Consider the following 114,127-nt stretch of genomic DNA (forward strand, 5'->3'; position numbering starts at 1 on the left):
ACTCTTCCACATATTTGCCTGTAAAACCGCCCAAAAAGCCCGTCGCCTTGCTCTCCACTCCAAGAGAGCGGAGAACTCTTGAAACATTGATTCCTTTCCCGCCTGGTAGTTTGGTTTCATAGGAAGTTCTATTCAAAGCTCCAAGTACAATCTCACCTGCTTCAATGATATAATCGACAGATGGATTTAGTGTTAATGTATAGATCATGGTGTCACGACCTTTATAGTAGTTTTGCTGGTATATTGCCCTTTCGTATCTTCATCTAGACTATTTGTAATAATTGCCGCTTCCTGCAAATCCGCTATTTTAGCAAATGTGATTTCCGAGAATTTACTTTCGTCTGCCAGGACATACGTTTCTCGTGACAAGAAAATTGCTTTGGATTTAATCATTGCTTCCTCCTGGTCTGGCGTTGTAAATCCAGAATGAGGATGAATGCCATTGACGCCTAGAAAACATTTATCAAACCGATATTGTTCGAGACTAGCCACCGCTCCTCTGCCAATTACTGCATTTGTCTTCGGCTTCGCATAACCGCCGATCACGTAGGTTTCAATATTCCTATCCATCAGTTCCGGCAAATGCATCAATCCGTTGGTAACCACTACAATATCCTTGGCAGGCAGGAAAGGAATCATTTCCTTAATTGTCGACCCTGCATCAAGATAAACGCTGTCACCTTCTTCAATCAGACTTGCCGCTAATTTGGCGATTTGCCTTTTTTCATGAAGGTTTTTGGAAGATTTCTCGTTCATGCTCGGTTCCTGAAGTTTTCCTTTAAGCCTTGCTGCACCTCCATGTATCCTCTTCAAGAATTTTTCCTCTTCAAGTACTGTCAGGTCACGCCGTATAGTGGACTCCGAAGCTCCTGTGATATCAAGGAGTTCTTGAATTTTCACGATTGATTTTTCCTTGATTAATTGTAAAATGAGCTGGTGGCGCTCAGGTGTTAACATGAGCCATTCCTCCTATTTTGCTTCGTAAATCCATCATAATGTAATCGATTTCAAAAATCAATCATTTTCTTTCAAAATAAAGCAATATACTTCATTATTTTTAAATATGGTGATTGGTTTTGAACGTTTTTTTTTAAATTAGAGCTTTAATGCCTTGATATCCGAAATACAAACCAAAGCCTATTAACGACATCCCTGAAAATACAGAAATCGTTTTTAAACTGTTATAGGTTAAGAAACGCCTAAAACCAGTCGTGATTGCTGCGATAATTACATCCCAAACTGCTAGTCCCAGGAAAATCATGCTACTGTAGATCAATAAGTCCGCATAGCCATAATTGCTTGCCGTCTTCGCCAGGACTGATCCATAAATCCCTATCCAGAAAAGGATTGATAAAGGACTACTGATGGACAGGATAAATCCTGTTAGGAAGCATTTAAACAGTGATTCTCTTCCCCTACTTGAAGCAAGTTGAATGCTATTGGCCTTTATGATTCCTTCCATCCCAGAGTAAATGAGTACGAAACCGCCAAATAGCCATAAAAAAATTTGAATGATTGGCATGTCCAAAAAATTTACAAGTCCAAGATAGATAAGAAACATGAAAATGGCATCTGCGATCATTGAGCCTGTACCAACAATCCAGGCATGCCAGAATCCATTTTTAATTCCCTTATCCAGCCTTGCTGAATTGACCGGTCCAATTGGGGCAGCAAGAGTTAATCCTAAAAAAATATAACTTGCTAGCAAACTGATACTCAAGTTGTCGTCCTCCAAACACACAGCAAATTTGTAAATTTTATGTCCTGGAAAGGAAGAATAATACTACTTGTACTAGGTTCATAAAAATTTTAATTGAATTCAAATATTTTTATGATATAATTCTTTTATAACTTATTCGCGGGTGTGGCGGAATCGGCAGACGCGCTAGATTCAGGTTCTAGTGGTGGCAACACCGTGGAGGTTCAAGTCCTCTCATCCGCATACAGAAAAGGTGCCTTTTAACATAAGGCACTTTTTTTGTGTTTTTCAGTTAAATATTGCGTTTGATGGTCGCACTTAGAAACCTAGACAAACAGGTTCTTGACAACTTCGCCTCTTTTCCCTTCAAACCTGTCAAACTCGGTATCTAAACACGATCCGATTCGGATAAGCCTAAAAAATTCATATAATTAAAAAAACAGCCCGGATTTTCATCCGGGCTTCTTGTATCAGTTGCTAACCAATTAAATTTTGACTGTGGTTGTTGACCACTTCAATTATCTTGGTCGTTTCCTTCATATCACTTTTGCAAATCGGGCAAGCGGGGATATTGCTGCTTTTAAAGTTATCTCGAACCCAGCAATTGCAATCATCAGCAGTACATTCCCATATTTTCGTTTCTGCAGTGACGATTTCTTCAGGCGGTTTTCTTCCAAATGCCATTTTCCTCACGCTCCTATCATTTTAATCGCGGGCTCTCTCTTTAAGTTAATCCAAAATAAATTCTTGAGAAAACCTTATCATCGTTCGTTTGATAAAAAAATTCATTTATTATAAAAAGCCGGCAATGATACTTTTTATAATAAATGAATGATCCGAAAGTTGATTTCTATTCTATTTTATCATACTTTCTTATTTTTTCCAAAACTGACCTGCGTTTTGATGCTAAACACCACAATAACTAGTATATTCACTTCCTAATTTTTTATTTAAACAAAATTTTATTGGTTTTTTTTATAAAAAAGGTTGTACATCAAGAATCACCTGAATAAAAATAGTACAAGCAAATTACGCTTTCAGGTTTGGAGGTTTGATATATTGGCTGTTTTCCTTGGTTACGTATTCCTTGGCCTGTCACTTGCCGCGCCCATTGGCCCTGTGAATGCTGCACAAATGGACAAAGGGATCAAGTACGGCTTTCTACAGGCATGGCTTTTTGGTCTTGGTGCCTTGACAGCTGATATGTTCTATATGTTTACTGTCTATCTTGGGATTTTTAAGTATCTTGATACGCCATTCATGCAGTCATTCCTCTGGCTTTTCGGATTCTTCGTCTTGCTATATACAGGCATTGAAACAATCACCAATTCAGGAAAAATCATGATGGAGCATCGACAAGGAAACTCAAGTATCAAGTCTTTTTTTTCCGGTTTCTTTATGTCTATTTCTAACCCGCTGACCATATTATTCTGGTTAGGGATTTACGGCTCTGTTCTCGCAAAAACCGCTTCTAGCTATGGAGACGGACAACTTGTTTTTTATAGCTTCGGTATCATCCTCGGTCTCGTTTTATGGGATATTGTAATGGCAGCTATTTCGAGTAGCTTTCGAAAGCTGCTCAAAACAAGGTTATTAACTTTCATTTCCCTTATTTCCGGTGTGTCTCTGATCGGATTTGCCTTCTATTTCGGATATCAGGCGCTTAAATTGTTTCTCTAATTTTTTGAAGACGATACTTGATTGTTTAAGAGCATTTCGATATATAATAGTAAGGACAAAATCAAAAGGATGAGAAAGATATGAAGATTACCGGACATACGGTCGAACTCCTCGAAGATCCATTTGGGCTTCTGACAGGGGACAGATATGAGTATTTCTTAAGTATTGAAGTTGATGAAGACGATGAGCTTTACACGGATAATGGGCTGTTTTTAAAGGTGCTGTTCCTCGTGGACGAGAGCAACAGTCGAATTCTCCAAAGCTACTTTATTGAAAAAGAAACAGAAAAAGTTCTCGATTTTGAGCTCGAGGAAGATGAAGCAGAATTGGTGAGAGCTTATTGCGAACAACATTTGCAGGCACTTCAAGAAACCGAACAGGAATAAACGAACGAAGAGCAGGAAAAAATCCTGCTCTTCTTTTTACACTTCTACTGAGCTTCCTTCCTCGACTATATGATAAATCAGATGGGCGAGGTGTTGAACAGGGCCAAGCTCTCCCTCTTCTTCGTTCAGCTCTTCCGTGAATTCAAGGTCATTCAGATACAGTGCTGAAAATTCATAGAAATCCTTTAGCGTGAACCCGTAGCAATTAGTTGGCATTTCATTGTCGTCTTCGTATTGGAGCATTAAATAGGATACCTTTCCCTCCTTGTCTTCTGCATCAAAGAAAACAAAAAAGCCGATATTTGTGTCCAAGTCAAAAAGATGACGCGTGCCCCCTTCAGTCGCTTGATCGTAATCCTCACTGCCTAATTTTTCGACCTTCATTGTTTCTACCTGATCTTCTGCGTGAAATTTTACATCAAATAGTGTCAAAAAGAATTACACTCCATTCTGCACAGTGGTTTTAATTGCTATCTTCAAAAAAAATATGCTTAGCTATAATTTTTTCCCCGATTGTCAGGATACCATAGGAAAATTCTTTTTGTCTTCTTTTATCTATCGGAGATCCGGGATTAAAGAGGATCACTCCGTTATTTTCCTTTAGAATGGGTATATGTGAATGACCATAAATAATGCAATCAACAGCATCGTCCGCAAAAGCCTCTATTGCCCTTTTTTCAGTCGTCTTCCCTGTGCCATGTCCATGGACAATCCCTATACGGAATTCCCCTATAATGAATAGTTCTTTTGTTTTAAGAAGGCTTTTAAGTTCCCGACCATCCACATTTCCGGTTACCCCGATGGTTGGTGCAAATTGTTGCAGTTGATAATAAAGGTCAACCGTCTGCCAGTCCCCGGCATGGATGATGAAATCACATTCTTCCAAGTCGCGCTTCAGGATCCTCGGTAGCTGAATCGCCTTCCTCGGCATATGAGTATCGGAAATGACAACAACTTTCATGACCGAACGTCCACCTCCTGACGGTTTTCCCTGTTATACTACCCTGGAAAAATCCAGTTTAACCTTATCAATCACTGCCACTTTTAGGATTCAAACTTTATAGCAAAACCAAGACCCCATTTACTTTTCACTTCCCTGCTTCCTCCCAGTTGCGATAAAGTCCTATAACCCTGCATTTGACTTTACCAGAGGGGATGGAAAGAAGCGGTTCCTCTCCCACTTTTAAACCGATAAGTTTTTGGGCAACCGGGGTATCATAATAAATTTTATTTTCATCAATATTTGATTCCCCATATCCGACGATTTCGTATGTTTCTTCCTCTGGATCATCCGGATACTCAAACAAACACTTAACAATGGAACCAATCGAAACTTCCTCTGTATTTCTCTCGTTTACCTCAATTAATTCAGCAGTCTTGTACGTTTGTTGAATGTCGTTAAGTCGGTCCATTACTATCCGCTCATCTTGCTCTAATTTATGAAAATTAGGATTCGCCAATTTATCATCTCCGCAAGCATTGAAAGCACTGTTTTTATCGATGCGTACTTGCTTTAGTTCTTGTTCCAGCCTGGCTATTTGCTGCAGAATCAATTGCTCTCCCGTTTGGGTGATTTTAACTGCCATGTTACACTCCTTCACCTGATAAATTTTATTTGCTAATCTTACCATATGCCAGGATATTTTGCTTAATTAACGTATCCAGAAGATAGATTGGTACATCTGTAACCTATCCAAAGGAATCATTGAGGAAGAAGAACAATTGGCAGTCGATACTACACATGTCGAAGAGAGTCACCTACATTGCTCATAAAGGTTAGATTGTGGCTCGTATTGTTAAAGTGATCAAACCACTCCAACCGTCGATAAAAATGCGACAACCGTTGATATTTTCTCTCTAACCGTCGATAAAACCGCCATAACCGTTGATATTTTCTCTCTAACCGTCGATAACGCCTATAGTCGCTCTTACATCTCTCTTTTCAGTCCATTCACACCCCTCAAAACCAATAGAATCATTAAAACCCCGGTTTATAAATTCTGATTTTATGATAAAAACCGGCCATCATAAAAGCCAGGCCGGCATAAGTTCATCAGGCTTGTTTCTTTTCCTTTGCCTTTGGTTTTATGGCTGTTTTCTTTTTCTTTGCAGCGGCAGGTTCCTTCTTTGCTTCTGGCTTTGTTCGGTCAATAGAAGCCTGCAAAGCTGCCATTAGATCTGTCACATTGGATACAGGCTCTTTTTCTGTTGGTATCACCAGTTCTTTGCCGGTGCGTTTTGCTTCAATCAAGTCTAATAATGCTGTCCGATATTCGTCTTTATATTTATCTGGTTCAAATTCGGTGGTCAATTGATCAATGAGCATGATGGCTGTTTCCAGCTCTTTTTCGGTCACCTTATCATCCGAAGGGACGTTTGGAACATCCACGGTTTTCCTGACTTCATCTGGGAAATGAATTGTTTCCATGACCAAGGTGTTATCATATACCCGGATTACAGCTAATTGTTCCTTGGCACGAATCATGATTTTCGCAATACCTACCTTCTGTGATTCCTCCAGTGCCTTTCTTAACAGAGAATAGGCTTTTCCGCCGCTCTCATTTGGTGAGATAAAATAGCTTCGTTCAAAATAAATTGGGTCAATTTGGGCTATTTTCACAAAATCAATAATTTCAACGGCCTTGTCTTCATTTTCTTTCCTCAATGCTTCTAAATCTTCCTCTTCAAGGATGACAAACTTCCCTTTCGTGTACTCATACGCTTTGACAATGTCTTCATTCTTCACTTCTTTGTCACAAACCGGACATGTTTTTTCATATTTAATCGGCGAGTGGCAGTCTTTATGAAGTGTTCGAAGCTTAATGTCTTTATCCTCCGTTGCAGCATGAAGCTTGATTGGGATATTAACAAGCCCAAAGCTGATGCTCCCCTTCCAAATTGTATGCATGGCATTCTCCACCTTATCTTTTTAATACTAACTTGCTTCATAATTCATAAATCATTCATGAAAACATTACTAGTTTGCACGCAAACTGGGACAATATAAATAAGACCGACGAAAGGATGGGTAGAATGCTGAAACCGATGCTCCCAACACTTGCATTTGAAGCACCCCGGGGAGAAAAATGGCGTTATGAAGTTAAATATGATGGCTTTCGAGCGCAATTGTCCTGGGATCATGAAATCGAAATGACAAGCAGGAATGGGAAGGAGTTGCTGCCATTGTTCCCGGAAATCTCTGACTTCCTTCACGCTAATAAGGAGAGGTTTGCGCCCTATTTGCCACTGACTTTTGATGCCGAACTTGTTTCCCTTGAAAACCCGTATAAAGCAAACTTTGGAGCCATCCAAATTAGGGGAAGGATGAGGTCTCAGGAAAGAATCAGGGCGGAATCAACGAGAAATCCTTGCCGGCTGATGGTTTTTGACCTTCTAAAAATAAAAGGAAAAAGTTTGACGAGTGAGAGTTACCAAAACAGACGCAATCAGCTCAACAATTTATTCACACAACTTGAGTTGCCTCCATCTCCGAGCCCTCAACATCCGGAGCTTTTACAGCTTGTTGGCAGTGAAACAAATCTGGATAGCTTATGGGAAATAGTTGTTATGTATGACGGTGAGGGAATCATTGCAAAACAAGTCAATAGCAAATGGGAGGAAGGAAAACGTACACAGACATGGGTAAAAACAAAAAACTGGAAATATGTCTCCTGTTTTGTGACTGCTTATGAAAAAGCAAATGGATATTTTTATCTCTCTGTTTATAAAGGGCAGGAATTACACCAAATAGGGCTAGTAGTCTTCGGCTTTAAGCCTGAGGAAAAAAATTCTCTTCAGCAGATCATCAAGCAGAACAAAAGCCGTGAAGATCATCAATTCATCTATGTGGAGCCAGCAATCTGTCTGGAAGTAAAATACCTTGAAATCTATGAGAACCAGCTCCGTGAGCCCCATTTCCATCAATTCAGGTTTGATTTAACTCCAGCAGCCTGTACGTATGAAAAATTTATTCTTCAGCAAAAGAATCTGCCCAAGAATTCGGAAATCACGCATCCTGACAAACAGCTTTGGGAAGATCCGCCAATCCAAAAGATTGATTATATCCATTATTTAAGGGAAATCTCGCCGTATATGCTTCCTTTCCTTAAAGATAGGCATTTAACAGTAATCCGTTTTCCGCATGGCATGTTCGGAGAAGCCTTTTACCAAAAAAACGTCCCTGATTATGCACCGAAGTTTGTCCAAACTTCCCATTGGGAAGGCATTGAGTACATTGTCTGCAACAATATGCAGACACTTTTATGGCTGGGGAACCAAATTGCCGTCGAATTTCATATTCCTTTTCAAACGATCCATAGCAAAGGGCCGGAAGAAATCGTTTTCGATCTTGATCCTCCGTCAAGGGAATATTTCCATCTGGCAATTAAAGCTGCGATGGATATTAAGGAAGTCCTTGATGAACTAAAGCTGATCAGTTTTCTAAAAACATCAGGAAACAAAGGACTACAAATTTACATTCCACTTCCTTCCAATAAATACAGCTATGATGACACCAGATTGTTTACCACTTTTATCGCCAACTATCTCGTCTCAAAGGACCCTGATTCTTTCACGATCGAAAGGCTGAAAAAAAACAGAGGCAACAGGCTGTATGTCGATTATATCCAGCATGCGGAAGGCAAAACGATTGTCAGCCCCTATTCCGCCCGAGGACAATCTCATGCCGGTGTGGCAACACCACTCTTTTGGGAAGAAGTGACCGAGGACTTGAAAATCGAGGATTTCCATCTCGGAGCGATTATCGAACGTGTAAAAAAGTTAGGCTGCCCGTTCCGAACTTACTTTGCTGCAAAAGCCGAGCAGGATTTCGAGCCAGTTTTAGACATATTAAAAAAGAAAAAATCCTGAAGCGGACCGTCAGGATTTTTTCTAGCCTTGAATATGTCTATGCTTTTTAAAATCTGCTGAGATACTTTTTGGCATGCTCCTGCAGCTTTTCATATTGTGCATCTTCATGGAAGTTTTCCTGTTCAAAAATTTCCGTAAGGATTCCATCGACAGTAAAATCAACGTCCATCTTGGCGGAATAGACAAAGGTTGCGTTGCCAATCAAGTCAATGGTGAAGGTATCACCCTTCTTATGGACTGCACACCGTACCATTCCACCATTGTTGTACACATCAATTGGCTGTTCCCATTCATTTTCATTCATCAAGCATGTAACAAGAGTGGAGGCCGACATTGCTGTGCCACAGGCGTTTGTATAGCCGACGCCTCGCTCATACGTCCTGACAAAAATACTTCCCTTTTCCAGTAGCCTGATAAAGCTGACATTCACTCCATCAGGAAATAAATCATTAGGCTGGTTCACTTTTACACTAAGTTCAGTCTGCAAATTAGAATCTAACTGTTCTTTGCTAACAATGGTTGTTAAGTGCGGATTAGGAACCGCCAGCGCTGTGAATGTTAATTCGTCTGACAATCCTGGAATCTTCTCCTGGAGTAGGGTATCCTGTTCCAGATTTAATGGCAAATCCTTCAAATGAAAAGTGACCGGAGAAATTTCTACTTGATAGGTTGGAATACCACTGAAAATTTCTTCATGCTTCCTGACCTTCAGGTTAGCTTTCAGCGTTTCAATGACTGCTTCCTCCACTCCCAGCTTCTCGCATACATACCTGCCAGCACAACGAAGACCATTTCCGCACATCGATGCTTCCGTACCGTCCGAATTAAAAATGCGGTATTGCGCCTCCGCGACCTTGCTAGGACGGATGAACAGGATACCATCTGCCCCCAGCGAGTTTTCCCGGTCACATAGCGCCAACGCTAAATCCCGCCTTTTAAAGTCATCCAATTGATAATTGCGATCACTTTCATCAATCAGCAAGAAATCATTATTCGATCCATGGCATTTTATTAAATCAATCAACATTTTTACGCCCCCAAAATCCTTCGTTATATTACAAGATGCCATAAATATCGGAATTGTTCAATAGAATCGCTGTCTTGCAGCAAATTATCCATCTTTTTTCAGAAAATTCACAGCGTGGGAAACTTTTCAAACTAATGATCGTAATACATATAGCGAATGGCAAGAGCAGCAAATACTGTTAGCCGCTCATCCTTACTTAAATGATAGTCGAAGGCAAGTACGGGTGTATTTGCCTCTTTAAAGTACTGAGTCCACTCAAGGGGCATCCAGCCCGTTTGAAGTCTGGCCGCGACCCCCCCTTCTGTCCGTATCAGCTTCATATCATGGTGCAGGCCGAAGCATTCTTCGACTTTCAATTTTTTTCCGTTGTTTACAAACGCCATGCCAGTAGTACCCGACTGCTTTCTACGTGGATAAAATAACCCGATGACTTCCCCTTGTGAATTCCGTAATTTCAACCTTCTCCCCTCTTCGGAGAGGCTGCCTTCCATCTTCCCACGAAAGTCATAAATTCCAATCTGCTTCCTGATTTTTTTATCAACAAAGCCAGGGAGGAACCAGCGGTATTTCCTAACTTTGACTTCTCTCAGTTCCCCTGCAGGCATCCCATCAGGAGTAAACAATAGCATTCTTAAAGCAGGTGCAGGAGCAAAAGCTAGAAGAAGGCTGTTTTGCTCGAATAGTTGTTTATCGTGATAGCAGGAAACTGGGATAGGTGTCCCTTCTGTCTTATTTTTATACGCTATAAAACCAATATAATGGATCAGGCTGACAGCCAGAAAAGGAGTCGAAACAAGGAAAAAAGGCAACTCCCAGGCAAGGATTAGACTGAACGTTACAGTCACCAAAAGAATTACAGCTGATAAGATAGAACTATTTAAATGATGATAGGCCTTTTGTTGGTAAAACTCCCGGATACTCATATCTATTATCTCCTTGAAGAAAATCTATTTCATCATTCTATGTCTATTATTTAAGGCGACAAGTCATGCTAGATTTTTCTGAAAGAAACAAAGCTGATGGTTATCCTATACGGAGGTAAAAAAAACGATTCGGCAGGAATACTGCCGAATCAAGGAAACATCTTTTTTACCTACAAAATCCTAAAGATGAAGGGAATTCGATATTCCTTCCCTTCATAAGCTTTTATTGCACCCATAATCGTGAATATCACCGCCAATATCCCGATGATCCACAACATAAAAATTCCAATCAGCAAAATGACAAGAATACCGCTGACAATTCCATATACAGTATAAGAAATAAAAAAGTTCATATATTCTCTTCCGTGGTAATCAATATAGCTAGAATCATCTTTTTTTATAAGCCAGATAATGAGTGGTCCTAAAAACGCGGTGAAAAAGCTGATTAAATAAATTCCGGCTGCAAAAAGCCGTTCATCATTTCTTGGCATAGTCGTTCCCCCTTAAATTCCTATAGTTAACTATACGAAATGGCTGTAAAAAAGTTTCATGTTTGCCGAACTTTTTCATTATAATCGCACCGTAGTTGGCTTTCCAGTTTGGAAAATCTGTAAAGGAAATGGAAGCAAATTATTTATCAAAAATAGTCGAAAAGCAGTGTAGATTTTTGGCAAAAAAACGCAGAAAAAAAAGATAAAAAACCTATTTGCTTTTTTGTGATTATCATGTAATATACTTCTTGGAAATACAATTTAATAAAGCAATATGATTAGGGAAGGCAAATGGTGCGCCACCAGTATCCTGGTTCTAGTGGGTTCGATTCCCACCCCGGAATTTTTTAGCAACTTACAAAAAATTTCGAGGGTGGCCGTACAGTACATTCGTACGCGTACGGGACAGGACTGCCCTGTGTGGAGGGATACTAATGCTCAAGAAACGTGATCTTCATGATTGTCACGAGTTATTTGAGCTGATGGCGCATCCGGACGTCTTTCCTTTTGTGCGTCAAAAGGCCAATTCTTATGAAGAATTCGTATTTATTACGAAACAAACGATGGAAGCGGAAGAACAGGGTAAACTGATTTCTCGAACGATCCTTGATGAATGGGGCGCACCGATTGGCACAATAAATCTTTATGACATTCAGGAAGGCGCTGGATTTTTAGGTACATGGCTAGGCAAGCCTTATCACGGCAAGGGCTATAATAATTTGGCAAAGGATGCCTTTTTTCAGGAATTATTTTATGAGCTGGGGATTGAGACGATTTTCATGAGGATCAGGAAAGTGAATGTCCGCTCTCTCAAGGCTGCAGAGAAGCTGCCTTATGCTGTGAAAGCAAACGATACACGAAAAAATATTTACGAACAACTAAATGCTGCCGGAGATGTTTATGACCTTTTTGAAATTCCAAAAGATCAATATACGCTTTATCTTAAGAGATTTGTTCCCCAGGAAGAAGAAACTTCACAATTACTGGAAGCATAAAGAAAACGCCCTTTTCGGGCGTTTTTTCTATTTTGAATGATCACATTTATTTTTCCCGAAAGATTTTACCTAAAACATCCTTTCCGCCAGTGATCGGAATGATACTGCCAGTTATAAAACTGGATTGTTCGTTCGCCAGGAAGCTGATGACTCTTGACACATCTTGTCCGGTACCCGGCCTACCTACCGGAACAGTTGGATCCGCAGTATAAAGGGAAGCTTCGATTGTTTTCTCCTTCCAATCACCAATGATGTCTCCAGGACAGACCATATTTGCAGTAATGCCATTCTCTGCCTCTTCTAGCGCAATCGTTTTTGTCAATGAAGCCAAGCCGGATTTAGCGGCTGCAAATGCAGACCTGTAAATCCAGCCAGGAGCTGACTCGACCCTGTCAAAACCAACCGTAATAATTCTCCCCCACTTCCGCTCTCTCATTGAGGGAATGATAAGAGTTGATAAATAAAAAACAGCGTTCAAATTTCCATTAATAATATAATTCCACTCATCAATGCCATACTCCCCCATTTTTTTTCTTTCAGAGACATATGGTCCTGCATTATGAACGACAATATCAATGGCAGAGAAATCCTTTAATGCGTCAGCAACAATTTTTCTGCATGCCTCATATTCCGTAATATCCCCTTGAATGCAAATATTCCTTGTACTATACCTCTCTGTTAAATAGGCAGCGAGCTCTAACGCTTCATTTTTGCTGTTTCGGTAATTGATGATTACGTTGATTCCTTCGGCGGCAAGCTGCTGGGCTGTCCGTCTTCCGATTCCGACCGCACCCCCGGTAATTAAAGCTGTTTTATTTTTCACAATATATACTCCTCATCTTCGTTAGACTCCTTATCCCTATACTAAAAAGAAGCTGCCTGTTTTGCAACTTTTAGCATGACTCTCATTTTAACCTCTGGGCAGCTGCCTGCATATACTATCCATATCGATGATGGGCTGATTGAAAGGCGGGATATAATGTTTCCATGGAATATGTTTCCGTTCGATAAAAATTCACAGAGGAAGTTTCTGGAGATGAAACCGGAAGAAATAGAGAACTATGTTCAACAAATGATGGGAAAAATGCTCCAGCCGGATATAAAAGGGATGTTTAAGCCTGAAGATTGGTTAAAAGGAATGCAGCAGCAAAGCACTCCGCCATCAGATACACCGACAGATCAACTGAATGTCGACATTTTCGAAACCCATGACTTTGTATATGTCAGAATTCCGTTAAAAAGTGACTGGCTTAATAAAATGAAGCTGTTCTACACAACAAATCAAGTAATTATAGAACATATACCCGAATTGGATGATAAACACACCGTTGTATTGCCTGCAACTGTGAAGCGCAAGGGGGCATCCGCAACCCATCGCGATGGAGTAGTAGAGCTTCGTTTGCCAAAAAGCGTTGATCTCCAATTTTCCGAAATCGACATTTCCACTTAAGAAAAGCGCAAGCGCCTTGGTCAGCCCCGACAAGCGCTGGAGGGCCGACCGGTGAAGTCGTTCTTTGACTTCATTGGGCGGACCGAAGCGACTCGAGGGGCTAGGCGCTGGAGCTGGATTAAGAAAACCACAAGTAGTTATCCACAACTAAATAATTTTATCATTTCCTAAACAGTAAAAAAGAACAGCCAGTTGTAGGCTGTTCTCCTTTTGGATTGAATTACTTACCAATGAACATTTGAGTCCAGTAATTGCCGTTGGCTACATGGCCTACACCGATGTGAGTGTAGCTTGAGTTAAGAATATTAGCACGGTGACCTGAACTGTTCATCCATGCTTTCACTACCTCTTCAGGTGTTGGCTGGCCCATGGCAATATTTTCACCAGCTGATCGATAGTTGATGCCAAACTGTTTCATCATATCAAATGGAGAACCGTAAGTCGGGCTTGTATGGCTGAAATAGCCCTTGCTTTGCATATCACGTGACTTTTCCCTGGCCACTTTGCTCAATTCTGTATCAAGTGCAAGTGGTTTTAAGCCGTTCTTAGCTCTCTCCTGATTCGTTAGCTCCACTACTTTTTGTTCATAGGCACTTACAGCTGATGAAGCAGGTGCTTTCACTGCTGATTCCTGTGAAGGAGACTTAGCTGGTGCCTGTACCGGTGCAGGTGCTTGCGCTTTTGCTGGTTTTTGAACTGGTGCAGGTGCTTGCGCTTTTGCTTCCTTTTGGACCGGTGCAGGTGCTTTTGCTGGTTCCTGCACCTTTACAGGCTTCTCTGCTTTATTCGGTTGAGGAGCTGCTTGCTTCTGAATATTCTTTTGAACTGGTGCTGCTTGCTTCCAAGAGATTTGATAATTCTTGAAATACTTTTGCAGAATAGATTCTACATTCATATTATTGAGGTTCCCGCTTTGATAATAGTAAACCTTTGTCTGTATAGTTGATGCATCTGCTTTATTCATTGCTGGATTGGCAGCGAATAATGCCGCAGCTGCTGCTACCGAAAGAATCAATTTCGTTTTCATTCTTCAATTCCTCCCAAAATATGATTTTTTTCTTTCTGTCTTGCAAACTCATCATATCATGGTTTTTTTGTAATAAACCTGGTTATAAATAGCAATAATACTATTCTATCAAAATATTATTTGAAATATATTCCTGTGCCGCGATAGGAAAGGGATTTCTAATTATTTGCTGGTAGTAAAGTTTTTCTGTTTTTACATTAATTATCCAAGTAAACCTCGAAAAGGAAAAACAAAGGTATTGACACATTTTTTATTCAGTAGCTATTTTGACTTTTTTTTCATTCTTATTACAAACATTAAAAATTTGGCTACGGAAGAAGATTTCGTCGATCCCATAGACTCTTTTTCCTTTATTAAGTTTCAAACCGTACCCATACCTATATTAAATTTAGTAAAGACCGTCCATAAAGGGTGGTCTTTTAATGTTTTCATGGAATCTAAGAAATGATAGTGAATCAATGTTCATTGCCTTTGATCTATTTCGTTTCCCATAAATTACTAAATACAAGTTTACATAAACACCATCCAAAAAGAAACAATACAATTGGTAAGTATTCAATAAAAGAAAGAAGGAACTTAAAATGACAACAATAAATGACGTTAAGACTGCTCTAGCGGGATTGAAAAGTGCGCAGGCTAGTTTCGAAACATTTGCGCTAGGTACTGATAATGAACAAGCAAAACAGCTTTATAAACAAGCTGCTCAACAAACACAAACGATTGTTGATAGTATTTCTCCACGTGTTCAAGAAATTGAACAAGAAGAACCTCAATACAAAGAATAGAACGATATCCAAAAGGTTAGTTGATTCAATCAATCAACCAACCTTTTGGATACTTCAATTTGATCGGTTTCAACTAAAGATCATTGAAAGAAACGGAAACCATACTTAGAAAAGAAGAAAAAGCATGATGAAAGAGAGGCAGATATGTCAAATAAGCAAAAGAAACAATTAACACCTGTTCAACAGGAGTATCAAACCCCTGAAAATCAAATCAAAACGATACTTATACAGTGGGGTGGTTTGTGATGTTAACGGGGCATCGCACATGGGTCTTTGATCAAAAGCCCGTTATTATCTCAACTGGAACGGTTGGCGGACCATTTGAAGCAGATGGATTACTTGCTGATGATTTTGATATCCTCCATTCAGACTTATGGCTTGCACAAGATTCCTACGAGAAAGCCCATAGGGTTCTTATTGAAGAAGCCTGTCAAAGAGCTATGGAGAAGGCCAAGCTTCAAAAGGAACAAATTCAATTTTTCCTTGGGGGAGACCTTATTAATCAGATTACTCCTACAAGCTTTGCTTGCCGAACACTAGGTACACCTTACCTAGGATTGTTTGGTGCCTGTTCTACCTCAATGGAGGGACTGGCGCTAGGAGCCTATCTTGTAAACACAAAAGGAGCCAATTATTTGTTAACGGGGGCTTCAAGTCATAACACTTCGGTTGAAAAACAGTTCCGTTATCCGACTGAGTATGGGGGGCAAAAACCTCCTACTGCACAATGGACGGTGACAGGTGCAGGGGTCGCATTATTAAGTGATACCGGAGATGGGCCACGTGTTACGTCTGCTACAATAGGACGTGTCATTGATATGGGATTGACTGATCCATTTAATATGGGGGGAGCGATGGCTCCAGCAGCCGTCGATACGATTGAGGCCCATTTAACCGAACGAAAGCTTGATCCCTCCTATTATGATTTAATTGTAACGGGAGATCTCGGTCGAATTGGACACGAAGTTTCACTTGAATTATTTAAAACGCATGGAACCCCTATACAGGAAGAACAGTATCAGGATTGTGGGCTAATGATATACCGTGAGGGACAGCCGGTTCTAGCAGGAGCTAGTGGCGCCGGGTGTTCAGCAACGGTTGTATATGGTCATTTATTAAACCGTATGAAAAAGGGTGAATTTAAACGAATATTAGTTGTAGCCACTGGGGCTTTATTGTCACCGTTAAGCTTTCAGCAAAATGAAACGATCCCTTGTATCGCTCATGCGGTGTCGATTGAATATGGAGATGAATAACGCTCATGAACCCAAAGGATAAGGAGGATGTAGGATGACTGTAGCATCGAAAGTAAAGCAATCTCTTGCAAGTCTAAAAGGTATTGAAGCTGATTTATCCAGTTTAGCGTTACGGACACAGGACTATGAATCAAAGCGTACATTGCATGAAACCATGATGGTCGTACATGAGGTGATAACTGATTTGAAAAAACGAGTTGGGGAATTGGAGCGAGAAGAGTTTCAATACAAAGGCTTTTAAGATAAAACATTCTTTTGTAGGAGGGGTAAGTAGTGCCTGAATGGTTAGATGTGGTAATACGGTCATTATTATTTGTCGTAGTCCTGTTTTTAATCACAAAATGGTTAGGGAAAAAGCAACTTTCTGAACTTTCTTTTTTTGAATATGTTGTAGGTATTACAATTGGAAGTATTGGCGCAGAAGTTATCACAGGACTTGAACGTAACATATTTAATGGGATTATCGGAATCGTGGTCTTCTCAGCAATACCCTTTTTAGCTGATATGCTTTCCTTAAAAAGCAAAACCTTTCGAGATTTCATAGAAGGGAGAGCAACTGTTTTTATTAAAGATGGGAAAATCATGGAGGAGAATTTAAAAAAGGAAAAATACACAACCGATGAGTTGCTAGAATTGCTTCGAAAAAGGGATATATTTAGGGTAGCTGATGTGGAATTTGCATTATTAGAGCCAACTGGAGATCTGAGCGTTATGCTAAAGAAAGAAAATCAACCATTGACCCCGAAAGATGTAAATTTAACTGTTGCATCTGTTAAGGAACCGCAGACCGTCATTATGGATGGAAAAATCTTGGATGAGCCTTTATCCACGATTGGTCGAAACCGGAGTTGGTTAAAAACTGAGCTTGAAAAACAAGGGGTTACCATTGAGAATGTTTTTCTTGGACAGATAGATTCCTATGGACAATTAACTATTGACCTTTTTAATGATAAAATTCAAGTCTCTTCCCCACAAGAAAAAACTTTAATCCTTTCGACTATGAAAAAGTGCCAGGCGGACCTAGAATTGTTCGCTCTTGGAACAGAAGTAAAGGAAGCTAAGCAAATGTATAGCAAAAATAGTAAAAAATTACAAGAAGCCATTAATAAAGTGACCCCTATTTTAAGAGGGTAATGGTTGTTCATTTCATTATGATGCCCGATTAAAAATGTTATTACTTTTATAGTATGCCTAGTCAACATCCACAAAAAATATGCAACGGAAGAACATGTTCTTTTAAATAATTACAAAGAGGTGTTCACAAAGTGAACAACTTATGTTGGTTAACTTCGTTATTCTCAGGTTTCCAATGATGAAAGGTGAACCCTAAGAAGTCAAAATTATCTTTCTTGAAAGTTGACCTCTCGGGTTTTTTCCTTTGAAATTTCTAAGCCCAGCTCGTTTAGTTATTCCTTGGTAACGTCTATTGCCCTCCCAATTGGAACATTAGATTTAGGAAATAATCACAAATCATCTGTGTATATTCAGTTAATCTTTGTCTTCCATTTTCATGTCGGTAGAGCTACCATCTTCTGGCGCACTAGGATTGCCAACAACAAACTCAATTTTCGGCATATTATGCATGCGTCTTGCAGTCACATGCGAAATAATATAGTAAGTCCCTTCTTCTTCAAACGATTTCTTCAATCGATAGATCCCTTTTTCTGCATGTTCTACAACAATTTTTTCATGTTCCTCCGCTTGAGAACGCCAAATCTCAAATTTAACCTCGTCTGCATCTTTTACTTGTTCCGAACCGTAGGAAACTTTCGCCTCGAAGGTAATCTCTTCTCCCTTCTCTGCTCTCTCAGGATTGGCTGTCAGATTGACTTCTAAAAATTGCGGCTCTTCTTCAGGTGGAGCTTGAGTACAAGCTGTTGTTAACAGCCCAAGCACCACCGCTATGATTGTTATCCATATTCGTTTCATTCTTTTTCCCTCTCTTATAGCTTTCTAAAGTACGAACTAATAATTCTTTTGATCACTCTATTACCGGAAAATAGAGATGAATGGTAGTACCTTTTCCGAGCTCGCTCGTAATCTCCATCCTACCATCATGAAGCTTTACTAATTTATCCACGATAGCCAGCCCCAATCCTGTTCCACCATCTGATCGAGATCTTGCCTTATTTACTCTGTAAAAGCGATTTGTCAGCTTGGCAATATCTTCAGCCGGTATTCCAGTCCCTGTATCCTGGATTTCAACTGCGCAGCCATACAGATGTTTGTAAAGCCTGATGGAGATCATTCCATCTTTTTCAGTATAGCGAATAGAGTTATCGATGATATTCTGCAAGATTTGTTCGAGCCTGCCTTCGTCTCCGTTAATAATGATATCTGGATCGAGATTCAGTGACAGGCTGATATTTTTTTCCCTCATAGCAGGTCCATATTTGAGAAGAAAATCTTCAATAAGCTGAGCCAGTGAAAACGGGCTTTTTACAAGCTTGTATTCTTCGGCATCCAGCCGTGAAAGATCAAGTAAGTCCTCGACGATTTTCACGATTCGGCCAGACTCCCTGTTGATGAGTTTTAAGTATTTATTTCTTTCTTCAGGATCTTTGATTATTCCTGCTTCCAATGCTTCACTATAACCTTTTATATAGCTGATAGGGGTCCTCAGTTCATGGGATACATCCGCAAGGAACTCGCGCTTTTTTTCATCTTCCTTTTGAACGGATTCAGACATATGGTTAAAGGCCTTGGCAAGCTCGCCAATCTCATCATTCGATTGAATGTCCACACGGGCCGAATAATCTCCATCAGATACTTTTTCGGCTGCCTGTTTCATTGCGGCAAGCGGCCTTGTAAGCCGGTGAAGCATTTTAAACCCAAGAAAAGCGCCTATAACAATAAACAGTACTCCGCCAATCAGCCAGAGGATCGAAAAATCAACGGTTAATTCGGAAATCTTTGCTAACGGAACATATAAGTAAATAATCCCTTCCAGCCTGCTGTGATCAAGCAGAGGAATAGCCACCGCAAGAATTTTGCGCCCGAATCTCTCTTCGAAACCAGATTTTATTACTGGCTCACCTTTTAATAACTGCTGCCGTTCATCTTGGCCAATTAGTGTCTGATAATCAATCGCATAGGGCAGACAGGCACTTAACTCTTTAGGATTGCTGACTAGAAAAACCTCTGATTCTGATTTTTCATTGTACCACTCCACTTGTTGCTTCATATCCTCCGACAGCGGTCCACCTTGATAGTCGCTTGCAAGGCGGTACCCTTCTTCCAATAACGATTGTTCCACAATATCGACATACAGTTTCTCATAAAATAGGTAAGATAAGAAAAACGAATAGAAAACCGTGATCAAGATTGTCACAGTTACCGTCAGCCATAACTTTTTAAATAGGCTGTCTGAAAAAGTGGTCATCCTGCCGGCACCTCAAACATATATCCGACTCCCCATATTGTTTGTATGTAATCACCTGTACCAAGTTTCATACGCAGTGTCTTAATATGAGTATCCACGGTTCTTAAACTGCCATGGTAATCCATTCCCCATACATAATCTAGCAGTTGTTCTCTACTAAGGGCCTGGCCCTGGTGCTTAACGAGAAAGACAAGCAGCTCAAATTCTTTAAGCGTCAGCGGAATAATTTCACTGCCAACACTAACCCTTCTTCCCTTTTGATCGATCGTGATTTTTCCAACATTCATTTTCTCATCTTCATTCTTAACAAATGAAGTCCTTCTTAACAGTGCATTGATTCTTGCTACTAGCTCTCCTGGACTAAATGGCTTAACTATGTAGTCATCCCCTCCTAGCTGGAGACCCTTCACTTTATCCCATTCCTCTCCTTTAGCTGATAAAAAGATGATTGGAAGCTGGGAAAAAGCTCGTATTTTTCCACAGACAGCAAAGCCATCCTCATATGGCATCATAATATCAAGAATCACCAGGTCGAAAGGTTGTTCTTGCAGCTTCCTTAAGCCTTCTACGCCATCCGCTGCATGAACACATGAAAAACCTGAATTTTCCAAATACATTTGAACGAGATTACGCATATCCTCTTCGTCATCGATGATCAGAACTTTTACGGAATTCATCTGGTTATCTCTCCCTCGTAACTATTTGAAATGGGCCATCGCCAACTTTCAGCGTCTTTTCTATTTTTAAGCTTTCGGGATTAATGATATACACCTCGTTGCTATCATAACCAGCAACAATCAGCTTATCCTCAAAGGCTTCCATTTCAAACGGATTTGCACCTACTTTGATTGAATCTTCCTTTTTTCCGTCACCCGATAATTTATACAGCGTATTGGATCCATGGCTCAAAACAAAAATATCGTCTGCGATTTTTGTAAAATCCACTGGCATGACAGGAGCGGGGATCTCTTTTTTTAACGTTCCGGTTGCCAAATCATAAATATGAATCCGCTCTTCAATTTCGGTTCCTTTACCATGTCCGCCAATCCATAACTCGTTTTTTTCTGTATTCATGACAGCTCCTGCTGCTGCAGGGTGAACTTTAAATCCTGGAAGCTTCTCATTTTTCTGTAAATCAATAACAGTAACCTTCTCCTGGTTGTAGCTGACAACATAAAGTTTGTCCTCTGCTTCAAGCATGGTCAAAGGGTCTTTTATCGCTCCCACCTCATTTACTTCTTTCCCATTAATATCAAAAAAGCGGATGCTCTCACGATTTTGATCAGCAAAAGCTATTTTCCCATCCCCTACTAACAAAGAGTTAACGATCCCTTCCCCTGTTTCCCAAGAATCAATTTTTTCCCCTTTGCTTAATGAATAAAGATCAGCCGTATCCAAGGTTTTTCCGTATAATAGAAGCGTATCCTTATCTGGAAGGATCATTCCGCCAATATAGGGGCGGTCAACCTCCCAATCAGGCAATTTTTCTTCTTGATCCATATCATAAAAAGAAACGGTCATTTCCTTAATATTCACTGTCGATATAATAGAAGAATCCTTTGAAATTGGTGTATATGATTCGAAAGAACAGGCAGATAACAAAGCAGTGAAAACCACTGCCGCTAACAAATTAGTCCGCTTCATAATGAACTCCTTTTCTTCCACAAGTATCTTCAATCATTATATCGCTAATTTGTGATAAAACTATGAAATCGACCGTAGCTGAACGAGCAAAAGATCATGCAAAAAGAGACAGCCTTGGCCGTCTCTTTTGTATTATTATTCAGTTGGACCTTGCCAGGACATCATGCCGCCTTGCATATTAATCACATTATATCCGTAATACTCAAGAAATTGTGTTGCTCTTGAACTGCGGGCCCCAGAGTGGCAAACCAATACATACGTTTTGTTTTTGTCCAGTTCGTTCATCCTGAACTCAATAAGTCCGAGCGGAATATGAATCGCACCAGGAATTTTCCCTTGGGCAACTTCACTTACCTCGCGAACGTCGACAACTTCAAATTCATTAGAATTTAATTTTTTTTGCACTTCTAGTGGTGTCATTTGACGCATTCTTCTTTTCCTCCTCAACCATTACCAGGCACTCATGCCGCCCTTTACATTCGTTACATTTTTAAATCCAGCTTTTTTCAATAACTTGCTTGCCTGGCTGCTTCGCATGCCACTCTGACAAATAACTACTACATCTTTTTCCTGAGAAAGTTCTCCTGTGCGATTTGCCAGCTGCTGAAGTGGGATATTTTTAAACCCTTTAATATGGTTCCCTTTGTATTCTCCAGGAGTTCTCACATCGACAAATTGAGTTCCAGCAGCCTTTGTCTTCACCATTTCGCGAAGCTGCGCTGTCGTGATCTGATTCACACCTTTCGTGGGAGCAAAGCGCCACCATAAAAACGCCACAGCTAAAACAACGATTAATACATTTAATACTACATCCATCCAGTTACACCTCATTAGCTTTATAGTAGTTCATATGGAGAAAAAAGGATTATCTTACTCTATCTTTATACCTATACGGGTATTTTAAGTGACAAAAATCACATTGTCAAGACAGAAATTGATTTATTTTCTGCTTTTGACAAGCAGGTCTACTGCATCGTTAACGGCTTGGGACGTCTCCCGTCCCTCCTGCAAATCAGTGATCAAGCATTGTTCAAGATTCTTGCTGACGATCAAGGCAATTGTGCGATCAACTGCAGAGCGGATTGCTGACAGCTGAGTTACGACTGACTTGCATTCTTCCTGTTCTTCTAATAAGCGGATGCTGCCCCTTACCTGTCCTTCAATCCTTTTCAGCCGATTGACTATTTCTTTATTGTACTCCACTTAAGCCACCTCCTATTGTGATGGTCCAGTAATGGTATAACCCTTGACATCATAGCCGTATTTTTTCAGCAATCTTGCTCCAAAATTTTTTTCGATTTCATTGGAAGCTATGAGGATAATTTGTTCGTTCGGAATTTCCTTAATATATCTTTTTAAATACCCACATGGAATATTAATTGCTCCATTGACGGGATTCTTAGCTGAATCCTGATAATCTCTCAGGTCGACAAATATTGCTCCATGCTCATCGCCATTTACCACTTGAAGATTCCTAACGGGTACATAGCGGTTGAAGATCAAGGTTAACAATAGGAGAACGATGATTAAACCTGTTAGCAACTACTCTTCACCTCTTATAAATTCTTGTTCATCACTGAACTTATAAGATAGATTTTATACCATTAGGGGTATAAAAGCAAGGGGCATGATGATATTTTTCTCAATAAAAAAGGGCGTAAACTATCTTTTTTGTTCAGAAACATTCTATTCTGCTGACTGCAAGAAAAAAACGATTGCCAATTTGGACTCTTACTTTGCGTCATCCCGTTGAATAGCATCGGCGATTTCCAAATGCAATCGAATTAACATGACTTTGCTATCAGTTGACAAAGATGATTCGATAATCCTCTTTGTTGCAAGATAGTATTTATCTTTCAGTGATTTTCTTGCGCGCGGATGAGTGTTCTCATCTTTTAAATCCCTTACTATCGCTCCTTTAAGAGTCTCTGCTGGCGTCTGAGCTGACCCGAGCCGACGATTGTTCCAAATCCTTCTGTACTCATCTAGCAATTGTTCATATTCTTCTGCCTTCATTTTTGTTGCCTCCTGGACGGTTTTCCGTGTCTGTACTTTGTATCGTTACATAATTGCGCAGGACAATGCAAAAAATAACGATAAATGACTGAAAAGGAGCTAAATTATGAGCAAACCATATCGTTGTCCTAATTGCAAGACCAATCGGACCAGATTCAATATGATTTCCCAGATTCCTCAGCCTGTTAAATTGAATCCGCAATCTGGCGAGATTGTTGAACAGTATTCGAATGACCAATTGGATCCCTTTCATCTTCCTTATAAAGGCCCAGAACTGAAAATCCAATGTGCTGCCTGCGGTCTAGTAGAGGATGAAAAAACCTTCGCCAAATTCGGCGAGCGGTAAGGCAAGATTCGCTTCGTCTAATTTACGAACTAACAAAATAGCGAAAATCTCCAGCAAAAGCTGGAGATTTTTAAGTTGCATTATGGCAGATAGGCACTCCCTCACGTTACTCGACGGTTATTTCGCCATCTCTTGCTTTAATACTTCAAGCGCCTTCTGGATTTGCGGATCATTTTTGCTAAGCTGTTCTCGCAACGCATTCATTAGTTCGATTGTTGTGCTTCCTTTCAGAATCCCTGTTGGTTCGATCTTTTTTGATGTTTGAAATTTGCTGACTGCTTGCTTCGTTTTTTCATCAAAGAAACCATCTTCCCTACCTGGGTCATAACCAAGCGCCTTCAGCATTTTTTGAGCTGATTTTACTTGATCTGATGCGGTTGACACGGTCAATTCTGTTTCTGGGTCGATAAACGGCAGGGAAGCGTACTCTGGCATAGCCACTTCATAGTCTGGTTTAATACCCTTTTTATGGATCCAATTCCCTTTAGGTGTCAACCATTTATCTGTTGTAAATTTCATATTTGAACCGTCTAAAAAATCTTCTGCTCGCTGGACAGTGCCTTTGCCGAATGATTTTTCACCCACCAAAGGAACGTCGGCAGATTCACTAACAGCTCCCGCAAGAATTTCCGATGCGCTGGCGCTTCCTTTATCGATGACCACTACGAGAGGAAGTTCGTTGCTATTTTTATTTTCAGATGGATACTTCTTGACATTGCCATTGCGGTCTTCCACCTGAAATAGGATCTCTCCTTCAGGAACAAATAGACTTGATATTTTGATTGCCTGATCAAGAAGTCCGCCTGGATTTTGGCGAAGGTCCAAGACAAGCCCTTTCATCCCCTGCTTTTTTAAATCATTTAAAATAGTTACTAATTCATTCGAAGTGTTTTGTGAGAAATTCGTTATCTGCACTTTAGCAATTCCATCCTCAACCATCTCTCCATATACGGTTTCAATCGGAATCGTGTCTCGGGTGACCGTTATATCCACCAGTTTTTCTGCCCCTTGGCGAAGAATGGACAACTTTACATCAGTCCCTTTTTCACCCCTAATGAGCGCCACGGCTTCAGTCGTACTCATGCCTTGAAGACTTTTGCCGTCAACCGAGATTATTTTATCCTCTGGTTTGAGTCCTGCTTTTTCCGCTGGAGATCCTTTTAGGGGAGTGACGATGGAAATGGAGCCATCTTTCTCCTGAATTTCCGCGCCAATCCCCTCAAATGAGGACGACAGACTTTGATGGAAATTCTTCGCATCTTCTTGGCTCATATAATCCGAATACGGATCATCCAATGAAGAAAGCATGCCGTCAATCGCCCCATTGATCAGTTGGTCCTGATCAACATCCTGGTAATATTCCTTTTTCAATGTATCATATGCGTCGTAAAGCTTTTCAAATTCTTCCCTATCCTTGATAACCTGCACTGCTGGCTTGTCGTCGCCGAAAGCAAGCGCAAAAGTAGTAATTCCTGCAGTTAAAAAGACAAGAACAAACAACAGCATTGCAAAGTGGAACTTTTTAATCTGAAGAAAACTATTTTTGGTTTCTGTTTCTTCTGCCTTGTTCTGGCCATCAAGCTCTTGTTTGTTTTCTTCATTTTTATTTTGCTGATCCAACCTTTTCACCACTTTCCAATCAAGCTTAAAATCCTTAATGATTAGAATAACATTTTTAACGTGAATTTAACAGAAAAAAGGGCTTTAAATATGAAATATCCTAATGTGAATCAATTTCATAATTGCTTTATTCCTAAAACACAAAAAAGGCTGGCAATGTCCATTTCTTGAACTAGTTGCCAGCCTCTTTTAAAGTCTATTCTACATCGTAGCCTTGCTCTTCAACCGCTGCCTTCATTTTGCTAATTTCTGCTTTCGAAGCATCGTATTCTACTTCAGCAGTTCCCTCTGATAATGAAACCATTACGCTAGCAACACCATCGACACCCATTATTGCGTTTTTGACTGCATTTTCACAGTGTCCGCAAGTCATACCTGATACTTGTAAAGTTGTTTTTTCCATTTTCATTCTTCCTCTCTTATTTAAAAATTTTATAACTTAATCCGCTTCAAACGAAGGGAGTTAGTCACTACAGAAACAGAACTAAATGCCATTGCCGCTCCAGCTAACCATGGCGCCAGTAGTCCCAAAGCAGCTATCGGGATACCAGCTGAGTTGTATGCCAGTGCCCAGAATAAATTTTGCCGGATGTTTCGCATGGTCTGTTTACTTAATGATATTGCTTTAGGAATCAAGGTCAATTCTCCACCAAGAATGGTAACATCAGCAGCTTCAATGGCGACATCGGTCCCTGTTCCAATCGCTATCCCGATATCGGCAAGGGCAAGGGCGGGTGCGTCATTGATTCCATCACCAACCATTGCGACTTTCATCCCTTTTAGCTGAAGCTCTTTCACATGGTTTGCCTTTTCTTCTGGCAGTACTTCTGCGATGACATGATCGACGCCGACCTGTGAGGCGATTGCATGAGCAGTACGCTTATTGTCACCGGTTAGCATATATACTTCAATGCCCATGGATTTTAGCTCTTCAATCGCCGTTTTGGCTGTATCTTTGACAGTATCTGCCACGGCAACTATCCCGTTCACTTCATGATCGATGGCAATCAGCATGGCTGTTTTTCCATCCGTCTCAAGCTTCTCCAGCTGATCTTCGTATTTGTCAAATACGACTCCTGTTTGTTTCATTAACTTTCTGGTTCCGACTAGAACTTTTTCGCCCATGATAACTGCTTGAATTCCGTGTCCTGGTATCGCGGAAAATTCATCGACCTGAACGACGTCAATTTGATTTACGGAGCCATACTCTACAATCGCCTCAGCAAGAGGATGTTCTGATGACTTCTCGGCTGATACCAAATACTGAAGGACCTTTTCTTTTTCGCCGAAAATTTCTATATCGGTTACACTTGGTTTCCCTTTAGTAATTGTTCCCGTTTTATCAAGAACAATCGCATTAATTTTGTGGGTAGTTTCTAAGTGCTCACCGCCCTTAAATAAGATCCCATTTTCCGCACCTTTCCCTGTTCCCACCATAATGGAGGTTGGGGTTGCCAGTCCAAGTGCACAAGGACAGGCGATAACGAGTACAGCAATTGCTGTTTCAAGGGAAGATGCAAAATCTCCCGGGGTGATCAAGAAATACCAGACAAGGAATGTGACGAGCGCTATCGCAACGACGATTGGTACAAAGATACCGGAAATTTGGTCTGCTACACGCTGGATTGGCGCCTTACTTCCTTGTGCATCTTCAACTACCTTGATGATGCCTGCTAGGGCAGTGTCTTTCCCCACCTTAGTTGCCGTCATTGTCAAGGTACCATTTTTATTGATTGTTGCACCGATTAAAGTATCGCCTGCAGATTTTTCAACTGGGATAGACTCCCCTGTAATCATAGCTTCATCAACTGCTGACTGTCCAGTTACCACCTTGCCATCTACCGGAATCTTCTCTCCAGGCTTCACAAGGACTGTATCATTGACTTTTACATCCTCGATCGGGATTTTTATCTCCTCGCCATCTCTGATAACGGTCGCTTCCTTCGCCTGCAGGTTTAAAAGCTTCGAAATTGCTTCGGTTGTGCGACCTTTTGCAAGCGCCTCGAACAGTTTTCCAACAAGAATCAGAGTGATCAGTACTGCGCTCGTTTCAAAATACAAATGAGGCATATAATTCGGATTGCCGATTGTTTTGATAGCTTCTACAAGACTATAAAAATAGGCAGCGGAAGTACCAAGAGCAACAAGGACATCCATATTGGCGCTTTTGTTTTTTAACGACTTATAGGCACCTACATAAAATTGGCCGCCAATCCAGAATTGGACTGGTGTCGCCAGTAGCAATTGAAACCATGGATTCATCAGCAGCTGCGGCATCGGCAAGCCAGTATCCCAAGGAGAATGACCAATCATTGTGTACAACAGCGGAAGCGACAAAAGAATGGAGAGCAATAATTTCCTTTTCTTCGCGTGAATTTCCTCTTCTTTTTGCAATGCCTTTGCTTCCCGCTGAACCTTTTCCTTGGCATCATAGCCAAGATTCTGTATCTTTGCGATAATTTGATCCACCGATAGGACCGCACTGTTGAACTCTACTGTTGCAGATTCAGTAGCCAGATTGACAGTGGCTGACTTCATTCCACCCATTTTGTTCAGAACCTTTTCAATCCTGGTGGAACAGGCCGCACAGGTCATGCCGAATACATCTAAATCCATTTTATCGACTCTGACGCCATACCCTAGATCATTTATCTTGGCGAAAATTTCATCTGCTTTGATTTTTTCGTTATCGTATTGTACGGAGGCACTTTCCATCGCCAGGTTTACAGTTGCTTCGACCCCATCTATTTTATTGAGGATTTTTTCAATCCTTGTGGAGCAGGAAGCGCACGTCATGCCTGTAATATCAACAGTCATTTGTTCTTTCATCGATTACACCCCGTTTCCCACTGATTTTCGTTTTGTTATTGTTTCTTCACCATTTACTATACCCCTGTATAGTATATTAATCAATGAAAATATTTGTTTTTTCTTTGCAAAGTTGAGTAATTTTTCGGATGTAAATCGCGGTATGTTGCGAAATTGAGCTTGTTTAAATCAAAAAGCCCGACTTGCAGTCAGGCCCTCCTATATTTTCTTGACGTTATCAAAATATTCTTCAAGCGTCCAGTTATTCTTATAAATTTCTGTTGCCACTTTGATGCCAACATACCGAAAATGCCATGGTTCATACATATAGCCGGTCAAATCTTCCTTTCCTTTTGGATATCTTAAGATAAAGCCATAATTATGAGCATTGTTGGCCAGCCAAATTCCTTCTTTTGTTGATCCAAATTGTTCATTCAGATTAAATTGATTGCTTCTGCTTGAGATATCCATTGTCAAGCCTGTTTGATGTTCACTGGTTCCGGGCTTTGCGACTGCCTCGAGCGCCTTTTCTTCCCCTACATGATTAACCTCAGCTTTGAACAGTGTTTCCTGTCTGGCATATGATCGGTACCCGGAAACGGCAGCTAGTTCCATTCCTTCTTTCCTAGCTGCTGCGAACATGGTTTCCATTGCTTCCGCTGCCTCTTTCCTCATTAAGCTCTTTTCAAGCTTTTCATCTCCAAAAGAGAATTGTACTTTCGGCCTGACCAAGTCTTCGGGAATATAATTTCCTGGCAATCCAAAGATCTTATTGACAAGCGCCAATGTGTTCTGGGGGTTTTGAATTATATTTTTCCCATCCGCATTCTGAATCACATTAAAATAGGCAGCTTCAAGTGTCAATCCTTCTTGTTCTGGCTTCTGTTGCTGTGGAGTTTCGGGTTCCGTGTTGGTCTTTTCTGGCTGCGAGACTTCTGTTGGTAGCTCTTTCTGTTTATCTTTTACAACTAATTTTTCACCCAAATAAGGTATTTTCTCTAAATAAGGCTCCACAGGTGCACAGCCAATTAACAATATCGGTATCGCGATTGCAAGAACAATTTTTTTCATTATTTCCACCCATCTTTAAACTTTTAAACAATACCATCATTCTAACATTTTTCAGCAAACTTACGAATGGCCTTTTTTCCCATTAACGAATAAAACCCTATCCTGAGGAGGAAAGGGTATTCAAAAATGATTATTCTTTGATGGCTGCTTCAAGTGCTACTTCGATCATGTCATTAAAGGTTGTTTGGCGTTCTTCTGAGGTCGTTTCTTCCCCCGTCAAGATATGATCACTGACTGTCAGGATCGAAAGAGCTTTGCGATTGAATTTTGCCGCCAGAGTATAGAGGGCTGTGGTTTCCATTTCAACCGCTAAAATTTGATACTGGGCCCATTTTTCTAATTCTGCATGATCATTGTAGAACTGGTCAGCTGTGAAAACATTGCCCACTTTAAGGTTCAAGCCTTTTTCCAGGCCGGTGTTGTAAGCTTTATATAACAAATCAAAGTTTGCCGTAGCTGCATAGTCCACTCCGCCAAAAGTAAGACGGTTCATTTGCGAATCAGTGGATGCGCTCATTGCCAAAATAACGTCGCGGACTTTGACATCCTTTTGGATAGCTCCACAAGTGCCCACGCGTATTAGGTTTTGTACATTATAACCAGTCATCAACTCATTGATATAGATGGAAATGGATGGCACTCCCATGCCAGTTCCTTGCACAGAAACCCGCTTTCCTTTGTAAGTCCCTGTGTATCCAAACATATTTCTGACTTCATTATATAACCTTGCATCATCAAGGAATGTTTCGGCAATGTATTTTGCCCTCAACGGATCCCCGGGAAGCAATACGGTTTCTGCAATTTCATTTTCTTTCGCACCAATATGTACACTCATTCAAATAATCCTCCATCCTATAGGTTGCTACCTCAAAACTATACCATAATATAGTTAAGCAGGAAAATCTTCGTTTCATGACAATTTTGTTAAAAGAGCAAGCTAGGAATAGCTTTACCGAAGCTGAAATAAAACATTCTCTAATACAGAGTACTTAAAAAAAGACATGAAGGAGATTGAGCTAATGGGTAAAAAACATCGCAATCGCATCAATTCACCTAAGAAAAACAACCATATCCCACCTGAAGCAATCGCTGCCGAGCAAGAAGCACACGGCAAGGAATTTTCAGCTAAAGGACGAAAGAAACAAGGATAGAAAAATGACGATGAAGCTTTGGCTTCATCGTCACATGAAAATTTTCAGCAGTATCGTACAATTGTATCCTGAAGCTTTTGCTGCAAGGTTTACATTTTCTTTGATCAATAAAAAGGCTGATTCATCGAAATCAGCCCTTTCCATCTGTGTTCTTCTCAATCCATTTCATCCTTCTCATCGATGATGCATTTTTCAATCAGATATTCAAAGGTGATATCCGCGATTTCTTCTAGTTCTTCCTCCGTGGGAACGTATCCCCTTTTTACCAGTTCATGAAAGAAAAATTCAGCAATCTCCTCTGTATCGATTATAACCTCAATCTCTTTCACAGATTCGCCCCCCTTTATTCCAAATGTATGATAGATTCCCCTGTTTCATGCCGAGTATGATCGTTTCTCAGAAAATTGTTCTGACCTTTTTTGGACAAGCATAGAATGGAATAAATCAATGACGAGGTGATGTTTCATGAAGGCAATAGTTACGTTTACAGAGATGTTCGTTAAGGATGTCAATAAAGAAAACAGTGTGATTGTAGAGTTATTTGGCAGAATCGTAAATGTCCTATTTAAGATTTTTCTATCGGCTGGAATTCCCTATTTTATTTATTTACTGCTCGAGTTTTCAAATCGTTTTTAAACATGGCTTTTTCCATCATTGTTAACAAGCATGGACAGCTTGCGGATGATCACTCGCATTACATGGGCATACTCCTCATCTTTGAACCATTTATATAATATCCGGTAGTCATTGTAAATATCAAGCAAATGATCAATTGTCATCCTTCTACTAATGATTTTTCGCAATTCTTCCTTTTCCCCTGCACGGGGCTGACGGGATATTATATCGAGGTTTCCCGATGGCTTCACGTCTTTCTTAGCAGAAAACAAAAATCCCAGTTTTTGAATAAAGGTGTCTGCACTTTCCGAATCTGCCACGAGTTTCAGTTCTTCTTCTCCAGCTTCAAGCCATTCCCCATCATGAATCCTCGAGAGTTCATATATTACATCCTCCCAAGCATCTTCCTTATAACGCCATATTTCCGTCCTGAAACCAACCACTCTAAACAAGTCCGAATCATATCCTTTTACATGGACGATATCGCCGAAGAAGTATTTATACTCGATATCGATCTTTTCCTGCTCGATCAGCTTCCCTTCATATTCAGAGATCCGCTGCAAACTGGTTTCTAAATACAAACCTTCGCTCTTATTTATCTCATATACATGAAGGCCATCAAGCCACTTTATATCGGTCACTTTCCCAACGGTACCGTAAATAGTGATCACGACTGTATCACCAATGTGAAACTTAGGTTGCTTCCGTTTTTCCATTTCCTCCATCTCCTAAAACGATGAGTCGTGAATTGTGTTACCACAGTATATGCACCATTCTAAAAAATCGCCACGCCCAGCTGGAGGATGAATGATACTTGAATATATTTTCGCCTGTTCAGCTTTCTGTTAAAATATATTCCTCCCATGCCTCATCAAAGACAGACATGCTTTCAGGATATTGTCCGTTCATTTCCAAATAGGAACTTATTTCATCATAGTTTTCGGAGTTTTTTGGAAAGGCTAGATCATCGTAAGCAGCGTTTGCGAACCTGCTGATCGCTTCCATTGGTTTTGTGGACCGATATTTCATCAGAAAGTGATAAAAACTTTTATACATATATGAACGCCTGCCTAATGATATAATTTGTCTGTCCATACTATATCGAATTGTTCACTGTCCGTCCACATATAAGAAAGCTTTGAGCACCTTCCCAATCTGAAAAGGTGCCGCTTTTATTGCCATCTTGCTGATTTTTCCATCTCCAGCAATGCCCATATACTATTCATCATTAAAATTGCCACAGTTCATGATGTAAAATCAAAGTAATTTCGCTTCAGTAATCTTGGCTGTTCCATCAATTCTTCGAAGGTGATGATTTTGGCCAGTTTTTTCGTGTCGATTAAGAACAACTGGTCTTCGATTTCCTTTGTGATCCATTCAGTCTGGTATGTCATTTGACAGTCAAGACAATGGACTGCTGGTGTACCCTCAATTTCGATTGCTTTCGTTCCATCCGGAAGTTCCCAATAGACTTTGTCTGTGACTGGTTTGATCTTTTCACTGCTGCACCATTCGCACTTTGTCATGATTCACTTCCCTCTCCTGTTGAGAACGTCTCCTGGGATTCTTGTTCTTGAGTTGTTTTTATTTGTTGTGCTCTGAATTTCTTTTCTTTCAGTTCATCCCGCTTTTCCCGTCTATCCTTAAGGGATGCATGAGCTGGGTCTTCCTCGTACTTTTCACGGCGATCAATCCTGCTAAGTCCTTCTGGAAGTAAGTTGAATTCACTGTCATTCATAATGGCTGCAATTCCAGTATTGGATTTTTTCTGCTCGTAATCAGGATATACCTGTTTAAAGTATCCTTCCGCTTTGCCTGGAACATAATTTTCAGGTTCAGGATAAGAGGTAATGACACCTTCGAAATTTCTCAGCACAACTTTTTCCGGACTTTGGGAAATCAAATAGTTTGGCTGCAAGGAGATTTTTCCTCCTCCACCAGGTGCATCCACTACAAATGTAGGTACGGCATAACCGGATGTATGGCCTCTTAAGCCTTCGATAATTTCAAGACCCTTTGTCACAGGAGCACGGAAATGGCCAATCCCTTCGGATAGATCGCACTGGTAAATATAGTAAGGGCGTATGCGCATTTTCACAAGGTCATGCATCAGCTGTTTCATGATGGCGACACTGTCATTAATGCCTGCAAGGATGACCGATTGATTTCCAACGGGAACGCCTGCATTTGCAAGCATTTCACAGGCCCGTTTTGAGTCCTCGGTAATTTCGATTGATGTATTGAAATGGGTATTCAGCCAAATCGGATGATATTTTTTGAGGATGGAACAGAGATTCTCGGTAATGCGCTGCGGAAATACGACAGGTGCCCGGGTACCTATGCGGATGATTTCCACATGATCAATTTCGCGCAAATTTTTCAAAATATACTCAAGGATGTTGTCGTTGATCAGTAGGCCATCGCCACCTGAAATTAGCACATCGCGTACTTTTGGAGTGTTCCTAATATAGTGGATTGCCGCATCCAGCTGTTTTTTTGCAACCCCCATGCCGATTTGTCCAGAAAATCTGCGGCGGGTACAATATCGGCAGTACATAGAACATTGATTGGTAACAAGGAACAATACCCTGTCAGGATATCGATGAGTCAAGCCTGGTACAGGCGAATCCTCATCTTCGTCCAGCGGATCTTCTAAATCGTATTTTGTTTTGTGGATTTCCTTGGATATAGGGACGGACTGCATCCTTACCGGGCAGCGAGGATCATCTGGATTCATTAGTGAAGCATAATAGGGTGTGATATTGAGCGGGATCGTTTTTGTTGAGATCCGGACTCCTTCTTCTTCTTCAGGAGTCAAATGGATGACTTTTTTCAAATCATCTAGCGTCCTGATTGTATTGGTAAGCTGCCATAGCCAGTCATTCCATTGCTCTTCGGTTACATCTTTCCAGAGCTCGATCTCTTTCCAATGCCTTGCTGGCTTATATAATGTTTGTTTCATTCCGTTTCCCCCTAACTTTTGATACGTTTTTATAAAGCAAGTTTCATGCCATAATAGTCCAATATATCGAAATCCATCATTCCCGTTGTGATAGAAAGCACTTATTCTGGTAAGAAAAGCACTGGAGCTGAACAATTCTCAGAGGAATTTTATATTTTCTTATTCTTTTAAAAAAATAACCTGCCGAAAGTTCGGCAGATTATGACTCAATGGATATTTAATTTCTTTATTTTGTATTGCAGAGTTTGTCTTGGAATATCGAGCAGAATTGCTGCCTGGTGGATTTTTCCTCCGGATATTTCAAGCGCATTCCTGATCAATTGCACTTCAAATTCCTTCAGATTTTCTCGCAATGCCAATCCAGAAATGCTGTTCCCTGGCTTTTGGGCAAAATTTTTCAACATTAGTGGAAGATCAGCAACAGTCAGTTGGTCCCCTTCACAGACATTCATCATGTACTCAATTGTATGCTTCAGTTCGCGTACATTTCCAGGCCAAAGATGGGTAAGGAAAGTAGACTTCACATTTTCATCCAACCCGGTAACCTGCTTCCTCAACTCAAAATTGTAATGGCTTATAAAAAGTTCGCTCAAAAAAAGGATGTCTTCCTTTCTCTGCCTTAAAGGAATCAATTCGAACGTTAAAACATTTAGCCGATAAAAGAGGTCGGTCCGCAGCTTGTTTTCTTCCATCGCCTTCTTCGGGTAGACATTCATCGCAGAGATGACCCTGACATTCACCGACGTCACTTTCGTGCTTCCGATTCTTCTGACTGCCCCATCTTCCAAAACGCGCAGCAATTTAGCCTGGAGGCCGAACGGCATCGAATTCAGCTCATCGAGAAATAGCGTCCCTCCGTTTGCCAGCTCGAAAAGTCCTGGCCTGTCCACTGCTCCGGTATAACTTCCTTTAGAGGTTCCAAATAGAATACTTTCCAGCAGGTTTTCGGGTATGGCGGCACAATTTTGGGTTATGAACGGGCCTGATACCCGCTTTGAAGCATGATGGATGGACTGGACGAAGAGTTCTTTCCCAGTACCGCTTTCCCCATAAACCAGAATGGGAGAATCAGATTTCGCCAGTTTTTCAGCCTTTTTTTTGACGTTTATAAACGACTGATTTATCGTCAGCACGTCACGGAACGTATAGCCGACCTGCTGCTTTACAGCCATGCCATTCCGGGGTGTTAAATCCTTTTGAATTTCGACCAGACGTTCAGAAAGCTGTTTTATCCTCGAATAATCTTTGGCAATCTCAACAGCCCCTATCAGTTCTCCCTCGACAAAAATTGGCAGAGTTGTATTGACTGTTTCAATTTTCCTTCCGTGCAAATTAACAAAGGCTTGTGTTTCATGATAGATCGGCTTTTTTGTTTCGATCACCTTCAATAAGGTGCTGGATTGATTATTCAGTGAAGGAAAAACACTCAAGAGCGGCTTCCCAATAACTTCGCTAATTTTCAATCCATCATGGGTTGCTGCCACTTGATTATAAAATATCGTGATACCTTCTGTATTGACGACATGGATAGCCTCATCGATGCATTTCAATATTGCGCTCAAGATTTCTTCAGTAACATTGAATACGGAATTCAAGCCATCACACTCCCATATTAAGTATAGGACAGAATGCCGAAAAACTGTATTCTACTGCCTAAAATTTGGCGCTTTTGCCAAATCCTTCGACCAAACGTTCATATTTTCCATTTTATTGTAAATATAAACATTGTTCACCAGCCTGCCACGATAGGCATAGCCCAATTGATGCAATGCCGCATTCATACCGAATGATAATGACCTCGCAATGGAATAAGCGCAAAAGATCCCTTTCTCGATCAGTTCTGCCTCTATGCGAGCGAGGAGGACTTTCATCAAGCCATGCTTCCTATGCTCTTTTGCTGTCGCGCAATCAGTTATTTCCGCATTTTTGTAAAAAAGGTCCACATCAGCGGAAGCCGCGCTTACAATCTGGCCATCATCGACAAATCCATAGTAAATACTGCCTTCTGTCATTGTTTTGACAATATAATCCGGGTCGTTTAGCGGGGTTGGATAGATTTGAAAGACTTCTTTGTATAACTTGGATAAGCCGTGGACATCTGCTTGATGCAGTTTCTTCATCACATATGCACCAGGAAGAGGGAGCTTCTCGTCGGTCTCAGCCAACCGAAAGACCGTTTTTATGATTCCCTCCTCTTCGGTCCAATGCGGTGTTGCTTTTCTTTCATCACTAAAAAACTTTGAAAAGAATAGGCAATCAGAACCAAGGAAAAAGCCATCAATGCTTGCCTCAAAACGATACCCATACTCAAGTAGCTGCGTAAAATGTTCTCTTCTTCCTTTAATAATCAATTTATCAACCTTTTCGTTCGCCGCCAGCTCTTCTGCTCGTTTCAAAACTTCCGATAAGTTGCCCAAATAATCTTCTACTCTCACTCGTTTGTTTTGTTTGTCGAGATAAACAGTCATCTTGCTATTCGTATTTGATACAACGATCGTTTCCGCTAAACGCATTGCCATTCCCCCATGTGTCTGTAGATGAAAAGCCTGGCTTTCAGACCAGGCTTTCGGTTCAATCTAGTTTGAATGATACAAGCTTCAGTTCAGTCATTTCTTCAACAGCGTACTTGACTCCTTCCCTTCCGGTCCCGCTTTGTTTGACACCACCATAAGGCATATGGTCAACCCGGAAAGTTGGAATATCATTGATCATCACACCGCCAACGTGCAGATTCTTGGCCGCACGGAAAGCTTTTTGAAGATCATTCGTATAAACACCTGCCTGAAGGCCAAACTGCGATTCATTGACCTGGGTGATGGCATCATCAAAGTCTTTGTATGTGTTGATATGGACAACTGGCGCAAAAACTTCCTCACAGGAAATTTTATCAGTCGGTTTTGCATTCAGAAGCACAGTAGGCTTTAAGACCTGCTGTTCGCTCTCCCCACCGAGGACAAGCTCGGCTCCTTGCCCCACTGCATCGTGGATCCAGGATAGGGCCCTTTGCACATCCCCCGCACTGATCATGGCAGCGACATCTGTTTCTTCTTCCATTGGGTCGCCCACTTTAAGGCGCCCTGCTTCTTTGACGAACTGCGAAACAAATTCCTCGGCAATATTTTCATGGACGTAAATTCGCTGGATCGATATGCAAACCTGCCCCTGATTTGAGAAGGCACCCGTCACGATTCTTGGCATTGCCTTACTAAGGTCTGTTCCTTCGTCGACAATCAATGCAGAGTTCGCACCTAGTTCAAGCGTTACTCGTTTCAATCCAGCCTTTTCACGAATATACGTACCGACTTCGGGACTACCGGTAAATGTCACTTTTTTCACACGATCGTCGGTAATCAAGACGTCGCCGACACTTTTCCCGCTGCCCGCCACTACATTAAGGGCACCTGCCGGCAATCCTGCCTTATGGAAGTATGAGGCGATTTTAAAGGCAGATAATGGCGTCTGGCTCGCTGGCTTCAGAACGACTGTATTTCCCGCTGCAATCGCTGGTCCGACCTTATGGGCAACGAGGTTCATCGGAAAATTAAATGGGGTAATCGCGGCGATGACCCCAAGCGGCTCTTTAACCGTATAGGCGATCCGACCCTCGCCGCCAGGAGCTGCATCCATTGGGATTGTTTCTCCTTGAATTCTTCTCGCTTCTTCTGCGGCAAATGTATAGGTCATGATAGTCCGGTCGACCTCTGCCCGTGCTGCTTTCAATGGTTTGGAGGATTCCTCAACGATCAGTTTGGCACATTCTTCCCGGTCTTCGGCGATATAATCGGCCACTCTTCGAAGAATATCGGCGCGGTTATAGGCATTCATTTCCGCCATTTGCCCCGCCGCTTCAGCTGCAGAGTCGATTGCTCTGTTTACCTCTGCGCTAGTAGCATCTGCTACTTCGGCTATTTGACCTCCTGTATAAGGATTAAACAATGGACGGTAATTTTCCGCTTCCACATTTTCTCCATTGATCCATAAATTCTGTTTCATCTTATCCCTCCTGCTGCTTGCAGCATTCAAAAATCACTGACTCAAGGACATCAAATCCTTCCTCCCTTTGTTCGTCCGTAATAACAAGCGGAGCAAGAAGCCTGATGACGTTGCCATAAAGGCCTGCGCTCATTAAAATCAATCCGCGCTGATGAGCCTTCGCAAGTATTTCCTTAACAATCTGTCCATTCGGCTGACCGGTTTGATCGAAAAATTCGAGTGCGCACATTGCTCCTAAAGACCGGATTTCGCCAATTTCAGAGAATTGCTTTAACAGCGTTCCAAATCTTTCCTGGAATTTTTCCCCAAACAAAATTGCTTTTTCGAGAAGGTTTTGCTCCTGTATCATTTTAACGACTTCTATTGCTGCAACACATCCGAGAGGACTTCCGCCATACGTTCCGCCAATTTCCCCAACCCCGGCGGAATCCATGATTTCAGCCCGCCCTGTCACCGCGCTGATTGGAAGTCCGGCTGCTATTGATTTTGACATGGTGATCAGATCTGGTACCACTCCGAAATGTTCCATTGCAAACAGCTTTCCTGTCCTGCCAAAACCAGTTTGAATTTCATCCGCAATAAAGAGAATTCCATACTGTTCACATATTTTTTTTACAGCCTGCACAAAAGTCTTTGAAGGGATGTTAAATCCTCCTTCCCCCTGGACAGGTTCCATGATCACCGCGGCTATTTCTGTTCCTGGCACCTCACTCTGGAAGAATAGCTCAAACTTCTTCAAAATAGATGCATCTAGCTTCTCCGGAGACATGCTTTTCTCCTGCGAATAGACAGGATATGGCCATTTATAGGTTTCTGGTGCAAATGGACCGAACTGGTACTTGTATGGTTTCACCTTACTAGTCAGTGACATTGCCATATAGGTCCTTCCATGGAATGCACGCTCAAACGAAATAATTCCTTTTCTGCCGGAAAATTTCCTGGCAATTTTCACCGCATTCTCGACTGCTTCGGCACCGCTGCTCAGGAAAAAAGTTTTTTTGTCATGATCGCCAGGGGTAATTTCGTTTAGCAATTCCGCCAGTTCAATATAAGGTTCATACATCATCACATGAAAACAAGGATGGAGATAACGGTCAATTTGTTTATGAAGTGCAGTCACAACTTCAAGCGGACAATGCCCGACATTCAGCGTCCCGATTGCCCCTGCAAAGTCAATGAATCTGTTCCCGTCAACATCCGTTAATAATGCACCCTCTCCGCTTTCAGCAAACGATTTGATCGTATTAAATGGACCTCCGGGAATATTTTTCTCTTTTCTTTCCAGCAGTGCCTTCGCCTTCGGACCCGGAATAGCAGTTTTGATCCTGATAGCTCCCACTTTTTGACTCCTCCTAATCGATATGGTAGCAGGTTACTGAATAATTTTTCTGCTTCGTTTCTTCCTTCCTTCCCCAATGTTAGTAATGCCTGCTATTCACTGATTTCACACCATTTAAGCAAAGTGAGAGCAATGATTTCCGCCGAATCAAAGACATCCTCTAGCTTGATATATTCGTTTGCCTGATGTGCCATTTCCGTGACCCCTGGCCCAAAAACCACAACCGGGATTCCACCAATTTTTGAAAGGATGCCGCCATCTGTCGCCCAAGGAGAGGCTTCAATGAAAGGTTTCTGTATTTTGACAGCTGTGTAACTTTCAGATAGGACTCGAACCAGTTCATGCTCTGGATCCAGATCGCCCGGTACCCAGCTTGCACCAAACCAGTCTAGTTTAGGCTTGTGTATTCTCAGCCAAGCGTCCATGACGCTGACATCGGAGAGCGCTTCAGCCATTTCCCGTTTGGCTTCCTCCTGTGTTTCATTTGGGGCAACCCCCATCCTGCCTTCAATAATCGCCAGGTCAGGAACGGAGGAAGGCCAGTCACCGGCATGTAGTTTGCCGATATTGATCGGAATTGGTATTGGAATGTGATCAAAAAACGGATCCGTTATTCTCTCGTTTCTCTCCTTCTCCAATGTTCTCAGTCTATCAATTACCAGCATCGCTTTTTCAATCGCATTGATTCCTTCATAGCTTGTGCCGCCATGGGCACCTTTGCCTTTAACTGCAATCCTAAACCACATAGAGCCCTGCTGCTTAGGAAATAGTTTCATGTTCGTTGGCTCCGGAATGATTGCTGCCTCTGCCTTATAACCTCTTAATACGGCAGCAAGCGACCCTGCCCCGCCGCTTTCTTCTTCGATTACGCTCTGGAAAATGACATCTCCTTTTAACTTGATCCCTGTATTTTTTATCGCTTCTATCGCCATCAGCAAGGAGGCAGTACCGCCCTTCATATCCGTCGAGCCTCGGCCGTAAAGCTTGCCACTTTCAATATATCCGCTGTAAGGATCCCGATGCCAATCGTTGCTATCACCGGCGGGAACCACATCGATATGACCATTCAGGATCATTGATTTCCCTCCGCCCGTTCCCCTCATGATTCCAACCGCATTTGGGGTACCTTTGAAATTGCTGCGATCAGAGCAAAACGCTGGGTGGCTAGCAAGTCCGTCCCCTCCGATTTCCCAGATATCCATTTCGAGGCCTAACTCACGGCATTTTTCAATTACAACAGCCTGAGCTTTGCTTTCTTCTCCCCTTGTACTTGGTTCCTGTACCATTTTTTGTAATAGACGTGTTCCCTTGATTCTAATTTCCTTAATATATTTCCGCACCTTTTCCTCAGCAACTTGCACGGTATCAATTCCTTTCATAATCAATAAACCGGAGATTCTCAGCAATGGAAAATTCACAGGCTGTTTTAGCTGTAACCTCAGCAATGGTATATGGCGCAAAAAGTTCAGAAAGAATCATGGAGCCTTCCTTTATTTTAAAAACTGCCAGGTCGGTGATCACGATATCGACACAGTTGGAGGCAGTCAGTGGCAAAGAACATGACTTTACCAATTTGGACACCCCGTTCTTGTCGGTGTGGTACATCAGCACAGCAACTTTCCTTGCCTTTTGAGCCAGCTCCATCGCCCCACCCATTCCCGGAACTTTTTTGCCGGGGACGATCCAGTTCGCAATGTCTCCTTTTTCGCTGACTTGCAAAGAACCGAGTATGGTGAGGTCAACGAGTCCTCGCCGAATCATTCCAAATGCCATCGCACTGTCACAATAGGAAGAACCTGGAATGGTCGTAACCGGAAACCCTCCAGCATTGCATAAATTTTCATCTTCCCATCCTTTTTCAGGCGATGCACCCATTCCAACTATTCCATTTTCGGCATGGAACATCACCTGTATGTTCCGGGGCAGATGGTTAGGCACTAGAGAAGGGATTCCAATGCCCAGATTGACTACCATCCCAGAAGTGATCTCCTCGGCAGCCCTCATAGCCATTCTATTTCTGACATCTATTCCCATGCCCATTTCCAATTCACCCCACAAGATGGAATCACCCTATCCACGAAAACACCAGGTATCACAATTTCCTCTGGGTCCAGACTGCCAAGCGGCACAATTTCCTCTGCCTCAGCTATAGTAATTTTTCCCGCCATCGCCACGAGCGGATTCGTATTCCTCGCGCTTTTATCGAAAACCAGATTTCCGAATGGGTCGGCTTTCTTTGCATAAACGATCGCGACTTCTGCTGTCAGCGCTGTTTCAATCAAATATTCCTTGCCGTTCAAAGTTAGCTTTTGTTTGTCCTTTGCAACAAACTCATGATCGACCCCAACATCCGTTAAAATAGCGCCAAGCCCCATCCCACCCGCTCTTATCCGTTCCATTAATGTTCCCTGCGGCGAGAACTCCACCTCCATTTCCCCCCTAGTCATTAGCTCTCCTGCAACAGGATTCGAGCCAATATGGGAGGCAATCACTTTCCTAGCCCTCTTTCGGCTGACAATTTTACCGATACCGATTTCTGGAAAACCTGTATCATTTCCAATCAACACAAGATTTTGAATGTTCTTATCTAGAATGCCCCCTATCAGAGCGGGAGGGGAACCGACTCCCCCAAACCCGCCAAACATCAAGGTCATTCCGTCATAGAAATATTCCATAGCCTGCTCAAGCGTCGTAATTTTTCCGAATGGATTTTCCATCTATTCATCCACTCCATTTTCCAAAGGAACCCCCAGTGTCTTATATACTTCGATGAATGTTGTTTGCAAAAGGGCAATCAGTTCGTCTATTTCACGCTTGGTTACGGTTAGTGGTGGTGCGATGATGACTGCGTCCCCTGACAGTCCATCAAGGCCGGCTCCCGCAGGATACAGCAATATTCCATGGTCTCTGCCTGTTCTAACAACCAGCTCCGTCAGTTTTACGCTCGGGTCAAACGGGATTTTCGCTGCAGGAAATTGGACAAACTCCAACCCAAAAAGCAAGCCTTTCCCCCGAACCTCTCCAATAAAGGGGAATTGGGTTTTTAAGCGATCGAGCTTATTTTTCAGATAAACAGACTTCGATTCTACCTCTTTTAAAATTTGATGGTTGTCAAGGTATTCGAGAACCGCTAAAGCAGCAGCACATGATTGAGGATTAGCGCTTAGAGTATGGCCGCTTATGATTACTTTGGAACCCTTGAGGATTGGCTCCATCACATGATCACTCACGACGGTTGCTGCTATTGGCGCATAACCTGCACCCATCCCCTTGCCAAGGGCAACAATATCGGGAATCGTATTCCAATGCTCTATGGCAAGCATGGGCCCAGTTCTGCCAAATCCTGTCATAACTTCATCAGCAATAAATAAGATGTGGTTTTCCTCGCAAATCCTTTTTATTGTTTTGTAGTAGTCTTCCGGTGGCGAGATCGCTCCCCCGGCAGCGCCAATCACTGGTTCTGCAATAAATGCGGCGATATGGTCAGCTCCGATCCTTTTTATCGCAGTTTCTAGCTCGATAGCGCATAAAAAACCGCATTCCGGCGCTGATTTTTGATAGGGACAGCGGTAACAATACGGAGGCGAAATCGTCGGAAACTCCTCAAGCAATGGCACAAACCTCGCTCTTCTTCCGGGATGCCCTGACATCGATAGTGCTCCAAGCGTGATACCATGGTAACTAACCCACCTTGAGAGAATTTTTGTTTTTGACTTGATCCCTTTTTCCTGCCAGTACTGGATTGCAATTTTCAGAGCGGTTTCTGTCGCTTCTGACCCACTGTTTACAAAAAAGCTCCAGTTCAGGTCACCAGGCAATAAATCAGCTAGTTTTTCAGCCAGCTTTTCTGCCGGTTCACTAGTGAATTGAGAACGATAAACAAATGAAACTCGCTTGGACTGTTCATGCATCGCCAGAATGATTTCCGGAACTCCGTGTCCAATGTTTGCCGTAACAGCCCCAGATGAAGCATCAAGATACCTCTTTCCAGCTTGATCAAAAAGATAAATTCCTTTCCCGTAGTCAATCTCCGGATAACTCTCATCCAGGGCAGGTTTGATTAAATAGGACGGCCGCATAACTTCACTCCATTCACCGCAATTAAAATCAAACGGATATTCTGTAAATTATATGAATCCAAAACGGGAATCTTTCTTATATAGGAAAAAAATCATCACACCATTTACAGCAAAACAACAAAGGGTCAACATATAAATTCTGATACTACAAAAAAAGACACCTATTTTAGGTGCCCCATCAATGTCTATTCAGTTTGTTCAATAAAGATTTCCGTTTCCTCTTTATCTGCTTTTATGGTCGCAATAGATCCAATCGGCACGGTCGCGAATGGCTGAACATGTCCAATATTCACATTTGCGATGATCGGAATATTCCTTAATTCTTCTTTGTTCAAGATGATTTTTCTTAAGGCCTCTTCGGTAATATTAGAATTTTTTTGAAAACGACCAATCAAAAGAGCTTTTATCGAAGCGGCATCTGGAAGGTGAAGAAGTGACTGAAGGTCTCGATCAAAACTTCTGGAATGACTTTCTTCATCATCTTCCATAAACAGGATGCTATCTTTCAAGTTTGGCATAAATTCTGTACCTTGAAGCAGGTTCATGGTGCAAAGGTTGCCGCCAATCAACCTTCCCCGAGCTTCCCCTTCCCGAATGACCATATAGCCATCGTTTTCGTGGAATACCCGGTTTTCCTGTTCTAAATACCAGGCGTCATCTGACCATGTTTCAGAAGGAAAAATTTCATATGGTGCATCATTGGTAACTGCATCCAAAAATGAATCCAATGTATATTCCAGCCCATACTTCACGCCAAAAGTCGAAAAGTGCGGGCCTGAGTATGTTACCAGCCCGGTTTTCTGATAGATTGCCAGCTGCAACGCCGTTATATCGCTGTAACCGCATAAAATCTTCGGATTGCGAGCGATCAAATGAAAGTCTATGTATTTCAAAAGCTGATTGGAATTGTATCCGCCTATCGCCGTTAAAATTCCTTTTACATTCGGGTCGATAAATGCATCATGCAAGTCCTCGATTCGTTCCTCAATTGAGGAACTGTAAAACTCATCATGAGCATCAGCATTCTTGCCAAATGTCACCTTGAATCCAAGCTTCGTCAATCTTTCAACAGCCAGGTCCAGTTGGGCTTCCTTCAAAATGATCATGCTTGTCGCTGGTGCGATGATCCGAATTTCATCCCCAGGCATTAACTTTGGTGCAAACATATTCTCCCCGCCTCTTCTATGATATCTACTATTCTATCAGAAAAGCGCAAGCGCCTTGGTCAGCCCCGACAAGCGCTGGAGATCCGACCAGTGAAGTTGTTCTTTAACTTCATTGGGCGGACCGAAACCGAAAAGTATAGCCGACTGCCCAGAAACGCAGAAACTGGAGACTCCAACGGAAGAAGCGCTTTTTGCTTCTGCCGTTGGAGTTGAAGTTTCGGAGTTTCTAGGAGGCGACACTAGACAAGCGTCTCGAGGGGCTAGGCGCTGGAGCTGGACAATTCTCAAAGTAATTTTATACTTTCTTATTCTGGAAAGAAAAGGCAGTGTGTAAGCAGTTTACTAGCTAAGTACAGGTTCAGCTATTCGACCTGATTTTGCCTTCTCGATAATATCAGTGGCTATCCACACTCCACAGGCGCTTGCCTGTGCGAGTCCGCGCGTAATGCCTGCGCCGTCTCCGCCAACATATAGGCCACGGATTTCCGTTTCAAATTTGTCATTTAACTTTGGACGTGCGGAATAAAATTTCGCTTCCACTCCATAGAATAATGTATGTTCTGAAGCAAGTCCAGGGGTAACCATGTTCAGAGCTTCCGTCATTTCTATCAGACTTTTGAGGGTGTTATACGGGAGAACTAACCCTAAGTCTCCTGGTACCGCTTCTTTTAATGTTGGTTCAAGAAAACCCTCTTTGATTCTTTTTTCCGTTGATCTGCGTCCTTTTAAAAGGTCTCCGTATTTTTGCACAATCAGCCCACCGTTTGAAAGGCTATTCGCCAAACGGGAGATTTCATGGGCGTATTCATTTGGTTGATCGAATGGCTCAGAAAAGGTATGAGACACAAGCAGGGCGAAATTCGTGTTATTGCTTCCACGTTTAGGATCTTTATATGCATGGCCATTTGCCAGCATGATTCCAGAATGATTTTCGACAACAACATGTCCAGATGGGTTGCTGCAGAAGGTCCGGACGGTGGTCCCTACTGACGTATGGAAGATAAACTTTCCTTCATATAAATGTTCATTTATTTCTTCCATGACGACATTGGAAGTTTCCACTCGAACACCAATATCGACCTGATTATTGATCATCTTAAGTTTTCTCTTTTTTAAAAGCTTTGTCAGCCATTTGGAACCGTCACGACCAGGTGCAACCACGACTTTATCAGCAAGAATTTTCTCTCCATTTTTTAGTTCTATACCTGTTACTTTATGACCGACAGGCGTTTTCTCTGTAATCAAATCCTCGATTTCCGTTTTGAACGCCATGTCTACCTTCTCTTTTAAGTATTCAAATATATCCTTTAAAATCTCAAGATTTTGTTCTGTACCGAGGTGGCGCACTTGAGCTCTTAGCAGCTTTAATCCTGCTGCATAACCCCTTCGTTCGATTTCGCGAACCTTGTCAGTCAATGGGTCTGTTATGCTTTCTGTTGCGCCATGCTTAAGATTGATTTGATCTACATAGTTAATTAGTTCGACCACTTTAGAAGCGGGAAGATAATCCGTCATCCAGCCGCCAAATTCACTTGTTATATTGAATTTTCCATCGGAATAGGCACCTGCCCCGCCGAAACCATTGGTGATCGAACACGCTGGCAGGCATCCTGCAAAATCTTTTTTTCCTGATGGCGGTGGGCATTTTTCGATTTTCTTTTGTAAAATCGGGCAGTTTCTTCGATAAATATCGTGACCTTTATCTACAAGCAGAACATTCGCTTCTGGCATCTTTAACGATAACTCGTAGCAAGTGAAAATCCCTGCCGGACCTGCTCCAACGACAATCACATCATAGTTTGGTTTCATTCTGATCCCCCACCACTTCAGTTTTTTGCTTAACCAATGGCAAATATACCAAATAAACACGAATTAGTCAATCAAAACACGAACGAAATTAAATTCAGATGAAAAATTGTTCGCAAAAACAATAAGGCTGCCTTGTTAGCTGACAGCCTCGTGAACTATTTACGACTCGTGTTTTTATCAGTTTAGTTGTAGCAAGCACCAATGATAATCAACAAAATGAACAGTACCACGATCAGCGCAAAACCGCCATAACCGTATCCACCACTGGCAGCTCCTGCATAAGCATAAGGGTAACCTCCGCCGCAGAAGGTCCCATAGGACGGTGCCATTGCCATTGGGGCATTGACAGGCATTGGGGCATTATCATATCCGTACATTTATAAATCACTCCTCGTTTTTTTATATTGCTTTCCCTTTACGGTATGATATGGGTACTTGACCTGTTTGTGCATTAGCCTATTTTTTCCTATATCATTTTTCGCGTCCTTGCCACTTTTTCCATTCATTTACGGACGACAAAACGGTAAAATGGAATAACAAAACCAAATCCGAAAGGTTCGTCGATTATGAAATCCAGCGCTAAAAAAGTTATGACCCTCCTTTTGCTTACAGCCACAGTGATTTCCTTTTTAGCGATTCAATCAGAACAATACTTGTCCGAAGATGTAAATGTTTATGAAAAAATCTCCGCCGGTTCCTCGATCAATTACTTGATTATCGGAGACAGCATTGGTCGAGGAGCTGGAGCAGAAACAAAAGACCTAACATGGCATAGCCAGTTTGAGATGCTTCTTAGAGATTTCAGCGGTTCCGAGGCACGCCGGAATAGCATTGTCCAAAGCGGGGCGACTGCATTTGAAGGGTTATTTAAACTGCAAAAAGCTCCAAAATCCCGTGATATCGACCTCATTTTCGTCCTTTTTGGTGAAAATGATCGGAAATATATGGACGCCGAGCAATTCACTTTTTTCTATGAGCGGCTGATCAGAACAGCAAAAGAACGCTACCCTAACTCGGAAGTGATCACAATCATTGAAAATCCTTTAAGACAGGAAAAATTTGCAGATGCTATTTACAGAATTTCTTTCCATTATGGCGCTAAGTCATTGGACATGCGAACCCCTTTCAAGGAATCAGGTATGCTGACAGAACAGCTGACGACCGATATGGTACACCCAAATGGAAAAGGGTATCGACTATATGCTTATTCCATAATGGAACTGATCAAAAATCATATTCAGAAGAAATCGGATATTGCCGGTTATCCGAAACCGTTGACCAGGAATCAAGCAATCTATTTGGCTGAAAAAAAACACCCCGATGCCAGCAATGGCTTTCAAAGTCAAAATGGCGTAAATATTAGCAAACATCCCGGTGATTCTCTCGAATATGAGTTTGAGGGATCCATTCTTGGAGTGAAGGCAACAAGAAGTCAAAATGGCGGATTGGTAAACGTTTATATAGATGGAAACTATGTGCGGACCATTTCCACCTGGTGGCCGTTCTTGCGCGAGCGCTTCCTATTTATTGCAAGCGAACTTGAAAGTGGCCCGCACACGGTCCGTTTTGAAACACTAGAAGGAGCATCTCCACATAATAAAAGCGACAAAACAATGGTTCAAATTTCTTCCATCATCGTTGCTGTTGAGGAGAAAAAATAATATAGAAATTTCTGATAAGAGAGTGTATGATCTATTTATATGCCCGTATTTTTTGAAAGGGCAGCAATCATTACCGAAGGAGAAACTATGAGAAGTATATTCAAAAATTTCATGAACGGCATTCTTGCCATTGTCCCGATTATCCTCGTAATTTATGTGATTTATAAAACTTTCATGTTTCTGGATAGTATCCTAGGAAATGTGTTGAAGCCTTTTTTAAAAGAAAGTTATATACCAGGTATCGGCCTGCTGACAACATTGGTCTTGATTACATTTCTTGGCTGGCTATCGACCCGATTCATCACTGGCAGCATCATCAGGCTTGTTGACAGACTACTGGAAAAAATCCCTTTCGTCAAAACGATTTACTCCGTCATCAAAGATACCGTCCATTCTTTTCTTGGCGATAAAAAGTCGTTTTCAAAAGTAGCATTGGTTACGGTACCGGGAACCAATATGAAAAGTCTTGGGTTCATTACTTCTGACAACCTTCAGGTATTTCATGAAACATTATCAGAACACGTTGCCGTTTATATACCGCAAACTTTTCAAGTAGCCGGTTTTACCTTTCTGATTCCAGTAGCAGACATTGAAATTCTCGATGTAAAACCTGAGGATGCAATGAAGTTCATCCTATCTGGAGGAATGACTTCTGTAAATGGAGAAAAAAACGGGAAACAAAACAGCCGCTGACAAACATCAGCGGCTGTTCCCTATTCAAAGGTTACTTCAAGAATTGGTGTGGATCCTCTTTCGACATTGCTTTCTGTCCATTTTTTTACGGAGGCAGCCTGGTCGGTGTTCGTGATAATAATCGGGGTTATCGTACTCTTCGCTTTTTCTCTGATAATTTCCATATCAAAGGTTACTAGTTTTTGACCAGCTTTTACTTGATCTCCTTGCTTCACATGGGTTTCGAAACCTTCCCCTTTTAAGGAAACCGTCTCCAGTCCAATATGAATGAGAATCTCTGCCCCATTCCTTGCTCTGATTCCTATTGCATGTTTGGTAGGGAAAACCTGAATAATTTCCCCGTCTACCGGCGCAACTACTATTCCCTCTGCTGGCTCAATCGCCAAACCGTCCCCCATCATTTTTTCAGAAAAAACAGGATCCGGAACCTCATTCAGATGGACTGCTTTCCCTGTAATCGGTGCTAGAATTTGGATCGTTTTAATCGGTTCCTCCTTTTTTCCAAACAATTTCTTAAACATACATACCATCCCTTTCTGCGTTCGTTATGATCAATCGTGGAACAGTTTTAGAAACTCTCCATATCCTTCTTCTTCCAACTTTTCTTTCGGAACAAACCTTAGTGCAGCCGAATTGATGCAATACCTCAGTCCGTTTTCTCCTGGTCCATCATCAAACACGTGGCCCAAATGGGCATCCGCACTTTTGCTTCGCACCTCGGTCCTGACCATGAAATGGCTCCGATCCTGTTTTTCGATAACTTCTTCTTCTTGAATTGGTTTCGTAAAGCTTGGCCAGCCGCAACCAGCATCGTATTTATCACGGGAGCAGAATAATGGTTTTCCTGAGACGATATCTACATATATCCCTTCCCTTTCATCATTCCAATATTCATTATGGAACGGCGGTTCTGTCCCATTGTTTTGTGTTACTTCATATTGCATCGGCGTCAGCCTTTTCTGTAAATCTTCTTGATTCTTCTTCATTTATTTTCCCCCCAATGTTGCCTGATAAAAGCTTCACGTCCAGAACCTTTATGATAAGCTTGATACCGTTCGGGATTCTTTTTATAATACCCCTGATGATAGATTTCAGCAGGGTAGAAGGTTTTTGCCGGCAGAATTTTAGTAGCGATTGGCTTTGAGAACAGACCGCTCTCCTCAAGCTTTCGTTTCGACTCTTCTGCAAGCTGCCTCTGTTGTTCATCATGATAGAAGATCGCCGTCTGGTATGATGGACCCCTGTCATAAAACTGCCCGCCCGGGTCGGTAGGATCAATTTGCTGCCAATATAGTTTTACTATTTCCTCATAAGGAAAGACCTCGGGATCAAATATGATTTGCACGGCTTCATAATGGCCAGTCACCTCACCGCAGACTTCTTCATATGTAGGATTTTCCTTCGTGCCTCCTGTATAACCGGAAACAACATGGTAGATGCCTGGCTGCTCATCAAACGGCTTTACCATACACCAGAAACACCCTCCGGCAAAAGTCGCAAGCGCCTGATTTCCTTTATTCATAAAAACACCTCTTCCTATCTCTAAATAACCTCTACTCAAATACTTATTCCCTATTGTATAACTTTTAAAGCAAAAAACACATTTAAAACACTCAACAGTAAAGCCCCTTCCGAAGAAGAGGCTATTTGCTCATGATCATTTATATTTTGTTTTTTGGCGAATTTCTTTATTGATATTTTTCCAATGCTTTTTTTCCTCAGCTTGTGCTTTCTTATCCACCTTCCGGTCAATATATGCCAGCTCTTTTTGGAGCTTTTTATAGCTGGCAAGTCTGCTTTCATCCAGGAGTCCTTCGTCAATCGCAGACCGAACTGCACATCCAGGCTCGTTACCGTGGGTGCAATCTCGAAATTTACATTCTTCGGTGAACTGATCGACATCTGCAAAGCTTTCGCCAAAACCCTCTTCGCCTGTCCATAGCTGAATCTCTCTCATACCCGGTGTGTCAATGAGGACAGCACCATCATGCAGCAATACCATCTCCCGGTGTGTTGTTGTATGCTTGCCTTTATCATCGCTTTCACGAATTTCCTGTACTAGCTGTTTTTCGTATCCTGAGAAATAATTGACCAGACTTGATTTTCCGACTCCTGACGATCCGATTAAAGCGACCGTTCGTCCTGGGGCTAGATATCTTTGTAATTCCTCCATCCCGGTTTCCACAAGTACACTCACTGGTATTACAGGAACCCCAATAGCCACACCTGCCACCAGTTCCAGCTTTGTTTCAAGGTCCGGCTCCAAATCTGCTTTGCTCAATATGATGACGGGATTCGAACCGCTTTCCCAGGCGAGCAAAAGATACCTTTCAATCCGCCTTAAATTCAGGTCATCATTAAGTGAATTTACGATGAACACCGTATCAATATTAGCAGCGACAATCTGCTCCTCGGTGACTTGACCTGCAGCCTTTCTGGAAAACTTACTTTTTCGTGGCAGGATACCCCGGATTGTTCCACGCATTTCACCTGGTGAGGTCTTGACGGCAACCCAGTCACCAACTGCTGGCAAGTCATCCCGGCTATTGGCTTCATATGTCAATTTGCCTGAAAGGGTACAGAGATATTCTCCCTCTTCAAGCCACACCCTGAAACTATGCTTATGCTCCAAGGCAATCCTGCCCAGCTTATAACCTTGAAATCGATCTTCCTCAAAATATTTTTTTATTTCAGCAGTCATTCCGATACTTTCAAGTTTATTCATTCAATTTATTCCTCCAGCATGCTTATTTAATATAAAAAAACCACAGGAATGCACAGTCCCGTGGTTTCATAAGCATGTAGAAAAAAGACGAATAGTCAATTGTGCCGCTTAGGTTGGGACGTGCAATAAGTAACAGTCATCATAATAACATTTAACATTCTGCTCATTGCACTCCACCTACCTCTCGTATAGTTATCTTCAGTATATGGAAAAATCCCCTTCATGTAAACCCTTTTTTATCATTTTCCCTGTTCATTATACCCGGTTCCGCACCGATCATGCCCAATTTGCATATTTTACAGTTGAGTATTCTAGTTAAGGAGTGAGCGGTATGTCCACCAGAAATCAGAATGAATACCTTCATAAAGCTGCTATTTATGATTTATTGGCGAAATACTATAAATACATTGACCCGAATATGCACGTCATGTACTACCATAAACATTTACGAAACCTGAACAAAGCTGTACAGTTAATGCGTTCCTATCCAGCACCAATGAGTACACCAAACTCTTTTCCTTCGATGATACGTTTCTTGCACGCTTCCCCGGAGCTTAAGGCAGTTGATATTTATTTAAATGGCAGCCGGGTACTACGTGACTTTGATTATAAAAACAATAGCAGCCATATGCAGCTGCAACCTGGAAAATACCAGGTTGACATCTATCCTGCGGGAGATAGCGTTTCAACTGTCATCAGCAAAAAGATTGCTCTCGAACCAGGAAGAATCTACACTGCGGCAATTGCTGGCACTGCCAATAAACTTCAGTTACTGATATTCGAGGATCACCCGCAAACACCAGTCGGAGAAACAAAAGCTAGGTTCATCCATCTATCACCAGATGCCCCGGCAGTAGATATTGCTGGAATGAATGGGGATATCCTTTTCCCAAATATACGGTATAAACAAGCTAGCACGTACTTGGCACTAACCCCAATGACCATCTCACTGGAAGCAAAAATAGCTAACACCAAAAACACGGTATTGACGATCCCGGATGTCAAATTGCAGCCTAATAACGCCTACACGATTATTTCAGTTGGATCAGCAAAGGGTGAGCCACCGCTTGAAGTACTTTTATTACAGGGATGATCCTGGCCGGGAGACCGGCCATTGTTATTTGCTTAAGAATTCTGCAGTTCGCCAAAAATCATGCAAAAAGGCACTCGTTAAGAGCACCTTTCTAATCTGCAGGAACCAGTAATGTAAATTTAAGATTGTCCTTCTTTAGATCAAATTCATTCACACGAACCTTTAAATCACTTTTCAGCTTAAGTTTCTGCATGGAGACGTAAACTCTTTCTTCATTTGGCTGAATATCCACTGCTGTGGGCAAATGGTAGCTGTCCCGAACGAACTTAAGCACGGTTGATACGGGAAGGTTCAATCGTCCAACTGATATTGATCTTTGTTTCAGGATTAAATCTCCATTTTCCAAAGCCTGCGGTTCAAACGTCAGCTTCAATTCCAACTCCTGACTGAAAATGGGGATCGTTCCATATAATTCAACCTCATCTGTCAGCAATACTTGATATTCAAACTGGCTGTTTTTTGCTTCTTCTTCTACGTAATGATTGATCACCCTATTCAGGTCCCGTTTGTTCGTCGATACATGAAAGGAAACATCATCCCTTGCCGCATTGCTTTTGTCAGGCTCTATCTTCGATTCCTCAGCAGGCAAGGAAATCAACATCCAAAAAAGCAAAATGGAGGCTGAAATAACTCCCAACAGAATAAAAAAGCCTATCTTCCATTTGTTTTTCACCATTAGTCGTTGTAACTCCTCTTCTCCATTCTAATCATTCAGCGAATCAAGGACCTGTTCATCAAGCAGTTCATAAATCCGATCGGCAATTAACTGATATCCCCGGTCATTAGGGTGAAAATAATCAGTGTACAGAAGGGTCTCTCCGTTACTCAAAAATAAATCATGGATGTCGACAAAATAAGCATTGCCGTCCTGTTCTACTATTGATTTGCTTTCCCCATTCCAAGCATCGACTATTTGATTCATTTCCGCAACATCAGCAAACCAAGTGAAAAATGGATTATAAAGTCCCACTAACACAATAGGAGCGTTAGGATTTGAATGACGAAGTGTCGAAAATATGTCTTGCAGCTGTTCAGCAAATACCTTCTGTCCGATTTGGAAATGATCAAGTCTAAGATTAGAAAAATTGGCTTTTATAACCTCCATCAAATCATTCCCGCCGATTGTTAAAATGATCAAATCAGCTTCTTTTATAGAGGATTGCAAAGTTTTATTTTCCAATCTTTTCAACAGCTGGTCCGATCTGTTACCCCTTACGCCAAAATTCTCAAAACTAGCTTTTCTGATGAATGTTTCCTTTTCAAGACTTTCTTCAAGATACCGTATATATCCGCCCGACTTCCTACTGCCACCAACTCCCTGTGTCAGAGAGTCCCCAGCTGCAACAATAGCCAATTCCCTCGGGAAAAATGAAACCGGCAATGCTTCTTTGATTTCCAACCCCGTTTTCCTTACATTATGGAAATTCCCTTTTTGCAGATTATCAAACGGATTGCATGCTCCTAAAAGCAGAATGATCAGGAAATATAGTAAGGTGAATTTATGATGCAATATTTGTCACCTACCTGTGAAAAAGATGATCCTCATACCATTTCTACTTGCTTGAAGGGATTTGTTCAAAACAGATCGCTTGCGCAAAATACCAAAACAGGCCTGATATTTGGCCTATTGTAGAGTTTTTATGTCTTTGATAATCTGTTCAAACGGTACTTCATTCAAACCGGTATAATATTTCCTAACTACTCCCTCTTGATCGATCAAATAGAAGTCTGTGCCATGAATGACCTGATCTCCTTCTTCAGGTTTTTTGACGAGGGCTTTGAAGTTTTCAAGCGCGAATTTTTCGATTTCTTCCTGGCTGTAACCGGTCAAGAATGACCAATTACTGAAATCCACTTTAAACTTCTGGCCAAATTCTTTAAGAATCTCAGGTTTGTCGACAGTTGGATCTACACTAAAGGACACAATTTCTACATTTTCAAGTTTTTCTTCCTTGATCATATCCTGAAGTTTGGCCATATTGGCTGTCATTGGCGGACAAACATCTGTACAGTTCGTGAAAACAAAATCGGCAACCCACACTTTCCCTTTTAAATCGTCTTTGCTAAGCTGTTCACCAGCTTGAGTCGTAAAGGCGAAATCCTCAATCGGATAATTGACTCCATCCTTTAATCCGCTGTTTCCACAGGCCGTTGCAAAAACCGCAACAGCAGCCATGATGATCAGCAAAATTCCCTTTTTCACGTTCATCACCTGCAATTTCTTATATAGTCCATTACCAATTTTAGCAGACGAGATGGAGAGAGGAAAGAAAAAGATACGAGGAGGATGAAATGGACTATATTCAATTTGTCTCGCTAATCTTTAGGAATTTTTCATCGTGATGAAGAAATCTTTGATGAAGTCGGGATAATGAAAACTGACAGCTACTTGGTGGACTGGGAATTTAGCCTTACTGTTCGTGTTTCTAAAATCTCCGATACTCTGGCCGAATGCCTCGCCGCGATTCACGACAATTTTAACGGGTACTTTACGGTAAACAATCTTCTCCTCATTCAGTAAGGCCCAAAGTGTAAGAACATCATGGAGTGGCGCCCCTGTCAATTCAGGATTTCGCTGCTTATAAAATTTATAGTAATAATCAAACATAGGTTTTACAATACTTCCTACTTTGCTGCCGATTGATTGATAATAAACATCCAGCTCGTTAATAAGCGCAGGTGTTACAATTGCTCCGCTTGTGACATTAAGAGGGATGATCTTGATTGGTGCTCTTGCTTGTGTAATGACAATATTCGCTGCGTATGGATCACCAAAGAAATTTGCTTCTGCAACTGGTGTAACATTTCCCGGTTCATGGAAAACGCCCCCCATAATATAAAAATCCTTTACTTTTTTCATGGTTCCAGGATAAAGGATGAACGCAGCTGCCAAAGAGGAAAGCCTGCCAACGTTTACAATAATAATCTCATCCAAATTTTTTTCAATGATTTCCTGGATACCATGAAAGTTTTCTAGTGTATCATCGACTATAATATCAGGGATGATAGGACCTAGCCCTGCAACTCCATGCACTTCTGGTACATATTCTGGCGGGTCCCCTGTTAACGGAAGTTCAGCACCTGCAAAGACCGGAACATCATGTCTACCTGTAAGTCTCTGTAAGTATGCAGCGTTTCGAAGCGCATCCTGCTTTGAAACATTCCCGTAATCAGCCACTATGCTAACTATCTCGATTTCCTTGTTAAAAAACGCATATAAAATAGCAATATTATCATCAATTCCAAAATCACTTAAGAAAAGCACCTTTTTTGCCATTGCCAGCACCCCCATGTAAAATTATATGGACTGGGTTGAAAATAATGGCAAAAAACCGAATATAACTTAGTGTTTTTATCCTAAAAAACAAAAGCGCCCACTAGGGGCGCTTCCAAAAAATCATGCGTTGTTTTTCAATTTTGCGGATTGGAACAGCTGCTCATAATCCGGCCATTTCATTACTCTCTTTAAATACTCTTTAAACGAATAAAACTTTTTTGCGTTTCTTTCCTGATAGATTGCTGTAATAAAAGATTGCAAACGGACCTGGATCATAAAATAAAACAAACTTTCTTCTTCTAATACAGGAATTTCCACGACTTTAACCTTCTGTCCAACAACGTTTTTGAACTCTAGGCTTTTGAATAACAAAATATCAATCCTCTTTTATCCCCGTTTGTTTATATTATACATCAAACACTGGTCGAAATATGTCTGTTTACGCTGATTATAAAAAAAAATACACTTATACAGTAAGCTGATTTTTTACAATGTACCGACAAAAAACGCATGGGAATCTCCATGCGTTTTTAGACGATTTTTTCGCTCATAGGGGAAAGTTAAGATTCCTCGTCCTCCATATCCCCATATTTCTCCTGCCACTCTTTTTCCTTCTTAAGCTTCCGTCTGTATACCACTTTGGACAAATTGATGCTAATCTCATACAAAAACAGCAGTGGAATCGTCACCAGTATATCTGACATGAAATCCGGAGGGGAAATCACTACTGAGATGACTACTAGGATAAAGTATGCATACTTTCTGACTTTCACTAAAACATATGGATTTATCACTCCAAGTGACGTCAAAAACATTACGACAACCGGCAGTTCAAATAAAACTCCAAACGGGATTGTCATATTCATGATGAACTTGAAATACTTTTCCGCTGTAAAGTTTGTGACCATCATGTCCCCGCTCAATTCAACCAGAAAACTTAGGACTGTCGGAAATATCACGAAATAGCCAAATGCAAGCCCAACAATAAATAGGATAAACAGTGCTGGAATGTACGAAAGGGATAGTTTTCGTTCAATTGGCCGGAGAGCAGGCTTTACGAACAGCCATATTTGTATAGCGAGTACCGGTATTGTGCCAGCAATTGCAATGATCGTAGCGATCATGAAGTAAATCCAGATTATATCGCTCGGCCCAAGGACTATTAACTTTACTTCCAAGTCGCGGACAAAGAAATGATAAATCTCTTTGACAAAATAAAAGCCTAAGCCAAAGAAAAGAAGAAAGGCAACTGCAGAGACAATTAGCCTGTTCCTTAGCTCATCAAGATGATCCACCAGATTTAATTCTTTATCTTCCATAACAATCCCCTGCCAATTCCATTTGTTGCATTTCAATTTTCTTATTAGGGCTGCAAGATCTGCCCCCGAAAGAAAAAGGGGTAAGACAAAAGCATCTTACACCTTATTTAGTAACTTTGGTAATTTCCTTTTTCTCATCTTCCAGTTCATCCATAACATCACTTGTCAATTCACGAGTTGATTTCTTGAATTCACGAAGCGTCTGACCAAATGCACGACCAACCTCAGGAAGTTTCTTTGGTCCAAAGATAATGAGCGCTAAGACAAGGATTAAGACTAATCCAGGAACTCCGATGTTTGATAACATATCAACATCTCCTTTTTCATATTGTAAATCTACTATGATTATAGTTCTTTTCATCCACTAAATGGGGGAATACTGTGAAAGTTCATAAGAAATTCACAAAGCTCCCAATGTTCCACCTGTGTGTCACATTCCTATTTTATACCATTTGTGCTCGATTATCTATTTTAAATATTATACCAGTAAATTAAACAATTGATGATCCTTATTCAATTCCATGAAGGCAAATCCCTTTTTTTCCATGCTTGCAATGAGCCTATTGTATTCACGTTTATTTTTTAATTCAATACCAACAAGCGCAGGCCCGCTTTCTTTATTATTTTTCCTTGTATATTCAAACCTGGTAATATCATCTCCTGGGCCAAGAACATCATCGAGGAATTCCCTCAAGGCCCCAGCTCGTTGAGGAAAATTGACAATGAAATAATGTAGCAGGCCTTCATGAAGCAAAGATCTTTCTTTGATCTCCTGCATTCTGCCGATGTCATTATTGCCGCCACTGACTACACAAACGACCGATTTCCCTTTAATCTCTTCCTTCAAAAAGTCTAGAGCGGCAATTGGCAGAGCTCCAGCCGGCTCCGTAACAATGGCATGCTCATTATATAATTCGAGAATAGAAGTACAGACCTTCCCTTCTGGAACTGCCACGAGTCCATCAATATTTTCCTTGCAAATTTCATAGGTTTTGCTGCCTACACATTTAACAGCAGCACCATCCACAAATGTATCAATTGATTCTAGGGGAATTGGTCCGTTTCTGTCAAAAGCTGCACTCATGGACGCAGCACCGCTTGGTTCGACACCAATCAGCTTTGTAGCAGGGGAAACACTTTTTATGTATGTGCTCAATCCAGCCATCAAGCCTCCGCCGCCAATACTTGCGAGGACATAATCCACAGTATCCTGACTATCATTAAGAATTTCCACGGCAACTGTCCCTTGTCCGGCAATGACATTTTCGTCATCGAATGGGTGGATAAACTCCCTATTATCTTTCTTAGCACATTCGAGCGCTTCGCGGTATGAATCATCAAAAGTATCCCCAACGAGAATGATTTCAATGAATTCACGGCCGAACATTTCCACCTGACTGATTTTTTGACCTGGTGTCGTTGCAGGCATATAAATTTTTCCGTTTACACCGAGCTGTCTGCAGGCGTACGCTACTCCCTGAGCGTGATTTCCTGCACTCGCACAGACAACTCCGCTTTCTAATCCATTTTCCCATAGTAACCTAACTGCGTAATACGCTCCTCTCAGTTTAAAAGAACGGACATGCTGCAGGTCTTCTCGTTTCAGATAGATATCAGCTTCATATTTTTCTGATAATCGTTCGTTTAATTGCAACGGAGTATGGGCAACAATCTCTTTAAGATGCCGATAGGCAATAAGAATATCCTCTACACTTACCCATTTTCCTTTTACTGTTTTCTGTTCCATCTCCTGTCACCCTCACTTTGCAAATAATTAATTTGTTCATTATATCACAAAAAATCGGTTTGTCGATTGAATTTTTAAAATATTTGTAATCTTAGGCTTTACATTGAATAAAATAAGCGTAGAATAACAGATAATAACCAAAAAGCTCTGGAGGGAGTTATCATATGGAATTTAATTTAAACAGTTATGATGGGGCGTTGCCGGTAGAAGTAACCCTCGACGAAGACAACGGACGCTATATGATCCGCAAAAGTGATACGAGTGGAGAGTTTTTTAACAACCCCATGGAAATGGTGAAATGGATACGGAATAATTTGAAACCTGAGGATTTTTGCATTCCAGCAGAGTTCACGAAGATGATGAGTAGCCTTTCCCAATTCGAATAACACATCCACTGCTCCGTCCTCCACAAATTAAAAGATGAATCAGCCGCTGCGTAAAGCAGTGGCTTTGTTGCTTTATCTGCCTTGGTCAAGCAAATCGTATGCATCAGACTTCCTAGTGAGTTTCTATCAGGCGACAAAAACAACGCAGGACTCTATGCCCATTCGTTTTGACAAAAAGCAATCCAGCCGAGGATAATTTGCGATTGAATGCTATTTTCGTTCGAAAATAAGGAACTCATACTCGTAAGGATTCCTTTCATCCTTTGGACCAACTTCCCTCGTTTGAAGGTGCCACTTTTCAATGTCAAAAACAGGGAAAAAGGTATCCCCTTCAAACTGATGATGAATCATCGTCAAATAGAGCCGATCTGCTTCCGGCAATATTTCTTTAAAAATCTCCGCACCGCCAATGACAAATAGTTCTTCTTCTTGATGCTTTGCGTACTCTCTAAACTCTTCCATCGAGTTCATGACAGTACAGCCTTCACATCTATAGCCTTGTTCCCGTGTTAACACTATATTTTCCCTATTAGGGAGCGGTTTGCCTATCGACTCAAATGTTTTTCTTCCCATCACGATCGGATGTCCAATCGTTACACGCTTGAAAAACTTCAAATCCTCAGGAAGCCTCCAAGGAAGCTGATTTTGGTATCCAATAACTCTATTTTCATCCATTGCCCAAATCAATGAGATCATATACTGACAACCCCTTTAATATGAGGATGTGCTTCATAATGAACCAATTCGAAGTCTTCATACTTAAAATCAAAGATCGATTTGACATCAGGATTCAGCTTCATTTGCGGCAATGGTTTCGGTTCCCTTGTCAGCTGGAGTTTTACTTGTTCCACATGGTTGGAATATATGTGGGTATCACCTAAGGTATGCACAAACTCTCCGGGCTTTAGGCCGCATACATGGGCAACCATTAGTGTCAGAAGCGCATAGGATGCTATATTAAACGGCACACCAAGAAAAACATCTGCTGATCTCTGGTATAGCTGGCACGAAAGCTTGCCATCCGCAACGTAAAACTGGAACATGCAGTGACAAGGTGGCAATGCCATATTCTTTATTTCCGCCACATTCCATGCATTCACAATCATCCGTCTTGAATCTGGATTTGTTTTGATGGTTTGGATCAACTCCGAAATCTGGTCTACAGTTTCTCCATCTGCTCCTTGCCATGAACGCCATTGATGACCGTACACAGGTCCAAGTTCTCCCTGCTCATCTGCCCACTCATTCCATATCCTAACACCGTTGTCCTGTAAGTACTTGACATTCGTATCCCCATTCAAAAACCAAAGCAATTCATGAATGATTGATTTCAGGTGTAGCTTTTTCGTCGTCAACAGCGGAAACCCATCTTGGAGATTAAAACGCATCTGGTAGCCGAACGTACTGATTGTTCCTGTACCGGTACGATCTTCTTTTTTCACACCTGTGTCCAAGACATGTTTACATAATTCTAGATATTGTTTCATGATCTCCCTACCTTCAAAAACCTTCAATTTGTTTCTATCTATTTTAGCAGGTAAAGCGGAAGGAAGAAAGTGTTCCTCGCTTGAATTCTTGCTTAAATTCTTGAAAAATACTAATTTAGACCTTCAATATAATGATAGGTTTGCGGTGCTTCCTCCTTCAATAATTGGGCTGACATCCCGCCAATATAGAACATCGCAAAACTTTCAGCAAAATATTCTTCTGGATAATCGTTGAAATATGGGTTGCCCGGAAAAAGCCAACTGCTTTCTTGTTTCCATATTGACAGGAACCGTTCTTCCTCTCTGATTCCGTCATAGACATAGCGGTCGAGTGAGTGCGCTAATTCATGCAATTCAAGGTTGACGGATCCATGCCCCTTGCCCTTTTCACTGCTGCCAATTTTCACAAGCACAACTCTGGATCCTCCGATTCCCGGAACCTGATCCCAAGTCCGTTTAGATGTGTAGCCCCGTGGAATCACTCCTTTTAAATGACTGGCCGTTGGATTATCCGTGAGGTTGCCTTCAAATAATCGAACGGTAATATTTTGCTCGATTGCTTTCTTAATCATCGAGTCAGGCAGAAGGGTGAGTCGCTCGATTATCTTGGCTGCTTCCACCTGATCAAAGTCATCTTCTGGAATCACGACAAAGCTCCCTGCTAGACGGACGGCCCCAGGAGCTAAAGATTCATATAATATAGATTGTTTTGGGTATTCAGAAAGAAAAATGCCATCCATATTGGCATTTGAGCTTCCTAGAAGGGAAAAAGAAAGAATGATAACCACGAATAATTGAAAAACCTTTCGCATGCATATATCCCCTTTCTTTAGGGAATTTCCTGAATAAATCACTACAAATGAGCATACATTAGGAATCTATTAAGATTATACCATATGTTTGCTTACTTTCTGGCTGATAAATTCAGGAAAAAGGCGAGTCAGCTTTTCCATTTTGGAGGAGTGTCCTTGGCCCAGTAGATTCTTCCCAGCTCATAATGGCTCTGAAACCCGTCGTGATAGGTATGGTAATGAAAGTTAAACCAATGGCCATCCTTTGGCGGCTGGTCCCTTCTGACATGGAAGCGAATAATGTCTTTGTTATCGTCACCAATAATATGAAAGATCTTTTCTGACTCGCCGCCTCCAGGCATTTCTGTAATGCGCAGGGTACTGAGTTTTTCTCCCGGATATTGTTCGGCTACCATTTCAATTGCCTTTTCAATGTTCGGCAAGATTGTCTGCCTAAATTCATTTTCAATCGCAGGTCCAATTTTTCCGCCGAATTTCTCGAAAGACTGAAGTTCCGCTTCCCTCACTGTCCTGTCAATAAACTGATTCTTTTCCGTCTCTTCATCTAATTTGTCGTCAAATGAATCTATGAATACTGTTTCAGCAGCAGTTGATTTATCCGTTCTTTCCGCAGTAGGTGTCAAAAACCCATTCACCTGCGCTGGAGAAACCAACCCAAAAGTAACAAGAGATATGATGACAACGAACGATTTACGGAGCCATGCAGGCATTTTAATCACATCCTTATATAAATAGAAAGATAGTGAACTGTTTTCATGGAGTAAATTTTACAGCCTGTCCTATTTTTTAAAAAAGCAGGACAATACTTATTATCATTATAACTTGTTATGCGAATATGTGTAAGATAGGTTTCAATCTTTTTTAAAATGGGAAAAAGGAAAGATTAGAGACTTGATGAAAGGGGGTTAAAACTTTGGAGTGGATAGCGTTATCTGTCAGTCTATTTCTTTTAGCTTATTTTGTTTATTTATCGATTGCCGACTGAGCGGTCAAGTTTATGGGAACGGACAGTAAATACTTCTTATTTATTGTCCGTCAAAACTGAATATACCGTTTCTGTCTTTGTCTATCACCCCATAGTGAAATTTCGCTGATTTCCGAATGATTACTCTAAAACCGAATTCTTGAAACCTTGAACTTCTGAAATGATCTTTGAGAATCACCCTCTTGCTGGCAACACGCGTAGCGTGAGACAGCAATTCATCCGAAAGCCCCTCATAAACGGCAAACTTTGTTAAACTCCTGATCCCATCCGACTCAAGGATCGATACATCAAACATTGGGTCAAAATAAACACAATCAATGCTATTATCCTCCATTTTTTTCAAACTACCTAATGAGTACCCTTCCCTTACATGAATCCTTCGCATCGCCCGATTGATCGGTTCGATTCCAGATTCCCATGTGTCCAAGCCTCTCTTCACTAAATAGGAAAGTTCTTTGCTTGCCTCGATTCCAGTAACAGAACCTTTTTCACCGACAATAAAACTGGCTACGATGCTATCAGAACCAAGACCGAGCGAACAATCCAGGAAACTCATCCCCTCATGCAATTGTGCTGCTTCAATTAGCGGATCTCGTTCCCCACTCATAAGTCTTTTGATTCGAAACATCGCCGAATTCGGATGAAAAAAGAACGGCTCGATTTCCCCTAAAGGAAAAAGCTCTAGCCTTTCCTTCCCTACTACGAGGCAGTCGTCCTTTATCTGTTCCTGAAGCTTGGAAACGGATGTTTTTTTCCTTGGAATAAATTCCGTTCCAAGCTCGGTCGCAATCATTTTTGCCTGAGCTGTCATTTGTTCATCAGTTCTGCCAGCAGTAGTCACAAACACAACAAACACCTCCTGGATGAAAAAAAGAAAGGGACGTCATTGACATCCCTTCCCGATTGGCAAATCTGATTCACTTTAATAAGGTTGATTAAAGATAGAAAGCTGCGTGCACCTTACAGTTAAGTTTAGCAATTCGCCTCAAAAGCCGAAAGTAAATTCTCCATGATGGCTTCAATTGGCTGGCCTTCGATATCATGACGAGGAACAAAGTGCACTACTTCTCTTCCTTTCAACAACGCCATTGACGGGGAAGATGGCTCAAGATCTGTAAAATAGTCACGCATTTTTGCTGTCGCTTCCTTATCCTGGCCGGCAAAAACCGTAATCAAATGATCTGGTTTCTTTTCACTTCTTAAAATGGCCCGTGTAGCTGATGGACGGGCAAGACCAGCTGCGCAGCCGCATACGGAGTTAACAACGACCAAAGTGGTACCCTGCACATTTTCCATGAACTCTTCTACTTCAGCTCCAGTAAGCAATTCTTTGAAACCTGTGCGAGTCAATTCTTCACGCATCGGCTTAACCATTTGCTTCATATATTCTTCATATGCCATTGACATAAATAATAATCCCTCCCAAACATTGGTTGCAGTGTTAGCATACTATATTCGTTAGCGCAAACGCAATAATCTATTTGTAGATTATCGATTCCTTGATTCTGTCATTTGTTTCCATACTGACCCTTTAGCTTCTTCGCCATGCTCAATCCGGGCAATCGCCAATTTCACCTGCATGCTTACTTCAAATTCGGGATCATCTTCAGCTTGCTTTAATGCAGGCAATGCCCGCTCATCCCCAACCTCGAACAGGAACATGGCAGCTCGCCAGCGGACCAGCTTGCTTGGATCTGTCAGAGCTTCCATCATTGCGTCCGTGGCTTCCGGTAACCCTAGATCCGATAAGCAATCACCTGCTGTCCTCCGAACCGTAACGGTTTTATCTTTCAGTGCCTTATACAATAAAGGCAATGATTCTTTATCCTCTATCATTCCTACATACACTGTTGCCAGGCGGCGTATCGATGCTTTCTCATCGTGTAACGCTTTTTCAAGTACAGGCAGGTCTTCGATTGTCGGGGCGTCCATTTGTTCAAGGAGCTGATATCTGATCCGCCAATCAGGATTGTCCAGATCCGCTTCCATTATCCGAACCTTCTTTTTTGCCGCTTTCAACTGAGCTTCCTGTCCTGGATTATTCGCTAACCTGACCAGATCCTCTAGTCTTTCTGATGGGAAAGCGGCGATTAGTTCTTCGACAACCTCCTTGCCAATCACCTCAAATTCACCATAGCGGACACCTAGGTCTTTCCATCTTCGGACCATTACGACATTATCTTCGGGAGTCTGGACCTGACCGATTTTTTCTGCAAATATTTTTGGGAGTCCAAACCGATGCTCCTCCGTTCCATCAGTAAGCTTAACCTGCATTGGAAGTCCTTTATACATCTGGACCTGAACTTTGATTTCGCCAAAGTGGTCATTGCTTTTTAGTGCATCATTTTCGGATTGCTGTTCTTCTTCACCAAACGCTTTCCTTACTTCAGGAAGAATGACCTTCCAGTCAAATTTAGCGTTTCGTTCGACTGCCAAAAAGTCTGCCACGTGGTAAACTCCTTTTACCCCTTCAATTTCCAATATGTTTTTCACGACCTCCGGTGCCCCGGCGGCTTCGTTTTTTTTATAATTATTGCTTTTGCCCATAGGGAGGGCTTCATCTAAATTGATTTTCATGGTATTTGGGCTTGGCGTTGGTTCAATTGATAAAATCTTCATATTCTCACCCCTTTATTTTTTCAGGATTGAAGCCATTTTATCATACTATAAGAACAATCGCATTTAGGGCGAGAGAATGGAGCATAAAATCTCGATCTTATTCGTCAACGAGCTCAGATAAATAGCTCCACCTTTCAATTAAGTATTCTAGGTGTTCATTCAATTTTTCTGCCTCCTTCATCAAGGCCTGGCCTTTTTCAAAGTCACTTCCTATATTAACCATTTCTGTCTGCACTTCTTCAAGGCGGGCTTCCGTATTGGAAAGCTCCTCGTCGATTTCCGCCCATTCTTTTTGCTCTTTGAAGCTTAATTTCTTTTTCTTTGGTTTTTCAGGCTGCTCCACCTTTTCTTTCTTCGTCGGGGAAGAAACAGAATCAGCTTTCGGACGTTTCTCCAGGTAATCAGTATAATTGCCGTAATAAAGGCCTGTCCGGCCATTTCCTTCCAATACTAACAGCAGGTCAACAACTTTATCAAGGAAATAACGGTCATGGGATACGGTGATCACGACACCAGGAAATTCCTCCAAATAATCCTCCAACACCGTTAAAGTCTGTGTGTCCAGATCGTTAGTAGGTTCATCGAGCAGGAGCACATTCGGTTCTTCCATCAACAGCTTTAACAGATAGAGCCGACGTTTCTCCCCACCTGAAAGCTTTCTGATCAAGGTACCATGTGCGTATGGCGGAAATAGGAATCGCTCAAGCATTTGTGCCGCCGAAATTATTTTTCCATCGGTTGTATGGACCATTTCGGCCGTTTCCTTCAGATATTCGATGACCCTTTTATTCTCATCCAAGTCTTCATTTTCTTGTGTATAATAGACAATTTTAACTGTCTGGCCCGTGATGATTTCGCCAGAATCAAGATCAACTCTTCCCGACAGGATATTCAGTAGAGTCGATTTTCCTGTTCCATTTCGGCCGATAATTCCCAGCCTGTCACCCGGCTTCACGAGCAAATGGAAATCGTTAAGAATAAGTTTGTCCTCGTATTTTTTGGTAGCATCTTTCAATTCAAGTACTTGTTTTCCAAGCCTGCTCCCACTTAAAGAGATATCCAGTTTTTCAGTTGACTTTCCATTTGATACTTCTTCATCCAATTGATCAAAACGTTGGATTCTCGCCTTCTGTTTTGTTGTCCTAGCCTTTGCTCCTCTCCGGATCCACTCCAGTTCCTGTCTGAACAGGTTCTTCTTCTTCTCAACTGTGGCTGCTTCATTTTCCTCGCGAATCGCTTTTGCTTCCAGGAAACTGGCATAGTTGCCTTTATAGCTGTAAAGGTTTCCTCCGTCCAGTTCAAAAATTCTGTTCGTCACTCTATCCAGAAAGTACCGGTCATGGGTAACGAGTAAAAGGGATCCAGAGTAGCGGGATAAATAATCTTCCAGCCACTTGACTGTTTCATAGTCTAGATGGTTGGTTGGCTCATCGAGGATCAGCAGATCTGGAGCTTCAATCAATACCTGTGCGAGTGCGACACGTTTTTTCTGACCACCGGATAACTCCGCAATTGTTCGGGTAAAATCCGAAATCCCAAGTTGCATTAAAATCGATTTTGCTGCAGTATTGGCATCCCAGCCATCAGAACTGTCCATTCTCCGTTGCAACTCATAAAATCGTTGCTGAATTGCTAAGTCATCTGGCTTTCGACCTAACTCTGCAAGAATCATTTCATATTGGCGCAGCAGCTCCAAGATTGGAGCTTCTCCGCTGAACACCTGATCAAGGACTGTTTTTTCCGGATCCATTTCAGGCTGCTGCGATAAAAAGGATATTTTATAGTCTTTTGCCAGAAACAACTCTCCAGTGTCCGGCTGGTCCATCCCTGCTACAATCCGCAGCAGAGAGGATTTTCCGGTACCGTTGACTCCGATCAATCCAATGCGTTCCCGCTCGCCGATTGTAAAGCTGATGCTGTTGAACAGTTCTTTTTCTCCGTAAGTCTTTGTCACGTTTTCAATCGTGATCATTTTCATGCCGTACCATTCCATTCACTATAAAATTGTTCCAGAAAAACCTCCATAAACCGATGCCTTTCCTCAGCTAATTGTTTTGCATGCGCTGTATTCATCCTGTCTTTTAACCTCAAAAGCTTTTCATAGAAGTGATGGACCGAAGAACTGTTGCCATTTCTGTATTCTTCAAGTGTCATCTCTCCTCTGATACTAAAATTCGGTTCATAAATTAGATGGCCTTTCTTGCCTCCAAAAGCAAAAGTCCTCGCAATCCCGATAGCACCAAGGGCATCAAGACGATCTGCATCCTGAACGATTTCTGCTTCGATGCTGTTGAGTTCAAGCTGCCTTCCGCCTTTAAAAGACACCGTTGAAATACAGCTCTTAATTTTTGAAGCTGTGTCACGATCTAATTCTATGCTTTGCAAAAACGAATCCAGCTTTTCCCATCCGGCTGCTTCCGATTCATTCAATTTATCATCCGGTATATCATGAAGCAAGGCAGCCATTTCGATGATAAACCAATCCCCTTGCTGTTCCTTGCGCCAAATCAGCTGGGCATTCTTCCTAACCCGGTCAATATGATGCCAATCATGTCCAGAAGAATCTCCCTTCAGCTGATTTTTCACAAATTCCTCTGTGATTTTGATCAACTCATTCATATCGTGCACCCACTTTCCTGTCGAACTTATTTTACCATACTCCTCCGCTGGCAATAGAGTAAAAGGAATGGCGGAGCTAGGCAAAAAAAATAAGTGCCAAATAGCACTTATTTTTTGAAGGTGTTCCAGCTGATTCCGATCGTGTGTTCACCGGCATGGACGCCAATTACTGCTCCAATCGGGCAGCTAAAGAATCGAATATCCGGGAATATTCCTTCTAGCTGAGTTTGCCATTCATCTGCAGTTTCTTTGTGAAGTCCATAGAGGATAAATACTTCGCTTACTCCGAATTTCTTATGGGAGGCCTTTAAATATTCAAATATTTTTTCGCGAGCCTTCTTGTCACTACGTACCTTTTCCTTCGTTTTCAGCGCACCGTCTTCAATGCTGATGATTGGTTTTATGTTGAGCATGCTGCCAAGATAAAACTGCAGCCCGGACATTCTTCCACTGCGATGCAGCTGTTCCAGACTGCCAATCATCACATAGGTTTCATTTGAATCACGAATGATTTCAAGCTGTTCCTTAATCTCCTCAGCCTCTGCACCTTGCTCAGCCAAAATAATCCCCCTTTTTAAGAGCGATGTCAACGGATAGGTAAGCGTTTTTGAGTCAATAGTGATGACAGGTATGTTTACAGCTTGTGCTGCTTGTACACTGGATGCAACTGTTCCGCTTAATTTCGAGGAAATCAAAACGGAGAAAACCAGATCATATTTCCCCTCAAGTTTTTCATATAATTCCATAAAAACACCAACTGGCGGCTGGGACGTTTTTGGTGGAGTTTTCACTGACTTTAATTTCTCGTATAATTCTTTGGCAGTTAAGTCCTTGCCATCCAGGTATTCAACATCATCTAAAACAATCGTCATTGGTACCTGGTAGACGTCAGGATTGTTCAGCAAGTCCTCATCGAGATAGGCAGTACTGTCTGTAACCCAAGCTATTTTTCCCATACAATCCCCCCAAAATTCTATTTTTTCCTTACATCCGAGAATATTTTACGAAGTAGGTTATACTAGGTTATTCTGAAAACAAAACAAAAATTCCTGCCTGGGAAAGCAAGAATTATTATACAACTAATAATTTTTTTAGTTTTTTCAAAGAGTCAATCATATAGTCAATCATTTCAGTTAAATCATCCATCTGCTCCTCATAAACAAGGCGGTTAAATGATACTGTAGAAAAATTTCTAACCAATTGACTTTTTGCGAGAGGGGTAGTCTTGATAAATTGGACGATCTCCCTGTCCTTTCCCCAGATCTCTTCCAGATCTTCCTGTATAGATTGAAAAACAAGCTTTTCATTTCGATGCAGCAATGAAAAGGATATATCGACTATGCATCCAGCAAGATGATTCGCCTTTCCGCTTGATAATAATTCAGCGGAAAGGTTCTCCAAACCTGCCTCCAAAGTCAGAATTGCTGCGATTTCTTCTTCTTTGTAGCCGTTCACTGTAAAAGTAATTTCATACTTTCGCGACAGCTTAGCCGTATTGATCCAGTCATTCCGATCAACAACCTTGATTTTTCCGCTCAAATCCCTATCATATATTTCTCCTTCGATTACAACTTTAATGTTTTCAAAGGCTGTTGGGTCAAACAAAATGCTCCCTCCAATCCAAGTTCCGAAAGTTAGAAACCAGCCTCCCAAACGGAAGGCTGGCATATTTGATTAGGATGACTAAAATAGGCCAACCGCATTCCCATCTTCATCCACGTCCATATTCAGTGCAGCAGGCAATTTAGGAAGTCCAGGCATCGTCATCACTTCCCCTGTCATGGCAACAATGAATCCTGCTCCAACGGATGGTTTCAATTCTCTTACTGCGATGGTGAATCCGGATGGACGCCCAAGTTTTTGCGGATCATCTGACAAAGAGTATTGCGTTTTTGCCATACAGATTGGCAGCACACCCCAGCCAAATTCCTCAAAATCCGAGAGTTGTTTCTTAGCCTTTGGTGAAAATTCGACTCCAGCTGCACCATAAACCCGAGTTGCAATCTTCTTGATTTTATCCTCAAGCGAATCGGAAAGATCGTAAAGATGAGCAAAGTTATTTTCCTGTTTGTCTATCACATCGAGCAAAGTCTTAGCAAGCTCTAATCCACCTGCACCGCCTTTTTCCCAAACCTCTGTCAACGCAACTGGTATGCCTGCTTTCTCACACATTTCCTGAAGTGTATTTGTTTCGAGTTCTGTATCGGTAATAAAACGATTAATTGCAACTACATACGGCAATCCAAAGCTCGCAATCGTTTCCACGTGCTTTTGCAAATTTGTAAAACCAGCCTGTATGGCCTGTATATTCTCGTTTTTCAAGTCTGATTTCTTCATACCCCCGTGCATTTTCAGCGCCCGGATGGTAGCAACGATGACAACCGCTGATGGATCGATTCCGGGAGTTCTTGCTTTGATATTTAAGAATTTTTCAGCTCCGAGGTCTGCACCAAATCCCGCTTCGGTTACCACAAAATCTGCTAGCTTTGATGCTGCTTCTGTTGCGATGACACTGTTGCAGCCATGTGCAATATTAGCAAATGGGCCGCCATGTATCAATGCGGGAGTGTGTTCAATCGTCTGGACAAGATTGGGTTTAACGGCTTCCTTCAGCAAAAGCGTCAGTGCGCCTTCCACTCCTAGATCACCGACAGTAACTGGCTGCTTGTCAAAATTATAGGCTATAACCATTTTGGATAGACGTCTTTTTAAGTCCTTCAGGTCGCTTGCAAGACATAACACTGCCATAATTTCAGAAGCTACCGTGATATCGAATCCATCTTCCCGCGGTACTCCTTGAAGCGGCCCACCAAGTCCAATGATCACCTTCCGCAGGGCACGGTCATTCAAATCAAGCGCCCGCTTCCAGACGATTCTGCGTTGGTCAATATTCAGTTTATTTCCCTGTTGAAGATGATTATCAATCAAAGCAGCCAGTGCATTGTTGGCTGTAGTTATGGCGTGCAGGTCGCCAGTAAAGTGTAGATTGATATCTTCCATTGGAAGCACTTGTGCATAACCGCCTCCTGTTGCGCCGCCCTTGATCCCCATCGTCGGTCCGAGTGATGGTTCTCGCATCGCAATCATTGTTTTCTGTCCAAGCTTATTTAAAGCGTCGGCGAGTCCGACCGTCACTGTCGATTTTCCTTCCCCAGCGGGAGTTGGATTAATCGCAGTAACAAGAATAATCTTGCCGCTTTCCTTTGTTTTCAATTTCGTCAAAGCTTCTGTAGACAGCTTTGCTTTATACTTGCCGAACATCTCGATATCATCGCCAGAAAGTCCTATGTTCGCTGCAATCTCAACTATCGGGTCCATTTGGCTTTCACGGGCAATTTCAATATCTGACTTAACTTGAACCTTCGTTTCCATTCCCAATCCCTCCAGCTATTATCTATGTCCTTACCATCTTATATTTTACCACCAGGTAATTCCGATCAGCTAAAAAATATCATTTTGTCATAAAATTTTCTCTTTAACCAATTGCTCCATAAAAGAATTCAGACTATAATAAAAATTACTGACTTTAGTTTGCTGAAAGAGAGGGTATATTATGCCAATTAAAATCCCGCTGCATTTGCCAGCGAAAGAAATATTGGAAAAAGAAAACATCTTCATCATGGATGAGAACCGGGCCTCTAGGCAGGATATTCGCCCATTAAATATTTTGATTCTGAATCTTATGCCTGAGAAGGAAAAGACAGAAAGACAGCTGCTTCGACTGCTTGGAAACACGCCGATTCAAGTAAACATCCATTTTTTGAAAACAGCTACATACGATTCAAAGAACACTTCCGCATACCATCTGGAGGAGTTTTACCAAACCTTCAACGAGGTAAAAACAAAAAAATATGACGGCATGATCATTACTGGTGCTCCAATTGAACTGATGGAATTCGAAGAAGTGGACTATTGGGATGAACTAATAGAAATCCTTGACTGGACAAAGGAGAATGTGACGTCGACTTTGCATATTTGCTGGGGTGCCCAGGCTGCTTTGTATCATCACTATGGCATTGACAAATATCTTCTGCCGCAAAAGTGTTCAGGTATTTTCACTCACCGTGTCCTTGATGAGACGGATAAGCTGTTAAGAGGATTTGATGATGAGTTTCCAGCTCCTCATTCACGTAACACTGAGCTGTCAATAGCAGCACTCAACGATCATCCTGATTTAAAAGTACTTGCAGTTTCCGATGAAGCTGGCCCTTTGATTATTTCCAGCAAGGATGGTACCAGAATCATGATTACAGGACATCTAGAATACGAAGCTACCACTTTAGCTGAGGAATATTCAAGGGACAAAGCTAGAGGTATTGATATCCATGTCCCTGAAAATTACTTTCCAGACAATAATCCTGAAAAGACACCGCCTAACCGTTGGAGATCACACGCTCATTTGTTCTTTTCTAACTGGCTCAATTATTATGTGTACCAGGAAACGCCGTTTGAATGGAAATAAGAAAAACCGGGCGAAACAGCCCGGTTTTTCTTATTTCTGAAAGTCTCGAATTTATCGCATTTGGAACTTGGAAGTCCTGTATTTGTACGACAGAATTCCCGTTACGTTTATTTTTTGGAGAAAGTGTAAGACTAGGAGGGTGAAAGGAGAGATTAAATTGCAGCAAGAACAGCTAATCGCGGTACATAAAAACCATGTTGGGGAGATTATCAGCTTCCAGACTTCAAGCGGCAGGATCATCTCTTATCGCAAAGCGTTAATGGAAGTATCCACCGGCAATATTTCTGGAGTAAATATAATGGAGGAAACCAATGGGAACTCCTCCCTACTGACAGCAGATGGTTCTGACTTTCAAACTAATCCGGAAATATACTAACCGCAAAAACACCTACCAATACTGGAAGGTGTTTTGTATTTAAAAAAATTCTGCAGATAAACATCGGTGACAAGGCACTACTCTCTTTGATTGACAGCCTGGTGAGCGAGCTCGAATTTCAGTTTCTTTTCCTGCGCATCCCAATATAGCTTTGCATTAAAAGTTCGATCCTTGCTTTGGAAGCCTTCAATCACATCCGTACTTCCTTCAGCGAGCAGCTTCTTTATATTTTTTTGCGTCACTGTCTTGCCAAGAACCTGTTTGGATAGGGTGAAATTGCATTTCGTTTTTTGATAGTTGGAACAGCCATAAAACGTACCTTTGTCTAAGACTGTACCCTCGCATTTTTTACATTTTCCCAAATTCGTTACACGCCTTGATTTCCCACCTATTTTACCAGGCACAAAGGCATTGGTAAGTTCCTCTGAAAATGTCCAGCCTGCTGATCCTTCCGTCGTTTCCGAAACCAAGTGCTTAATCATTTTTGAGGTTTGTTCGATAAATTGTTTCGGCGATGCTTCCCCCTCGCCGATCTCGTGCAGCCGCTTTTCCCATTTCGCTGTCATTTCCGGTGAAGCAAGCACTTGTCCGCCAACTGCCGTGACGAGTATTTTTGCTTTGGCCGTGGCATAAACAAGATTTTTGCGGACCTCGATATAGGCACGGTCTTTTAGCATGGTAATGATTCCTGCTCGCGTAGCTTCGGTTCCAAGTCCTTCTGCCTTCATTAGCACCTTTTCCAATTGCTTGTCTTCAATATGCTTGCCTGCCGTTTTCATCAAAGTGATCAACTGTCCTTCCGTCAATCTTTTTGGCGGCTGCGTTTTGCTTTCTTTTGCCTCTGTGTGGATGACCATTCCCGTTTCCCCCTGCTGAACTGCAGGCAGCTCCGGTTCTTTGTCTGCGTCTTTTTGCGGCAGCACCTTCCTCCAGCCTTCATCAAGCTGGACTTTCCCCTTCGAAATAAATTCAGCCCTGCTATCCACGACCGTCTTGATCGTCGTATACTCCGCTATATAAGGACTATAGTGAGCAGCAATCAGCGTCCGTACAAGCAAATCATACAGTTTAAGTTCCTCTCCCGACAGCCTGTTTAAGTTGGGAACTTGCTCTGTAGGAATAATGGCATAGTGGTCCGTCACCTTTTTTTCATTTACATATCGTTTGTTGTTTTTAATGGATTCTACTGGCAGTGGAAATAATGTTTGATAATCAGGAATCACCTGGAGTTTTTTCAGGATAGCTGGAAAGCCTTCCGCTTCACCTGGAGTTACATGCCTGGAATCGGAACGGGGATAAGAGACGATCCCTCTTTGATAGAGTCCTTGTAAAATGTCGAGCGTCTTTTTCGGCGACATCTTAAACCGCCTGTTTGCTTCAGCTTGAATCGCTGAAAGATTGTATAATAATGGCGGCAGGAATTCTTTTTTCTCAGAATGAACTTCTGCTGCTTCAGCATGTTTACCGTTGCAAAATGCAGCGATTTTTTCAGCCATTTCCTTTGTTTTGATTCTGGAGTCACCATCTTTTTCCCATTTGCCAGTGTATTGCTTTCCGTTGATTCGGAAATTACCGATTACTTCCCAGAAAGGTTCTGAGACAAAATTTTCGATTTCGAGCTCTCGTTTTACAATCAGAGTAAGCGTGGGTGTTTGGACCCTTCCGACAGAAAATACATCTGAATACCCTTTCTGCTGCAATAAAAGAGTGTACAGTCTTGAGGCGTTCATGCCTACAACCCAGTCAGCACAAGCGCGCGTATAGGCTTCATAATACAAATTTTTTGTATCTGATTCACTTAATAGTTTCTGAAAGCCATCTTTTATTGCTTTTGGGGTAAGGGAGGAGATCCACAGCCGTTTCATCGGTTTCGTGCAATTTGCGAGACGAAGGATATTTCTGATAATCAACTCTCCTTCCCGTCCTGCGTCACCGGCATGGATAATTTCGGTTACCCTAGGGTCCGAAACTAATTTTTTAATAATATTAAATTGCTTCGCTTTCAATTTTACAACTTCATACTTGAATTGGTCGGGAATGATCGGCAATGTATTCAGTGACCACTTCTTCCATGACGGGTTGTACTGTTCGGGCGCGGACAACTCCGTTAAATGACCGATTGCCCACGATACATACGCGCCATCCGGAAAGATTTCATTTGGAAGAATCTCAATGTATCCTTCCTTCTTCTTCATTGTAAAAACGGAGGCTAGGGTTCTGCCCTGATCAGGCTTTTCCGCAACGATTACCTTCATAATTTCCTCCTGAAAAGCTTTTATAAGAACGTAACTATACTAATCTCTATTTTATCTTTTTTTCAATAAGAGCGTAAAGGACTTTTATCTCAGCACTTATACGCTTAAACAGGCAGATGCTGCTCAGCTGCCTGTAAAAACTTATTTTATTGGTTTGAATAAGAGAGAACTTAATCATGTAAGACACGTGAAATTCTCAAACCACGGTCGAGGCGCAAATCAATTAGCGAATCCTTCGTCTTGATGAGAGCCTTCAATGGTTCATAGTTATCGACCATAAGGATTGTTCCTTCTTCTCCATTGCTTAAAAGGACGCGTTTGCCAACAAGACTGTCCATAATTCTGTATAAAAAGACGAGCATGATTTTTGGATCAAATTTACCAAAAACATCGTTTTGCATTTGAGAAATGACTATATGGAATGGTTCTGCCTGATGGTACACCCTTGAAGACGACATGGCATGATAGACATCAGCTATTGCGACAATTTTGGCAAAGTTATCAATCTTATTGCTCGGGAGACTGAATGGATAACCACCTCCATCCTCCCGTTCGTGGTGCTGAAGTGCGATGAGAGCAACCCTGTCATTCAATTCTGGAATATCCTTCAGCAGCCTGTATCCATATGCGGTATGCCGTTTCATTTCAGAGTACTCTTCCTGTGTCAGCCTGCCTGGCTTATTGAGAATTTCAGCAGGTATTCTCGCCTTGCCAATATCATGGAGGGTGGCTCCGAGCGAAAGATCATTCAAATCGGACTGATTCAAATTAAGCCATTTCCCTAATAATGTTGAAATAATACCGACACAGACAGTATGTCTATAAGTATATTCATCTTTTGATTTAAGTTCATAAAAAAGGTGATAAATATGGGGTATTTCTGCTGCCTGTCTGATTGCAGGCATGATTTCATTTTTGATTTCCGAGATTGGAATAACACCAGTCTTTGCGACGACATCGAATATTTCTTCCATTTGAACGGAAGCAGCGTCAAGCATCTTGTTCATATCCTTGATTTTCGTTTTTATTCCCGTCTGTGATGTAGGGTCCTGAACGGTATTCCCGTTTCTGATTGTATCCAGTAATTTCTCAATTTGATAATCAGATAAGGACGTTAACGCTGATGGAGTGGTCTTCTTCATAATACCCCCCTCTTGACTAAATAGGATAGCCTGCTTTTATTGTTTGCTGTTCGTATAAGAAAATAATAACAAATTTTTCCGAAAAGAGGAAGCGTGACAATTATTTATAATTCATAAAATTTTAAGAAAATTTATAGGGTAATAGCGTTTGCATCCTTGACTACGATTATTCTAATATTGTATATTTAAGACATCATGTAAGAGGATATATTTGCCGCGCAATAGATGCAAGTGTAGCCAATTAGATGAGACTATTCAGCTTGACGCAGAGTTTGTGTCACGAAAGGCATAGGAGGACAGTTTAACATGCAAAATGGTAAAGTAAAATGGTTCAACAATGAAAAAGGTTTTGGGTTTATTGAAGTAGAAGGCGGAGACGATGTATTCGTACACTTCTCAGCCATCCAGGGTGAAGGCTATAAATCATTAGAAGAAGGCCAAGAAGTATCTTTCGAAATCGTCGAAGGAAACCGTGGACCACAAGCAGCTAACGTAGTGAAACTATAATTCCAACAGTTTAAGGCTGACGCTTGACGCCAGCCTTTTTGATTTTTAGTGAGAGACCCATGATCACAATTTCTGTCCACACTTTTTTATTTTCTCACCGACGGTGCATTCTGTTATGCAAAACCGGTGGGCAAATGTTTTTCCTTGTTCTTGCCGATGATATTTTTTAAGGAAGCATCCATTGCAATAGGTAGTTAACAATGTTTCTACCTCAACAAGTATTTCATTTCGAGTCAATCATTTCTCCCTCCCGGTTAGATTATTTGCATTTTGCTGTTGATCATTTTCCCTTGCAATGCTTGGGTTGCCAGCTTATCAGCCTCTTTATTTTCTTTCCTTCCTATTGGATAATATTTAGGATGCAAGCCAAGCTCGATAATCTTCTTCTCGATTCGGTCCAGCCAACGGTTGAGCGTTTCTTCATAGCAAGGCCATTCCCCTTCGAGTTGCTTCAACACTACTTGGGAATCCCCTTTTATTTCACATGATGTGTTCCTGACACCCATTTCTTCAAGAATGCTTAACGCAAAGTAAAGTGCTGCATACTCTGCTTCATTGTTTGTATCGATCTCATCAAATACTTCATTTGCACGCAGTCTGTATTTCTTTTTTCCTTGTTTATAATAAATGATGGTGCCAAGGCCGGCCTTATTATGGGTGTTATCGAAGCCTCCGTCAAAATAAACAGTCAGGTTATGAGGCTCTTCTTCCACCACTGTAAGAAGCTTACGCATTTCTTTGATAGACCAGGCGGAGCCAACCTCATCAGTAAACAAAATCCCCAATGCTTTTCCAGATCTTTCAAGCTCCTCACCAGCCTGGAGCGCATGCTCTCCTTCCAGATAATCAGAACTGAACAGGATCGGAGCCACGCCTTTAGTTTTATATTCCCACTCCAATTTATATCTCAAGATTTTCCCAACTTTCTCCGCCTTTTTTAGTTATCTTACCCATTTTTCTTATCCGTTACAATGGTTACATAATCCAAACTATTATGATACACTATTTGTTATCTGTACAAATAATTCGGGAGTGGTCGATTTTGTATGAGGTATATATCGATGGGGCAAGTGCTGGTAACCCAGGGCGTAGCGGTGCTGGCATATTTATTAAAGGAGAAGGGAAAGTTTTTCAATATTCCCTCTCGCTTGGCATAATGTCAAACCATGAAGCGGAATATCATGCTTTTATAAAAGCTTTGGAAATCTGTTTGGAGAAGGGTTTTAAGGTTGTATCATTCAGAACTGATTCCCAGCTCGTAAATGCTGCAGTGGAGAAAGAATTCGTTAAAAATAAGCTTTATTCCCCGCTTTTAGAAAAAGCTCTGGTGCTTACACGGCAATTTGATTTGTTTTTTATGAAATGGATTCCATCGAGCGAAAACAAAACAGCTGATGAATTAGCCAGAAAAGCAATCAGGGGCAGCGATACGAAAGGACCGAAAATGAAATGAAAACATCCACTTTTGCCGATCTAAGTTTACTGTTTGTAGCTCTTATATGGGGAACGACATTTGTGCTTGTCCAAAATGCGATCGCATTTCTGGAGCCACTTTCTTTTAATGCCGTTCGCTTCTCCGTTGCTGCAATCATCCTAGGACTTTGGCTGCTCATTTTTGAAAAGCATCTCCTTCAAAAACTTGATAGGAAATTGATTTTATCAGGGATAATGCTCGGGGTATGGTTATTTATTGGCTACGCTTTTCAGACACTTGGTCTTCTGTATACCACTTCTTCAAAAGCTGGTTTTATTACCGGACTGAGCGTCGTACTCGTTCCTTTATTGATGCTTGGGATTTTAAAGCAGCGCCCAAGTGTGAATTCCATCGCGGGCGTTTTTGCAGCAACGATTGGCCTTTATCTTTTAACTATGTCAGATGTGTCGGGTCTTAATATTGGGGATGCCTTTGTCTTGATTTGCGCAGCTGGTTTTGCATTGCACATCGTGTTTACCGGAAAATTTTCAAGCAGTTATCCTACTCTTCTTTTGACGATTGTACAAATATTGACTGTTGCCGTTCTTTCTGCAGGATCTGCCATCCTGTTTGAAGACTGGAAAAGAGCTTTTCAACCAGAGGTCATTTTTTCTACGAATGTAATTACCGCATTATTGATTACATCTATTCTTGCAACTGCATTAGCATTTTTCATCCAGACAAATTTCCAGAAGCATACAACAGCGACACGGGTTGCTTTGATTTTTGCGATGGAACCTGTCTTTGCTGCCATTACAGCTTATTTCTGGGCAGACGAACGCCTGGCAAATAGCGCCCTTGTTGGGTGCGTGTTGATTGTTGCTGGCATGATTTTTGCTGAATTGCCTGCTGGAAAATTAGAGAGTATTATCAGAAGGCTATTCGTGAAAAAAGAGGCGGATTTCAAAGCGTGACGCTTTGAAATTGCCTCTTTTTTCATCGGCTATTCTTGGGCACGAGTAGGTTAACTAAAGCATGGCGTTATGTTATACTGCCAAAAGTTCCATTTTTTCGACTAATTTCCAGGCTGCTTTGCGAGAAGCGATTTTATTAGAAGCGAATGTTTCAAGCAATGAAATATAAAAACTACCGTCAAAACCCTTTTGAGCCATTAGGGTGATTTCGATGGCTGTATTGGCGATTTCATCCGTTGAATTTGTATATTGCTGTCCGAAATAAATGAAGCCGACCGCATCCTCCCGAAAAAGAAACCCCTTGCTCTTCAAATGAAGCAAATAATCTTCCACTGTTCGCACTGACTGAATCAATCCTCTCTCTTCAAGCCGTAACTAGTAAAATTTTACCGCATTATTCGAACTTTTTCTAGCGTTTTTTCGTTAAATAATAACCAGAAAAGCCCATAATCATCCCTAGCAGGGCTCCTCCAAGTACCTCTTTTGGCTGATGTCCTAGCATTTCCTTCAAAGGATCCGGGGACTTTTCCTCGAACTCCACTGGGTCATCCTCATTGATTTTATCAATTAATTCATCAAGATCATTGACTTTTAAAGTGAGTTCTCCTGTCTGCCTCCTGATTCCCTGGGCATCATACATAACAATCAAGCCATAAACAAGAGACAATGCAAAGTCAATCGAGCGTACTCCTTTTGTAAGGGAAACAAACGTGGTTAAAGAAGAAACACCTGCAGAGTGGGAACTCGGCATGCCGCCTGTTGCAAAAAATAGAGCTGGTCTCCATTCCTTTGTTTTCGCATAATGAATTGGTATTTTTAAAGCCTGAGCCAGGCCGATACTTGTGATCGCGATCACGGCGCCTCTATTCATATTCGTCACCTCTCCTGTTATTTTGAAGATAAATGATGGCTTTTATTCTTGTCCATACATAATAAGAAAATAAGCCTATAAAGGGTTATTTCACTTTTCTATGTAGTTTTAAACAAAACTTTTTGGAGAGTAAATTTTAATAGTAAAATAAATGCAAAAGAGGTGCTTATTGCACCTCTTTTGCATTTTGTTCTTCCAGATCCAGCCTTTTTCTTATGCGTATATTGCATTGTTTTCAAAAAGTCGATGTAGCCCTGTCAGTTCTATTTCATTGAACTTAGAAAGAAGTTTTTCTTTGTCAATTCTGAATAGGGCATCGTCTAAGCTGCATTCAATCGGCAAATCGCATTTAATTTCAGCAAGTTGCCTGCTTAAATGAAGCATTTCTAAATCCGCCTCGATTTTTGCACGTTGTGATTTCGTCAAAAGATGCAGATTTGTGATCACACCTTCTACATTTTCGTGTTCCTGAAGGAGTTTAATCGCCGTTTTCTCCCCAATTCCGCGGACGCCGGGGTAGTTATCGCTTGGGTCTCCCATGAATGCCTTCAAGTCAATCATCTGCTCAGGCCAAACCCCTTTTTCAGCGAATAAAGTATTTCGATTGTGGACTAGATAATTTCCATACCCTTTTTGCAGAAGAATGACAGAAACCCGGTCATCGATTAACTGCAAAATATCCTTATCCCCAGTCAAAATGGTAATGGAATCGACTTCCTTGACCGTTTTGGCAATTGTACCGATGCAGTCATCTGCTTCAAACCCTGGAAGGCCGATATTCGGAACGCCCAAAGCTTCCACCACCTCTTTAATTAAATCAAATTGAGGCAAAAGCTCTACCGGTGCTTCAGGTCTGTTTGCCTTATAATTCGCAAACATTTCCGTGCGGAACGTTTTGCTGCCCATATCCCAGCAAACCGCCGTATGGGTAGGCTTAAATTTCCCAACTGCAGTCGCAAAATGTTTGACAAAACCATGGATTGCGTTGGTCGGCACCCCTTTGGAATTGATCATGTACTGTCCGGATACAGCGGTCGCGAAAAAGGCTCTGAACAACAAAGCCATTCCGTCAACAAGCATTAGTGACGATTTATTCGAATCCAAAGCTGGACCTCCTTATTTTGTTTTTGACAAACCTTTTATCGTCAACAGATGGTGATGTGTCCCATAAACAACTTTTATATTATATCATATTTTGATACAGGATTTTCTTTATAAGAGACCCAGTCGCTATAGCTGCCAGCATACAGTTTGACATGTTTAAACCCTGCTTCTTTCAAGGCGATATAGTTAGGAGTTGCAGTTACTCCTGACCCGCAATACACGATGACAGGCTGATTCCGGTCCAGTTCGGCAAATCGCTTTTCCTGTTGGTCCCTCGACTTAAAGGAACCATTTTCCAAACTCTCCATCCATGGTTTATTGATGGCGGTCGGAATATGCCCCGCAATTCTGTCAATCGGCTCCTCTATCCCTTTATAACGCCTGCTTTCACGTGAATCGATCAGGACTGCGTTTCCGGAGCCATTAAGCGCTATATCCTTTATTTCTTCGTAGGAGGCCAACATATCTTTCGCTTCTGTTACGATATAGGTTGTTTTTGCATATTTTGGCACGATTTGATCTGTAGGATAGCCTTTCTGTTCCCACAAAGCAAAGCCGCCGTTTAGGATATACACCTCTTCATGTCCCATGTATTTCAAAAGCCACCAGAATCTAGATGCAAAAGCACCTTCCTTGCCATCATAGACAACAATGATTGTGTCCTTGCTTATTCCGTTTGCTTCAAGTTTATCTTTTAGCAAATGCAAATCAGGAAGCGGATGCCTTCCACCATGCTCCCGGACCTCTCCTGACAAATCTTTTTCTAGATCGAAATAGACCGCTCCTGGAATATGACTTTGTTCATACTGTTGTTTGCCTTCTTCAGGATCGCCAAGCTTGAACTGGCAATCCACCACCTTTAGATTTTTCTCGTCAAGATGCTCTCTAAGCCAATCAGCTTCTACATAATTTTTCAAAAAAAACCACTCCTCCACTGTTATTCATCCACTATAAGATTAGTAAGTGCTTGTTTTACGAGATCCACTGAAAACTTTTCTTCAAGAGAAGCGGTAATCCCTTCAAAATATTCATTGATTTGTTCAGAAAAATCATTTTGTACTTTTTCAAACTCCTGCTGCATTTCTTTTAAATAGTGATTTTTCAATCTTGAATTCTCTTCCTGCAGATATTCTGTCGAAGGTTCGTGTAAAAGTCGTTCTAGTTCCTCTGCCATATATCTTTTTTCATTTTTCTCAAAGAAAGCCTTCGGATTTTTGAACAATCCAAGCGTTTTCTTAAAAATGGTACGGTCGAGGCTTTGATATGCTGGCTCAAATTCCATTCCAGATAGTGGGCCATTTTCTGTTAATGAAATCGATACCGCAGCATTTATTTTTTCCAGTTCCGTTATTATTGCTTGCTGAAACTCTTTAAGCAGATGGACAATATAGTTTTCCAGCCTTAAGGAAGTAGCCCGCATTTCTTGGGCAAGGTCATATCCAATACTTTCGATCAAATCATCCAATGCCGATTCAAGAGCCAGTTTCACATTGCGTCCATCGTCCTTTAAAAGAGCGGGATGAAAGGACTCCCTGAATAAGTCACCAAAGCGAAGGAATACACGCTGCCTAATATAATAAACCAATTCATCTGCCTCTTGTTTAAGGCGTTCTTCAAGGATGTTTGGGCTTTTTTTGGCTAAAACAGTCAGCATCCGGTCTTTTTCGAATAGCAGGTTTTGACGTTTTTCAGCCTTTGTGGCCTTGTCTTCCTCTGCTGAACGGATTATTTTTTCCAACATACTGATCGCCTGCTGCCATTTCGCCTCTGCAGACTCGACAGCCATGGTCATCAAATCCTTGGCAATGAATCGGTAAAACACTTTTTCAAAGGAGTTAAAGAGCTGGTCTCCGCTGCTGCCCGGTTGCAATTTATCTTTCAGTCCCTTTAAGCTGGAAACAGGGAAAAGTTGTGGCTTCCTAATACCGTACTGGACAAGCTGCCCTTCCACATATTCGAGAACAGTCTCTTGTTCTTCCTCTGAATTCGCCAAATCGACCGCATTGACGAGGAAGAACATTTTATCCAGTTCAAAGCTATCTTTTACCCTGCCTAGCTGAAGCAGAAATTCGCGATCTGCTTTTGAAAAGGCATGATTATAGTAGGTGACAAACAGGATCGCATCCGAATTCTTGATATAATCAAAGGCAACTCCGGTATGGCGTGCGTTGATTGAATCGGCTCCTGGGGTATCAACAAGTGTAATTCCTTTTCTTGTCAGCTCGCAATCATAATAAACTTCGATTGATTCAACAAAACATGATTTCTCCTCTTGTGCCACAAATTCACCGAAAGAATCCATGTCAACGGATAATTGCTCACCGAATTTGTCCCTGAAATGATCAAAGCCATTTGCAAAAGCTTGTAAAAAGGAGTAATGGGTTTTTTCTATTACACTATATTCGCTATTATCCAATTTAATAGTTTTGATTAGATCGATCGATCCATCGAAATCACGGACATATCCGCCAAATAATCTAAGCGATCGCTCCAGCTCATTTTTTAGTTGTTTATCTGTTTTCATTTTCACAATAACAGAGCCATGAGGATGGTCTTTCGTCACTGGTTTGATTTTATTAATCGCGGCCGTTGTTGGGTTAGGTGATACCGGCAAAATCCTCTCCCCTACAAGCGCGTTGGCAAATGAAGATTTTCCGGCACTGAATGCACCAAACAGGGCAACTGTGAATTCTCTGCCTTTTATTCGCATAGCCTTATCTTTTAATTCGCGGGAAATCTTTTTCAGTCCGGGTATCGCTTCTATCTGATCAGCTGCGTAGTTCAACTTCCCAATCAATTTCTGTTGGATATGATGAAGTTGTTCTCCCTCCCGCTCTTCCTGCTCAATTGGAGCTGTGTGAACTTGTAAAGGATCCATTTTTTTCTCAAGCGGTTCACGAGTGCCACGGACTAAATTTCTGATCATTTCTGGCTCATCTTCGTCTGCAAAAAAAACGCTTCCCACCTCATCTTCGAACTGAATCGCCTCTCCATAAAGAATCTCAGAAACTTGTCTTCTGTTCTCGGCAATTTTCCTTCTGATTCTAGACAATTCTTCCCACGCATCCAAAAGCTTTCCGTATTTCTGTTCCTTCCTGACAAGTTCATTCACTTGCTCATCATCCTGTAATTTGACTGAGTGAAGGAACATTTTTTTAATTGGTTCGAGCTTTTTTCGCGCACGGTTTTTCAGGGATTCGGCGACATCATTTGTATAATTTAAAACATAATCACCTGAAAGCCTGGCTCCAGACTTGACGGCTTCAGACAGCAGTTCTTTCCCGAAATCAATCTTAAAACCATTGGCAGCTGTCTGAAGTTCAGCTTGTGTCAAATGATATTTTCTGAATAGCTTTGCTAAAAAGTCCTTGATATGCCAGTCAAGTTGAGATTGAACCTTTTCTTCCAGATCTTTATAGAAGCTAGACAATCTGGCTGCTTTTTCCTGTTCCGTTTTTTGTTTGGAGAAAAATAAGCCTACTTTAAAATCTGGTTGCCTAGACTGCAAGTATGCTTCTGCCAGCTCCCTTGTCTGAAACGGCATCAGATAGGCATTCTTCAGGATGTCATTTTGACCTGCCCTAAATTCCTGTTCTGGATCCTGTTTCCTTTTGATGTTAGTAATTTGGCTTCTTATACCGTCTAATTCTTTAGAAAGCTGCTCCCTATCGCTTTCGCCAAGATCTGCTAAAATGGATTCAAACTGGTCAATCTGAGCGGAAACATCCTGTTCTAGATGGCTTAGATGATCCTCTGACAGCTTTTCTAAGGAACGAAAGACGGAAACAGGTAAAAGCTCCGAACGTTTGCTTTTCCGCTCGATGATGAATTTGCGAAGCTCGTCAAACTGGTTAACAGATAATTCAGGTACTTTAAGCGATGTATAAAAAATCCCAGAATGCTTTACTCCCCAGTCGGAAAACGCAGCCTGTACACTATCCTTAAATTGTTCAAACGGCAGTTCGTCATCCTGATGCTTGTCAACCTGATTAATAATTAAATAAAGCTCTTTCCCGGCGTCGGTCAGTTCTTTCGTAAAAAGGAAGTTCAGCTCCGATTGTACATGGTTATAGTCCATGACGTAAAAAACAATGTCGGAAAGATGAAGAGCTGATTCTGCCGCGATCCGGTGGGCATCATCCGTTGAATCAATTCCAGGTGTATCAATAATAGCGGCATGCTGCAGGAACTCTGCTCCGCTATGACTGATTTCAATTCCCTGTATCTCGTTACCATCCATACAAAAGTTTTTGACCGTTTCATAATCATAGGGTGCCGCATACAGTCTAGATCCGCCGTTACGAAAAAAGACTTTAGCATACTCTGCGCCTGACTTTATTTTTACCAGATTTGCACTGGTAGGGATCGGACTGGATGGCAGGATATTTTCACCGATCAATCGATTGATCATGCTCGACTTCCCTGCAGAAAAATGTCCGCAAAAGGCAATTGAAAATTCCTTCTCCATTGCTTTCTTCCCTAGTTCTCTCACTTTTTCCGCAGTTTCCCCATCTTGATTCGCAGTTACTAACTTATAGAGAGAGACAATCTTCCCGAGAAGTTTTTGCTCTTGGTGTGCAGTGTGGCCCATTCCTCAAACTCCTTGTGACAAAATAATGAATAGCTCTATTTTATACGATTTTTCGGTGTTTTCCTATTATTAGATAAATTAATGGCCAAAACAAAACCCGGACATGATGTCCGGGCTGCCACTTTTCTGCTATTTTTCCTTCAGTGCGGTTTTAAAACATTGCTTAATACATATTTCATAATGAAGAAGTAAGCAGCTATCGTTAAAACTACTAGCATAGAAACCATTTTTACGACACCGTCCTTAAAGTTCTTTAATTGAGAACTATTTTCATCTTAAGAAAAGTATAGCATGATTGAGGATCATTTTCAATGAGAGGCTGTTAATTGTCACACTTCTTTAACAAATTCGGCAGGAAACGACCGTGATTTGAAAAAACAGCTTCGTATTTAGTACATTCTTTCAAAGCCCTTTCCTCAACAGGAATCCTGATAGACAAGATCAGGATATTCAATAGCGTAAAAAGCGCCATCGTAATATAGGCCTTAAACATCAGCGGTATGACCATGAATTCCAATGCTACGATCAAATAGTTTGGATGCTTGATGATTTTATAGGGTCCTTTCTTTACAACTTGTGCTCCGGGTACGATAATAATTTTTGTATTCCAGAACCTTCCTAAAGAAGAAAGTGCCCAAATCCTCATACCTTGGGTGAACAGAAACAACGTCAACAATACAGGCCAATAATCAGACAACTGTTTATTCAATAGCGTTACTTCGGCAATAAAAACGAGAAAAAATCCTGTGTGAATCGCCACCATCGCTGGATAATGCCCCTGCCCAAATTCAATTGCTCCCTGGCTTTTCATCCAGGATTCATTTCTTCTGGCAATTAAAAGTTCCGTAATTCTTTGGAATACGATGATTCCGACAAAGAGATAAAACACCATTTTATTCCCACCTCATTAACAGCAGCTCTGAACTAAATCCAGGCCCTAGGGCTGCGCCGAGGCCAAGATCGCCTTCCTTAGCAGTTTCCATAAACCTTTTTAGCACATAAAAAATTGTCACCGATGACATATTTCCAAATTGTTTCAGGACGTCAAGGGAGATGTTGGTCATGTCTTCCGGTAGCTTCAAAGCGGAACGATAGGCATCAAGAACCTTTTTGCCGCCTGGATGGGCAATGAAGTGATCAAGGTCCGCTACCTCCAGGCTATGGGTGTTCAAAAACCTAAGTACATTAGGCTGTAGCCAGTTTTCAATAATAGTCGGAATATCTTTTGAAAAGACGACATAAAGGCCTTCATTTTTAATATTCCAGCCCATAACGTCCTCTGAATCGGGCATCGTCGTGGACTGAGTTCCGAATATATTAGGGACCGCATTCTTTTTGGCAAGTTTCTCGTAGCCAGAATCATCACCGCAGACAAGAGCACATGCAACTCCATCGGCAAACAGCGAAGTGCCGATCAGATTGCTTTTTGACCGATCGTTTCGTTGAAAAGTCAGACTGCAAAGCTCAATGGAGAGCACGAGCACTTTGGCCTTTGGGTATGCGAGGCAGTATTCATAGGCGCGCGACAACCCTGCCGCTCCGCCTGCACATCCAAGTCCCCATATCGGGATCCGTTTTGTATATTGTGAAGAAGATAGGATATTCATAATCCTCGCATCTATGCTTGGTGTTGCGATTCCGGTACTGCTGATGGTAAATATAGCATCTATTTCTTCGAAAGGGATTTCATTTTTCAGGAAATCTTCATTATGCAAACAATTTGTGATTGCCTCTGCACCAAGCCTTACAGCCGATTCGATATAGGCATCATTTTTTTCCTCAAATGTATGGTCTTTTTCGAACCAGTCAAGATCCTTGGCAAAATGGCGTTTTTCAATTTGACCATTCTGGAAAACGGTCAATAACCGGTTAATGTCCTTAAATGACTCATTAAATATCTTTTCGGCAAAGTTCATGACTTCTTCCTGCTTTATTGAATAAGGCGGAACTGCTTCAGCGATCGACAAAATTCTGGGCACGACAATACTCTCCTCCCCTATATATACGGTTACTTTTTCCATTTACCCCTGAGAGTATGCAAGCAAACAAAGATTGCTTGCATACGAAAAAAACTCCCCCCATATGGAGGAAGCCTAAGTTTTGAAGGAGTTGCTGTGCAAGTTCATTATACAATGCTGCTGAGTCGTATACATTATAAAATCTTTACCAGTTGACAGGCTCGAAAGAACATTCGTGGTGTCGCGGAGCAAAAGCAAAAATAGAAAAAATCACAATGGCCGGTTTCTTTAAAAACCGTGAATCGTCATTCCACCATCGACAAAGAGGGTTTGTCCTGTTATATAATTTCCTGCATCTGAGCTTAGGAACACAACTGGTCCGACTAGCTCTTCCAGCTCACCGATTCTTTTCAGAGGTGTAACGGCGAGGATGTCTTTTACATATGCTTCATCTTCTAAAAGTTTTTCAGTCAATGGTGTTTTGAAATACCAAGGTCCAACGGAATTTACATTGATGCCAAATTGACCCCATTCCATTGCAAGCACTTTCGTCATCTGCATGAGAGCGGCTTTGGTCGCTGCGTATACGACACCTGTCCGAAGCGCTACCTGGCCCGCTACCGAGGAAATATTAATGATTTTTCCACCAGATGGTTGGTTTTTCATGACACGGCCGGCTTCTTGAGAGATCATAAAGGCAGATTTCAAATTAGTGTCCATAATCTTTTGCCATTCCTCGTCCGTCACTTCCAACGCCTTGGAACGGATATTCATGCCTGCATTATTTACTAGAATATCAATCTTTCCCCACTTCGCTTCTATTTCCGCAATCGCCGTATGTATTTGATCCCTTTTCGTAACATCAGTAGGAAGTATAAGAGCTTTTCTTCCTATTTTTTCAATGATTCCCGCAGTTTCTGTAAGATCATTTTCGGTCCGGGCAAGAATTGCAACATCAGCCCCGGCTTCAGCTAGCCCGATCGCTAATGCTCTGCCAATCCCGCGGCCCGCACCCGTGACTATTGCCGTCTTTCTGCTTAAATCAAATGAAGGTAAGAACATCCTAACAGCCCCCTATATAAAATTGCTTTCATTTTACCATAGTATCGAACAATTCGTGATGCAAACTGCCTGTCCCAAACGCAAGCTTAAGACATCCTTATGCAGTTTAATGGAAAAAAAGCACCCTGCTCGATGCTAGTTGCTCCCACCTGGTTGCCTCTGCACTTCAATCAAGATTTGTTTTTCAGCTGTTTCCCCACAATTCAGGCAAATCTTTTTCTCATCATAAATCAGCCTGCAATGATCACAATAATACTTTTGCATGAAATTCACTTCCAAAAAAATATTCTTGATTCAGTTTATTAACAAAAACCGGAAAAGTGACTCTTTTTTTAAACTTGCTTTCCGTTAGAAGTCAAGCCCTGCCTTTCACAAGTTGTTTTTTGAATAATTTCATTTGCTCCTATTTTCACATAAATAGTTTCACAGATTATTCACATTTACCCGTCGTACCTTGTGACTTAAATCACTGTATTGACGCGCTTTCACCATTAACATAGTAAATATGTCAGGTATGAACAATTTGTGAACTGTTCAAAACCGTATTTACGTTTTCAATTTGTTTTGTATGATGAAAATGTACTTATCAATTAATGGCTAGTTTTTATTTTATGCGAAGGGAGTGGACCGGGATGGCTCAACCTGAAATCGGGAAGAAAACGCACACAAAGGTGGAAGATCAACCTTCCTTGAAAGGAACACTTGCATCGGTTTTCTTATTAGGATTCTTTTTAATTGTTACTTGGCTAGGTGTATTTTTCTTGTTTGTCGATCGTTTTTAAGACCACCAAAAGGGGAGAAAGAAGTTATGCATATTCATAAGTTTGAGAAAATCTGGTTGATATTCGGGGTAACGACCTTAATCATTTTCCTCACGGTCATCGGTGTTAGTGCCTTCTATTTAGGAAACCAACCTCCTAGCTGTTTGGCTACAGTGAATCCTGAAAACGTTGACACAACTGCTCCATTCAATGAACCAGGCTTGAAAAAGGTAGAAGGGAAAGAGTGGGATTATGAACTGGTATTTGTTGCCTCCGCCTTTTCTTACAACCCTGGAAAAGTGGAAGTGCCACTAGGAGCGAAAGTAAAAGTCATTGCTACCACGAAAGACGTCATTCACGGTTTCGAGGTAGCAGGCACCAATATTAATATGATGCTTGAGCCTGGCTTCATCAGTGAATATGTCACTACCTTTGACAAAGCAGGCGAATTTCTGATCGTTTGTAATGAATACTGTGGCGTCGGCCACCATACGATGACGTCTAAAATTGAGGTGATAGAATAATGAATACTAATTCAATGAATCCAAAAGTGGACCGTCGGGACGGCAAATTGACCATGGCGCACTTTTATGTCGCTTTCATCGCCCTTGCCATCGGCGGATTAGCAGGTCTTTTGCAGACACTAGTCCGGTCTGGAAAATTTCAATTGCCTACATGGACTGGGTATTACCAGATCCTCACCTTACATGGCGTCGTTCTTGGCCTTGTTTTAACAACTTTCTTCATTATGGGATTTCAGCTTGCACTTGTGAGTAAGACATCGGGGACCTTCACTAGAAAACAGCGCCTAACCGGATGGATCGGCTTCTGGACAATGACCATCGGAACTATAATGACAGCCATCATGATCCTTACTAACCAAGCTTCAGTCCTTTATACCTTTTATGCACCATTACAGGCTCACGCGCTTTTTTACCTAGGTCTTACTTTAGTGATTATCGGAAGTTGGATTGACGGAGCGGCAATCATTATGGCTTACACTTCATGGAGAAAAGCAAACCCAGGAAAACCCAGTCCACTGCTGACTTTTATGTCCCTTGTTAACACACTTATGTGGATTGTAGCAACAATTGGCGTCGCAGCAACGGTTTTATTCCAACTCCTTCCTTGGTCATTAGGCCTGGTAGATCGTGTTGATGTATTGGTCAGCCGTACATTGTTCTGGTACTTCGGTCATCCGCTTGTGTATTTCTGGCTATTGCCTGCGTACATGGCTTGGTATGCCATCGTTCCTAAGATTATTGGCGGAAAAATTTTCTCGGATTCTTTGGCGAGGATGTCCTTCATTCTATTCCTGCTGTTCTCGATCCCAGTAGGTTTTCACCATCAGTTGATGGAACCTGGGATTGATCCAGCATGGAAATTCCTTCAAGTGATTTTGACATTCCTTGTTGTCATTCCGTCATTGATGACAGCCTTTTCCTTATTTGCGACGTTTGAGATGTATGGACGCTCCAAAGGTTCTACAGGACTATTTGGCTGGGTAAAGAAACTTCCTTGGGGAGACGCACGTTTTGCAGTTCCCTTCATTGGCATGCTTGCTTTCATTCCTGCTGGTGCTGGCGGAATTATCAATGCTTCCAACCAATTAAACCAAGTGGTACACAATACGATTTGGGTTACCGGTCACTTTCATTTGACACTTGCAACCTCTGTTGTATTGACTTTCTTCGGGATTTCCTATTGGCTGGTGCCGCACCTGACAGGCCGAGTTCTTACAAAAGCGATGAATAAATTAGCAATTATCCAGGGCGTTGTTTGGGCAATCGGCATGACTTTCATGTCAGGTGCAATGCACGCAGCCGGCCTGCTTGGTGCACCGCGACGTTCTTCTTTCTCAACGTACGGCGGTTCTGAGCAAGCTGCTGAGTGGATTCCTTATCAGATCGCTCAGGCAGTCGGCGGAACGATTTTATTCCTTGGAATTATCCTGATGCTTTACATTTTCGTAAATCTTGCTTTCTTTGCACCTAAAGGAGAAGAAGAGTTTCCTGTTGGTGAGGTTGCGGATCAGGCTGAAAAAACACCGATGGTATTTGAAAATTGGAAGTTATGGCTCGGTATCACTGTACTTTTGATCTTATTCGCCTACACAATTCCATTCATTGATATGATCCAAAATGCACCAATTGGTTCGAAAGGATACAAGTTCTTTTAACTAAGAAAAACCGGGCAAACTGCGCCCGGTCCTTTTTTGGTTTGGCTGATAATTTATTGGTCTCCGGATACATTGGACCTCCACATTTTCCAAAATAAAACAGGGTGTGAGATCTCGTTCGATTTCATACCCTGTTTTTATTAACATAGCCGAAATTTAAAAATCTGCATTTCCTGGTGTACGAGGGAATGGAATGACATCACGGATGTTTTTCATGCCGGTTACATACATAACAAGTCGCTCGAAGCCAATTCCATAGCCGGAATGCTTGGTGCCGCCGTATTTTCTAAGCTCGAGATACCACCAATAATCTTCTTCCGACATACCAAGTTCTTTTATCCGTTCTGTAAGGACCGCTTCTCGTTCTTCCCGCTCGCTTCCACCGATTAACTCGCCAATTCCGGGAACTAAAAGATCAGTTGCAGCGACTGTTTTTCCATCCTCATTCGCTCTCATATAAAACGCTTTGATTTCTTTTGGATAGTCGGTAACAAAAACTGGACGCTTGTAAATTTCCTCGCTTAGATAACGTTCATGTTCCGTTTGCAAATCTGTACCCCATTCTACAGGGTATTCAAATTGCTTTCCTGAGTTTTTCAATAATTCAACTGCTTCACTATAAGTGACCCTTCCAAAATCAGAACGTAGGGCATTCTCCAATCTTTCCAGAAGTGTTTTATCAATAAAGCTGTTGAAGAAGTCCATCTCTTCTGGTGCATGCTCAAAAACATACTCAATGACATACTTAATCATTTCTTCTCCAAGATCCATGATATCCGGCAATTCTGCAAAGGCAACTTCTGGCTCAACCATCCAAAATTCCGCGGCATGTCGTGCAGTATTTGAATTTTCTGCCCTGAACGTCGGACCAAATGTATACACATTGCGAAATGCAAGAGCAAAGCTTTCCGCATTCAATTGACCACTCACGGTTAAGTTAGTTTCTTTCCCAAAAAAATCAGCCTTTTCATCTACCTGTCCGTTCTCTGTTTTTGGTAGCTCGTTCAAGTTCATCGATGTCACACGAAACATCTCCCCGGCTCCTTCAGTATCGCTTCCGGTTATGATTGGTGTATGTACATAGACGAATCCTTTGTCTTGAAAGAATTTGTGAAGAGCATAAGCTAGTACAGATCTTACTCTAAAAACGGCTGAGAAGGCATTGGCTCTTGGCCGCAAATGAGCGATGGTTCGCAAATATTCAAGCGTATGCCGCTTTTTTTGAATAGGATAATCTGTAGCCGATAATCCCAGGACAACAATTTTTGTCGCTTTTAGTTCAAATGGCTGTTTCATTTCTGGAGTTGGAATAAATTCCCCCTCTACTAAAACAGATGAGCTAATCGGCAGTTTGGTAATGTCTTTAAAGTTATCAAGCGTATCCTCAAATACAACTTGTACACTCTTAAAGAATGTCCCATCATTTAATTCCATAAAGCCAATCGTTTTGGAGTCGCGAAGAGTTCGGATCCAACCTGTTATTTGAACCGTTTTGTCGTTAAAGCTTGCTTGATTTCTGTATAAATCTTTCACTACGGTCTTAATCATAATAGCCTCCTTGTGGTAATTTTTTGCATAAAAAAAGCCTTCTATCCCTATAAGACGAGCGAAAGGCTGGATTTCCGCGGTACCACCCAAAATGTCTATAACGTGCAGCCGCCTAAACATATTCATGAATTCCTGTCCGTTAGCACCAGGTTTCCACTATCCCAGGCTCGCTATCGAAAAACAGCAAAAACTTCTATCCTTTTCATCGATATAAATAGGCAGTTTTCAAAAGGAGTTTCACTGTAGTAATTTATCACATAATGTCGTCCTTTGTCTAGTTGACCCTGCGATAATAGGATCACCCAGTTACTTGCCTTTTCTTCCTGCTCGGAACGGACAGATTGATCGCTATCACTGATAAGAGGATCAACGCGGCTCCGAGCAGCTGCAGACCGCCCAGCCTGTCCCCATACACCAATATCCCCAGCATCGTGGCAATGACGGGTTCTAGTGTTGCTACAACTGCAGCAGTGCTGCTTTCTGTTCTTTCAAGACCCCAGGAGTATGCAAAATAGGCAACGACCGTTGGGAAAATCCCTAATCCTAGCGCATAAAGCCACGCATCCCCAGAGAAAAGATCAGCCGCCTTGCTGACGATACCGGTGGTCGGAACCAATGCAGCCGAGGCCACTAGGAAAGTATACAATGTCACTGTAAAAGGATGGTATCTCCTTAATGCCACTTTGCCAAAAATGCTGTAAAGTGCATATCCGAACCCTGCTCCAAGACCTATGAGGATACTTGAGACTGAAAAAGACGTTCCTCCCTGCCCGGTGATGCCTGATGCAAGCGTACAGCCAATGACGGTCATAATAATCGCCAACCATTTCTTCCAGTTCATGCTTTCTTTCAGAAAAAGAAAGGACAAAACCGCAACAAAAGCAGGCGAAGTGTACAATAGAGCCACAGCGATCGGAATATTCATCAAATGAATTGCCGTAAAATAAGACCAATTAAAAAACACAATACTGAGAATTCCTGTACCTACAAAAAGATACAAGTCTTTTGTCCTGATTTTCAAGTGGCTTCTGTAAAAAGCAATTCCGACAAAAATCAACACAATGGCTGCAGTCAAAACTCGGATGGCCACAATTTCCATGGCACTGAACCCAGCATTATTCAAGCCTTTGACAAAAAAACCAATCAGCCCCCACATCGCCGCTGCAAATGCAATCATGATATAAGGTAATTTCCTGGACAATTCTATTCACCACACAGAAAAGATGGCAAAACGACTGCCATCTTTTATTTAAAAAAATGTTGTTTTTGATTTAGGTCAGCTGGTATACCTTGCTGTATTTTTCGGATAAATAATCAACTAAGTACTGAGCATTAAGTCCCTCACCAGTTACATCAGTCAATATTTCAAGTGGTTTTTTCATTTTCCCATGCTTATGAACGTTTTCCGTCATCCACTGTTTAATCGGCTGAAGATTTCCTTGTTCTAATAGTTTCTCATAGTCAGGCAAGTCTTTGAGCATGGCATGTTTGAATTGCGCTGCATACATATACCCTAAAGCATAGGATGGGAAATAGCCAAAACTGCCCCCAGCCCAATGGACATCTTGAAGGACACCTTGTGCATCATTTTCTGGCCTGATGCCGAGATACTGTTCATATTTATCATTCCAGACTTGTGGAAGATCCTTTACTTCAATCTCATCATTGAACAAGCCTTTTTCTATCTCATATCGGATCATTACATGCAATGGATATGTTAGCTCATCCGCCTCAATCCGTATTAAGCTTGGTTTAGACTCATTCACTGCTCGATAGAAATCTTCTATTCCTACTTCGGAAAATTGACCATCTGAATATTCCTGCAGCAAGCTATAGTTATTTTTCCAGAAAGAGTAATTTCGTCCAACAAAGTTTTCATAAAAAAGCGACTGTGATTCATGGATTCCCATTGAAGTACCTGAACTTAAAGGAGTGCCAACTAGCTCTTCAGATATGTTTTGTTCATAAAGCGCATGGCCGCCTTCATGAATTGTACCGAAAACCGCTGTTCTGAAATCCGCTTCATCATATTTTGTCGTAACCCTTACATCTCCAGGATTAAGCCCCATCGCGAATGGGTGAACTGTTTCATCAAGCCTGCCAGCATCAAAATCGTATCCCATTTGTTTAAGGATTTCGAGACTGAACGCACGCTGTTTTTCTTTAGGGAAATGACGAAACAGAAATCCTGTCTCAGGTTTTACTGTTGAATTTGAAATCTGCTGTACAAGCGGAACAATTTTCTTACGCAGGTCGCCAAATACTTGGTCTAAAACCTCAACAGTGACACCTGGTTCATACATATCTAGCAACGTATTGTATTTATTTCCTTCATAACCCCAGTATTCTATGAATTTCTTAGTGGTTTCTACTAGTTTTTCTAGGTACGGCCTGAACATTTCAAAATCGGACTTAGCCCTAGCCTCTTCCCAAACTGTTTCCGCTTTTGATTGCAGGATGACATATTCCCGGTACTCTTCTGCAGGAATTTTCTTATTGCGGTTATAGTCCTTTCTGCACTCTTCTAACGTCTTGAAAGCAATTTCTGATAGACTTTGTTCATTTGACAATCTCGCTATGTATGATGCCATTTCTTCTGATGTTGACATATTGAATACCTCAGATGAAAGAACACCGATCACTTCGGACCGCTGGGCTGCTCCCTTTTTAGGTGCGCCAGTCCTTAAATCCCAATAAATCAAAGAAAGCGCCTCCTTATAGGCGGCCATTTTCTTTACATAATCTAAAAAGTTTTTTTCTGTTTGTTTTCCTTCATTCATCCATCTCACCCCATCTTATCAGTCTCCATCATCTTATCATACTTTTCTGATATTTTGGTTCACGAAATTAAGAAAAAACAACAGGATGGCCTGTTGTTTTAATGGAGTCAAAGTTTATATTTCGGTTATTATCTTTATTTTGTTTTCCCAATTGCAACTTTCCATGTTTCCGGGCCCTCTTCGAGATACTCCCATGAAAAAGCTTCGGGGCGCTCCATCATGAACTGGTACTGAAGTGGCTTTGGGTCGTGATCATTGACGATTTGCATGAATTCTCCCGGCTTAAGTGAATCAAAGTTTTGGAATATAATAGGGTGTTTTTCTCTTGGTGCATAATCTGGAACATTGATAATTGCATGAAAAGTCATTTCCATCTCTCCTTCGAATCTGTTTTTCCTTTACCTTTTCATTATAGGACTGCATCGCAACTCAAGTAGTGAGCGCAGTCACAGTTTTCCTATGACATCCCTCATTGCTAACTACCTGGCTTCCAACAGAAAAATATCTCTATTTATAAAGGAACTACGGGCATGAACAAGAATTATTTTAGTAGGGAGGGATCTACATGAAAGAACTGGTTGGAAGCTGTAATGAATGCGGAAAAGAAATTTATTGCCTGGAAGGCTTTTTAAATGGCGTATCTGATCATGGTAAATTGCTTTGTTTTGAATGTGAAAAAAATACCCAAGAAGACTCATAGTCGGAAATGCATATGTTTTTGTTTGTCAGAACCGTCGATTGCTGACTTCATTGGGCGGAGCGCGATTAAGCTAAGAAACCGCAAAGCCTTTTTGCTTTGCGGTTTCTTAGTTTATTCTTCTTCCACTGCCAGGTCTTTAACCGGGAGCTTTTCTTCTTCTTTGTGGGTTACTTTTCGCAGATTGAAAAGTGCCTTTATGCTGAATACTGCCAGGGCTGCTACACCTATCAAAAAAATCGTGTCAGGAATGGCCCTTAAGGTCAGCAGCATTTGAACGGTATCCTGCTGCAGGAATGCTGCTGAACGGGAAGCTGCGTATCCATTAAAGAAAGCTTCTTTTAGCTGAAGATAGCCAACCGGCAGCAAGGAAAAGAATACCATTCCTGCCAAACCAACGTTCAGCATGATGACGATGAATTTCACCCAATTATCATTCCATTTTTCCGGTTTGACGATATTGCGTAAAGAGTAGATCAATACTGCTCCAGCAAACATGCCATATACGCCCATCATGGAAGCGTGGCCGTGCGCTGGAGTAAGGAACTGTCCGTGTTCAAAGAAGCTTACAGCCGGCAGGTTGATCAGGAAGCCAAGTACTCCTGCACCAACTAGATTCCATATTGCTACGGAAATCAAGAACCAGAACGTGCCTTTGTAAGGGAAATCCACGCCGCCGTCACGCATCATTTTATACTGGTCATATGCCTCTAAGATCAACAAAGTCAATGGAATAACTTCAAGTGCTGAAAAGACTGCACCCAAAGCAATCCATACTTCAGCTGATCCGTTGTAATAATAGTGATGCCCGATCCCGATGACACCTGCTCCCATCAACAAAATCAATTGGAAGTATAATGCTCTTACAGTCGATTTCTTTGTTACAAGCTTCATTTGCACCATTAGGAAACCGATCACTACGACTGCGAAAACTTCGAAAATACCTTCTACCCATAAGTGGATGATCCACCAGCGCCAGTAATCGGCAAAAGTATAGTGTGTTCCTGGATTGATCATGAAGGCAAAAAAGTAAAATGCTGGGACAGCAATTGCTGAATAAAATAATAGGTGAATCAATCCACCTTTGTCAGACTCCCGCTTCAATCCACTTCTGATGCCTCGAAATACGATGAATAACCAAATCAGCATTCCAAGAGCGAGGATGAATTGCCAGATACGGCCAAGTTCGAGATACTCCCAGCCCTGATGCCCAAGCAGGAACCAATTGTTGCCAAGGTAACCATTGGCACCAAGCCATTGACCAATCATGCTGCCAGCGACGAGGACGACTAAAGCCCAAAACAGAACATCTACCAGCAATCCCTGACGCTTCGGCTCACTACCTCCAACTAGCGGTGCCAAGAAAATTCCCATTCCAAGCCAGGCTGTCGCAATCCAGAAGATAGCAAGCTGCAAGTGAAACCCCTTCGTAATGTTAAATGGCAGAATGTCATGGATCCATTTTAAGCCGAAGAAACTATCAGGTTCGATATAATAGTGTGCCAATAATGCTCCAAACATGGACTGGACAAAGAACAAAACAGATACGATTGCAAAGTATTTGGCTGTTTTCCTTTGCGAAGAAGTCAGCGGCAGCTTCTTCAAATCGATAGTAGGGAAATTCCCCTCCGTGTAAGCTTCCTTCATACCAAGATGATAGCGATAGAATACAAATAGGATCAAGCCTACAAAGAAAATTAATAAGGTTACGCTTGCACCACTCCACCAGACGGCCGAGAATGACATTGTGTTTCCTGCATCTTCATAATATGGCCAGTTATTTGTATAAGTGATGGTATCATCAGGTCTTTGTGTACTTGATAACCACGCTGTCCAGAAGAAGAAATCAGAAATCTGCTCCATCTGGTCACCCTTTGCTACCCAAGCGCGCTCGCCATCCGGCATATGTTTTTCCTGGATCAAGCCTGCCTTAAGTCCCCAATCGTCCCCTTTTGTAAAAATAATATGGTAAAACTCCCTAACCTTTTGATGCCCGAACACTTGCGCGTCCGTCAACACCAGATGATCCTTTTCCGAATCATAACGGTTCTCTCGCATTTCTTTCTTGACTCGTTCCCGAACGATCGACTGATCATCTTTATTCAAATCATGGAAGTCTTTCTGATATTTTTCCTGAGATCTGAAATTCTGCATCGCTTCTGTGTATATCTTAAGTGCTTCTGCCGTATAGTCTGGGCCCATATATGACCCATGTCCCAACACGGTGCCATAATCCATCAGGCCATATTTCTGGAATACCGCCTGGCCTCCGACAATGCTATCTTTCGTGAAAATGACATCGCCATTTTCACTCGTGACTTCAAGCGGCCTTGGAGCCATTTCTTTAAAAATCCAGTATCCCCCTGTCAGGAGTACTGTAAAGCTTACTAATAAAGTAAATATGAGTACAGATTTCAGCAGTGAGTTTCTATTTTTCTTGACTACTGCTTTTGTGGATGTTCCACGTTGGATCTCCATCTTCCCTGCATCCCCTTCCTAATTTGGTTTACAAACTAAGCATAAAGCGAAAGGAAGATAGTGTTTGTGAACTACCTCATGCTGTAGGTGTGATATTTCACACAGCAGTGAGAATTATTTTCATCAAAACTTCAAATGATGATTTAGGTCACTTTGCGCTCCCTGTGCAGTTGATAAATTCTAATAGTAGAAACATAAACCGAAATAAGGAGCAGATCGATATGCATCTATCACAGATCAGGCAGCAATTAAAGACAGTTCCAATTTTCAAGGAATTGTCTCTTGAGGATCTTGATCCGATTGTAGAAATTGCCCAGCCACGATTTTTTAAAAATAAAATGTATGCGTTCATGCAGGGCGACCCGCTTGACCGCGTGTTCTTCATTCATACAGGAAAGGTGAAAATTTATAAAACGGATTCATCTGGCAGGGAACAAATTGTTTCCGTTTTGGAGGCTGGGGAAATGTTCCCTCATGCCGGTTTCTTTAGAAAAGGCCAGTATCCAGCACATGCAGAAATGATGGAAGACACACAGATGATTGTTATCCCAATTTCAAAGTTCGAAAAAATTCTTGTGTCCTATCCAGAGCTTTCCATCAAGTTATTCAGGGTTCTCGGCGAAAAAATCATTGATTTGCAAGCTCGTCTGGAAGAACAAATTCTTCATAATACGTACGAGCAAATCATTATGCTACTGCTGAGACTATGCAAAACAAATGGCGAAAGACTGGAATATGGCTATAAATTGACCACCCATTTCACAAATAAAGAATTTGCCAATATGATTGGTACCTCGCGGGAAACGGTCAGCAGGACGATCACTTACTTAAAGAAGAAGGAATGTATAAGTCTTGACTTGGATGGCACCTACCTGATCGACCATGAAAAATTGCATCAAGAGTTATTTTGAAAACCAAAAAATCTCTCATAAAGTGATTCGCATCACGGAAGCAAGTATTGAAAATGGTTATCATTTAACTATGCCGAATATCGTAACGAGGAGGTCAATCCAATGGAACATAAAACGATCGAACTAGATGTAAGAGAAGAAATCAATAACAAACTGGAGCCTTTCCAGAAAATTATGGAGGCGATCGCAGAGTTGCACTTGAATGATGTGCTTGTGCTTCATGCCCCATTCAAACCTGTTCCCCTCTATGGAGTTTTAAAGGCAAAAGGGTTTGATCACGAAGCTGAAAAGATCGAAGCAAAGCATTATAAAATCGTTTTTACCAAAACGGGAGGGAAATAAGATGATTCTCGATAATAGAGGTCTGGAGCCTCCACAGCCTATGATCCGTACGCTCGCTGCCCTAGATGAGCTCCCTGAGGGACAGACACTGACGATCCTTAATGACCGAAGACCGATGTTTTTGTTCGAACAACTGGATGAACGGGGTTATTTGTACTTAACAGAACAACAGAATGATGGAAGTTATCGTGTGACGATTTCCCGAAAAGCGGGGTGATAGAAATGGTTCAGCAAAGCAGTGGCAACGAGACTAATAGTAAGCTTCCTTTTTCCTTCATCCTCTTTAGTATGGTTGCATTGATTTCTTCCCAGGTGCTGATCCTGCTGAACGGTGACATGCTGATAACAGGCACATTCCGTTTGCCCGCCATTTGGTCTGCTGCCCATTTATTTGTCCTTGGATGGGCCTTGATGGTTGCAATGGGCGCGATGTACCAGCTCGTTCCTGTCGCTTTCCTGACGACTATCTGGAGCGAAAAATTTGGATTTTGGCAATTTGCCGTTACAGCTTTGGGAATCGTGACGTTTGCAACGGCACTTTATCTTCATCCGCAGGATGCTCTTATTCCTGGAATGATAACATTGACAGGCATCCTGATGTTTCTTGTGCAAATGTTCATGACGCTGCGAAGCCAAGCAAAACCAAATATTCTCACATTGTTTGTCGGCAGCGCCTTATTTTCCCTCCTGCTGACCATAACATTGGGGATTACACTGGTAATCAGCATGAAAACCGGTTTTGCATCAGAATATTATCAAGCCTTTTTTAAAACGCATATTCTCCTTGGCACTGTCGGATGGTTCTCATTGCTGATTTTTGGCTTCTCTTATAAAATGGTTCCGATGTTTTCATTGGCTCACGGATTTACGATGAAGCCAGCAGTTTATGTATACATCTTTTACTTAACCGGAGTCATCTTGATGGTTGCGTCCTTCTTTACAGGCACTCACTTACTGGAAATCCTCGGAACTTTTATGTTGCTTGCTGGATTTTTGACTTTCACCTGGCATGTGAAAAAAATGATCGATAAACGCGTAAAAAGGAAGCTAGATCGCCCATTCATGTTCGCTTTATTTGCAATTAGCTGTGGGGCAGTCATCCACCTGACTGCTTTTATAGCAAGCGGACTAAGTTTGCTGTCAAAAACCGCTGGTCCCATCCTTTTCCTATATTTGATCGCCTGGATTGCATTCAGCATCATCGGATACTTGTACAAAATCGTGCCATTTCTATGGTGGACTCACAAATATAGCAAGGAAATCGGCAAAAAACAAGTACCTGCCCTAAAAGATATGATGGATGAAAAGCTGGCAATTCCCTTATTTATTTTGTTTACAGTTGGAACAGTGCTGATCATCCTCTCTTTCTTTGTCCAACTAATGCCAATTTTCTATATTGCCCAGTGCTTGATTCTATTGGCAGTGATTTTGTTCAGCTATGTCATAGCCAAAGTTTTGACTATTTAAGGAGGAGTTCATGATGACAGATTTACAAAATAAAATTAGAGAAAACTTAAAAACCGTTTATGACCCTGAATTAAACATTAATGTAGTGGATTTGGGTTTGATTTATGATATTGACATTCCTGAACCTCGAACCGCAAAAATTTTGATGACATTGACAACTCCAGGCTGTCCTCTGCATGACAGCATTGTCAGCGGAATTAAGTATTGCGTACAAGGAATGGAGGAAATAGAACACGCGGACGTCCAATTGACATGGGAGCCAGCTTGGACACCAGATCGGATGACAGCGGATGGCAAAAAATTGTTGCAGGGTTTCTAAGGAGACCACGAAAAGAAACGCTTGGTGTTTCAAGCGTTTCTTTGCTTTTATTTAGAATTTGAAAGGCAAAATGACAATGCTTGGCGAAGATTGCTTTCTGCTTTTTGCAATTCCGCCAGCTGGATATCGTCGGACTGGAATTCATTTCGCAAAGCTTCTGTGCTTGACGAAAGCGCTTTTGAGATACGCTGGAAATCAATAAAAGAATAATTCATTGCCATCCCTCCATTCATTGCAAATATGTATTTATTGTATTCAAAATCGCATACAAATATTCTGTTTTATTCAAAAACAAAATACAAAAAGGGCTTGGAATGAGACGATTCCAAACCCTTTTTTCCTGAAAATTAATCCCTTGATCAATGATTCATCTGAGGGGACGCTTTCCCCAGTATTGATAATAGTCTGTACGGATGAAGCCATTGAACAGCTTCCGCTTTTTTGTTGCCGGTTTTCCGTACACTTGTTCAAAATTTTCGTTTGAAGTTAAGATATAAATGGACCAAGTATCCAGTGGAGCAAAGGCTTTGCCCATTTGACTGTACATTTCTTCGACCGCTTTCTTTTCACCGAGGCGCTCTCCGTATGGAGGGTTCCCAATCACTACACCATATTCCTTTTTCGTAGTAAAATCCTGCACTCGCATTTGCTTAAAGGAAATCAAATCACCAAGGCCTGCTTCAAAAGCATTTTCCTCAGCAATCTTCACCATCCGGTGGTCTATATCCATCCCGCTGATATCCAAGGGCTGGTCATACTTAGCAAGGTCTTCTGCTTCCTCCCTGACTTCCTCCCAAATGGATTCCGGGATGAAGTCCCAGCCTTCGGAAACAAACTCCCGATTAAAGCCTGGTGCGATATTTTGACCAATTAACGCCGCTTCAATCGGAATCGTTCCAGATCCGCAGAACGGGTCAACAAATGGCTTATCCGGATTCCAATTTGTCAACAAGATCAATGCTGCAGCCAATGTTTCCTTCAGAGGAGCTTCCCCTTGATCCACTCTGTATCCACGCTTATGGAGACCGCTGCCGCTCGTATCGATTGTTATTGTAGCCACATCTTTAAGAAGCGCGACTTCCATTTTGAATAAAGGGCCGTTTTCTTCCAACCAGCCAGATTTTTTATAAGAAGTTCTCAAGCGTTCCACTACAGCTTTTTTCACGATTGCCTGGCAATCGGATACGCTGAATAGTTTAGACTTAATAGATTTTCCCGAAACAGGGAACTCAGCATTTACCGGCAGAAATTCTTCCCAAGGTAGTGCCTTTGTTTTTTCAAAGAGTTCGTCAAAAGTATATGCCTTAAATTCGCCAATCTTTATTTTGACCCTGTCAGCAGTACGAAGCCACATATTGCTTCTGGCGATTGCGCGCACATCTCCTTTATAGACAATCTTCCCATTTTCAACCTGACAATCATATCCCAGATCGCGCACTTCATTAGCGACAATTGCTTCAAGACCCATCGCAGAGGTTGCAATTATATCAAAATTCTTCATCATTTCACCCTTTTTTCACCAATATACTTACTTATGTATTGCCTAATAGCATTAATATACATAAAAAAAGCACTCCAAGCAAAAGGAGAGCTTTCCTAACCATCATACAAACCAATTAATAACGTTCTGTAAGCCATGTTTTGTGCCATCGTACTGCAAATGACCAATAGTCTCGTACTCCGGTGGTAATCATCTATCTACAGATGAAGATCATCTGTCCTTCCCTTCGTTCAGTTCCTTCAGGAAGGTGCCCCTACCATTGTTTGGGTTTCTCGCTCGCGGGGTTTACCTCGTTCCACCCTTCCAATTTCTTGGAAGGCTCCGTCACTGTGGCACTTTTATAGGTATTCATGCCATATCGTTGCCGACTTAGGCATTTTCCCTGCCGTCAGCCGAGCGTGAGCCCAACTGCCCTGGCTTATGAATTGGCCAGGCACGAACACTACAAGCATCTCAGCCTGTGCGAGCATGGACTTTCCTCTGCAGCAGAACTGCAGCGATTACCCGAACGTTATTAACAGCTACAAAAAATAGTATATGTAATTTTGGTCTAAAAAGCAATGGTAATTCATTTCAAACATTAGCAGAATCTAGATTAATCGTAAAGTTTGTCTCCAAATACGTGCTTCTCAAGGTTCGATAATCTTTTCAGGATATCAAAATTTGTCGTTCCAGCTGCCTGTGTACTTGGGCGGCGTGATGACTCATCAAGCTGTTTTTTTAGACGAAGATTGTCCTGCTGCAGTTCTTCTATCTCTTGTTGCATGATTTCGTAATCCTTGATGATTAGATCAAGGAACTTATCTACGTCTTCTGGCTTGTAGCCACGCATGGCTGTTTTAAATTCCTTCTCTAAAATATCTTTAGCAGTTAACTGTATTTTATCGGATAGCATTCCATTCACCTCAATATACCCCTATGTTCCTATTTATTTTTTCAAAAACAAGGAGATTTGTCAATTTTCTTTTGTTTTCTGTAATTATTTCCAACAGAATCGGTTCATTTTTGGTCAAACTGCAACATTCAACTGGCGACTACGGTTATTTAAGCATAACAGATTTTTTGATTAAAATCCCTGCTGCCTTAATTGTTCTTCTTCTACAACCATTTGCAGATCGTACAAAGTAATTAGTTGGATATCATACGGATTGGATTGTTGAAACTTTTTTGCGGTTTCGTATATGAATTTGGGACTTCCTTCCTTTTCAAGATCATATAGCAATACAAGTACATCGCTTTTCTCAATAAAAAATTGATTTTTCAGCCTGAATTGCCATGAATTTTCGTATGGCTTTTTGGTAAGCGAATCAACATGGTCAGCTCGATTCAAAATAGATTCATACCAATTCTTATTTGTGTCTTTCCATGATTCCTCTTGGTTAAGAAAGGGTGTGAATACAGCAAGCTTAAGGTCGGGATATAATTCCTGAAGCTCAAACACAGCCTCGCCCGCCCATAATTCCACACCTAATTGCCCGCTGATCATTACCCACTCCAAGCCATCCTCGATCAGCGGCACGATCGTTTTCTTTATTGCAGTTTTTATGTATTCAGCTGCCGGATGGTCAGGTTGAAATATTCCGATTTCAAAAGGTTTATATCCTGATATCGTCGCTACTTTGACCATGGTTTGCTCCTTCACACAATCTCCGTCTTATTGAAGTTATTCGCTTTAAACAATATATATACCCTTTTTACACTTAAAAAAACAAGGGCTTTTTCTGCCCTTGTTGCTTTTCTTATTACCTGCCGAATCCCATTCCCGGGCCATATCCCATTGGTCCGCCGAATCCTGGTCGTGGTCTTGGACCAACTGGAGCTACTCCGCCTGGTACTGGACCAGGGCCGCCATAAAAGTTCTGGTTTGTAACCTGGTTCACTGTTGACTCAGTATGCGGAAAATAGTGGACATGGTCATAATTAATATGATTTACATTAGTAGTATGAGATGGATGAACATGTGGAACCACATTATTGACAAACTGATTGTTCACACAGCACTTAGCGGGATGAACTACTGTTGGCAAAACATTCGTTGGCTTACAGTGCATAGTGCATAACTCCTTTCCTTAGACTTATTCTTTACATTAACAGCCTATGTAGAAGTTATGCGTCTTGTACTAATGAAAACACCTATTTTTGAAAGATACTTGGCAATGCATGCGTTATGAATCTATTAAAGGAATGTGTAAAAGCTGTCCTTCAGCCCGCTGAATAAGACAGCAATAAGGGTGATGACAACAAAATAGAGAACTAAAACTGCTTTATACATCTTACCAACCCCGTAATATTATATTGATTTTTACCACCGTACAATTTTACATTTTACAATGTTCGAACCATACTTACAACAGGATCATACAGATTTTGATCATTTAAATGTTAAAATTTTGTTACAATTGAAAATAACCTGGCGAAACTTGTTGAAACAGGCTCAATTTGACGAATTCTGCGCTTGCCCGGGAAATGCTTTCCGGGAAATTCTCTGAATCCTTTTTTCAAGTTCTTGTTTAAAAAGCATGTCTTTTTTTGTTGCCAGCTTTCTCTCGCTGATCTGCTCTTCAGCTAGTCGACAGTACCTCAAAGCCATTTCGAAATTCCGCTCCCGATGTTCAAAATGCTTGGCCAGTTCAATGCATGCTTCTCTCCTTTGCATCAAGCTTCCCTTCTCCGCACTTTCCTTCCATAGTGGAAGCGCATCCTGCCATTTTTTTTGCTTCTTATGTTCAAAAGCAAGCGCATGCTTTGCAGAAATTCCCTGAGCGTTGTCCTCATCCATTAGTCCAGTGAAAGCCTGCTTTGCTTTTTCACTTTCGCCAAGATAAGAAAACCAGCGTCCAACCTCATAAGTTTCTTGTGCGGTCTGGTATCCGTCATATCCGAGCAACTGGAAACTTAAATGTGTATATAGAGTCAACAATGACAGGATATCTGTTTCATTGTGCCTGATGACACCCAGCAATCCTTCCGGGTTTTTCCTTTCCAGAAAGTCAAAGTAAATCATCGGTGCCAGAAAGCCGGGAATATCATCTTTCCGCTCAAGACCCAGTACTTCCTGTTCGACGATGCTAAGTTTCATTCGTTCAAGCTTATGCTTCCACATTCTTCTCGATGCATGAAACAAATCAAAATGCCCAAAGGAAGGCAGCTTTGGAACGTGGTCACGAACAAGGGTATGCCTTGTTTTAACCTGAGGCCAGTCAAACGCCTTCCCATTGTATGTAACCAATGTAGTATAATCAACTTTTTGCAAGAAACTTTGGTAAAGCGCGATTTCCGCTCCCGGACTAGGCAGAATATGCTGTATAAGCTTAACTGAATCTTCTGAGACACTCGCATGGCCAAGCAAGAAAATCGTATTCCCTGCCCCGCCGCCAAGTCCCGTCGTTTCTGTATCAAAAAATACCAAATCGCCTGCACGATGGCCGGACGCAGAAAGCGGATGCTTTGTCTGTTCCTGATTCCACAGGGAGATAGCTTTTAACAGATCTCTGAACTGGTAATGGCCATGCTTGTGGTCCAGCGGATAAACAACTTCCCTTACTAGGCAGTACTGTCCATCAAAATAGAAGGGGAAAACATGTTCTTTCTCCCAGACGTCGAGAAACGGGATTTCAGGATCGGCTTTTCGCTTAACCGCTTCTGTTTCTTGGATGATATTCACAGGATCAGTCTTCTCCGTTTCACTCTTTATGTGTGGCTTCAGCCTGTTCAATTTGTTCTTTAAACTCATTTTCCCCCTCCTCCTAGAATGCCGTTTTTAAAAACAGATTCAACAATTTCACTACATCTTTTTTTGAGTGGTTGGAGGTTGTATCGGTTCCGATACAGGATGGACAGCCATCTGAACACTGACAATTAAGGACCATTTGTTTCGTTTCATTCAAGATGTCCTCCATGCCAGAATAGATTTTTTCACTCAGGCCAATTCCACCAGGATAACGATCGTAAAAGAAAATTGTTGGTTTTTCATTATGCGCAGCCTTTACCTGCGGAACGACATGGACATCAGAAGGATCGCACATAACAAATAATGGCGCAATATGCTTCAATGCCTGCGAAGTTCCGATCAATCCTTCCTCCAGGCGGTCATCGGAAAACTCGGAAAATTCCTTAGAAAGTGAGATCCAAGTTGAGCTCGTGTGCAATTCTTCTTCCGGAAGATGGATGGGACCTGATCCGATATTTTCATGAGTCTCAAACCTGATTTTCTTGAAGATGGTAGCCATTGCCCTTACACTTACATCTCCATAACCAATTTTTGTCTCTTCATTCCCCCTGTGCTTGTCTTCTTCAAGGACACTGAGTTGGACGGCAAGATTGGCATCAGTATAATAATCGACATCTACTTCCCGGACGAACGCCTTCTTTTCTTCCCAGTCGAGCTTTTCTACTTGGTACTGGACTCCCTGGTGGAGATAAATCGCCTCTTCATGCAACAGGGTCATTGCTGAAAAAGTATCCATTTCACCAATTACCCTTACACTGGCTACATCTGATTGATCAATAATCACGACATTTTCCTGAGATGCCGACCGAAGACTGATGTTATGGGCCGGGAAAGCATCATTCATCCAATACCATTTCTCTCCGTTCTGATGAAGGATACGCTCTTCCGTTAAATATTCGAGGATTTCTTCCATTTCTGCGGCCCCAAATGTGTCTCCTTTTTTCAATGGCAATTCATATGCAGCACACTTGAGATGGTCAATCAGAATGATCAGGTTATCTGGATTGATTAAGGCTGTTTCCGGACTGCGGTTGAAAAAGTAGTCGGGATTTTGGATGACATACTGATCCAGCGGACTAGAGCTAGCCACCATGATGACCACCGACTCTCCATGCCGTCTGCCAGCCCGACCTGCCTGCTGCCATGCACTGGCAATCGTACCCGGATATCCGTTCATGATACAAACCTGAAGCTGGCCGATATCGACACCCAATTCAAGCGCATTCGTACTGACAACACCATAAATTTCTCCCGATCGCAGTCCTTTTTCAATCGCACGCCTTTCCGTCGGCAGATAGCCCCCCCTGTAGCCTCTGATTGCTTTTGGCCCAAGCTTATGCTTGACCAGCTCCTGCAGATAAGTTAGCAAAATTTCCACCCTTACCCTGCTTCTTGCAAAGACAATGGTCTGGATCTTGTTTTTCAGGAATTCTCCCGCAAGCTTTCTGGTTTCAAGTGTGGCACTCCTGCGGACATTGAGTGGAATGTTGACAACTGGCGGATTATAGAATAAAAAATGCTTCCTTCCAGAAGGGGCGCCATTATTATCGATTAACACCATATCTTTCTCGGTCAATCCTTCTGCGAGTTCAAGTGGATTGGCGATCGTCGCCGATGTACAGATAAAAACAGGGTCACTGCCGTAATAATGACAGATTCTTTTTAATCTCCTAATGACATTTGCCACATGGCTGCCAAAAACGCCTCTGTAAATATGCAGTTCATCGATGACAACATATTTCAGGTTCTCGAAAAGGGATACCCACTTAGTATGGTGCGGAAGGATTGCCGAATGGAGCATATCAGGATTGGTTATAACGATATGCCCGGCTCTCCTGACCTTTTGGCGAATATTTGAGGCTGTGTCTCCATCATATGTATAGCTATTGATAGATAGTTCCGCCTCCTGGATCAATTCATTGATTTCACTTTTTTGGTCCTGTGCCAGCGCTTTGGTAGGAAACATATAAAGAGCCCTCGCATTTGGATTATCAATAATGGATTGCAGTACCGGCAAATTATAGCACAGCGTTTTCCCAGAGGCCGTTGGTGTGACAGCAACGATGCTTTGTCCTTTCATGATTTGTTCGTATGATGACCTCTGGTGGGTATACAATTGGGAGATCCCACGCCTTTCCAGTGCACTTCTCAGGATCCCGCTTAAATCCTCGGGCATTTCTTCGGTCTGTGCTTCTTTTTCCTCCATCGTATGCCAGTGGACGATATTCTTCTTTACTGATTCACTAACCTTTAATTCTTGCAATATCTCTTGCATGCTTTTTCGGACTTTCATCACGTTCACCTCGTTATCCTTATTTTAGCGAATAAACGTTCGTTGCAAAAGGAAAATTATCATTAAATTAAACTGCTAGTTTTTGGCATTGCGTTTATCTCGAAGCTTCTGTAGGAAATACATATGTTTTTTAGCATCCTTTTGCTAAAATGATAGGAAAGCAAATTATTTTGAGGTGTTTCATTTGGATAAGCAGGAAAGAAAAAATATATTAGCAAAATTTTCGTTGTTCAGGGACCTTGAGGACCATGAATTAGATAAGATCGTTGATATTTCCATTTCGCGGAAATGGAACAAAAATAGCCATATCTTTATGCAGGGTGACCCACTTGAAAATGTTTATTTTATCAATAATGGCAAGGTGAAAATCTATAAAAGTGATGCGAATGGCCGGGAGCAAATCGTTGCCATCCTTAAGAAAGGGGAAATGTTCCCTCATGTAGGCTTTTTCAGGAAAGGTGGTTATCCTGGTTTTTCTGAGGTATTGGAGGAAGCAAGCCTTGTCGTTGTCCCAATAGCACAATTCGAAAAGGTTCTGGTCGAAAACCCTCATTTGAGTATCAAGCTATTCAAGGTCCTGGGGGAGAAAATCGTCGACCTACAAGAAAGACTGGAAGCTCAAATACTTAACACTACGTATGAACAAATCATCAAGCTGCTGATCAGGCTTGGGGAGCTTCACGGAGAAAAGCAAGCTGATGGTGCAATTTTATTGACAACGGATTTTACAAACAAGGATCTAGCCAATATGATTGGCACTACTAGGGAAACGGTCAGCAGAACATTGACCAAAATGAAAAGAAATGAGTTGATTTCCACGGATGAAGCTGGGAATTTGATTATCGACCCTGAAAAATTGCTGAACGAACTTGTCTAATTTTTTCAAGAAAAAACGCCCGAGGCTCTTTGCCCCGGGCGTTCATGATCTTATTCCGTTTTGCTTAAACCCATCATTGTTTCCAGGTCTTCTTGAGCGGACGTGATCAATTTTAGGTTGAACGTGTCCTTAAGAACCTGCATCACGCCATCAGAAATGAATTCTGGCGGCTTAGGTCCGATGCGGATATCCTGAATCCCTAGGCTGAAAAGTCCAAGCAGGATCGCTACAGCTTTTTGCTCGAACCAGGAAAGGACGATGCTTACCGGCAATTCATTTACGTCACATTCAAAGGCATCAGCAAGTGCCTTGGCGATTTTTACCGTTGATACTGAATTATTGCATTGGCCAAGATCCAGATATCGAGGGATATTGGTTCCTGGAACCATACCATAATCGACATCATTGAAACGGAATTTTCCGCAAGATGTTGTCAAGATGACCGCCTCTGGAGGGAGAGATGTTGCAAGCTCGCGGTAGTATTCCCCGCCTTTTCCCGGTGCATCACAGCCGGCAATGACAAAGAAACGCTTGATTTTCCCTGATTTGACTGCTTCGATTACTTCTGGTGCCAACCCTATCACTGTTTCATGATGGAAACCAGTCACCAAGGTTTCTTCCGATTCCATATTAGCTTCTGGAAGCTCCAATGCTCTTTCGATAAGCATGGAGAAATCCTCACCTTCAATTTTCCTTACATTTTCAAGACCTGTTACTTCGTATGTAAACATACGATCTGCATAAGAACCCTTGATCGGCATAACGCAGTTTGTCGTTGCTAGGATTGCTCCAGGGAATTTTTCAAACAATCGACGCTGGTCAAACCATGCCTTTCCGATATTCCCCTTCAGATGCGGATATTTTTTCAATGCCGGATAGCCGTGAGCCGGAAGCATTTCGGAATGCGTGTAAATATTGATTCCTTTGCCTTCGGTTTGCTTCAGCAATTCTTCAAGAGCGAATAAATTATGCCCCGTTACAACGATTGTTTTGCCTTCCACCTTATTTTGGCTCACCTTAACAGGCTGTGGGATGCCGAGACGGCTAGTGTGCGCTTCATCGAGCATTTCCATCACGCGGACGGCGGATTGACCAACCTTCATCGCCATATCAATATGTTCCTGGACATTAAAGTTGGAATTAGTCAAAGTCATATATAATGCTTCGTGTGTTGTGGCGTCAACAAACGGATCTGTGAATCCAAGTTGATTTGCGTGGGTTCGATAAGCCGCTATGCCTTTCAGTGCAAAAATGATCGTATCTTGTAGACTTGCGATTGTTTCATCTTTTCCGCAGACACCAACAACTTTGCATCCTCCTGTCGGTGTTTGTTCGCATTGGTAACAAAACATATGTACATTCCCCTTTTCTGCTTTATTTTCTAGTTCAGCATACAGAGGATGAAACATGGATTATGTGATCCAAATCACACAAAAGGCATTTTTCACAAAGTGTTCAAAAAGGGTCGTTTCTTATTTTGAAGAAAAATACTATCTTCTTGAACAAGGACATTCCCTGTCACATAAATTATGATAAGAATTCTTGCAAAGGAGGATGAATCGATGGCAGCCAACCATCCTGATCGCCCAAAAAGACCTGAGCCGCTCGAACAGTGGTTCAAATCGATGAACCAGCTGATGCAGGAAAAACCCGTGAAAGGAATCCTGCAAAGCATTGATGACTTTTTCAAACATCCCTTTCCCCCGTCTTCCATCGCTGTACAAGTAAATGAAACACCGACTGAATATATAGTGACAGCAGAATTACCGGGGATCAAGAAGGAGGATATTTCGATTGATGTCATTAACAACTCGCTCACAATCTTAGTAAACAAAACCGAAATGGCTTCAGAAAAAAACGATATCGCAAAAACAGAAATGCATATGACTTCTTCAAGGCAAGTCAGCCGGACTATTCCATTTGCTCATCCGATAAATGATAGAAAGACAAGAGCTTCCTACCGCGATGGATTGCTTACCATTAAAATCGCGAAAAAACAGGGGAAAAAAATCGATATCTTCATAGAGGAATAATAGAAGCAGGCATAATTGCCTGCTTATTTTTTAGACTTTGAAAATTCCGCCGAGACCCTTTACAAGCGATGATACCTGGGTAACCGCATTCATCATCATGCCAGCAGTATCGACCATTTTAGTAAAATCGAAGTTCCCATCCTGGCTTTTAAACGAATTCATGATTGATTGCATACTGGATGTCTGCTTTGGCATGAACGATTGCTGCGGATATGGGTTATAGTTTTGGTAGTCAGCTTGCGGGTTATAGGAACCGTAAATTGGGTCATCCTCCGGTATCAACGGATTTTGAAAAAGCATTTTTGTGTAGTTATTTTTGTTATCCGCAATTGGGTTTGACTGTTTCCACTGAGGGTTGTTTCCTTGTAAATAAGGATTCACAGGATAACCCTGTTGCGGATAATAATTTTGCCAGTTTCCCGGCGCAGCATTCCAATATGGTGGGGTATATTGCTGAGGGATCGGTTGCTGCCGGTTGAAACTTTGATTATTCCTACTATATTGGTGCGTTTCCTGGCTGTTTTGGTATCCCTGCCAGTGCGGTTGGTAGGGGTTCATCTTATTCCTAGGGCCAAACATGGCGAACATCCTCCTCCAATCATTCCTTACGATAGTATATGATCAAACCGCCCAAAGGGTGAGAGGTTGGAAAAGGCTTCCGGTTTTGTCTAACAATGAAAGATACTGTCGGAAGTTTCAATTTTTGAAAAATAAAGGACACTTACGTTTTCATGATAGTATGGATTCAAAGGATGAAGGAGGATGAAAAAATGAACGTTCACGAACTGAAAAATCTATTTGCCCGGACTAAAGAATACACTCCGGACCATGTAAACGAATTGCTCGATTTTACGAAGAAGTCGTACATTCAAAATGAGATTACCTTTCTAGAATACCGGAATCTTGTTCGTGAGCTGGAATTGCTAGGAGCTTTCATTCCCGAAGATCAGAAAGAAATACCTTTGTAAAAAAATAAAAGCACCATGCCGCTTGACCGCCCCTCTTACTAGCCAAATTGGCTGAATGGAGGTGCTGGTCGATTGCGCTGGTGCTTGTTTATTTTTGGCTGCCTTGGAGTCTGTCCGATAAAAATTTTTTAGCGTATAATTATGCGATAATGCTTCCTATTCATCCGTTTTATTGTATAAAAACATTCATTTTGAATAAAAATACGTGGATTTCACTCCGTCGGAAAGACTCCTAGTTGGTTGATCGCAATGATCAGACTTTTTAGGATAAATTCCACTGACTGGGTTTGATCGAGGAATCGTTTTTTGCTTGTTTCCGGAAAAAATGCCTGTACAGAAATGACTTCAAGATAATTCGCAGCCGTTTCAATCTGGTTGATATGAAGGTTTTTCGGCCTGTTCTGACCTAACCATTCAGACGCTGATTTTTTCCAAGAATCTGTTGTCAACTTTACCTCATCTGCAAACGGCTTGACTTCCTCGTGAAAATCACCTCTTACCTGCTGTTCCTTTGT

General features: G+C 41.7%; 128 protein-coding genes, 1 tRNA gene and 1 other RNA gene (2 of these 130 cut by a window edge). 34 read left to right on the forward strand and 96 right to left on the reverse strand.

Going from position 1 to position 114,127, the window contains the following annotated elements:
- From pfkB to J2S25_RS00595, 3 genes are all read right to left on the reverse strand, one after another.
- Positions 1-208 carry the start of a 1-phosphofructokinase gene (gene pfkB, locus J2S25_RS00585; RefSeq protein ID WP_044392485.1) on the reverse strand. It extends 707 nt beyond the left edge of the window, so the window shows 208 of its 915 coding nt (coding positions 1-208); its start codon is at positions 206-208; its stop codon lies beyond the left edge, outside the window.
- Entirely contained in the window at positions 205-957 is a 753-nt protein-coding gene (locus J2S25_RS00590; RefSeq protein ID WP_307190966.1) for a DeoR/GlpR family DNA-binding transcription regulator, read from the reverse strand. The genes pfkB and J2S25_RS00590 overlap by 4 nt, the downstream gene beginning before the upstream one ends.
- A 133-nt stretch (positions 958-1,090) precedes the next feature.
- On the reverse strand, positions 1,091-1,720 hold the full coding sequence (locus J2S25_RS00595; protein ID WP_307190967.1) for a LysE family transporter: 630 nt from the start codon (positions 1,718-1,720) through the stop codon (positions 1,091-1,093).
- Positions 1,721-1,858: 138 nt separating this feature from the next.
- Between J2S25_RS00595 and J2S25_RS00600 the strand changes: the two genes are divergently transcribed.
- Positions 1,859-1,942: transfer RNA gene (locus tag J2S25_RS00600), tRNA-Leu, on the forward strand.
- A 234-nt stretch (positions 1,943-2,176) separates the two neighbouring features.
- On the opposite strand, the gene J2S25_RS00605 is transcribed toward J2S25_RS00600, so the two are convergent.
- The gene (locus J2S25_RS00605; protein ID WP_044392481.1) at positions 2,177-2,383 is read right to left on the reverse strand and encodes a cold-shock protein; all 207 of its coding nucleotides are present in this window, start codon (positions 2,381-2,383) and stop codon (positions 2,177-2,179) included.
- A 375-nt stretch (positions 2,384-2,758) separates the two neighbouring features.
- Here J2S25_RS00605 and J2S25_RS00610 point away from each other — a divergent pair, with 375 nt between their 5' ends.
- Both J2S25_RS00610 and J2S25_RS00615 read left to right on the forward strand, forming a co-directional pair.
- A complete protein-coding gene (locus tag J2S25_RS00610) occupies positions 2,759-3,379 on the forward strand; it encodes a LysE family transporter (RefSeq protein WP_044392479.1) in 621 nt (206 codons plus the stop codon).
- An 80-nt stretch (positions 3,380-3,459) separates the two neighbouring features.
- A complete protein-coding gene (locus tag J2S25_RS00615; RefSeq protein WP_044392477.1) occupies positions 3,460-3,765 on the forward strand; it encodes a DUF6509 family protein in 306 nt (101 codons plus the stop codon).
- A gap of 36 nt (positions 3,766-3,801) precedes the next feature.
- Here the strand turns inward: J2S25_RS00615 and J2S25_RS00620 are convergent, their stop codons facing one another.
- The 4 genes from J2S25_RS00620 to ku form a co-directional block, all read right to left on the reverse strand.
- On the reverse strand, positions 3,802-4,149 hold the full coding sequence (locus J2S25_RS00620) for a cytosolic protein (protein ID WP_307191040.1): 348 nt from the start codon (positions 4,147-4,149) through the stop codon (positions 3,802-3,804).
- Between the two features lie 79 nt (positions 4,150-4,228).
- On the reverse strand, positions 4,229-4,726 hold the full coding sequence (locus J2S25_RS00625) for a metallophosphoesterase family protein (protein ID WP_307190968.1): 498 nt from the start codon (positions 4,724-4,726) through the stop codon (positions 4,229-4,231).
- Between the two features lie 127 nt (positions 4,727-4,853).
- Positions 4,854-5,351, reverse strand: coding sequence for a GreA/GreB family elongation factor (locus J2S25_RS00630; protein WP_307190969.1), 498 nt, complete (start codon positions 5,349-5,351; stop codon positions 4,854-4,856).
- Positions 5,352-5,818: 467 nt separating this feature from the next.
- Positions 5,819-6,673 carry a non-homologous end joining protein Ku gene (gene ku, locus J2S25_RS00635; RefSeq protein WP_044395782.1) on the reverse strand — a complete coding sequence of 285 codons (855 nt, stop codon included), beginning with the start codon at positions 6,671-6,673 and terminating at the stop codon, positions 5,819-5,821.
- Between the two features lie 128 nt (positions 6,674-6,801).
- On the opposite strand from ku, the gene J2S25_RS00640 reads away from it, so the two are divergent.
- Entirely contained in the window at positions 6,802-8,634 is a 1,833-nt protein-coding gene (locus J2S25_RS00640; RefSeq protein ID WP_439117478.1) for a DNA ligase D, read from the forward strand.
- Positions 8,635-8,680: 46 nt separating this feature from the next.
- On the opposite strand, the gene dapF is transcribed toward J2S25_RS00640, so the two are convergent.
- From dapF to J2S25_RS00655, 3 genes are all read right to left on the reverse strand, one after another.
- Positions 8,681-9,661 carry a diaminopimelate epimerase gene (dapF, locus tag J2S25_RS00645; protein ID WP_044395784.1) on the reverse strand — a complete coding sequence of 327 codons (981 nt, stop codon included), beginning with the start codon at positions 9,659-9,661 and terminating at the stop codon, positions 8,681-8,683.
- Between the two features lie 131 nt (positions 9,662-9,792).
- Positions 9,793-10,584, reverse strand: a complete 792-nt coding sequence (locus J2S25_RS00650) for a hypothetical protein (protein WP_307190971.1) — start codon at positions 10,582-10,584, stop codon at positions 9,793-9,795.
- Positions 10,585-10,754: 170 nt separating this feature from the next.
- A complete protein-coding gene (locus J2S25_RS00655; protein ID WP_307190972.1) occupies positions 10,755-11,075 on the reverse strand; it encodes a DUF4870 domain-containing protein in 321 nt (106 codons plus the stop codon).
- A gap of 434 nt (positions 11,076-11,509) precedes the next feature.
- Here J2S25_RS00655 and J2S25_RS00660 point away from each other — a divergent pair, with 434 nt between their 5' ends.
- Entirely contained in the window at positions 11,510-12,070 is a 561-nt protein-coding gene (locus tag J2S25_RS00660) for a GNAT family N-acetyltransferase (protein WP_044395790.1), read from the forward strand.
- Between the two features lie 46 nt (positions 12,071-12,116).
- Here the strand turns inward: J2S25_RS00660 and J2S25_RS00665 are convergent, their stop codons facing one another.
- Positions 12,117-12,893 (reverse strand): SDR family oxidoreductase, encoded by a 777-nt coding sequence (locus J2S25_RS00665; protein WP_044395792.1) that lies wholly within the window; start codon positions 12,891-12,893, stop codon positions 12,117-12,119.
- Positions 12,894-13,049: 156 nt separating this feature from the next.
- On the opposite strand from J2S25_RS00665, the gene J2S25_RS00670 reads away from it, so the two are divergent.
- The gene (locus tag J2S25_RS00670; RefSeq protein WP_044395797.1) at positions 13,050-13,520 is read left to right on the forward strand and encodes an Hsp20/alpha crystallin family protein; all 471 of its coding nucleotides are present in this window, start codon (positions 13,050-13,052) and stop codon (positions 13,518-13,520) included.
- A gap of 220 nt (positions 13,521-13,740) precedes the next feature.
- Here J2S25_RS00670 and J2S25_RS00675 read toward each other — a convergent pair whose 3' ends face one another.
- A complete protein-coding gene (locus tag J2S25_RS00675) occupies positions 13,741-14,547 on the reverse strand; it encodes a CAP domain-containing protein (RefSeq protein WP_044394684.1) in 807 nt (268 codons plus the stop codon).
- Between the two features lie 581 nt (positions 14,548-15,128).
- Here J2S25_RS00675 and J2S25_RS00680 point away from each other — a divergent pair.
- The 4 genes from J2S25_RS00680 (at position 15,129) to J2S25_RS00695 (ending at position 17,722) form a co-directional block, all read left to right on the forward strand.
- Positions 15,129-15,332 carry a DUF1657 domain-containing protein gene (locus J2S25_RS00680; protein WP_044394689.1) on the forward strand — a complete coding sequence of 68 codons (204 nt, stop codon included), beginning with the start codon at positions 15,129-15,131 and terminating at the stop codon, positions 15,330-15,332.
- 245 nt (positions 15,333-15,577) lie between these two features.
- The gene (spoVAD, locus tag J2S25_RS00685; RefSeq protein WP_044394691.1) at positions 15,578-16,588 is read left to right on the forward strand and encodes a stage V sporulation protein AD; all 1,011 of its coding nucleotides are present in this window, start codon (positions 15,578-15,580) and stop codon (positions 16,586-16,588) included.
- Positions 16,589-16,622: 34 nt separating this feature from the next.
- A complete protein-coding gene (locus J2S25_RS00690) occupies positions 16,623-16,829 on the forward strand; it encodes a DUF1657 domain-containing protein (protein WP_044394693.1) in 207 nt (68 codons plus the stop codon).
- A 32-nt stretch (positions 16,830-16,861) separates the two neighbouring features.
- Positions 16,862-17,722 (forward strand): DUF421 domain-containing protein, encoded by an 861-nt coding sequence (locus tag J2S25_RS00695; protein ID WP_307190973.1) that lies wholly within the window; start codon positions 16,862-16,864, stop codon positions 17,720-17,722.
- A gap of 354 nt (positions 17,723-18,076) precedes the next feature.
- Here J2S25_RS00695 and J2S25_RS00700 read toward each other — a convergent pair whose 3' ends face one another.
- The 9 genes from J2S25_RS00700 to yoyC all read right to left on the reverse strand — a co-directional run bounded on the left by J2S25_RS00700 (position 18,077) and on the right by yoyC (position 23,630).
- The gene (locus J2S25_RS00700) at positions 18,077-18,517 is read right to left on the reverse strand and encodes a FixH family protein (protein ID WP_044394698.1); all 441 of its coding nucleotides are present in this window, start codon (positions 18,515-18,517) and stop codon (positions 18,077-18,079) included.
- Between the two features lie 52 nt (positions 18,518-18,569).
- Positions 18,570-19,970 (reverse strand): sensor histidine kinase, encoded by a 1,401-nt coding sequence (locus J2S25_RS00705; protein WP_307190974.1) that lies wholly within the window; start codon positions 19,968-19,970, stop codon positions 18,570-18,572.
- On the reverse strand, positions 19,967-20,647 hold the full coding sequence (locus tag J2S25_RS00710) for a response regulator transcription factor (RefSeq protein ID WP_044394703.1): 681 nt from the start codon (positions 20,645-20,647) through the stop codon (positions 19,967-19,969). Before J2S25_RS00710 ends, J2S25_RS00705 begins: the two co-directional genes overlap by 4 nt.
- 4 nt (positions 20,648-20,651) lie before the next feature.
- Positions 20,652-21,614 (reverse strand): YncE family protein, encoded by a 963-nt coding sequence (locus J2S25_RS00715; protein WP_044394705.1) that lies wholly within the window; start codon positions 21,612-21,614, stop codon positions 20,652-20,654.
- Between the two features lie 135 nt (positions 21,615-21,749).
- Entirely contained in the window at positions 21,750-22,043 is a 294-nt protein-coding gene (locus J2S25_RS00720) for a rhodanese-like domain-containing protein (protein ID WP_307190975.1), read from the reverse strand.
- Positions 22,044-22,064: 21 nt separating this feature from the next.
- Entirely contained in the window at positions 22,065-22,430 is a 366-nt protein-coding gene (locus J2S25_RS00725) for a rhodanese-like domain-containing protein (RefSeq protein WP_044394388.1), read from the reverse strand.
- 123 nt (positions 22,431-22,553) lie between these two features.
- Positions 22,554-22,817 carry a metal-sensitive transcriptional regulator gene (locus J2S25_RS00730; protein WP_044394389.1) on the reverse strand — a complete coding sequence of 88 codons (264 nt, stop codon included), beginning with the start codon at positions 22,815-22,817 and terminating at the stop codon, positions 22,554-22,556.
- Positions 22,818-22,829: 12 nt separating this feature from the next.
- Positions 22,830-23,156 carry a rhodanese-like domain-containing protein gene (locus J2S25_RS00735; protein WP_044394390.1) on the reverse strand — a complete coding sequence of 109 codons (327 nt, stop codon included), beginning with the start codon at positions 23,154-23,156 and terminating at the stop codon, positions 22,830-22,832.
- A 189-nt stretch (positions 23,157-23,345) separates the two neighbouring features.
- Positions 23,346-23,630: a protein YoyC gene (gene yoyC / locus J2S25_RS00740; protein ID WP_044394391.1), complete on the reverse strand. Its 285-nt coding sequence runs from the start codon at positions 23,628-23,630 to the stop codon at positions 23,346-23,348.
- Positions 23,631-23,736: 106 nt separating this feature from the next.
- On the opposite strand from yoyC, the gene J2S25_RS00745 reads away from it, so the two are divergent.
- A complete protein-coding gene (locus tag J2S25_RS00745) occupies positions 23,737-23,976 on the forward strand; it encodes a hypothetical protein (RefSeq protein WP_044394392.1) in 240 nt (79 codons plus the stop codon).
- A gap of 117 nt (positions 23,977-24,093) precedes the next feature.
- Here the strand turns inward: J2S25_RS00745 and J2S25_RS00750 are convergent, their stop codons facing one another.
- From J2S25_RS00750 to deoD, 5 genes are all read right to left on the reverse strand, one after another.
- Complete coding sequence (locus tag J2S25_RS00750; RefSeq protein WP_307190976.1) at positions 24,094-25,596, reverse strand: lmo1851 family serine protease; 1,503 nt, start codon at positions 25,594-25,596, stop codon at positions 24,094-24,096.
- Positions 25,597-25,792: 196 nt separating this feature from the next.
- A complete protein-coding gene (gene copZ / locus J2S25_RS00755; RefSeq protein ID WP_044394394.1) occupies positions 25,793-25,999 on the reverse strand; it encodes a copper chaperone CopZ in 207 nt (68 codons plus the stop codon).
- A 29-nt stretch (positions 26,000-26,028) separates the two neighbouring features.
- Positions 26,029-28,425, reverse strand: a complete 2,397-nt coding sequence (locus J2S25_RS00760) for a heavy metal translocating P-type ATPase (protein ID WP_307190977.1) — start codon at positions 28,423-28,425, stop codon at positions 26,029-26,031.
- A 198-nt stretch (positions 28,426-28,623) separates the two neighbouring features.
- Positions 28,624-29,475: a M15 family metallopeptidase gene (locus tag J2S25_RS00765; protein WP_307190978.1), complete on the reverse strand. Its 852-nt coding sequence runs from the start codon at positions 29,473-29,475 to the stop codon at positions 28,624-28,626.
- Positions 29,476-29,605: 130 nt separating this feature from the next.
- Positions 29,606-30,310, reverse strand: coding sequence for a purine-nucleoside phosphorylase (gene deoD, locus J2S25_RS00770; RefSeq protein WP_044394397.1), 705 nt, complete (start codon positions 30,308-30,310; stop codon positions 29,606-29,608).
- A 184-nt stretch (positions 30,311-30,494) separates the two neighbouring features.
- Here deoD and yoyE point away from each other — a divergent pair, with 184 nt between their 5' ends.
- A complete protein-coding gene (yoyE, locus tag J2S25_RS00775) occupies positions 30,495-30,626 on the forward strand; it encodes a protein YoyE (RefSeq protein WP_277813885.1) in 132 nt (43 codons plus the stop codon).
- 30 nt (positions 30,627-30,656) lie between these two features.
- Here yoyE and J2S25_RS00780 read toward each other — a convergent pair whose 3' ends face one another.
- Both J2S25_RS00780 and J2S25_RS00785 read right to left on the reverse strand, forming a co-directional pair.
- Entirely contained in the window at positions 30,657-30,785 is a 129-nt protein-coding gene (locus J2S25_RS00780) for a hypothetical protein (protein WP_277813886.1), read from the reverse strand.
- Positions 30,782-30,955, reverse strand: a complete 174-nt coding sequence (locus J2S25_RS00785; RefSeq protein WP_084221838.1) for a YozD family protein — start codon at positions 30,953-30,955, stop codon at positions 30,782-30,784. The genes J2S25_RS00780 and J2S25_RS00785 overlap by 4 nt, the downstream gene beginning before the upstream one ends.
- 136 nt (positions 30,956-31,091) lie before the next feature.
- Here J2S25_RS00785 and J2S25_RS00790 point away from each other — a divergent pair, with 136 nt between their 5' ends.
- Entirely contained in the window at positions 31,092-31,262 is a 171-nt protein-coding gene (locus J2S25_RS00790) for a hypothetical protein (protein ID WP_157841630.1), read from the forward strand.
- On the opposite strand, the gene yodN is transcribed toward J2S25_RS00790, so the two are convergent.
- The 15 genes from yodN to J2S25_RS00865 all read right to left on the reverse strand — a co-directional run bounded on the left by yodN (position 31,259) and on the right by J2S25_RS00865 (position 46,918).
- Complete coding sequence (gene yodN, locus J2S25_RS00795) at positions 31,259-31,957, reverse strand: germination protein YodN (protein ID WP_307190979.1); 699 nt, start codon at positions 31,955-31,957, stop codon at positions 31,259-31,261. The two genes, J2S25_RS00790 and yodN, sit on opposite strands and share 4 nt — an antisense overlap.
- A gap of 118 nt (positions 31,958-32,075) precedes the next feature.
- Positions 32,076-32,297 carry a YozE family protein gene (locus J2S25_RS00800; RefSeq protein WP_044394399.1) on the reverse strand — a complete coding sequence of 74 codons (222 nt, stop codon included), beginning with the start codon at positions 32,295-32,297 and terminating at the stop codon, positions 32,076-32,078.
- A gap of 188 nt (positions 32,298-32,485) precedes the next feature.
- Positions 32,486-32,767 carry a YokU family protein gene (locus tag J2S25_RS00805; RefSeq protein ID WP_044394400.1) on the reverse strand — a complete coding sequence of 94 codons (282 nt, stop codon included), beginning with the start codon at positions 32,765-32,767 and terminating at the stop codon, positions 32,486-32,488.
- Positions 32,764-34,203: a lysine 2,3-aminomutase gene (gene kamA / locus J2S25_RS00810; RefSeq protein ID WP_307190980.1), complete on the reverse strand. Its 1,440-nt coding sequence runs from the start codon at positions 34,201-34,203 to the stop codon at positions 32,764-32,766. Before kamA ends, J2S25_RS00805 begins: the two co-directional genes overlap by 4 nt.
- Before the next feature lie 206 nt (positions 34,204-34,409).
- Positions 34,410-35,798, reverse strand: coding sequence for a sigma-54 interaction domain-containing protein (locus J2S25_RS00815; RefSeq protein WP_307190981.1), 1,389 nt, complete (start codon positions 35,796-35,798; stop codon positions 34,410-34,412).
- Between the two features lie 51 nt (positions 35,799-35,849).
- Complete coding sequence (gene ablB, locus J2S25_RS00820; protein WP_307190982.1) at positions 35,850-36,716, reverse strand: putative beta-lysine N-acetyltransferase; 867 nt, start codon at positions 36,714-36,716, stop codon at positions 35,850-35,852.
- Positions 36,717-36,774: 58 nt separating this feature from the next.
- Complete coding sequence (locus J2S25_RS00825) at positions 36,775-38,196, reverse strand: aldehyde dehydrogenase family protein (RefSeq protein WP_307190983.1); 1,422 nt, start codon at positions 38,194-38,196, stop codon at positions 36,775-36,777.
- Position 38,197: 1 nt separating this feature from the next.
- Complete coding sequence (gabT, locus tag J2S25_RS00830) at positions 38,198-39,535, reverse strand: 4-aminobutyrate--2-oxoglutarate transaminase (RefSeq protein WP_307190984.1); 1,338 nt, start codon at positions 39,533-39,535, stop codon at positions 38,198-38,200.
- A 92-nt stretch (positions 39,536-39,627) separates the two neighbouring features.
- The gene (locus J2S25_RS00835; RefSeq protein WP_044394408.1) at positions 39,628-40,914 is read right to left on the reverse strand and encodes a peptidase; all 1,287 of its coding nucleotides are present in this window, start codon (positions 40,912-40,914) and stop codon (positions 39,628-39,630) included.
- Positions 40,901-41,575, reverse strand: a complete 675-nt coding sequence (locus tag J2S25_RS00840; protein ID WP_044394409.1) for a 3-oxoacid CoA-transferase subunit B — start codon at positions 41,573-41,575, stop codon at positions 40,901-40,903. Before J2S25_RS00840 ends, J2S25_RS00835 begins: the two co-directional genes overlap by 14 nt.
- A complete protein-coding gene (locus J2S25_RS00845) occupies positions 41,560-42,252 on the reverse strand; it encodes a CoA transferase subunit A (protein ID WP_044394410.1) in 693 nt (230 codons plus the stop codon). The genes J2S25_RS00840 and J2S25_RS00845 overlap by 16 nt, the downstream gene beginning before the upstream one ends.
- Complete coding sequence (locus tag J2S25_RS00850; RefSeq protein ID WP_044394411.1) at positions 42,253-43,614, reverse strand: aspartate aminotransferase family protein; 1,362 nt, start codon at positions 43,612-43,614, stop codon at positions 42,253-42,255. It abuts the gene before it with no gap.
- A gap of 185 nt (positions 43,615-43,799) precedes the next feature.
- Complete coding sequence (locus J2S25_RS00855) at positions 43,800-44,780, reverse strand: S66 family peptidase (RefSeq protein ID WP_307190985.1); 981 nt, start codon at positions 44,778-44,780, stop codon at positions 43,800-43,802.
- 342 nt (positions 44,781-45,122) lie between these two features.
- Positions 45,123-46,589: an NAD(P)/FAD-dependent oxidoreductase gene (locus tag J2S25_RS00860; protein WP_307190986.1), complete on the reverse strand. Its 1,467-nt coding sequence runs from the start codon at positions 46,587-46,589 to the stop codon at positions 45,123-45,125.
- Between the two features lie 182 nt (positions 46,590-46,771).
- The gene (locus tag J2S25_RS00865) at positions 46,772-46,918 is read right to left on the reverse strand and encodes a YjcZ family sporulation protein (RefSeq protein WP_084221789.1); all 147 of its coding nucleotides are present in this window, start codon (positions 46,916-46,918) and stop codon (positions 46,772-46,774) included.
- A 237-nt stretch (positions 46,919-47,155) separates the two neighbouring features.
- Here J2S25_RS00865 and J2S25_RS00870 point away from each other — a divergent pair, with 237 nt between their 5' ends.
- Both J2S25_RS00870 and J2S25_RS00875 read left to right on the forward strand, forming a co-directional pair.
- Positions 47,156-48,250, forward strand: a complete 1,095-nt coding sequence (locus J2S25_RS00870; protein WP_307190987.1) for an SGNH/GDSL hydrolase family protein — start codon at positions 47,156-47,158, stop codon at positions 48,248-48,250.
- Between the two features lie 87 nt (positions 48,251-48,337).
- A complete protein-coding gene (locus J2S25_RS00875; RefSeq protein ID WP_044393320.1) occupies positions 48,338-48,943 on the forward strand; it encodes a DUF502 domain-containing protein in 606 nt (201 codons plus the stop codon).
- Positions 48,944-48,963: 20 nt separating this feature from the next.
- Here the strand turns inward: J2S25_RS00875 and J2S25_RS00880 are convergent, their stop codons facing one another.
- The 4 genes from J2S25_RS00880 to rsgA all read right to left on the reverse strand — a co-directional run bounded on the left by J2S25_RS00880 (position 48,964) and on the right by rsgA (position 51,668).
- On the reverse strand, positions 48,964-49,464 hold the full coding sequence (locus J2S25_RS00880; protein WP_044393308.1) for a PTS sugar transporter subunit IIA: 501 nt from the start codon (positions 49,462-49,464) through the stop codon (positions 48,964-48,966).
- 30 nt (positions 49,465-49,494) lie between these two features.
- Entirely contained in the window at positions 49,495-49,929 is a 435-nt protein-coding gene (msrB, locus tag J2S25_RS00885) for a peptide-methionine (R)-S-oxide reductase MsrB (RefSeq protein WP_044393307.1), read from the reverse strand.
- Entirely contained in the window at positions 49,926-50,465 is a 540-nt protein-coding gene (gene msrA / locus J2S25_RS00890) for a peptide-methionine (S)-S-oxide reductase MsrA (protein WP_307190988.1), read from the reverse strand. Before msrA ends, msrB begins: the two co-directional genes overlap by 4 nt.
- 135 nt (positions 50,466-50,600) lie before the next feature.
- Entirely contained in the window at positions 50,601-51,668 is a 1,068-nt protein-coding gene (rsgA, locus tag J2S25_RS00895) for a ribosome small subunit-dependent GTPase A (protein ID WP_052807000.1), read from the reverse strand.
- A 331-nt stretch (positions 51,669-51,999) separates the two neighbouring features.
- Here rsgA and J2S25_RS00900 point away from each other — a divergent pair, with 331 nt between their 5' ends.
- Complete coding sequence (locus J2S25_RS00900; protein ID WP_307190989.1) at positions 52,000-52,761, forward strand: DUF4397 domain-containing protein; 762 nt, start codon at positions 52,000-52,002, stop codon at positions 52,759-52,761.
- A gap of 91 nt (positions 52,762-52,852) precedes the next feature.
- Here the strand turns inward: J2S25_RS00900 and J2S25_RS00905 are convergent, their stop codons facing one another.
- The 8 genes from J2S25_RS00905 to ilvA form a co-directional block, all read right to left on the reverse strand.
- Positions 52,853-53,437, reverse strand: a complete 585-nt coding sequence (locus tag J2S25_RS00905; RefSeq protein WP_044393302.1) for a YpmS family protein — start codon at positions 53,435-53,437, stop codon at positions 52,853-52,855.
- Positions 53,438-53,464: 27 nt separating this feature from the next.
- The gene (locus J2S25_RS00910) at positions 53,465-54,271 is read right to left on the reverse strand and encodes an SGNH/GDSL hydrolase family protein (RefSeq protein ID WP_307190990.1); all 807 of its coding nucleotides are present in this window, start codon (positions 54,269-54,271) and stop codon (positions 53,465-53,467) included.
- Positions 54,272-54,385: 114 nt separating this feature from the next.
- Positions 54,386-54,970 (reverse strand): SCO family protein, encoded by a 585-nt coding sequence (locus tag J2S25_RS00915; RefSeq protein ID WP_128721523.1) that lies wholly within the window; start codon positions 54,968-54,970, stop codon positions 54,386-54,388.
- Between the two features lie 114 nt (positions 54,971-55,084).
- On the reverse strand, positions 55,085-56,038 hold the full coding sequence (locus J2S25_RS00920) for a nucleoside hydrolase (protein WP_307190991.1): 954 nt from the start codon (positions 56,036-56,038) through the stop codon (positions 55,085-55,087).
- A 120-nt stretch (positions 56,039-56,158) separates the two neighbouring features.
- Positions 56,159-56,410, reverse strand: coding sequence for a DUF2535 family protein (locus tag J2S25_RS00925; protein WP_044393297.1), 252 nt, complete (start codon positions 56,408-56,410; stop codon positions 56,159-56,161).
- A gap of 188 nt (positions 56,411-56,598) precedes the next feature.
- On the reverse strand, positions 56,599-57,357 hold the full coding sequence (tatC, locus tag J2S25_RS00930) for a twin-arginine translocase subunit TatC (RefSeq protein ID WP_044393295.1): 759 nt from the start codon (positions 57,355-57,357) through the stop codon (positions 56,599-56,601).
- Positions 57,358-57,460: 103 nt separating this feature from the next.
- Positions 57,461-57,664, reverse strand: a complete 204-nt coding sequence (locus J2S25_RS00935) for a twin-arginine translocase TatA/TatE family subunit (RefSeq protein WP_044393293.1) — start codon at positions 57,662-57,664, stop codon at positions 57,461-57,463.
- A 171-nt stretch (positions 57,665-57,835) separates the two neighbouring features.
- Positions 57,836-59,104, reverse strand: a complete 1,269-nt coding sequence (gene ilvA, locus J2S25_RS00940; RefSeq protein WP_307190992.1) for a threonine ammonia-lyase IlvA — start codon at positions 59,102-59,104, stop codon at positions 57,836-57,838.
- Positions 59,105-59,268: 164 nt separating this feature from the next.
- Between ilvA and J2S25_RS00945 the strand changes: the two genes are divergently transcribed.
- Positions 59,269-59,490 carry a hypothetical protein gene (locus J2S25_RS00945; RefSeq protein WP_044393289.1) on the forward strand — a complete coding sequence of 74 codons (222 nt, stop codon included), beginning with the start codon at positions 59,269-59,271 and terminating at the stop codon, positions 59,488-59,490.
- Positions 59,491-59,700: 210 nt separating this feature from the next.
- Here J2S25_RS00945 and J2S25_RS00950 read toward each other — a convergent pair whose 3' ends face one another.
- The 12 genes from J2S25_RS00950 to J2S25_RS01005 all read right to left on the reverse strand — a co-directional run bounded on the left by J2S25_RS00950 (position 59,701) and on the right by J2S25_RS01005 (position 71,384).
- Positions 59,701-60,186 carry a dihydrofolate reductase gene (locus tag J2S25_RS00950; protein WP_044393287.1) on the reverse strand — a complete coding sequence of 162 codons (486 nt, stop codon included), beginning with the start codon at positions 60,184-60,186 and terminating at the stop codon, positions 59,701-59,703.
- On the reverse strand, positions 60,183-60,977 hold the full coding sequence (locus tag J2S25_RS00955; protein WP_044393285.1) for a thymidylate synthase: 795 nt from the start codon (positions 60,975-60,977) through the stop codon (positions 60,183-60,185). Before J2S25_RS00955 ends, J2S25_RS00950 begins: the two co-directional genes overlap by 4 nt.
- A 110-nt stretch (positions 60,978-61,087) precedes the next feature.
- A complete protein-coding gene (locus tag J2S25_RS00960) occupies positions 61,088-61,789 on the reverse strand; it encodes an anthrax toxin lethal factor-related metalloendopeptidase (RefSeq protein ID WP_307190993.1) in 702 nt (233 codons plus the stop codon).
- 128 nt (positions 61,790-61,917) lie between these two features.
- Entirely contained in the window at positions 61,918-62,499 is a 582-nt protein-coding gene (locus tag J2S25_RS00965) for a YpjP family protein (RefSeq protein ID WP_044393280.1), read from the reverse strand.
- Positions 62,500-62,814: 315 nt separating this feature from the next.
- On the reverse strand, positions 62,815-63,621 hold the full coding sequence (locus tag J2S25_RS00970; protein ID WP_307190994.1) for a class I SAM-dependent methyltransferase: 807 nt from the start codon (positions 63,619-63,621) through the stop codon (positions 62,815-62,817).
- A gap of 125 nt (positions 63,622-63,746) precedes the next feature.
- Complete coding sequence (locus tag J2S25_RS00975; RefSeq protein ID WP_307190995.1) at positions 63,747-64,181, reverse strand: BrxA/BrxB family bacilliredoxin; 435 nt, start codon at positions 64,179-64,181, stop codon at positions 63,747-63,749.
- Positions 64,182-64,262: 81 nt separating this feature from the next.
- Positions 64,263-65,393, reverse strand: a complete 1,131-nt coding sequence (locus tag J2S25_RS00980; protein ID WP_044393273.1) for a conserved virulence factor C family protein — start codon at positions 65,391-65,393, stop codon at positions 64,263-64,265.
- A 97-nt stretch (positions 65,394-65,490) separates the two neighbouring features.
- On the reverse strand, positions 65,491-67,371 hold the full coding sequence (locus J2S25_RS00985; protein WP_307190996.1) for an ABC-F family ATP-binding cassette domain-containing protein: 1,881 nt from the start codon (positions 67,369-67,371) through the stop codon (positions 65,491-65,493).
- Positions 67,368-68,012 (reverse strand): HD domain-containing protein, encoded by a 645-nt coding sequence (locus J2S25_RS00990; RefSeq protein WP_307190997.1) that lies wholly within the window; start codon positions 68,010-68,012, stop codon positions 67,368-67,370. The genes J2S25_RS00985 and J2S25_RS00990 overlap by 4 nt, the downstream gene beginning before the upstream one ends.
- Before the next feature lie 107 nt (positions 68,013-68,119).
- Positions 68,120-68,968: a DegV family protein gene (locus tag J2S25_RS00995; RefSeq protein ID WP_044393269.1), complete on the reverse strand. Its 849-nt coding sequence runs from the start codon at positions 68,966-68,968 to the stop codon at positions 68,120-68,122.
- Between the two features lie 115 nt (positions 68,969-69,083).
- Entirely contained in the window at positions 69,084-69,617 is a 534-nt protein-coding gene (locus tag J2S25_RS01000) for a hypothetical protein (RefSeq protein WP_307190998.1), read from the reverse strand.
- A 78-nt stretch (positions 69,618-69,695) separates the two neighbouring features.
- Positions 69,696-71,384: a formate--tetrahydrofolate ligase gene (locus J2S25_RS01005; RefSeq protein ID WP_307190999.1), complete on the reverse strand. Its 1,689-nt coding sequence runs from the start codon at positions 71,382-71,384 to the stop codon at positions 69,696-69,698.
- Positions 71,385-71,565: 181 nt separating this feature from the next.
- Between J2S25_RS01005 and metA the strand changes: the two genes are divergently transcribed.
- Together metA and J2S25_RS01015 are read left to right on the forward strand one after the other, a co-directional pair.
- On the forward strand, positions 71,566-72,474 hold the full coding sequence (metA, locus tag J2S25_RS01010; protein WP_044393264.1) for a homoserine O-acetyltransferase MetA: 909 nt from the start codon (positions 71,566-71,568) through the stop codon (positions 72,472-72,474).
- 157 nt (positions 72,475-72,631) lie between these two features.
- Positions 72,632-72,850 (forward strand): DUF3892 domain-containing protein, encoded by a 219-nt coding sequence (locus J2S25_RS01015; RefSeq protein WP_307191000.1) that lies wholly within the window; start codon positions 72,632-72,634, stop codon positions 72,848-72,850.
- 77 nt (positions 72,851-72,927) lie between these two features.
- Here the strand turns inward: J2S25_RS01015 and J2S25_RS01020 are convergent, their stop codons facing one another.
- Both J2S25_RS01020 and J2S25_RS01025 read right to left on the reverse strand, forming a co-directional pair.
- Positions 72,928-75,105 carry a DNA topoisomerase III gene (locus J2S25_RS01020; RefSeq protein WP_307191001.1) on the reverse strand — a complete coding sequence of 726 codons (2,178 nt, stop codon included), beginning with the start codon at positions 75,103-75,105 and terminating at the stop codon, positions 72,928-72,930.
- 170 nt (positions 75,106-75,275) lie between these two features.
- The gene (locus J2S25_RS01025; RefSeq protein WP_307191002.1) at positions 75,276-76,247 is read right to left on the reverse strand and encodes an HD-GYP domain-containing protein; all 972 of its coding nucleotides are present in this window, start codon (positions 76,245-76,247) and stop codon (positions 75,276-75,278) included.
- Positions 76,248-76,553: 306 nt separating this feature from the next.
- On the opposite strand from J2S25_RS01025, the gene cspD reads away from it, so the two are divergent.
- Complete coding sequence (gene cspD / locus J2S25_RS01030; RefSeq protein WP_042355328.1) at positions 76,554-76,754, forward strand: cold-shock protein CspD; 201 nt, start codon at positions 76,554-76,556, stop codon at positions 76,752-76,754.
- Positions 76,755-76,817: 63 nt separating this feature from the next.
- Here the strand turns inward: cspD and J2S25_RS01035 are convergent, their stop codons facing one another.
- Together J2S25_RS01035 and J2S25_RS01040 are read right to left on the reverse strand one after the other, a co-directional pair.
- A complete protein-coding gene (locus J2S25_RS01035; protein WP_084221787.1) occupies positions 76,818-76,991 on the reverse strand; it encodes a zinc-finger domain-containing protein in 174 nt (57 codons plus the stop codon).
- 17 nt (positions 76,992-77,008) lie between these two features.
- Complete coding sequence (locus tag J2S25_RS01040) at positions 77,009-77,665, reverse strand: reverse transcriptase-like protein (RefSeq protein ID WP_307191003.1); 657 nt, start codon at positions 77,663-77,665, stop codon at positions 77,009-77,011.
- A gap of 131 nt (positions 77,666-77,796) precedes the next feature.
- Here J2S25_RS01040 and J2S25_RS01045 point away from each other — a divergent pair, with 131 nt between their 5' ends.
- Both J2S25_RS01045 and J2S25_RS01050 read left to right on the forward strand, forming a co-directional pair.
- Positions 77,797-78,207, forward strand: coding sequence for a reverse transcriptase-like protein (locus J2S25_RS01045; protein WP_044393255.1), 411 nt, complete (start codon positions 77,797-77,799; stop codon positions 78,205-78,207).
- Positions 78,204-79,142, forward strand: coding sequence for a DMT family transporter (locus J2S25_RS01050; protein ID WP_044393253.1), 939 nt, complete (start codon positions 78,204-78,206; stop codon positions 79,140-79,142). Before J2S25_RS01045 ends, J2S25_RS01050 begins: the two co-directional genes overlap by 4 nt.
- 72 nt (positions 79,143-79,214) lie before the next feature.
- On the opposite strand, the gene J2S25_RS01055 is transcribed toward J2S25_RS01050, so the two are convergent.
- The 8 genes from J2S25_RS01055 to J2S25_RS01090 form a co-directional block, all read right to left on the reverse strand.
- Complete coding sequence (locus J2S25_RS01055; protein ID WP_241768465.1) at positions 79,215-79,496, reverse strand: DUF6123 family protein; 282 nt, start codon at positions 79,494-79,496, stop codon at positions 79,215-79,217.
- Between the two features lie 55 nt (positions 79,497-79,551).
- Positions 79,552-80,013 (reverse strand): divergent PAP2 family protein, encoded by a 462-nt coding sequence (locus J2S25_RS01060; RefSeq protein ID WP_044393251.1) that lies wholly within the window; start codon positions 80,011-80,013, stop codon positions 79,552-79,554.
- A gap of 213 nt (positions 80,014-80,226) precedes the next feature.
- Positions 80,227-81,117, reverse strand: coding sequence for a 5'-3' exonuclease (locus J2S25_RS01065; protein WP_044393250.1), 891 nt, complete (start codon positions 81,115-81,117; stop codon positions 80,227-80,229).
- Positions 81,118-81,191: 74 nt separating this feature from the next.
- Positions 81,192-82,034, reverse strand: coding sequence for a sulfurtransferase (locus tag J2S25_RS01070; protein WP_044393249.1), 843 nt, complete (start codon positions 82,032-82,034; stop codon positions 81,192-81,194).
- A gap of 20 nt (positions 82,035-82,054) precedes the next feature.
- Complete coding sequence (locus J2S25_RS01075; protein ID WP_307191004.1) at positions 82,055-85,708, reverse strand: dynamin family protein; 3,654 nt, start codon at positions 85,706-85,708, stop codon at positions 82,055-82,057.
- A 322-nt stretch (positions 85,709-86,030) separates the two neighbouring features.
- Positions 86,031-86,600, reverse strand: a complete 570-nt coding sequence (locus J2S25_RS01080) for an isoprenylcysteine carboxyl methyltransferase family protein (protein WP_307191005.1) — start codon at positions 86,598-86,600, stop codon at positions 86,031-86,033.
- Position 86,601: 1 nt separating this feature from the next.
- The gene (locus J2S25_RS01085; protein ID WP_044393244.1) at positions 86,602-87,687 is read right to left on the reverse strand and encodes a type III polyketide synthase; all 1,086 of its coding nucleotides are present in this window, start codon (positions 87,685-87,687) and stop codon (positions 86,602-86,604) included.
- A 267-nt stretch (positions 87,688-87,954) separates the two neighbouring features.
- The gene (locus J2S25_RS01090; RefSeq protein ID WP_044393242.1) at positions 87,955-88,728 is read right to left on the reverse strand and encodes an SDR family NAD(P)-dependent oxidoreductase; all 774 of its coding nucleotides are present in this window, start codon (positions 88,726-88,728) and stop codon (positions 87,955-87,957) included.
- A 632-nt stretch (positions 88,729-89,360) separates the two neighbouring features.
- On the opposite strand from J2S25_RS01090, the gene J2S25_RS01095 reads away from it, so the two are divergent.
- From J2S25_RS01095 to J2S25_RS01105, 3 genes are read left to right on the forward strand one after another with little or no spacing between them, the layout of a single operon-like run.
- Positions 89,361-89,510, forward strand: a complete 150-nt coding sequence (locus J2S25_RS01095) for a cytochrome c oxidase subunit 2A (protein WP_044393241.1) — start codon at positions 89,361-89,363, stop codon at positions 89,508-89,510.
- Positions 89,511-89,536: 26 nt separating this feature from the next.
- Positions 89,537-90,013 (forward strand): cytochrome c oxidase subunit II, encoded by a 477-nt coding sequence (locus J2S25_RS01100; protein WP_044393239.1) that lies wholly within the window; start codon positions 89,537-89,539, stop codon positions 90,011-90,013.
- Complete coding sequence (locus J2S25_RS01105; protein ID WP_044393237.1) at positions 90,013-91,668, forward strand: b(o/a)3-type cytochrome-c oxidase subunit 1; 1,656 nt, start codon at positions 90,013-90,015, stop codon at positions 91,666-91,668. Before J2S25_RS01100 ends, J2S25_RS01105 begins: the two co-directional genes overlap by 1 nt.
- Positions 91,669-91,824: 156 nt before the next feature.
- On the opposite strand, the gene asnS is transcribed toward J2S25_RS01105, so the two are convergent.
- The 4 genes from asnS to J2S25_RS01125 form a co-directional block, all read right to left on the reverse strand.
- Positions 91,825-93,216 carry an asparagine--tRNA ligase gene (gene asnS / locus J2S25_RS01110; protein ID WP_307191006.1) on the reverse strand — a complete coding sequence of 464 codons (1,392 nt, stop codon included), beginning with the start codon at positions 93,214-93,216 and terminating at the stop codon, positions 91,825-91,827.
- Between the two features lie 298 nt (positions 93,217-93,514).
- Complete coding sequence (locus tag J2S25_RS01115; protein WP_307191007.1) at positions 93,515-94,417, reverse strand: DMT family transporter; 903 nt, start codon at positions 94,415-94,417, stop codon at positions 93,515-93,517.
- Positions 94,418-94,487: 70 nt separating this feature from the next.
- On the reverse strand, positions 94,488-95,996 hold the full coding sequence (locus J2S25_RS01120) for a carboxypeptidase M32 (protein WP_307191008.1): 1,509 nt from the start codon (positions 95,994-95,996) through the stop codon (positions 94,488-94,490).
- A gap of 134 nt (positions 95,997-96,130) precedes the next feature.
- A complete protein-coding gene (locus J2S25_RS01125; RefSeq protein WP_044393229.1) occupies positions 96,131-96,364 on the reverse strand; it encodes a DUF2249 domain-containing protein in 234 nt (77 codons plus the stop codon).
- 197 nt (positions 96,365-96,561) lie between these two features.
- Here J2S25_RS01125 and J2S25_RS01130 point away from each other — a divergent pair, with 197 nt between their 5' ends.
- The gene (locus J2S25_RS01130; RefSeq protein WP_277813880.1) at positions 96,562-96,696 is read left to right on the forward strand and encodes a hypothetical protein; all 135 of its coding nucleotides are present in this window, start codon (positions 96,562-96,564) and stop codon (positions 96,694-96,696) included.
- A gap of 111 nt (positions 96,697-96,807) precedes the next feature.
- Here the strand turns inward: J2S25_RS01130 and J2S25_RS01135 are convergent, their stop codons facing one another.
- Positions 96,808-99,171 carry a nitric-oxide reductase large subunit gene (locus J2S25_RS01135; protein WP_044393227.1) on the reverse strand — a complete coding sequence of 788 codons (2,364 nt, stop codon included), beginning with the start codon at positions 99,169-99,171 and terminating at the stop codon, positions 96,808-96,810.
- A 221-nt stretch (positions 99,172-99,392) separates the two neighbouring features.
- Here J2S25_RS01135 and J2S25_RS01140 point away from each other — a divergent pair, with 221 nt between their 5' ends.
- The 5 genes from J2S25_RS01140 to J2S25_RS01160 all read left to right on the forward strand — a co-directional run bounded on the left by J2S25_RS01140 (position 99,393) and on the right by J2S25_RS01160 (position 102,210).
- A complete protein-coding gene (locus tag J2S25_RS01140) occupies positions 99,393-100,082 on the forward strand; it encodes a Crp/Fnr family transcriptional regulator (protein WP_044393225.1) in 690 nt (229 codons plus the stop codon).
- A 102-nt stretch (positions 100,083-100,184) separates the two neighbouring features.
- Positions 100,185-100,424 carry a DUF2249 domain-containing protein gene (locus J2S25_RS01145; protein WP_044393223.1) on the forward strand — a complete coding sequence of 80 codons (240 nt, stop codon included), beginning with the start codon at positions 100,185-100,187 and terminating at the stop codon, positions 100,422-100,424.
- 1 nt (position 100,425) lies between these two features.
- Positions 100,426-100,641, forward strand: a complete 216-nt coding sequence (locus J2S25_RS01150; RefSeq protein WP_307191009.1) for a DUF2249 domain-containing protein — start codon at positions 100,426-100,428, stop codon at positions 100,639-100,641.
- 5 nt (positions 100,642-100,646) lie between these two features.
- Positions 100,647-101,891: a hypothetical protein gene (locus J2S25_RS01155; RefSeq protein WP_307191010.1), complete on the forward strand. Its 1,245-nt coding sequence runs from the start codon at positions 100,647-100,649 to the stop codon at positions 101,889-101,891.
- A gap of 13 nt (positions 101,892-101,904) precedes the next feature.
- Positions 101,905-102,210 carry a metal-sulfur cluster assembly factor gene (locus J2S25_RS01160; RefSeq protein ID WP_044393218.1) on the forward strand — a complete coding sequence of 102 codons (306 nt, stop codon included), beginning with the start codon at positions 101,905-101,907 and terminating at the stop codon, positions 102,208-102,210.
- Positions 102,211-102,257: 47 nt separating this feature from the next.
- On the opposite strand, the gene J2S25_RS01165 is transcribed toward J2S25_RS01160, so the two are convergent.
- The 8 genes from J2S25_RS01165 to J2S25_RS01200 all read right to left on the reverse strand — a co-directional run bounded on the left by J2S25_RS01165 (position 102,258) and on the right by J2S25_RS01200 (position 109,734).
- Positions 102,258-102,425, reverse strand: a complete 168-nt coding sequence (locus J2S25_RS01165; RefSeq protein ID WP_157841621.1) for a hypothetical protein — start codon at positions 102,423-102,425, stop codon at positions 102,258-102,260.
- 152 nt (positions 102,426-102,577) lie between these two features.
- A complete protein-coding gene (locus J2S25_RS01170) occupies positions 102,578-103,711 on the reverse strand; it encodes a THUMP domain-containing class I SAM-dependent RNA methyltransferase (RefSeq protein ID WP_044393216.1) in 1,134 nt (377 codons plus the stop codon).
- 124 nt (positions 103,712-103,835) lie between these two features.
- Positions 103,836-104,223: RNase P RNA component class B (gene rnpB, locus J2S25_RS01175), an RNA gene on the reverse strand.
- A gap of 83 nt (positions 104,224-104,306) precedes the next feature.
- Positions 104,307-104,606, reverse strand: a complete 300-nt coding sequence (gene gpsB, locus J2S25_RS01180) for a cell division regulator GpsB (protein ID WP_044393314.1) — start codon at positions 104,604-104,606, stop codon at positions 104,307-104,309.
- 171 nt (positions 104,607-104,777) lie between these two features.
- Complete coding sequence (locus J2S25_RS01185) at positions 104,778-105,338, reverse strand: SLOG family protein (protein WP_044393214.1); 561 nt, start codon at positions 105,336-105,338, stop codon at positions 104,778-104,780.
- 115 nt (positions 105,339-105,453) lie between these two features.
- A complete protein-coding gene (locus J2S25_RS01190; protein WP_044393212.1) occupies positions 105,454-105,762 on the reverse strand; it encodes a CotD family spore coat protein in 309 nt (102 codons plus the stop codon).
- 383 nt (positions 105,763-106,145) lie between these two features.
- Positions 106,146-107,444 carry a ribonuclease H-like domain-containing protein gene (locus J2S25_RS01195; RefSeq protein WP_044393210.1) on the reverse strand — a complete coding sequence of 433 codons (1,299 nt, stop codon included), beginning with the start codon at positions 107,442-107,444 and terminating at the stop codon, positions 106,146-106,148.
- Between the two features lie 13 nt (positions 107,445-107,457).
- Entirely contained in the window at positions 107,458-109,734 is a 2,277-nt protein-coding gene (locus tag J2S25_RS01200) for a DEAD/DEAH box helicase (RefSeq protein ID WP_307191011.1), read from the reverse strand.
- A gap of 184 nt (positions 109,735-109,918) precedes the next feature.
- On the opposite strand from J2S25_RS01200, the gene J2S25_RS01205 reads away from it, so the two are divergent.
- Complete coding sequence (locus J2S25_RS01205; protein ID WP_044393207.1) at positions 109,919-110,611, forward strand: Crp/Fnr family transcriptional regulator; 693 nt, start codon at positions 109,919-109,921, stop codon at positions 110,609-110,611.
- A 50-nt stretch (positions 110,612-110,661) separates the two neighbouring features.
- On the opposite strand, the gene hcp is transcribed toward J2S25_RS01205, so the two are convergent.
- On the reverse strand, positions 110,662-111,963 hold the full coding sequence (gene hcp / locus J2S25_RS01210; RefSeq protein WP_307191012.1) for a hydroxylamine reductase: 1,302 nt from the start codon (positions 111,961-111,963) through the stop codon (positions 110,662-110,664).
- 210 nt (positions 111,964-112,173) lie between these two features.
- Between hcp and J2S25_RS01215 the strand changes: the two genes are divergently transcribed.
- Positions 112,174-112,644 carry an Hsp20/alpha crystallin family protein gene (locus J2S25_RS01215; protein WP_044393206.1) on the forward strand — a complete coding sequence of 157 codons (471 nt, stop codon included), beginning with the start codon at positions 112,174-112,176 and terminating at the stop codon, positions 112,642-112,644.
- Between the two features lie 30 nt (positions 112,645-112,674).
- On the opposite strand, the gene J2S25_RS01220 is transcribed toward J2S25_RS01215, so the two are convergent.
- Positions 112,675-113,223: a YppG family protein gene (locus tag J2S25_RS01220; protein WP_044393204.1), complete on the reverse strand. Its 549-nt coding sequence runs from the start codon at positions 113,221-113,223 to the stop codon at positions 112,675-112,677.
- A gap of 191 nt (positions 113,224-113,414) precedes the next feature.
- Between J2S25_RS01220 and yppF the strand changes: the two genes are divergently transcribed.
- On the forward strand, positions 113,415-113,612 hold the full coding sequence (gene yppF / locus J2S25_RS01225) for a YppF family protein (protein ID WP_044393201.1): 198 nt from the start codon (positions 113,415-113,417) through the stop codon (positions 113,610-113,612).
- Positions 113,613-113,824: 212 nt separating this feature from the next.
- On the opposite strand, the gene J2S25_RS01230 is transcribed toward yppF, so the two are convergent.
- Positions 113,825-114,127: the 3' portion of a YppE family protein gene (locus tag J2S25_RS01230; protein WP_044396134.1), read on the reverse strand. Its footprint extends 87 nt past the window's final position; 303 of the gene's 390 nt are visible here — the last part of the coding sequence; its start codon lies beyond the right edge, outside the window; the stop codon is at positions 113,825-113,827.

It is taken from the genome of Mesobacillus stamsii, assembly GCF_030814065.1.
Classification (GTDB): Bacteria; Bacillota; Bacilli; order Bacillales; family Cytobacillaceae; genus Mesobacillus; species Mesobacillus stamsii.

Coding starts and splice junctions, on each gene's coding strand:
- J2S25_RS00590 (WP_307190966.1), bottom strand. CDS start 957: ATGTTAACACCTGAGCGCCACCAGCTCATTTTACAATTAATCAAGGAA.
- J2S25_RS00605 (WP_044392481.1), bottom strand. CDS start 2,383: ATGGCATTTGGAAGAAAACCGCCTGAAGAAATCGTCACTGCAGAAACG.
- J2S25_RS00615 (WP_044392477.1), top strand. CDS start 3,460: ATGAAGATTACCGGACATACGGTCGAACTCCTCGAAGATCCATTTGGG.
- J2S25_RS00620 (WP_307191040.1), bottom strand. CDS start 4,149: ATGAAGGTCGAAAAATTAGGCAGTGAGGATTACGATCAAGCGACTGAA.
- J2S25_RS00625 (WP_307190968.1), bottom strand. CDS start 4,726: ATGAAAGTTGTTGTCATTTCCGATACTCATATGCCGAGGAAGGCGATT.
- J2S25_RS00630 (WP_307190969.1), bottom strand. CDS start 5,351: ATGGCAGTTAAAATCACCCAAACGGGAGAGCAATTGATTCTGCAGCAA.
- ku (WP_044395782.1), bottom strand. CDS start 6,673: ATGCATACAATTTGGAAGGGGAGCATCAGCTTTGGGCTTGTTAATATC.
- dapF (WP_044395784.1), bottom strand. CDS start 9,661: ATGTTGATTGATTTAATAAAATGCCATGGATCGAATAATGATTTCTTG.
- J2S25_RS00650 (WP_307190971.1), bottom strand. CDS start 10,584: ATGAGTATCCGGGAGTTTTACCAACAAAAGGCCTATCATCATTTAAAT.
- J2S25_RS00655 (WP_307190972.1), bottom strand. CDS start 11,075: ATGCCAAGAAATGATGAACGGCTTTTTGCAGCCGGAATTTATTTAATC.
- J2S25_RS00660 (WP_044395790.1), top strand. CDS start 11,510: ATGCTCAAGAAACGTGATCTTCATGATTGTCACGAGTTATTTGAGCTG.
- J2S25_RS00670 (WP_044395797.1), top strand. CDS start 13,050: ATGTTTCCATGGAATATGTTTCCGTTCGATAAAAATTCACAGAGGAAG.
- J2S25_RS00675 (WP_044394684.1), bottom strand. CDS start 14,547: ATGAAAACGAAATTGATTCTTTCGGTAGCAGCAGCTGCGGCATTATTC.
- J2S25_RS00680 (WP_044394689.1), top strand. CDS start 15,129: ATGACAACAATAAATGACGTTAAGACTGCTCTAGCGGGATTGAAAAGT.
- spoVAD (WP_044394691.1), top strand. CDS start 15,578: ATGTTAACGGGGCATCGCACATGGGTCTTTGATCAAAAGCCCGTTATT.
- J2S25_RS00690 (WP_044394693.1), top strand. CDS start 16,623: ATGACTGTAGCATCGAAAGTAAAGCAATCTCTTGCAAGTCTAAAAGGT.
- J2S25_RS00700 (WP_044394698.1), bottom strand. CDS start 18,517: ATGAAACGAATATGGATAACAATCATAGCGGTGGTGCTTGGGCTGTTA.
- J2S25_RS00705 (WP_307190974.1), bottom strand. CDS start 19,970: ATGACCACTTTTTCAGACAGCCTATTTAAAAAGTTATGGCTGACGGTA.
- J2S25_RS00710 (WP_044394703.1), bottom strand. CDS start 20,647: ATGAATTCCGTAAAAGTTCTGATCATCGATGACGAAGAGGATATGCGT.
- J2S25_RS00715 (WP_044394705.1), bottom strand. CDS start 21,614: ATGAAGCGGACTAATTTGTTAGCGGCAGTGGTTTTCACTGCTTTGTTA.
- J2S25_RS00720 (WP_307190975.1), bottom strand. CDS start 22,043: ATGCGTCAAATGACACCACTAGAAGTGCAAAAAAAATTAAATTCTAAT.
- J2S25_RS00725 (WP_044394388.1), bottom strand. CDS start 22,430: ATGGATGTAGTATTAAATGTATTAATCGTTGTTTTAGCTGTGGCGTTT.
- yoyC (WP_044394391.1), bottom strand. CDS start 23,630: ATGAAGGCAGAAGAATATGAACAATTGCTAGATGAGTACAGAAGGATT.
- J2S25_RS00745 (WP_044394392.1), top strand. CDS start 23,737: ATGAGCAAACCATATCGTTGTCCTAATTGCAAGACCAATCGGACCAGA.
- copZ (WP_044394394.1), bottom strand. CDS start 25,999: ATGGAAAAAACAACTTTACAAGTATCAGGTATGACTTGCGGACACTGT.
- J2S25_RS00760 (WP_307190977.1), bottom strand. CDS start 28,425: ATGAAAGAACAAATGACTGTTGATATTACAGGCATGACGTGCGCTTCC.
- J2S25_RS00765 (WP_307190978.1), bottom strand. CDS start 29,475: ATGAAAAAAATTGTTCTTGCAATCGCGATACCGATATTGTTAATTGGC.
- deoD (WP_044394397.1), bottom strand. CDS start 30,310: ATGAGTGTACATATTGGTGCGAAAGAAAATGAAATTGCAGAAACCGTA.
- yoyE (WP_277813885.1), top strand. CDS start 30,495: ATGGGTAAAAAACATCGCAATCGCATCAATTCACCTAAGAAAAACAAC.
- J2S25_RS00790 (WP_157841630.1), top strand. CDS start 31,092: ATGAAGGCAATAGTTACGTTTACAGAGATGTTCGTTAAGGATGTCAAT.
- yodN (WP_307190979.1), bottom strand. CDS start 31,957: ATGGAAAAACGGAAGCAACCTAAGTTTCACATTGGTGATACAGTCGTG.
- J2S25_RS00800 (WP_044394399.1), bottom strand. CDS start 32,297: ATGTATAAAAGTTTTTATCACTTTCTGATGAAATATCGGTCCACAAAA.
- J2S25_RS00805 (WP_044394400.1), bottom strand. CDS start 32,767: ATGACAAAGTGCGAATGGTGCAGCAGTGAAAAGATCAAACCAGTCACA.
- kamA (WP_307190980.1), bottom strand. CDS start 34,203: ATGAAACAAACATTATATAAGCCAGCAAGGCATTGGAAAGAGATCGAG.
- ablB (WP_307190982.1), bottom strand. CDS start 36,716: ATGCGTTTAGCGGAAACGATCGTTGTATCAAATACGAATAGCAAGATG.
- J2S25_RS00825 (WP_307190983.1), bottom strand. CDS start 38,196: ATGAAACAGAATTTATGGATCAATGGAGAAAATGTGGAAGCGGAAAAT.
- J2S25_RS00835 (WP_044394408.1), bottom strand. CDS start 40,914: ATGAAAGGAATTGATACCGTGCAAGTTGCTGAGGAAAAGGTGCGGAAA.
- J2S25_RS00840 (WP_044394409.1), bottom strand. CDS start 41,575: ATGGGCATGGGAATAGATGTCAGAAATAGAATGGCTATGAGGGCTGCC.
- J2S25_RS00845 (WP_044394410.1), bottom strand. CDS start 42,252: ATGGAAAATCCATTCGGAAAAATTACGACGCTTGAGCAGGCTATGGAA.
- J2S25_RS00850 (WP_044394411.1), bottom strand. CDS start 43,614: ATGCGGCCGTCCTATTTAATCAAACCTGCCCTGGATGAGAGTTATCCG.
- J2S25_RS00855 (WP_307190985.1), bottom strand. CDS start 44,780: ATGTTTGCACCAAAGTTAATGCCTGGGGATGAAATTCGGATCATCGCA.
- J2S25_RS00860 (WP_307190986.1), bottom strand. CDS start 46,589: ATGAAACCAAACTATGATGTGATTGTCGTTGGAGCAGGTCCGGCAGGG.
- J2S25_RS00865 (WP_084221789.1), bottom strand. CDS start 46,918: ATGGCACCGTCCTATGGGACCTTCTGCGGCGGAGGTTACCCTTATGCT.
- J2S25_RS00870 (WP_307190987.1), top strand. CDS start 47,156: ATGAAATCCAGCGCTAAAAAAGTTATGACCCTCCTTTTGCTTACAGCC.
- J2S25_RS00875 (WP_044393320.1), top strand. CDS start 48,338: ATGAGAAGTATATTCAAAAATTTCATGAACGGCATTCTTGCCATTGTC.
- J2S25_RS00880 (WP_044393308.1), bottom strand. CDS start 49,464: ATGTTTAAGAAATTGTTTGGAAAAAAGGAGGAACCGATTAAAACGATC.
- msrB (WP_044393307.1), bottom strand. CDS start 49,929: ATGAAGAAGAATCAAGAAGATTTACAGAAAAGGCTGACGCCGATGCAA.
- msrA (WP_307190988.1), bottom strand. CDS start 50,465: ATGAATAAAGGAAATCAGGCGCTTGCGACTTTTGCCGGAGGGTGTTTC.
- rsgA (WP_052807000.1), bottom strand. CDS start 51,668: ATGAATAAACTTGAAAGTATCGGAATGACTGCTGAAATAAAAAAATAT.
- J2S25_RS00900 (WP_307190989.1), top strand. CDS start 52,000: ATGTCCACCAGAAATCAGAATGAATACCTTCATAAAGCTGCTATTTAT.
- J2S25_RS00905 (WP_044393302.1), bottom strand. CDS start 53,437: ATGGTGAAAAACAAATGGAAGATAGGCTTTTTTATTCTGTTGGGAGTT.
- J2S25_RS00915 (WP_128721523.1), bottom strand. CDS start 54,970: ATGAACGTGAAAAAGGGAATTTTGCTGATCATCATGGCTGCTGTTGCG.
- J2S25_RS00920 (WP_307190991.1), bottom strand. CDS start 56,038: ATGGCAAAAAAGGTGCTTTTCTTAAGTGATTTTGGAATTGATGATAAT.
- tatC (WP_044393295.1), bottom strand. CDS start 57,357: ATGGAAGATAAAGAATTAAATCTGGTGGATCATCTTGATGAGCTAAGG.
- J2S25_RS00935 (WP_044393293.1), bottom strand. CDS start 57,664: ATGTTATCAAACATCGGAGTTCCTGGATTAGTCTTAATCCTTGTCTTA.
- ilvA (WP_307190992.1), bottom strand. CDS start 59,104: ATGGAACAGAAAACAGTAAAAGGAAAATGGGTAAGTGTAGAGGATATT.
- J2S25_RS00945 (WP_044393289.1), top strand. CDS start 59,269: ATGGAATTTAATTTAAACAGTTATGATGGGGCGTTGCCGGTAGAAGTA.
- J2S25_RS00950 (WP_044393287.1), bottom strand. CDS start 60,186: ATGATCTCATTGATTTGGGCAATGGATGAAAATAGAGTTATTGGATAC.
- J2S25_RS00955 (WP_044393285.1), bottom strand. CDS start 60,977: ATGAAACAATATCTAGAATTATGTAAACATGTCTTGGACACAGGTGTG.
- J2S25_RS00960 (WP_307190993.1), bottom strand. CDS start 61,789: ATGCGAAAGGTTTTTCAATTATTCGTGGTTATCATTCTTTCTTTTTCC.
- J2S25_RS00965 (WP_044393280.1), bottom strand. CDS start 62,499: ATGCCTGCATGGCTCCGTAAATCGTTCGTTGTCATCATATCTCTTGTT.
- J2S25_RS00975 (WP_307190995.1), bottom strand. CDS start 64,181: ATGTCAATGGCATATGAAGAATATATGAAGCAAATGGTTAAGCCGATG.
- J2S25_RS00980 (WP_044393273.1), bottom strand. CDS start 65,393: ATGAAGATTTTATCAATTGAACCAACGCCAAGCCCAAATACCATGAAA.
- J2S25_RS00985 (WP_307190996.1), bottom strand. CDS start 67,371: ATGAAAATGATCACGATTGAAAACGTGACAAAGACTTACGGAGAAAAA.
- J2S25_RS00990 (WP_307190997.1), bottom strand. CDS start 68,012: ATGAATGAGTTGATCAAAATCACAGAGGAATTTGTGAAAAATCAGCTG.
- J2S25_RS00995 (WP_044393269.1), bottom strand. CDS start 68,968: ATGGGAAAAATAGCTTGGGTTACAGACAGTACTGCCTATCTCGATGAG.
- J2S25_RS01005 (WP_307190999.1), bottom strand. CDS start 71,384: ATGGAAACGAAGGTTCAAGTTAAGTCAGATATTGAAATTGCCCGTGAA.
- metA (WP_044393264.1), top strand. CDS start 71,566: ATGCCAATTAAAATCCCGCTGCATTTGCCAGCGAAAGAAATATTGGAA.
- J2S25_RS01020 (WP_307191001.1), bottom strand. CDS start 75,105: ATGAAGGTAATCGTTGCGGAAAAGCCTGATCAGGGCAGAACCCTAGCC.
- J2S25_RS01025 (WP_307191002.1), bottom strand. CDS start 76,247: ATGAAGAAGACCACTCCATCAGCGTTAACGTCCTTATCTGATTATCAA.
- cspD (WP_042355328.1), top strand. CDS start 76,554: ATGCAAAATGGTAAAGTAAAATGGTTCAACAATGAAAAAGGTTTTGGG.
- J2S25_RS01050 (WP_044393253.1), top strand. CDS start 78,204: ATGAAAACATCCACTTTTGCCGATCTAAGTTTACTGTTTGTAGCTCTT.
- J2S25_RS01060 (WP_044393251.1), bottom strand. CDS start 80,013: ATGAATAGAGGCGCCGTGATCGCGATCACAAGTATCGGCCTGGCTCAG.
- J2S25_RS01075 (WP_307191004.1), bottom strand. CDS start 85,708: ATGGGCCACACTGCACACCAAGAGCAAAAACTTCTCGGGAAGATTGTC.
- J2S25_RS01080 (WP_307191005.1), bottom strand. CDS start 86,600: ATGGTGTTTTATCTCTTTGTCGGAATCATCGTATTCCAAAGAATTACG.
- J2S25_RS01090 (WP_044393242.1), bottom strand. CDS start 88,728: ATGTTCTTACCTTCATTTGATTTAAGCAGAAAGACGGCAATAGTCACG.
- J2S25_RS01095 (WP_044393241.1), top strand. CDS start 89,361: ATGGCTCAACCTGAAATCGGGAAGAAAACGCACACAAAGGTGGAAGAT.
- J2S25_RS01100 (WP_044393239.1), top strand. CDS start 89,537: ATGCATATTCATAAGTTTGAGAAAATCTGGTTGATATTCGGGGTAACG.
- J2S25_RS01105 (WP_044393237.1), top strand. CDS start 90,013: ATGAATACTAATTCAATGAATCCAAAAGTGGACCGTCGGGACGGCAAA.
- asnS (WP_307191006.1), bottom strand. CDS start 93,216: ATGATTAAGACCGTAGTGAAAGATTTATACAGAAATCAAGCAAGCTTT.
- J2S25_RS01120 (WP_307191008.1), bottom strand. CDS start 95,996: ATGAATGAAGGAAAACAAACAGAAAAAAACTTTTTAGATTATGTAAAG.
- J2S25_RS01125 (WP_044393229.1), bottom strand. CDS start 96,364: ATGACTTTTCATGCAATTATCAATGTTCCAGATTATGCACCAAGAGAA.
- J2S25_RS01130 (WP_277813880.1), top strand. CDS start 96,562: ATGAAAGAACTGGTTGGAAGCTGTAATGAATGCGGAAAAGAAATTTAT.
- J2S25_RS01135 (WP_044393227.1), bottom strand. CDS start 99,171: ATGGAGATCCAACGTGGAACATCCACAAAAGCAGTAGTCAAGAAAAAT.
- J2S25_RS01140 (WP_044393225.1), top strand. CDS start 99,393: ATGCATCTATCACAGATCAGGCAGCAATTAAAGACAGTTCCAATTTTC.
- J2S25_RS01145 (WP_044393223.1), top strand. CDS start 100,185: ATGGAACATAAAACGATCGAACTAGATGTAAGAGAAGAAATCAATAAC.
- J2S25_RS01150 (WP_307191009.1), top strand. CDS start 100,426: ATGATTCTCGATAATAGAGGTCTGGAGCCTCCACAGCCTATGATCCGT.
- J2S25_RS01155 (WP_307191010.1), top strand. CDS start 100,647: ATGGTTCAGCAAAGCAGTGGCAACGAGACTAATAGTAAGCTTCCTTTT.
- J2S25_RS01160 (WP_044393218.1), top strand. CDS start 101,905: ATGACAGATTTACAAAATAAAATTAGAGAAAACTTAAAAACCGTTTAT.
- J2S25_RS01165 (WP_157841621.1), bottom strand. CDS start 102,425: ATGAATTATTCTTTTATTGATTTCCAGCGTATCTCAAAAGCGCTTTCG.
- J2S25_RS01170 (WP_044393216.1), bottom strand. CDS start 103,711: ATGAAGAATTTTGATATAATTGCAACCTCTGCGATGGGTCTTGAAGCA.
- gpsB (WP_044393314.1), bottom strand. CDS start 104,606: ATGCTATCCGATAAAATACAGTTAACTGCTAAAGATATTTTAGAGAAG.
- J2S25_RS01185 (WP_044393214.1), bottom strand. CDS start 105,338: ATGGTCAAAGTAGCGACGATATCAGGATATAAACCTTTTGAAATCGGA.
- J2S25_RS01190 (WP_044393212.1), bottom strand. CDS start 105,762: ATGCACTGTAAGCCAACGAATGTTTTGCCAACAGTAGTTCATCCCGCT.
- J2S25_RS01195 (WP_044393210.1), bottom strand. CDS start 107,444: ATGAGTTTAAAGAACAAATTGAACAGGCTGAAGCCACACATAAAGAGT.
- J2S25_RS01200 (WP_307191011.1), bottom strand. CDS start 109,734: ATGAAAGTCCGAAAAAGCATGCAAGAGATATTGCAAGAATTAAAGGTT.
- hcp (WP_307191012.1), bottom strand. CDS start 111,963: ATGTTTTGTTACCAATGCGAACAAACACCGACAGGAGGATGCAAAGTT.
- J2S25_RS01215 (WP_044393206.1), top strand. CDS start 112,174: ATGGCAGCCAACCATCCTGATCGCCCAAAAAGACCTGAGCCGCTCGAA.
- J2S25_RS01220 (WP_044393204.1), bottom strand. CDS start 113,223: ATGTTTGGCCCTAGGAATAAGATGAACCCCTACCAACCGCACTGGCAG.
- yppF (WP_044393201.1), top strand. CDS start 113,415: ATGAACGTTCACGAACTGAAAAATCTATTTGCCCGGACTAAAGAATAC.